88 protein-coding genes, 1 tRNA gene, 1 other RNA gene and 8 pseudogenes (1 of these 98 cut by a window edge) are annotated in these 115343 nt (G+C 53.5%); 61 read left to right on the forward strand and 37 right to left on the reverse strand.

Features of this window, described 5'->3' with window-relative positions; translation table 11 throughout:
- The 3 genes and pseudogenes from sadA to NA197_RS11245 form a co-directional block, all read right to left on the reverse strand.
- Nucleotides 1-1646: pseudogene (sadA, locus tag NA197_RS11235) on the reverse strand (trimeric autotransporter adhesin SadA); the annotation flags it as partial.
- A 43-nt stretch (nucleotides 1647-1689) separates the two neighbouring features.
- Nucleotides 1690-2373, reverse strand: coding sequence for a DUF3251 domain-containing protein (locus NA197_RS11240; protein ID WP_023234006.1), 684 nt, complete (start codon nucleotides 2371-2373; stop codon nucleotides 1690-1692).
- 487 nt (nucleotides 2374-2860) lie between these two features.
- Entirely contained in the window at nucleotides 2861-3223 is a 363-nt protein-coding gene (locus NA197_RS11245) for a YibL family ribosome-associated protein (RefSeq protein ID WP_000665687.1), read from the reverse strand.
- A gap of 289 nt (nucleotides 3224-3512) precedes the next feature.
- Here NA197_RS11245 and NA197_RS11250 point away from each other — a divergent pair, with 289 nt between their 5' ends.
- Nucleotides 3513-3722, forward strand: coding sequence for a hypothetical protein (locus NA197_RS11250; RefSeq protein ID WP_001062558.1), 210 nt, complete (start codon nucleotides 3513-3515; stop codon nucleotides 3720-3722).
- A 9-nt stretch (nucleotides 3723-3731) separates the two neighbouring features.
- Here NA197_RS11250 and mtlR read toward each other — a convergent pair whose 3' ends face one another.
- The 3 genes from mtlR to mtlA all read right to left on the reverse strand — a co-directional run bounded on the left by mtlR (nucleotide 3732) and on the right by mtlA (nucleotide 7614).
- Entirely contained in the window at nucleotides 3732-4322 is a 591-nt protein-coding gene (gene mtlR, locus NA197_RS11255; protein ID WP_000193201.1) for a mannitol operon repressor MtlR, read from the reverse strand.
- Complete coding sequence (gene mtlD, locus NA197_RS11260; protein WP_000645391.1) at nucleotides 4319-5467, reverse strand: mannitol-1-phosphate 5-dehydrogenase; 1149 nt, start codon at nucleotides 5465-5467, stop codon at nucleotides 4319-4321. The genes mtlR and mtlD overlap by 4 nt, the downstream gene beginning before the upstream one ends.
- Before the next feature lie 230 nt (nucleotides 5468-5697).
- A complete protein-coding gene (gene mtlA / locus NA197_RS11265; protein WP_438796689.1) occupies nucleotides 5698-7614 on the reverse strand; it encodes a PTS mannitol transporter subunit IICBA in 1917 nt (638 codons plus the stop codon).
- A 475-nt stretch (nucleotides 7615-8089) separates the two neighbouring features.
- Between mtlA and NA197_RS11270 the strand changes: the two genes are divergently transcribed.
- The 3 genes from NA197_RS11270 (at nucleotide 8090) to selB (ending at nucleotide 12035) form a co-directional block, all read left to right on the forward strand.
- A complete protein-coding gene (locus NA197_RS11270) occupies nucleotides 8090-8698 on the forward strand; it encodes a glutathione S-transferase (RefSeq protein WP_000766681.1) in 609 nt (202 codons plus the stop codon).
- 98 nt (nucleotides 8699-8796) lie between these two features.
- Nucleotides 8797-10188, forward strand: a complete 1392-nt coding sequence (selA, locus tag NA197_RS11275) for an L-seryl-tRNA(Sec) selenium transferase (RefSeq protein ID WP_000200188.1) — start codon at nucleotides 8797-8799, stop codon at nucleotides 10186-10188.
- On the forward strand, nucleotides 10185-12035 hold the full coding sequence (selB, locus tag NA197_RS11280) for a selenocysteine-specific translation elongation factor (RefSeq protein WP_000582390.1): 1851 nt from the start codon (nucleotides 10185-10187) through the stop codon (nucleotides 12033-12035). Before selA ends, selB begins: the two co-directional genes overlap by 4 nt.
- 274 nt (nucleotides 12036-12309) lie before the next feature.
- Here selB and NA197_RS11285 read toward each other — a convergent pair whose 3' ends face one another.
- Nucleotides 12310-13191, reverse strand: coding sequence for an ROK family protein (locus tag NA197_RS11285; protein ID WP_001188269.1), 882 nt, complete (start codon nucleotides 13189-13191; stop codon nucleotides 12310-12312).
- Nucleotides 13192-13359: 168 nt separating this feature from the next.
- Between NA197_RS11285 and aldB the strand changes: the two genes are divergently transcribed.
- On the forward strand, nucleotides 13360-14898 hold the full coding sequence (gene aldB, locus NA197_RS11290; RefSeq protein WP_000183988.1) for an aldehyde dehydrogenase AldB: 1539 nt from the start codon (nucleotides 13360-13362) through the stop codon (nucleotides 14896-14898).
- Between the two features lie 341 nt (nucleotides 14899-15239).
- Here the strand turns inward: aldB and NA197_RS11295 are convergent, their stop codons facing one another.
- Nucleotides 15240-17195: a glycoside hydrolase family 127 protein gene (locus NA197_RS11295; protein ID WP_064043489.1), complete on the reverse strand. Its 1956-nt coding sequence runs from the start codon at nucleotides 17193-17195 to the stop codon at nucleotides 15240-15242.
- Nucleotides 17196-17458: 263 nt separating this feature from the next.
- Between NA197_RS11295 and NA197_RS11300 the strand changes: the two genes are divergently transcribed.
- Nucleotides 17459-18274 carry an AraC family transcriptional regulator gene (locus NA197_RS11300; RefSeq protein ID WP_023193470.1) on the forward strand — a complete coding sequence of 272 codons (816 nt, stop codon included), beginning with the start codon at nucleotides 17459-17461 and terminating at the stop codon, nucleotides 18272-18274.
- Between the two features lie 160 nt (nucleotides 18275-18434).
- Here the strand turns inward: NA197_RS11300 and NA197_RS11305 are convergent.
- Nucleotides 18435-18719 (reverse strand): annotated as a pseudogene (locus tag NA197_RS11305) (class II aldolase/adducin family protein); the annotation flags it as partial.
- A 49-nt stretch (nucleotides 18720-18768) separates the two neighbouring features.
- Between NA197_RS11305 and NA197_RS11310 the strand changes: the two are divergent.
- Both NA197_RS11310 and NA197_RS11315 read left to right on the forward strand, forming a co-directional pair.
- Nucleotides 18769-18870 (forward strand): annotated as a pseudogene (locus tag NA197_RS11310) (IclR family transcriptional regulator); the annotation flags it as partial.
- A 134-nt stretch (nucleotides 18871-19004) separates the two neighbouring features.
- A complete protein-coding gene (locus NA197_RS11315) occupies nucleotides 19005-19478 on the forward strand; it encodes a 4Fe-4S dicluster domain-containing protein (RefSeq protein ID WP_023193687.1) in 474 nt (157 codons plus the stop codon).
- Between the two features lie 36 nt (nucleotides 19479-19514).
- Here NA197_RS11315 and avtA read toward each other — a convergent pair whose 3' ends face one another.
- Nucleotides 19515-20765, reverse strand: a complete 1251-nt coding sequence (gene avtA / locus NA197_RS11320) for a valine--pyruvate transaminase (protein WP_064043488.1) — start codon at nucleotides 20763-20765, stop codon at nucleotides 19515-19517.
- Nucleotides 20766-20938: 173 nt separating this feature from the next.
- Nucleotides 20939-22966, reverse strand: coding sequence for an alpha-amylase (locus NA197_RS11325; protein WP_064043487.1), 2028 nt, complete (start codon nucleotides 22964-22966; stop codon nucleotides 20939-20941).
- Nucleotides 22967-23281: 315 nt separating this feature from the next.
- On the opposite strand from NA197_RS11325, the gene NA197_RS11330 reads away from it, so the two are divergent.
- Nucleotides 23282-24106: a protein bax gene (locus NA197_RS11330; protein ID WP_001575119.1), complete on the forward strand. Its 825-nt coding sequence runs from the start codon at nucleotides 23282-23284 to the stop codon at nucleotides 24104-24106.
- A gap of 60 nt (nucleotides 24107-24166) precedes the next feature.
- On the opposite strand, the gene xylR is transcribed toward NA197_RS11330, so the two are convergent.
- On the reverse strand, nucleotides 24167-25345 hold the full coding sequence (xylR, locus tag NA197_RS11335) for a D-xylose utilization transcriptional activator XylR (protein ID WP_000459824.1): 1179 nt from the start codon (nucleotides 25343-25345) through the stop codon (nucleotides 24167-24169).
- Nucleotides 25346-25707: 362 nt separating this feature from the next.
- Between xylR and xylA the strand changes: the two genes are divergently transcribed.
- The 3 genes from xylA (at nucleotide 25708) to NA197_RS11350 (ending at nucleotide 29112) form a co-directional block, all read left to right on the forward strand.
- A complete protein-coding gene (xylA, locus tag NA197_RS11340; RefSeq protein WP_001149561.1) occupies nucleotides 25708-27030 on the forward strand; it encodes a xylose isomerase in 1323 nt (440 codons plus the stop codon).
- 99 nt (nucleotides 27031-27129) lie between these two features.
- Nucleotides 27130-28584 (forward strand): xylulokinase, encoded by a 1455-nt coding sequence (gene xylB, locus NA197_RS11345; protein WP_000275326.1) that lies wholly within the window; start codon nucleotides 27130-27132, stop codon nucleotides 28582-28584.
- Nucleotides 28585-28758: 174 nt separating this feature from the next.
- Nucleotides 28759-29112 carry a YiaA/YiaB family protein gene (locus tag NA197_RS11350; RefSeq protein ID WP_000340932.1) on the forward strand — a complete coding sequence of 118 codons (354 nt, stop codon included), beginning with the start codon at nucleotides 28759-28761 and terminating at the stop codon, nucleotides 29110-29112.
- Between the two features lie 22 nt (nucleotides 29113-29134).
- Here NA197_RS11350 and NA197_RS11355 read toward each other — a convergent pair whose 3' ends face one another.
- Complete coding sequence (locus NA197_RS11355; protein ID WP_064043486.1) at nucleotides 29135-30130, reverse strand: acyltransferase; 996 nt, start codon at nucleotides 30128-30130, stop codon at nucleotides 29135-29137.
- Nucleotides 30131-30295: 165 nt separating this feature from the next.
- On the opposite strand from NA197_RS11355, the gene NA197_RS11360 reads away from it, so the two are divergent.
- The 7 genes and pseudogenes from NA197_RS11360 to NA197_RS11390 all read left to right on the forward strand — a co-directional run bounded on the left by NA197_RS11360 (nucleotide 30296) and on the right by NA197_RS11390 (nucleotide 36092).
- On the forward strand, nucleotides 30296-30598 hold the full coding sequence (locus tag NA197_RS11360) for a YsaB family lipoprotein (RefSeq protein WP_000605592.1): 303 nt from the start codon (nucleotides 30296-30298) through the stop codon (nucleotides 30596-30598).
- 138 nt (nucleotides 30599-30736) lie between these two features.
- A complete protein-coding gene (glyQ, locus tag NA197_RS11365; RefSeq protein ID WP_001168551.1) occupies nucleotides 30737-31648 on the forward strand; it encodes a glycine--tRNA ligase subunit alpha in 912 nt (303 codons plus the stop codon).
- A 9-nt stretch (nucleotides 31649-31657) separates the two neighbouring features.
- The gene (gene glyS, locus NA197_RS11370; RefSeq protein ID WP_001291738.1) at nucleotides 31658-33727 is read left to right on the forward strand and encodes a glycine--tRNA ligase subunit beta; all 2070 of its coding nucleotides are present in this window, start codon (nucleotides 31658-31660) and stop codon (nucleotides 33725-33727) included.
- A 389-nt stretch (nucleotides 33728-34116) separates the two neighbouring features.
- Nucleotides 34117-34545 (forward strand): annotated as a pseudogene (locus NA197_RS11375) (IS3 family transposase); the annotation flags it as partial.
- Between the two features lie 141 nt (nucleotides 34546-34686).
- A complete protein-coding gene (locus NA197_RS11380) occupies nucleotides 34687-35154 on the forward strand; it encodes a GNAT family N-acetyltransferase (protein ID WP_000702452.1) in 468 nt (155 codons plus the stop codon).
- Nucleotides 35155-35331: 177 nt separating this feature from the next.
- Nucleotides 35332-35619 (forward strand): DUF1778 domain-containing protein, encoded by a 288-nt coding sequence (locus NA197_RS11385; protein ID WP_000965886.1) that lies wholly within the window; start codon nucleotides 35332-35334, stop codon nucleotides 35617-35619.
- Entirely contained in the window at nucleotides 35607-36092 is a 486-nt protein-coding gene (locus NA197_RS11390) for a GNAT family N-acetyltransferase (RefSeq protein WP_000533909.1), read from the forward strand. Before NA197_RS11385 ends, NA197_RS11390 begins: the two co-directional genes overlap by 13 nt.
- A gap of 372 nt (nucleotides 36093-36464) precedes the next feature.
- Here the strand turns inward: NA197_RS11390 and cueP are convergent, their stop codons facing one another.
- The 3 genes from cueP to NA197_RS11405 all read right to left on the reverse strand — a co-directional run bounded on the left by cueP (nucleotide 36465) and on the right by NA197_RS11405 (nucleotide 37969).
- Nucleotides 36465-37004: a copper-binding periplasmic metallochaperone CueP gene (cueP, locus tag NA197_RS11395; protein ID WP_064043470.1), complete on the reverse strand. Its 540-nt coding sequence runs from the start codon at nucleotides 37002-37004 to the stop codon at nucleotides 36465-36467.
- Between the two features lie 174 nt (nucleotides 37005-37178).
- Nucleotides 37179-37391, reverse strand: coding sequence for a transcription antiterminator/RNA stability regulator CspE (cspE, locus tag NA197_RS11400; protein ID WP_000014594.1), 213 nt, complete (start codon nucleotides 37389-37391; stop codon nucleotides 37179-37181).
- A gap of 287 nt (nucleotides 37392-37678) precedes the next feature.
- Nucleotides 37679-37969 carry an HTH-type transcriptional regulator gene (locus NA197_RS11405; RefSeq protein WP_000455790.1) on the reverse strand — a complete coding sequence of 97 codons (291 nt, stop codon included), beginning with the start codon at nucleotides 37967-37969 and terminating at the stop codon, nucleotides 37679-37681.
- A 438-nt stretch (nucleotides 37970-38407) separates the two neighbouring features.
- On the opposite strand from NA197_RS11405, the gene NA197_RS11410 reads away from it, so the two are divergent.
- Nucleotides 38408-39118, forward strand: a complete 711-nt coding sequence (locus tag NA197_RS11410; protein ID WP_000190524.1) for a DUF3053 domain-containing protein — start codon at nucleotides 38408-38410, stop codon at nucleotides 39116-39118.
- A 49-nt stretch (nucleotides 39119-39167) separates the two neighbouring features.
- On the opposite strand, the gene ghrB is transcribed toward NA197_RS11410, so the two are convergent.
- Nucleotides 39168-40142 (reverse strand): glyoxylate/hydroxypyruvate reductase GhrB, encoded by a 975-nt coding sequence (gene ghrB, locus NA197_RS11415; protein ID WP_023258358.1) that lies wholly within the window; start codon nucleotides 40140-40142, stop codon nucleotides 39168-39170.
- A 229-nt stretch (nucleotides 40143-40371) separates the two neighbouring features.
- Nucleotides 40372-41034 carry an OmpA family lipoprotein gene (locus NA197_RS11420; RefSeq protein ID WP_000747548.1) on the reverse strand — a complete coding sequence of 221 codons (663 nt, stop codon included), beginning with the start codon at nucleotides 41032-41034 and terminating at the stop codon, nucleotides 40372-40374.
- Nucleotides 41035-41186: 152 nt separating this feature from the next.
- Between NA197_RS11420 and NA197_RS11425 the strand changes: the two genes are divergently transcribed.
- The gene (locus tag NA197_RS11425) at nucleotides 41187-43520 is read left to right on the forward strand and encodes a molybdopterin guanine dinucleotide-containing S/N-oxide reductase (protein ID WP_064043469.1); all 2334 of its coding nucleotides are present in this window, start codon (nucleotides 41187-41189) and stop codon (nucleotides 43518-43520) included.
- Here the strand turns inward: NA197_RS11425 and NA197_RS11430 are convergent.
- Together NA197_RS11430 and tag are read right to left on the reverse strand one after the other, a co-directional pair.
- Entirely contained in the window at nucleotides 43489-43929 is a 441-nt protein-coding gene (locus tag NA197_RS11430) for an N-acetyltransferase (RefSeq protein ID WP_000619902.1), read from the reverse strand. The genes NA197_RS11425 and NA197_RS11430 overlap by 32 nt on opposite strands.
- Nucleotides 43907-44488, reverse strand: a complete 582-nt coding sequence (tag, locus tag NA197_RS11435) for a DNA-3-methyladenine glycosylase I (RefSeq protein WP_001188418.1) — start codon at nucleotides 44486-44488, stop codon at nucleotides 43907-43909. Before tag ends, NA197_RS11430 begins: the two co-directional genes overlap by 23 nt.
- 156 nt (nucleotides 44489-44644) lie before the next feature.
- Here tag and NA197_RS11440 point away from each other — a divergent pair, with 156 nt between their 5' ends.
- From NA197_RS11440 to NA197_RS11455, 4 genes are all read left to right on the forward strand, one after another.
- Nucleotides 44645-45349: an autotransporter outer membrane beta-barrel domain-containing protein gene (locus NA197_RS11440; RefSeq protein ID WP_000637073.1), complete on the forward strand. Its 705-nt coding sequence runs from the start codon at nucleotides 44645-44647 to the stop codon at nucleotides 45347-45349.
- Between the two features lie 230 nt (nucleotides 45350-45579).
- The gene (eptB, locus tag NA197_RS11445) at nucleotides 45580-47271 is read left to right on the forward strand and encodes a kdo(2)-lipid A phosphoethanolamine 7''-transferase (protein WP_001269258.1); all 1692 of its coding nucleotides are present in this window, start codon (nucleotides 45580-45582) and stop codon (nucleotides 47269-47271) included.
- Between the two features lie 90 nt (nucleotides 47272-47361).
- Nucleotides 47362-47438: transfer RNA gene (locus tag NA197_RS11450), tRNA-Pro, on the forward strand.
- A gap of 35 nt (nucleotides 47439-47473) precedes the next feature.
- Nucleotides 47474-47592, forward strand: a non-coding RNA gene (locus tag NA197_RS11455) — RtT sRNA.
- On the opposite strand, the gene NA197_RS11460 is transcribed toward NA197_RS11455, so the two are convergent.
- Complete coding sequence (locus tag NA197_RS11460; RefSeq protein WP_064043468.1) at nucleotides 47583-48590, reverse strand: LacI family DNA-binding transcriptional regulator; 1008 nt, start codon at nucleotides 48588-48590, stop codon at nucleotides 47583-47585. The two genes, NA197_RS11455 and NA197_RS11460, sit on opposite strands and share 10 nt — an antisense overlap.
- Nucleotides 48591-48739: 149 nt before the next feature.
- Between NA197_RS11460 and NA197_RS11465 the strand changes: the two genes are divergently transcribed.
- The 7 genes from NA197_RS11465 to dppF all read left to right on the forward strand — a co-directional run bounded on the left by NA197_RS11465 (nucleotide 48740) and on the right by dppF (nucleotide 57501).
- Entirely contained in the window at nucleotides 48740-49864 is a 1125-nt protein-coding gene (locus tag NA197_RS11465) for an aryl-sulfate sulfotransferase (RefSeq protein ID WP_023232382.1), read from the forward strand.
- Nucleotides 49865-49921: 57 nt separating this feature from the next.
- Complete coding sequence (locus NA197_RS11470) at nucleotides 49922-51247, forward strand: uracil-xanthine permease family protein (RefSeq protein ID WP_001136076.1); 1326 nt, start codon at nucleotides 49922-49924, stop codon at nucleotides 51245-51247.
- Nucleotides 51248-51801: 554 nt separating this feature from the next.
- Nucleotides 51802-53409 carry a dipeptide ABC transporter periplasmic-binding protein DppA gene (gene dppA / locus NA197_RS11475; protein ID WP_000028047.1) on the forward strand — a complete coding sequence of 536 codons (1608 nt, stop codon included), beginning with the start codon at nucleotides 51802-51804 and terminating at the stop codon, nucleotides 53407-53409.
- A 156-nt stretch (nucleotides 53410-53565) separates the two neighbouring features.
- On the forward strand, nucleotides 53566-54585 hold the full coding sequence (gene dppB, locus NA197_RS11480) for a dipeptide ABC transporter permease DppB (protein ID WP_000938843.1): 1020 nt from the start codon (nucleotides 53566-53568) through the stop codon (nucleotides 54583-54585).
- Nucleotides 54586-54594: 9 nt separating this feature from the next.
- The gene (dppC, locus tag NA197_RS11485; RefSeq protein ID WP_000084690.1) at nucleotides 54595-55497 is read left to right on the forward strand and encodes a dipeptide ABC transporter permease DppC; all 903 of its coding nucleotides are present in this window, start codon (nucleotides 54595-54597) and stop codon (nucleotides 55495-55497) included.
- 10 nt (nucleotides 55498-55507) lie between these two features.
- Nucleotides 55508-56491: a dipeptide ABC transporter ATP-binding protein gene (gene dppD / locus NA197_RS11490; RefSeq protein WP_001196509.1), complete on the forward strand. Its 984-nt coding sequence runs from the start codon at nucleotides 55508-55510 to the stop codon at nucleotides 56489-56491.
- Nucleotides 56488-57501, forward strand: coding sequence for a dipeptide ABC transporter ATP-binding subunit DppF (gene dppF, locus NA197_RS11495; RefSeq protein WP_000103563.1), 1014 nt, complete (start codon nucleotides 56488-56490; stop codon nucleotides 57499-57501). The genes dppD and dppF overlap by 4 nt, the downstream gene beginning before the upstream one ends.
- A gap of 100 nt (nucleotides 57502-57601) precedes the next feature.
- Here the strand turns inward: dppF and NA197_RS11500 are convergent, their stop codons facing one another.
- Both NA197_RS11500 and NA197_RS11505 read right to left on the reverse strand, forming a co-directional pair.
- Nucleotides 57602-58900: an aromatic amino acid transport family protein gene (locus NA197_RS11500; RefSeq protein ID WP_001150175.1), complete on the reverse strand. Its 1299-nt coding sequence runs from the start codon at nucleotides 58898-58900 to the stop codon at nucleotides 57602-57604.
- 117 nt (nucleotides 58901-59017) lie between these two features.
- Nucleotides 59018-59170 (reverse strand): annotated as a pseudogene (locus tag NA197_RS11505) (PLP-dependent transferase); the annotation flags it as partial.
- A gap of 372 nt (nucleotides 59171-59542) precedes the next feature.
- On the opposite strand from NA197_RS11505, the gene NA197_RS11510 reads away from it, so the two are divergent.
- Nucleotides 59543-59650 carry a type I toxin-antitoxin system toxin Ldr family protein gene (locus tag NA197_RS11510; protein WP_001537650.1) on the forward strand — a complete coding sequence of 36 codons (108 nt, stop codon included), beginning with the start codon at nucleotides 59543-59545 and terminating at the stop codon, nucleotides 59648-59650.
- An 81-nt stretch (nucleotides 59651-59731) separates the two neighbouring features.
- On the opposite strand, the gene bcsG is transcribed toward NA197_RS11510, so the two are convergent.
- From bcsG to bcsE, 3 genes are read right to left on the reverse strand one after another with little or no spacing between them, the layout of a single operon-like run.
- Nucleotides 59732-61411: a cellulose biosynthesis protein BcsG gene (bcsG, locus tag NA197_RS11515; RefSeq protein ID WP_023227405.1), complete on the reverse strand. Its 1680-nt coding sequence runs from the start codon at nucleotides 61409-61411 to the stop codon at nucleotides 59732-59734.
- Nucleotides 61408-61599, reverse strand: coding sequence for a cellulose biosynthesis protein BcsF (gene bcsF, locus NA197_RS11520; protein ID WP_000988321.1), 192 nt, complete (start codon nucleotides 61597-61599; stop codon nucleotides 61408-61410). The genes bcsG and bcsF overlap by 4 nt, the downstream gene beginning before the upstream one ends.
- Complete coding sequence (bcsE, locus tag NA197_RS11525; protein WP_074181616.1) at nucleotides 61596-63167, reverse strand: cellulose biosynthesis c-di-GMP-binding protein BcsE; 1572 nt, start codon at nucleotides 63165-63167, stop codon at nucleotides 61596-61598. The genes bcsF and bcsE overlap by 4 nt, the downstream gene beginning before the upstream one ends.
- A 244-nt stretch (nucleotides 63168-63411) precedes the next feature.
- On the opposite strand from bcsE, the gene bcsR reads away from it, so the two are divergent.
- From bcsR to NA197_RS11570, 9 genes are all read left to right on the forward strand, one after another.
- A complete protein-coding gene (gene bcsR, locus NA197_RS11530; RefSeq protein ID WP_000282616.1) occupies nucleotides 63412-63615 on the forward strand; it encodes a cellulose biosynthesis protein BcsR in 204 nt (67 codons plus the stop codon).
- On the forward strand, nucleotides 63616-64368 hold the full coding sequence (gene bcsQ, locus NA197_RS11535; protein ID WP_023227406.1) for a cellulose biosynthesis protein BcsQ: 753 nt from the start codon (nucleotides 63616-63618) through the stop codon (nucleotides 64366-64368).
- Nucleotides 64365-66989 carry a UDP-forming cellulose synthase catalytic subunit gene (gene bcsA / locus NA197_RS11540; RefSeq protein ID WP_001275346.1) on the forward strand — a complete coding sequence of 875 codons (2625 nt, stop codon included), beginning with the start codon at nucleotides 64365-64367 and terminating at the stop codon, nucleotides 66987-66989. The genes bcsQ and bcsA overlap by 4 nt, the downstream gene beginning before the upstream one ends.
- Nucleotides 66990-66999: 10 nt before the next feature.
- Nucleotides 67000-69300 (forward strand): cellulose biosynthesis cyclic di-GMP-binding regulatory protein BcsB, encoded by a 2301-nt coding sequence (bcsB, locus tag NA197_RS11545; protein ID WP_023237415.1) that lies wholly within the window; start codon nucleotides 67000-67002, stop codon nucleotides 69298-69300.
- Nucleotides 69301-69303: 3 nt separating this feature from the next.
- Nucleotides 69304-70413 (forward strand): cellulose synthase complex periplasmic endoglucanase BcsZ, encoded by a 1110-nt coding sequence (gene bcsZ, locus NA197_RS11550; protein WP_017465356.1) that lies wholly within the window; start codon nucleotides 69304-69306, stop codon nucleotides 70411-70413.
- The gene (gene bcsC / locus NA197_RS11555; protein ID WP_064043341.1) at nucleotides 70395-73937 is read left to right on the forward strand and encodes a cellulose synthase complex outer membrane protein BcsC; all 3543 of its coding nucleotides are present in this window, start codon (nucleotides 70395-70397) and stop codon (nucleotides 73935-73937) included. The genes bcsZ and bcsC overlap by 19 nt, the downstream gene beginning before the upstream one ends.
- 173 nt (nucleotides 73938-74110) lie before the next feature.
- A complete protein-coding gene (gene hmsP / locus NA197_RS11560) occupies nucleotides 74111-76117 on the forward strand; it encodes a biofilm formation regulator HmsP (RefSeq protein ID WP_001266354.1) in 2007 nt (668 codons plus the stop codon).
- Between the two features lie 157 nt (nucleotides 76118-76274).
- Complete coding sequence (dctA, locus tag NA197_RS11565) at nucleotides 76275-77561, forward strand: C4-dicarboxylate transporter DctC (protein ID WP_000858228.1); 1287 nt, start codon at nucleotides 76275-76277, stop codon at nucleotides 77559-77561.
- A 219-nt stretch (nucleotides 77562-77780) separates the two neighbouring features.
- Nucleotides 77781-79268: a M16 family metallopeptidase gene (locus tag NA197_RS11570; RefSeq protein WP_064043340.1), complete on the forward strand. Its 1488-nt coding sequence runs from the start codon at nucleotides 77781-77783 to the stop codon at nucleotides 79266-79268.
- Between the two features lie 53 nt (nucleotides 79269-79321).
- Here NA197_RS11570 and NA197_RS11575 read toward each other — a convergent pair whose 3' ends face one another.
- Nucleotides 79322-80251 carry a sugar kinase gene (locus NA197_RS11575; RefSeq protein ID WP_064043339.1) on the reverse strand — a complete coding sequence of 310 codons (930 nt, stop codon included), beginning with the start codon at nucleotides 80249-80251 and terminating at the stop codon, nucleotides 79322-79324.
- A 228-nt stretch (nucleotides 80252-80479) separates the two neighbouring features.
- Between NA197_RS11575 and pdeH the strand changes: the two genes are divergently transcribed.
- Together pdeH and NA197_RS11585 are read left to right on the forward strand one after the other, a co-directional pair.
- Nucleotides 80480-81247 (forward strand): cyclic-guanylate-specific phosphodiesterase, encoded by a 768-nt coding sequence (gene pdeH / locus NA197_RS11580; RefSeq protein WP_000595625.1) that lies wholly within the window; start codon nucleotides 80480-80482, stop codon nucleotides 81245-81247.
- A 109-nt stretch (nucleotides 81248-81356) separates the two neighbouring features.
- A complete protein-coding gene (locus tag NA197_RS11585; RefSeq protein WP_000158680.1) occupies nucleotides 81357-83417 on the forward strand; it encodes an AsmA family protein in 2061 nt (686 codons plus the stop codon).
- 39 nt (nucleotides 83418-83456) lie between these two features.
- On the opposite strand, the gene NA197_RS11590 is transcribed toward NA197_RS11585, so the two are convergent.
- From NA197_RS11590 to NA197_RS11600, 3 genes are all read right to left on the reverse strand, one after another.
- Nucleotides 83457-84779, reverse strand: coding sequence for an MFS transporter (locus tag NA197_RS11590; RefSeq protein WP_001148981.1), 1323 nt, complete (start codon nucleotides 84777-84779; stop codon nucleotides 83457-83459).
- Nucleotides 84780-85129: 350 nt separating this feature from the next.
- Nucleotides 85130-86158, reverse strand: coding sequence for an inner membrane protein YhjD (yhjD, locus tag NA197_RS11595; protein WP_000191231.1), 1029 nt, complete (start codon nucleotides 86156-86158; stop codon nucleotides 85130-85132).
- A 72-nt stretch (nucleotides 86159-86230) separates the two neighbouring features.
- Nucleotides 86231-87130 (reverse strand): LysR family transcriptional regulator, encoded by a 900-nt coding sequence (locus NA197_RS11600; protein ID WP_064043338.1) that lies wholly within the window; start codon nucleotides 87128-87130, stop codon nucleotides 86231-86233.
- Between the two features lie 630 nt (nucleotides 87131-87760).
- On the opposite strand from NA197_RS11600, the gene NA197_RS11605 reads away from it, so the two are divergent.
- Entirely contained in the window at nucleotides 87761-88363 is a 603-nt protein-coding gene (locus NA197_RS11605; RefSeq protein ID WP_064043337.1) for a response regulator transcription factor, read from the forward strand.
- A 5-nt stretch (nucleotides 88364-88368) separates the two neighbouring features.
- On the opposite strand, the gene NA197_RS11610 is transcribed toward NA197_RS11605, so the two are convergent.
- Entirely contained in the window at nucleotides 88369-88725 is a 357-nt protein-coding gene (locus NA197_RS11610; protein WP_064043336.1) for a glycoside hydrolase family protein, read from the reverse strand.
- Between the two features lie 280 nt (nucleotides 88726-89005).
- Here NA197_RS11610 and NA197_RS11615 point away from each other — a divergent pair, with 280 nt between their 5' ends.
- Nucleotides 89006-90595 carry an STY4199 family HEPN domain-containing protein gene (locus tag NA197_RS11615; RefSeq protein ID WP_064043335.1) on the forward strand — a complete coding sequence of 530 codons (1590 nt, stop codon included), beginning with the start codon at nucleotides 89006-89008 and terminating at the stop codon, nucleotides 90593-90595.
- A 12-nt stretch (nucleotides 90596-90607) separates the two neighbouring features.
- Here the strand turns inward: NA197_RS11615 and NA197_RS11620 are convergent, their stop codons facing one another.
- Nucleotides 90608-92257 (reverse strand): alpha,alpha-trehalase, encoded by a 1650-nt coding sequence (locus NA197_RS11620; protein ID WP_000934257.1) that lies wholly within the window; start codon nucleotides 92255-92257, stop codon nucleotides 90608-90610.
- Between the two features lie 325 nt (nucleotides 92258-92582).
- Here NA197_RS11620 and NA197_RS11625 point away from each other — a divergent pair, with 325 nt between their 5' ends.
- From NA197_RS11625 to NA197_RS11655, 7 genes and pseudogenes are all read left to right on the forward strand, one after another.
- Nucleotides 92583-93302 carry a GntR family transcriptional regulator gene (locus NA197_RS11625; protein ID WP_058108008.1) on the forward strand — a complete coding sequence of 240 codons (720 nt, stop codon included), beginning with the start codon at nucleotides 92583-92585 and terminating at the stop codon, nucleotides 93300-93302.
- Nucleotides 93303-93477: 175 nt separating this feature from the next.
- On the forward strand, nucleotides 93478-94455 hold the full coding sequence (gene fraB / locus NA197_RS11630) for a 6-phosphofructose-aspartate deglycase (RefSeq protein WP_010989080.1): 978 nt from the start codon (nucleotides 93478-93480) through the stop codon (nucleotides 94453-94455).
- Between the two features lie 63 nt (nucleotides 94456-94518).
- A complete protein-coding gene (gene fraD, locus NA197_RS11635; RefSeq protein ID WP_048591250.1) occupies nucleotides 94519-95364 on the forward strand; it encodes a fructose-aspartate kinase in 846 nt (281 codons plus the stop codon).
- A gap of 53 nt (nucleotides 95365-95417) precedes the next feature.
- Complete coding sequence (locus NA197_RS11640) at nucleotides 95418-96737, forward strand: anaerobic C4-dicarboxylate transporter family protein (protein ID WP_000498935.1); 1320 nt, start codon at nucleotides 95418-95420, stop codon at nucleotides 96735-96737.
- Between the two features lie 58 nt (nucleotides 96738-96795).
- Nucleotides 96796-97167, forward strand: a pseudogene (fraE, locus tag NA197_RS11645) (fructose-asparagine asparaginase); the annotation flags it as partial.
- 148 nt (nucleotides 97168-97315) lie between these two features.
- Nucleotides 97316-97399 (forward strand): annotated as a pseudogene (locus NA197_RS11650) (asparaginase domain-containing protein); the annotation flags it as partial.
- Nucleotides 97398-97520 (forward strand): annotated as a pseudogene (locus NA197_RS11655) (L-asparaginase); the annotation flags it as partial. The pseudogenes NA197_RS11650 and NA197_RS11655, both read left to right, overlap by 2 nt.
- A gap of 46 nt (nucleotides 97521-97566) precedes the next feature.
- Here NA197_RS11655 and gorA read toward each other — a convergent pair.
- Both gorA and NA197_RS11665 read right to left on the reverse strand, forming a co-directional pair.
- Complete coding sequence (gene gorA, locus NA197_RS11660) at nucleotides 97567-98919, reverse strand: glutathione-disulfide reductase (protein WP_000160778.1); 1353 nt, start codon at nucleotides 98917-98919, stop codon at nucleotides 97567-97569.
- A gap of 104 nt (nucleotides 98920-99023) precedes the next feature.
- Nucleotides 99024-99866, reverse strand: coding sequence for a 23S rRNA (adenine(2030)-N(6))-methyltransferase RlmJ (locus tag NA197_RS11665; RefSeq protein WP_000954235.1), 843 nt, complete (start codon nucleotides 99864-99866; stop codon nucleotides 99024-99026).
- A gap of 210 nt (nucleotides 99867-100076) precedes the next feature.
- Here NA197_RS11665 and NA197_RS11670 point away from each other — a divergent pair, with 210 nt between their 5' ends.
- The 3 genes from NA197_RS11670 (at nucleotide 100077) to rsmJ (ending at nucleotide 104337) form a co-directional block, all read left to right on the forward strand.
- Entirely contained in the window at nucleotides 100077-101348 is a 1272-nt protein-coding gene (locus tag NA197_RS11670) for an acid phosphatase (RefSeq protein WP_000766151.1), read from the forward strand.
- Between the two features lie 181 nt (nucleotides 101349-101529).
- Nucleotides 101530-103572, forward strand: a complete 2043-nt coding sequence (prlC, locus tag NA197_RS11675) for an oligopeptidase A (RefSeq protein WP_023204135.1) — start codon at nucleotides 101530-101532, stop codon at nucleotides 103570-103572.
- 6 nt (nucleotides 103573-103578) lie between these two features.
- Nucleotides 103579-104337 carry a 16S rRNA (guanine(1516)-N(2))-methyltransferase RsmJ gene (gene rsmJ / locus NA197_RS11680; RefSeq protein WP_001165127.1) on the forward strand — a complete coding sequence of 253 codons (759 nt, stop codon included), beginning with the start codon at nucleotides 103579-103581 and terminating at the stop codon, nucleotides 104335-104337.
- Nucleotides 104338-104428: 91 nt separating this feature from the next.
- On the opposite strand, the gene dtpB is transcribed toward rsmJ, so the two are convergent.
- Nucleotides 104429-105901, reverse strand: a complete 1473-nt coding sequence (gene dtpB, locus NA197_RS11685; RefSeq protein WP_001098274.1) for a dipeptide/tripeptide permease DtpB — start codon at nucleotides 105899-105901, stop codon at nucleotides 104429-104431.
- A 324-nt stretch (nucleotides 105902-106225) separates the two neighbouring features.
- The gene (gene uspA, locus NA197_RS11690) at nucleotides 106226-106660 is read right to left on the reverse strand and encodes a universal stress protein UspA (RefSeq protein WP_000323565.1); all 435 of its coding nucleotides are present in this window, start codon (nucleotides 106658-106660) and stop codon (nucleotides 106226-106228) included.
- Between the two features lie 387 nt (nucleotides 106661-107047).
- On the opposite strand from uspA, the gene uspB reads away from it, so the two are divergent.
- Nucleotides 107048-107383, forward strand: a complete 336-nt coding sequence (gene uspB / locus NA197_RS11695; protein WP_000626193.1) for a universal stress protein UspB — start codon at nucleotides 107048-107050, stop codon at nucleotides 107381-107383.
- 140 nt (nucleotides 107384-107523) lie between these two features.
- On the opposite strand, the gene pitA is transcribed toward uspB, so the two are convergent.
- The gene (pitA, locus tag NA197_RS11700) at nucleotides 107524-109020 is read right to left on the reverse strand and encodes an inorganic phosphate transporter PitA (RefSeq protein ID WP_000902764.1); all 1497 of its coding nucleotides are present in this window, start codon (nucleotides 109018-109020) and stop codon (nucleotides 107524-107526) included.
- Between the two features lie 230 nt (nucleotides 109021-109250).
- Here pitA and NA197_RS11705 point away from each other — a divergent pair, with 230 nt between their 5' ends.
- The 4 genes from NA197_RS11705 to NA197_RS11720 form a co-directional block, all read left to right on the forward strand.
- Nucleotides 109251-110447, forward strand: coding sequence for an NAD(P)/FAD-dependent oxidoreductase (locus NA197_RS11705; RefSeq protein WP_001627041.1), 1197 nt, complete (start codon nucleotides 109251-109253; stop codon nucleotides 110445-110447).
- Nucleotides 110448-110752: 305 nt separating this feature from the next.
- Complete coding sequence (locus NA197_RS11710; RefSeq protein WP_000359836.1) at nucleotides 110753-111820, forward strand: HlyD family secretion protein; 1068 nt, start codon at nucleotides 110753-110755, stop codon at nucleotides 111818-111820.
- Complete coding sequence (gene rbbA / locus NA197_RS11715) at nucleotides 111817-114558, forward strand: ribosome-associated ATPase/putative transporter RbbA (protein WP_000202482.1); 2742 nt, start codon at nucleotides 111817-111819, stop codon at nucleotides 114556-114558. The genes NA197_RS11710 and rbbA overlap by 4 nt, the downstream gene beginning before the upstream one ends.
- Nucleotides 114558-115343 carry the 5' portion of an ABC transporter permease gene (locus NA197_RS11720; RefSeq protein ID WP_001214750.1) on the forward strand. Its footprint extends 339 nt past the window's final position, so 786 of the gene's 1125 nt are visible here — the first part of the coding sequence; the start codon lies at nucleotides 114558-114560; its stop codon lies beyond the right edge, outside the window. The genes rbbA and NA197_RS11720 overlap by 1 nt, the downstream gene beginning before the upstream one ends.

The following is a 115343-nucleotide window of genomic DNA, read 5'->3' on the forward strand; positions in this document are numbered from 1 at the left end:
AGATTGGTGATTTTACTGTCGCTTCCGTTGTGCTTAGCGCTGAATGCGCCAGAGGCTGCATCCCAAAGCAGGGCATCATCGGTGAGCGTGGTGACGGAGTCGCTCAGACTGTTGATATTGGTGGTGTTGGTGGCGATATCAGTGGTGTTCTGATTGATGCTGGTGGTGTTGGCAGCGATGTCAGTGGTGTTCTGCGACACATTTTCGTTGGTGGCAAACAACTGAGAGCCGTTAACGGCGTCGGTGCTGTCCGCAGCCAGGGTACCCGCCGCCAGATTGGTGATTTTACTGTCGCTTCCGTTGTGCTTAGCGCTGAATGCGCCAGAGGCTGCATCCCAAAGCAGGGCATCGTCGGTGAGCGTGGTGACGGAGTCGCTCAGGCTGTTGATATTGGTGGTGTTGGCGGCGATATCAGTGGTGTTCTGATTGATGCTGGTCGTATTGGCGGCGATATCGGTTGTGTTCTGGTTAATGCTGTCGGTATTAGCGGTAATATCAGCGGTGTTCTGGTTAATGCTGCCGGTATTGGTGGCGATATCAGCAGTGTTCTGATCCACTTTCTCGTTCGTATCAAACAACTGAGAGCCGTTAACGGCGTCGGTGCTGTCCGCAGCCAGGGCGCCTGCCGCCAGATTGGTGATTTTGCTGACGTTTCCCGTGTGGCTAGCGCTAAAGGCGCTGGTGCTGTCATCCCACAACAGCGCGTCTTCGGCTAATCCTGCGACAGAGGCCTCTGTATTAGTGATAGAAGTGTTAAGTGCGCTTAATGCACTGCCTACGTTATTGTAGATGCCTGTGCCTACCTCGTAGAGGGGCGCATTCACTGTACCATCAGAATTAACGGAAGCCCCTCCGCCGAGTCGATCGGCGACGGATTGACTTAAAGAATAAATTTGCGCACCTGTAACGGCATCGGTACTGGTGGAATTGATGTCGCCTTTAGCAACGTAGGTGATCTGCCGCTGAGTGGTGCTGTTACCCACGGCGACGGAATTGTCTTCCTGGGCGATAGAGCCCGAGCCAAGGGCAACTGAGTTGGTGCCTACCGCTTTTGCGCCATTACCAAAAGCAGCGCTGTCGTCGCCGCTCGCAGTGGCTTGATAACCTAATGCAGCAGAAGTTGCTCCGCTTGCGACAGATTTATAACCTAATGCAACCGATTTTGCGCCGCTCGAATTGGCATACACGCCCATTGCCATTGAATAACTTCCACTGGCTGAGGATGAGGCCCCCATCGCAATGGCCCGGTCACCGGCTGAAGTCGATTTTACGCCAAGCGCTAGCGAAGAGTCGCCGGTGGACTGGCTGTATGAACCAATGGCGGTACTCCATTTCCCCATTGCGGAGGCATGATAACCCATTGCGGCGCTTGCGCCATCAACGTTGGTGTAAGTATTGGCTGTGGCATCAGTACCAATTGCAATCCACCCGCTTCCCGTTGTGCCTGATACCGTAACACCGCTGCCGGTATCGTTCCCTGCATTGGCCAGCGCATCTGCAGAGACCATAATACTGCTAAGACCGACGAGTGCGGAAACCGCCAGCTTTCTGCGGCCGCTTTTTTTTCCGCGGCTTTTTGCCGTCTCGCTGGTGACAATAAATGTTCCCGTAGCGGCATTCCAGAGGACTTTAAATATTCTGTTCATGAATAAGTGCTTTCCTTTTCTAAAATAGTTGTATCAATGGCTATTATTTTTTTGGCTTCTTTTTCGTATCATTAATAGGTTGTATGCTGTCGAATATGACATTCTCCATGTCAATACCTATTTTTAGATACTTAAGATTATTGGGCGCTACGCCTTTTAATGTTAGCGTGACGTTTGTCCATGCTCCCGGTAAGAGTTCGATTGTCGAGTCCATTTTCGTGTTGAGCAGGAGTTGTCGCCAGCGAGGCAGATCTTTTGCCTCGGAGGGTTTTTTCGTACCCCATGTCATATTAAACGCAAGGTTTGATACGGGAATGCTGAGTAAGTTAACTAAATCAAGATGAATAACACTTCCATTATCTATTGGCTCAATAGATAGAATACGCCCGGCTAATCCGATATTGCCGTTGTTAATAATAAAATAGTGCGTTTGTGATGGGTCCAGTTCTGTATAGTCGAATAGCCGTTGTTTGCGTTCAACGCGGCCAACGACTTCGGCAATCTTTTGAGTCGTGCTGATAACCGTAGTTTGTTGTTTTTCTAGCAAATTTATCTTTACTTCTTGTTCTTTTTGTTGTTTTTCTAACAGGTTTATCTTTGCTTCTTGTTCTTTTTTTTGTTTTTTCAGTTCTTCAACAAGGTGCTTATCTGCGAAGTAATCACAACCAGACAAAAAAAATGTGAATCCCAAAGCAAGCAGGGGGATAAATTTTCCATTTTTGTACATATAAAATATCCTTGTTAATAATTTATATAATATAAATAGTTAACCTATTATTTATACAGCCAACTCATCATTTTGCGAGCATTGCCAATAGCCATTAACGTATGGTTATAATGAAAACATTCATTGCTTCTATAGGAGTGTGCAAATACCCGACGTTGTTTATCAATTACTCATAACAATGCTTTATAAAAATATAATTATAATATTTATGTATGAGCATTTTTTTTCATGGATGATAATGTTATTTAATTTCGCGGGTCAATTATATTCTGCGGGTTATGAGAAAAGAGGATGAAAAAATTCATTGTATAAATTCAAACAGGCACGATAGTGGAATTTTTTATCCTGAAAAAGCAGGGATTGCCGTTAAAAATGAACCTGTATATAAACTATGTAAATACTTCTATGAAAAATTCGGAATATAGCCCGATGCATTCAAGACACCCTCCGTACAACGGGTGTCTTGAGAGCCTGGGATGCGGAAGGTTTAGAACTCGCTCTTCGCGAAACCTGTCATCTCTTTGAGCCCCATTTCCCGGCCCAGCGCCGTCATCGGGTGGACAACAATCAGGCCACGCACGCTTTTCTTCAACTTGCCCATGTCGGCCTGCTCTTTTTTAGTGATCGCGCGGCGAAACGGCAGGTTCATCAGCTTCTGCGCTTCTTTACTCAGTTTCTGGCTGTGTACTTCGCGCAGACGGATAATTTCTGCTTCCAGCGTCTCTTTTTCTTTTTCCAGCTCCGCGTATTTATCGGCGGATTCAACCAGAGAGAGACCTGCCTGCTGGTGGCGAATAGCGTCAAGACGATCGCTCAGGCGTTTAATTTCGTTTTTTTCGACTTCTTTCATGGGATAGCTTCTGATAGAAATGGGATAGATATCCTATAGTATGCGCGCAGTGAGTGATTCTTCACAACTCATGACGTAAAGATAATCAATTACGGCAAGTATTACATCGCTAATTATTTATTTATCTCATTGATAATAAAATATTTTTTTCGAGAGAAAAGATGAAGCGCCTTTTTGCCGGCAAGAAAAGCGATTAAGCACATTTTCCTCAATGACAACGCTAAATTGATCCTAAACTCAAATAAGCGACCGCGGGAGTCAGACGCGGGTCACACATGGAGGATCTATCATGGCAAAAATAGGTGAGAACGTACCACTTCTTATTGATAAAGCCGTCGATTTTATGGCGTCCAGCCAGGCGTTCCGTGAATACTTGAATAAAACGCCGCCGCGTGATTATGTTCCTTCCGAAGTGCCGTCGGAGAGCGCGCCCATTTATTTGCAGCGTCTGGAATATTACCGGCGGCTGTACCGACCAAAAGAAGAAGAAAGAGGTTAACGGCGGGATTTACTTTTGAAAGGCCTTTTTTAAGCTGATTTTAGAAATCAGCTCGGTCAGAGAGAGGACCATCGTCGAACGCACCGCCTGTTGGTAGCGCTGAATTTGCATGGCGTATAGCGCCGCGTCGGACGTATCAAAATGCGGCGGCGGCGGCAGCGCCATGACGCAGTGCAGTTCGCCAAACGGCCCGAGGATTTCATCGTCGGTAAAGGCGTACTCATTGCCGTCGTGATTCAGCTCTTCGCGCAGCGCCATTAACAGCTCCGCATCTTCATATTCGGTGCGGCTGAGTACGCCCAGGCCATAGATAAGTTTCAGACGTACCGAAAGATCGCCCAGCGGCCCGTCGCCGTCCAGCAACGGTTCCACAGCGTATTTCACGGCATAGTCGTCTTTGCGAAACACCTGGAGCACCAGAATATTCACCGCCTCGGTCAGTAACTCGACGGCGGTAATCAGGAAGCTCCGTACGGTTTTGCCAGCATTCAGACGCTCAAGCACACGATTTTCAAAGGCCTGGGTTTGTTCCATTATTGCCTGCATATCTGACAATCTGTTATTTGGGCGCAGGCTAACCTGCGCCGGGTTCTGCGTCATTTGGTCGCGTTATATGCGTTAACCGCCTCCGCCACCACATCGCTATTGGCATCCAGCCCGGAAATTTGCGCCAGCGCGGCCTGCGGGCCTTTTTCGGTAATCAGCGCCGCCAACTCTTGCGCCTGCGGATCTTCATCGCTACGGAAATGCATCGCCGCCGCGATCCCTTTCACCAGATTCACATGCGGCAGACCATACTCCAGGGTGCCAAGCAGCGGTTTGATCAGACGGTCGCCCGCGCTGAGTTTGCGTAACGGCTGACGGCCTACGCGTTCGACATCATCTTTCAGATACGGGTTTTCAAAACGACCGAGGATTTTCTGAATGTATGCCGCATGTTTGTCGGCATCAAAACCGTAGCGTTTGATCAGCACCGCGCCGCTTTCTTCCATCGCGCCTTTCACCACCGCGCGAATACTCTCATCGAGAATAGCGTCGCGAATGGTCTGATGACCGGCTAATTTGCCGAGGTACGCGGTTATAGCATGACCTGTGTTCAGCGTGAAGAGTTTACGTTCGACAAATGCCATCAGGTTATCCGTTAACTCCATCCCCGGAATGTTTGGCAACGCGCCTTTAAACTGGGTTTTATCGACGATCCACTCGCTGAAGGTTTCTACCGTCACTTCCAGCGGATCGTTGGTCGCAGAAGCAGATGGCGGCACAATACGGTCAACGGCGGAATCGACAAAGCCAACGTGCTGTTCAACCCAGGCTTTATCGCCATCCGCCAGCGCGTTCATTACGTGGCCTTTCAGCTGCGTGGTGCCGCGCACCATATTTTCACAGGCGATGATATTCAGCGGGGCATCCACGCCCTGCGCCTTACGTTTTACCAGCCCTTTAGCGATGGCCGGAGCGATACGCTCAAGCACAACCGGACCCACGGCAGTAGTGATTAAATCAACGTGGGCAATCAGGTCGACAACATCATCGCCGATGCTGCTGACAGCGTTGACGCCGGAAACGGTATCCACCTGCTCATTTTCACCCACAACATGAACCTGATAGCTATGACGGGCATTCAGGGCGTCAAGCACCACCTGATTTACATCCGCAAACGTCAGTTGTATCCCCGCGTCAGCCAGCAATTTGCCGATAAAGCCACGACCGATATTACCTGCGCCAAAATGTAATGCTTTCATAGTATTAACCTTCATTAATGTTTTTACCCGAGAGGGCTGGGGTGAGGGACTGCATAGATTACCCCTCAACCTAACCCTCTCCACAAGGGAGAGGATATCGCCTTCATATTTCGAACTGCAGATGCGTTGGCTCTCCTCGCTCACCCCAGTCACGTACTTATGTACGCTCCTGGGGATTCACTGCGTTGCCGCCTTCCTGCAGCTCGAACTATTTTGGGGATACTTAACTGTTAAGCTTTTTTACCTGCCAGCAGTTCCAGCACTTCATCCACGCTGGTGGTGTGCGCCAGACGTTCGATCACGGATTCATCATCCAGCGCGTTGGTCAGGCTGGTAATCACTTGAATGTGCTCATTGTTACGTGCGGCGATACCAATGACCAGACGGGCAATATCGTCTTCTTCTTCACCGAAGCGTACGCCTTCCGGATACTGGCAGAACACCACGCCGGTTTTCAGCACGCGATCTTTCGCTTCCACCGTGCCGTGCGGAACTGCGATGGATTCACCGAGGTAAGTCGGCGTCAGCTTTTCGCGGTCCAGCATCGCTTCGACGTATTCCGGCTCAACATAGCCGCCTTTCACCAGTTGTTCACCGGCAAAGCGAATCGCCTCTTCTTTGTTAGCGGCTTTACGGCCCAGGAAGATATTCTCCGCGCCCAGCTTGAACAGGTTGTTATCGCCCTCTTCAAAGCTATCTTTCAGATGATCGCGGACTTTCTCTTCATTAGTATTGTGGCGCTGTGCGGCAACCAGACGTTCGGTCAGGCTGGTGTACAGGCCGCTATCCAGGAAGTTGGTCAGCGAAATATGCTGCGCCTGCGGTACCTGACGCATCGCGCGCTCGGTAAGGTCGCGGTGAGTAATGACCAGATCCACATCCGGCGGCAGATTGTTAATGGCGCTGTTGGTGACGGAAATCTGAGACAGACCCGCATCCTGTACTTTCTTACGCAGTACCCCTGCGCCCATCGCGCTGGAACCCATACCGGCATCGCAAGCCACGATGATTTTACGCACATGGCTGAGGTCGTTGGTCACGTCGCCAGCCGCCAGCGGAGAGGCGCCTTTAGATTCCGCTTTCATGTCATGCATACGACGGGTGGCCGCTTCAATGTCATCTTCTTCTTTCACTTTGCTGGTTTTCAGCAGAATTGCAGAAACCACGAAGGAGACCGCCATTGCCGCCACGATGGTAGCGATGTTAGCAAAGTAAGCGCCTTTTGGCGTCATCGCCAGTACGGCCAGAATGGAGCCAGGAGAAGCCGGAGAAACCAGACCGCCGTTCAGGATGGTCAGGGTGAATACGCCAGTCATACCGCCAAGGATAACGGCCAGGATCAGACGTGGGTTCATCAGCACGTACGGGAAGTAGATCTCATGGATACCGCCCAGGAAGTGGATAATTGCCGCGCCGCCCGCAGACTGTTTAGCGCTGCCGCGACCGAAGAACATGTACGCCAGCAGAACGCCCATCCCCGGACCCGGGTTAGCTTCAATCAGGAAGAAGATGGATTTACCCATCTCATGGGACTGTTGGATACCCAGCGGTGAGAAGATGCCGTGGTTAATCGCGTTATTGAGGAACAGGATTTTCGCCGGTTCAACAAAAATGGACGCCAGCGGCAGCATATCGTGCGCCACCATGAAGTTAACGCCCGCCGCCAGAATTTTGGACAGGACTTCAACCGCCGGACCAATACCGAGGAACGCCAGGATGGCGAGGATCATACCGATGATGCCAGCGGAGAAGTTGTTCACCAGCATCTCAAAACCGGATTTGATCTTACCGTCTACCCAACTGTCGAATTTCTTAATGCAGTAGCCGCCTAATGGACCGGCGATCATCGAGCCGAGGAACATCGGCATATCCGCGCCGACAATAACGCCCATGGTTGTGATAGCGCCCACCACGCCGCCGCGTTCGCCGCCAACCAGACGACCGCCGGTATAACCGATGAGCAGCGGCAGCAGGTAGGTGATCATCGGACCAACCAGTTTCGCCAGCGTTTCGTTAGGCAACCACCCTGTTGGAATAAATAATGCGGTGATAATACCCCACGCGATAAACGCGCCGATATTAGGCATCACCATATTGCTGAGGAATCGACCAAAGCTTTGCACTTTGATCTTAATATCGGATGACATAAAAACACCCCTTCTTATGTTGCTGTCGCGCAGGCTGAAAGCCCGAGGTTTGTTAATGTAGCGGCAGAGGTAGCCGGACCCTGTAGTGTAGATACTGCGCAATCTGGCACTGAATCGTTCAACTGTCCAGACAGGGATAATTTATGTGATTTGTGTCACATAAATATAGGGGGTAGAGAGGTAATTGATGTGATATTGATCACAAAGTGGCTGTGTAAAAAAACAACGAATCTAATTTTTAGCCCTTAAAAGACCATTTTATGTGAGATATTTCACATTTTTATTTTGGTGCTTTGTTGAATTTTTGTGATCCTCTTCACAAGAAATTTTAAGCCCGGGTAACGCCAATACGATCCGGCAAACATTTTGTCGCGAGCCCTCTCACGTTATGTCATTCAGCAACCTCCTTTTGTGTCTCTTTTCGTCTTATTTGAGCCATACTATGATTTTTACTGGTTGGCAAAAAGGACACGGCATGAAACTCATCGGTAGCTACACCAGCCCTTTTGTGCGCAAAATCTCTGTTCTGCTGCTCGAAAAGGGTATTACCTTCGAATTTATTAATGAACTACCTTACGAGGCGGATAACGGCGTGGCGCAATACAACCCTCTGGGTAAGGTGCCAGCGCTGGTGACGGAGAAAGGGGAGTACTGGTTCGATTCGCCGATCATCGCGGAATATATTGAACTGCTGGATATCGCGCCAGCGATGCTCCCGCGTGACCCGATGGCAGCGCTTAAAGTTCGCCAGCTTGAAGCGTTGGCTGACGGCATTATGGATGCAGCGTTGGTGTCTGTACGCGAACAGGCGCGCCCGGCGGCGCAACAATCGGAAACGGAACTGCTGCGCCAGCGGGAAAAAATCAACCGCAGCCTAGATATGCTCGAAAGTTATCTGAGCGACGGGACGCTAAAAACGGATACGGTCAATCTGGCGACTATCGCGATTGCCTGTGCGGTAGGCTATCTCAACTTCCGCCGGGTCGCGCCCGGCTGGTGTGTTAGCCGCCCCCACCTGGTCAAACTGGTCGAAACGCTTTTTCAACGCGAAAGCTTTGCCCGCACCGAAGCGCCAAAGGCTTGACGCGCATTATGTCCGCCTGAGCAAACTCACGTTACAATCCCCCTTATGTCGATATCCCTCTCCCGCCAGGAGAGGGCCACCAACAGCCAGGCATTTTCATGACAAGCGAAACGCGTACACTCTACAGCCAGCTTCCTGCTATCGATCGCTTATTGCACGATAGCGCTTTTCTTTCTCTGCGCGATCGGTATGGCCATACCCAGGTGGTTGATCTGCTTAGGCGGATGCTTGACGACGCGCGCGACGTCATCCGGAATACGCAAACACTTCCCGACTGGTACGCAGACTGGGCGCAAGAGGCGAAACTCCGGCTGGAAAATGCGGCGCAAAGCGCGCTGCGCCCGGTGATTAACCTGACGGGGACGGTGTTGCACACCAATCTTGGCCGCGCATTGCAGGCGCAAGAAGCGATTGAGGCGGTAACGCAGGCGATGCGCGCGCCGGTGACGCTGGAATACGATTTAGATGGCGCCGGGCGGGGGCATCGCGACCGGGCGCTGGCGACGCTGTTATGCCGTATCACCGGGGCGGAGGACGCCTGTATCGTCAATAACAATGCGGCGGCGGTATTACTGATGCTGGCGGCGACAGCCAGCGGCAAAGAGGTGGTGGTTTCGCGTGGCGAGCTGGTCGAAATCGGCGGCGCGTTTCGTATTCCGGATGTTATGCGCCAGGCGGGCTGTACGCTGCATGAAGTAGGCACCACCAACCGGACGCACGCGAAAGATTACCGTCAGGCGGTAAATGAAAATACCGGGCTATTGATGAAGGTGCATACCAGTAATTACAGCATAGAGGGCTTTACCAAAACGGTAGAGGAAGCGGAACTGGCGGAAATCGGGCGAGAGCTGGATATTCCGGTGGTGGCGGATCTGGGCAGCGGTTCGCTGGTGGATTTAAGTCAATATGGCTTACCCAAAGAGCCGATGCCGCAGCAGCTTATTGCCGCAGGCGTCAGCCTGGTAAGCTTCTCCGGCGATAAGTTGCTGGGCGGGCCGCAGGCCGGGATTATCGTCGGCAAAAAAGCGATGATTGCCCAACTGCAAAGCCATCCGCTGAAACGCGCTCTGCGCGCGGATAAAATGACGCTGGCGGCGCTGGAGGCAACGTTACGTCTGTATCTGCACCCGGAAGCGTTGGCGGAGAAATTACCCACCCTGCGTCTGTTAACCCGCAGTGAAGCGTCGATTCGCGAACAAGCGCAGCGATTACAGGCGCGGCTGGCGGCACGTTACGGCGATGAATTTGCGCTGGAGGTTAAACCCTGCCTGTCGCAAATCGGCAGCGGTTCATTACCAGTAGACCGCCTTCCCAGCGCCGCCATGACCTTTACCCCGCACGACGGGCGCGGTAGTCGGCTGGAGGCGCTGGCGGCCCGCTGGCGCACGCTGCCTGTACCGGTCATTGGCCGAATTTATGATGGCCGTTTATGGCTGGATATGCGCTGTCTTGAAGACGAAAGCCGGTTTATGGAGATGATGCTGAAATGATTATTGCAACTGCCGGACACGTAGACCACGGTAAAACGACGTTGCTCCAGGCGATTACCGGAGTCAATGCCGATCGCCTGCCGGAAGAGAAAAAACGCGGGATGACTATCGATCTGGGCTACGCCTATTGGCCGCAGCCGGATGGTCGTGTGCTGGGCTTTATCGATGTGCCTGGACATGAAAAATTCCTCTCTAACATGCTGGCGGGCGTAGGCGGTATCGATCACGCTTTGCTGGTGGTCGCCTGTGATGACGGCGTCATGGCGCAAACGCGCGAGCATTTACAGATCCTGCAACTGACGGGCAATCTCCAGCTCACCGTCGCGCTGACCAAAGCCGATCGCGTGGACGAGGCGCGTATCGGTGAAGTACGTGAAGAGGTACTGGCGGCGCTCGACAACTATGGCTTCGCCGATACCGTTTTATTTGTCACCGCCGCCAATGAAGGACGCGGTATTGCAGAACTTCGCGCTCATTTACAGCAGCTTCCTGCACGTTTGCACGCCGCGCAGCATCGCTTCCGCCTGGCTATCGACCGTGCGTTTACGGTGAAAGGGGCGGGACTGGTGGTGACCGGAACGGCGCTGAGCGGAGAGGTAAACGTGGGCGATACGCTATGGTTGACCGGCGTTAATACGCCGATGCGCGTACGAAGTCTACACGCGCAAAATCAGCCCACTGACCATGCGTATGCCGGGCAACGTATTGCGCTCAATATTGCGGGCGATGCGGAGAAGGAGCAGCTTAACCGCGGCGACTGGCTGCTTTCCGATGCGCCGGTGGGGGAGGCTTTTTCCCGGGTGATCGTTTCTCTGACGCTTCATGCGCCGCTTTCCCAATGGCAACCGCTACATATTCACCATGCCGCCAGCCATGTGACTGGTCGCGTCTCTTTGCTGGAAGGCGGGCTGGCCGAGCTGATCTTTGATACGCCGTTGTGGCTGGCCGATAATGACAGACTGGTGCTGCGTGATATTTCCGCACGCGCCACCCTTGCCGGCGCACGCGTGGTGACGCTTAAGGCGCCGCGTCGCGGTAAACGTAAACCAGATTATTTGCACTGGCTTTCAACGCTTGCCGACGCGCAGGACGATAGCGCGGCGTTGGCCATTCATCTGGAACGCGGCGCCGTCAACCTGCCGGATTTCGGTTGGGCGCGTCAGCTTAATCCTCTCGGTATGCGTCAGCTTATTGAGCAACATGGTTTTATCCAGGCTGGAGACAATCTGTTAAGCGCGCCCGTCGCCGCCCGCTGGCAGCGTAAGATTCTTGATACGCTGGCGACCTACCACGAACAGCACCGCGATGAACCGGGACCGGGACGCGAGCGTTTACGCCGCATGGCCCTGCCAATGGAGGATGAAGCGCTGGTCCTGATGCTGATCGAGCGGATGCGCGACGACGGCCTGATTCATAGCCATCACGGTTGGTTGCATCTGCCGGATCATAAAGCAGGATTTAGCGATGAGCAGCAGGCCGTCTGGCAAAAAGTCGAACCGCTATTTGGCGATGAGCCCTGGTGGGTACGCGATCTGGCGAAAGAGACCGGAACGGAAGAACAATTGATGCGGCTGGTGCTGCGACAGGCGGCACAGCAAGGCATCATTACCGCGATCGTAAAAGATCGGTACTATCGTAACGATCGGATTGTCGCTTTCGCCAACATGATCCGCGAGCTGGATCAAGAGAGAGGATCAACCTGTGCGGCGGATTTTCGCGACAGGTTGAATGTAGGGCGGAAACTGGCTATTCAGATCCTTGAATATTTTGACCGGATTGGATTTACACGACGTCGTGGGAATGATCATTTATTACGTGATGCGTTATTATTTCCGCAAAAAGAATGAAATGGTTAAATTAAATAACAAATGAAGCAATACAATTATTGCGTTGCTTTATAAAAAGCACATCAGGAAATGAACCAGATGTGCTTTTTATTTTTCTGGCTTCTTAAGATAGCCAGCGCGAACCTATTATCAGGATAATTTCACCCATATTCTTTGCGCCTTAGTCAGGCGACTCACGATGAGATTGTGGAAATTTGATGTAACGCCTTTGCCCGGTGGCGCGGACGCTTACCGAGCCTGCGTAGACGATGCAGGCCGGATAGGGCGTAACACGTTAGCTTCGGGCGAGCTTTTGCTGCGCCAGCCAGACGGCGCCCAGCCTGCCCGCCTGATTTCCCAGTTGGCAGGGCTGAATCGGCACCTGGAGCGCCTCCCACATTTCAAACGTTTCAAGATGCCGCGTCAGGAGCGGGTAGAGCTTTTCCTGTTCGCTTATTCCTCCGCCGATCAGCACCACGCCCGGATCAAACATAGAGATCACGCTGTAAACGCCGCGTGAAAGATAACGCGCCCAGTCATTGACCGCCTCACGCAGATGAACATCGGTCGCCATTCGTTCGAAGATCACATCCGCAGGCGGCATCTCTTCGGCAGGCAGCGCCAGCGCCTGGCGGCACGACGCCATTAATCCGCTGGTTGATGCGATTTTATGCATACTTTCGCCATTGTTCCCGACCGGCATGACGCCGAATTCACCGGCGTGGAAATGCGCGCCGCGATACAGTTCTCGTCCGACGATAATACCGCCGCCAATGCCGGTTCCAATGGTGATACAGACCAGATTGTCATAATGCTGCCCGGCGCCTCGCCACATTTCGCCCAGCGCCGCGCAGTTCGCGTCGTTCTCCACGACCAGCGGCAGATCGGTCAGCCCGCTGAACAACTCCATCAGGTTGACGTCATCCAGGTAAGCCAGCGCGCCCGCTTTTGCCGCATGACCGTTATGGGGATTAATATGGCCGGGGAAACTAACCCCGATTGCCGCAATGTCATAGTCCTGTTGGCAACGCGCCACCACATCCTGCCATTTGCGGGTAAACGTGGAGGCGTCCTCTGGCGTATCGAATTGATGATGGGTTAATTCTTCGCCGTCACTGTTAATCACGCCATATTTGACGTGAGTTCCTCCCACATCAATACCGATATATTGCTGCATAGTGTTCTCCGTACGTTAAACAGGCACCTGTTTAGTATGGCTAAAACCAGACGGAGAAACGTAAAGGAAAGTAATTCGTGATTGCTGTCGTAAAGCGGGAAATCATTGGCGAAAAATTCACCAGCACCGTCTACCCTTGTGGAGTACCTTTACAATAAGGAGTTGGTCATGACGAACAATCCCCCTTCAACACGTATTCAGCCAGGTGAATACGGGTACCCACTGAAGTTAAAAGCCCGCTATGACAATTTTATTGGTGGTGACTGGGTTGCGCCCGCCGACGGCGAATATTATCAAAACCTGACGCCAGTGACCGGCCAGCCGCTATGTGAAGTCGCTTCCTCCGGTAAAAAAGATATCGATTTAGCGCTCGACGCCGCGCATAAGGCGAAAGATAAGTGGGCGCATACGTCAGTACAAGACCGTGCCGCTATCTTGTTTAAGATCGCCGATCGGATGGAACAAAACCTCGAACTGTTGGCGACAGCGGAAACCTGGGATAACGGTAAACCGATTCGTGAAACCAGCGCTGCCGACGTACCGCTGGCGATCGATCATTTCCGCTATTTCGCCTCCTGTATACGTGCGCAGGAGGGCGGGATTAGCGAAGTTGATAGCGAAACCGTGGCCTACCATTTTCACGAACCGCTTGGTGTCGTGGGGCAGATAATCCCGTGGAACTTTCCGTTGTTGATGGCAAGCTGGAAAATGGCGCCAGCGCTGGCGGCGGGTAACTGCGTGGTGCTTAAACCGGCACGCCTGACGCCGCTTTCCGTTCTGCTGTTAATGGAAGTCATTGGCGATCTGTTACCGCCGGGCGTCGTCAACGTCGTGAACGGCGCGGGCGGCGAGATCGGCGAATATCTGGCGACCTCGAAACGTATCGCGAAGGTGGCGTTTACCGGTTCGACGGAAGTGGGTCAACAGATCATGCAGTACGCCACGCAGAATATTATTCCGGTGACGCTGGAGTTAGGCGGTAAATCGCCAAATATCTTCTTTGCTGACGTGATGGATGAGGAAGATGCGTTCTTTGATAAAGCGCTGGAGGGATTTGCCCTGTTTGCCTTTAACCAGGGCGAGGTGTGTACCTGTCCAAGCCGTGCGCTGGTCCAGGAGTCCATCTATGAGCGCTTTATGGAGCGCGCTATTCGCCGGGTAGAGAGCATTCGCAGCGGGAACCCGCTAGATAGCGGTACACAGATGGGGGCGCAGGTCTCCCACGGCCAGCTTGAGACTATCCTCAATTATATCGATATCGGTAAAAAAGAGGGGGCCGATATTCTGACCGGTGGGCGACGCAAGGAGCTGGATGGCGAACTTAAAGAGGGCTATTACCTTGAGCCCACTATCCTGTTTGGTAAGAACAATATGCGCGTCTTTCAGGAGGAGATCTTTGGCCCGGTGCTGGCGGTAACCACCTTTAAAACCATGGAGGAGGCGCTGGAAATCGCTAACGATACGCAGTATGGCCTCGGCGCAGGCGTCTGGAGCCGCAACGGCAATCTGGCTTATAAGATGGGGCGCGGCATTCAGGCCGGGCGCGTATGGACCAACTGCTATCACGCCTATCCGGCACATGCGGCGTTCGGCGGCTATAAGCAGTCGGGCATCGGGCGCGAAACGCATAAGATGATGCTGGAACACTACCAGCAAACCAAGTGCCTGCTGGTGAGCTATTCCGATAAGCCGCTGGGGCTGTTCTGACGCAAGAGGTAATGCCCGATGGCGCTGCGCTTATCGGGCCTACCGCATTGATATCAGCCTGGTGGTAATGCCCGATGGCGCTGCGCTTATCGGGCCTACCGCATTGATATCAGTCTGGTGGTAATGCCCGATGGCGCTGCGCTTATCGGGCCTACGGTGTTGATATTATCCTGGTGGTAATGCCCGATGGCGCTGCGCTTATCGGGCCTACAGCGTTGATATTAGCCTGGTGGTCATGTCTGATGGCGCTTCGCTTATCGGGCCTACAAGAATTTATCGCAATATACTGATATTGCAAATCTTGTAGGCCGGATAAGGCGCAGCCGCCATCCGGCACAGTGTTACCGCTCGTTAACCCAAATCCGCATTTCGCCCTCGCCACGGTTGGCCCAGCTAAACCACGGAATGAACGTTAGCGTCTGCGGCTGGCGCGATGATGGCGCGTTGTCGTAATGCCACAACGCCTGATGCTGCGCATCCGCGGCGCTTTGCTTCTCGCCTTCGGCCTGAATCAGCATCTTATGCGCAAAAAGCCCTTTGCCCTCAAAGACCCGGAACTCACTCTCTTTCGGTAGCCACAGATTATGCAGTTCTTCGCCGTTATCGGCCTGCTCAAGGCAATAGACCAGCGGCCCGCGCTGAATGGCAACCTTACCGGCGACGTGACGCGCCAGCGGATTGCCATACACGCGGCGAACCGGCATCGGCAGCGTCAGGGTTATCGTATCGCCCTCCTGCCAGGTTCGACGGATATGCAGATAACCTTTGCGAATATCCTGCTCCACTTCCAGCCCGTTGAGCGTCACTTTTGCCTCAGGGCACCAGTCCGGCAGACGTAGCGCCAGCGTGTGACGTACCGGCTGCACAGAGTCGATGGCGATCTTCACCTGCTCATGCCACGGGTAGTTCCCGCTGATTCGCAGTTTGAGCGCGCCATTTTCAACCGGTATTTCCATGCTGTTACCCACGTACATATTGATGTACAGCGCATCCGCACGCGGCGTGTAGATGTAGTGACCAAGGGAGGTGAGCACGCGGGCGATATTCGGCGGGCAGCAGGCGCAGCCAAACCAGCGCTGGCGGATGGGCTTAACGTGATCGTAAATATGGTTGAATTTTAACGATTTTGGATGCACTTCCAGCGGGTTGACGTAGAAGAAATGCTTGCCATCCAGCGCCATACCACCGAGGACGGTGTTGTACAGCGCGCGCTCCATCACGTCGGCGTACTGGCTATCGGCTTCCATTTCCAGCATCCGGCGGGCGAACATCATCAGGCCGATTGAAGCGCAGCTTTCCGCATAGACCGAATCATTCGGTAAATCGTAATCGCTGCTAAAGGCTTCGCCGCTGCTCTGTGAACCGATGCCTCCGGTGATATACAGCTGACGCTGCGCCATATTTTTCCACAGACGCAGGCAGTCCTGGCGTTTGCCTTCATCGTTGCTCAGGCGAGCGAGATGCGCCACGCCAGTCATCAGATAGACAAAACGTACCGCGTGGCCAATGGCCGTCTGCTGCTGCGAAATTGGCAGATGCGCCTGGCTGTAGGCTTTGTCTTTGACCATCCACGCCGGGCCGTAGGTATGCCAGTAAGAGGTTTGGCCGCGTTTTTCGTACTCTTCGTCGTAGAAGTGCGGTTGGGTGCCGCGCTGCCCGATAAAGTAGCTTGCCAGCGTCATATAGCGCGGCTGCTCTGTTACCTCATACAGACGCATCAGCGCCAGCTCAATTTCCGGGTGGCCCGGATAGCCGTGCAGCTGATTTTCGCCAGGGCCGAAAGTGCTGTCGATATGATCGGCCAGGCGACAAACGACGTCCAGCAGCCGACGCTTGCCGGTGGCCTGAAAGAAGGCGACGCCCGCTTCAATCAGATGCCCGGCGCAATAAAGCTCGTGGCACTCCGCCAGGTTGCTCCAGCGTTCTTGCGGGGCTTTTGCCGTAAAGTACGTATTGAGATAGCCATCGTCACACTGCGCGGCAGCCACCAGTTCAATCACCTCATCGGCGGTTTTCTCAAGTGCGGGATCGGGCTTCTGGCACAGTGACCAGGCAACCGCTTCCAGCCATTTCGCCACGTCGCTGTCCTGAAAGACCATGCCGTAAAAGTCGCCCGTCTGCTGGCCTGCGGCAATGCGGAAATTTTCAATGGCATGGCTGGGTTCAGCCTCTGGAATACGATCGTTTAACGCATCCCACTGGTAAGGAATAACCACATCGCGAACCAGTTGTTGATACTGTCCGAGGAACGGATCGCTGACCGTCAGTTTATGCAGATCGACTTCCAGTACGTTCATTTCGTGCTCCTTAAGGCTGTAGAGGTCATAGATATTCCTCGCTGACGGGGTATTTTATGGCAGTAATTTTTATTTTCGCGTTATGACTTGATTCATTTTGCCCGGATAGCGGTGAGCGACAAGGCGATAAAAGAGTAAAAAAAGATGACGATTCCGACCCGTATTTAAAAATGTGAGATGGATCGAGTGAAAGGACTATTTTTGATTAATAATCAAAAGCTAATATGAAATACGGTGCTGAATGAGCGGGAAATGACATATTAATGCTCGAACTATCCATGACATTACCGATTAAAGTCCAAAACGGCGGATTATTTATTTCTCGCGGCATTGGGCGTCATCCTGCCAGGCGTCTGCAATCGTGGGAAATTATATTTGTGGAAAAAGGCTGCCTGAAAATTCAGGAAGAAGAATGTGTTTTCTGTGTCGAAGCCGGGGAAAGCCTGTTGCTTTGGCCGCATCGCCGCCATATTGGCGTTGAGGAGTTTCCCGCCGATCTTAAATTTTACTGGCTCCATTTTGAGGTCAAAGCGCCGGACAGCGACCCGCGCTGGCTGACGCATCTTTCCGTGCCGCAGCATACCCAGGTTGCCGATCCGCAGGCGCTGATTGCGCTTTTTCGCCAGTTTATGAACGAGCAGGAAAAGCACCAGCGCAGTCCGGCGCTGGAGTTCATCGTGCTGCTGATTTTGCAGCAGCTCACCGTTGACGCCCGGCAGAATGAAAACGCCGAGGCCGCTGGCGTGTCGCTGGCCTGGAAAGCGCAGCAGCTGATTCGAACGCACTATCACCTGCCGCTTTCCAGCGCGGTTCTGGCGAAAGAACTGCATTGCAATGTGGATTATCTGGGACGTGTTTATCGGCGGGTATTTCACCTTACGCTAACGGAAGCCATCCACCGCCAGCGGGTGCGCGAGGCGGAAAAGTTGCTGATTAGCGACGCGCGTTCGTTAAAAGAGGTGGCGGAACGGTGCGGTTTTAATGACGTTGGTTACTTTCGCCAGATCTTCCGCAAGCACACCGGCCTGACGCCTACCGCCTGGAAGCGGCGCTACAGTAAGGAACACGTTAATTCTTGAGTATAATCTTTGGCCCTCTGACAAAGCGGTTGCAAACTGAATGCCCGATGGCGCTTTGCTTATCGGGCCTACAAGAGTTCATCACAACGTATTGATATTGAAAATCTTGTAGGTCGGATAAGGCGCAGCCGCCATCCGACACAGGCTGTGGCTGCCGGCATTACTGCCCGTAATAGGCATTCGCGCCGTGTTTACGCAGATAGTGTTTATCGAGCAATTCCGGTTGCATATCCGGCAACTGCGGGGCCAGCTGACGCGAGAACAGCCCCATATAGGCGCACTCCTCAAGCACCACGGCGTTGTGGACGGCATCGGCGGCGTTTTTACCCCAGGCAAACGGGCCGTGTGAATGAACCAATACCGCCGGGATTTGCGCCGGATCCAGACCGCGCTCTTCAAAGGTTTGAATAATCACCTCGCCGGTCTGATACTCGTACTCGCCGTTCGTCGCACCTTGAAGCGCTACATATCGCGACCGGCGAGACCATTAACTTCTCCAGTCGCTGACTCGCAACACCATTACCGGTTTACCCGCAATGTACGATGAGCTGGTGCAAATTCGTGAAACCGCACAGGCTATCTCTAATGAGCTGGGATTTACCGTTCGCGAATAAGACAGCTCGCCAGGTTTTATCAGGCATCTGACAAAATTTGTCCGTTTGCGTAGTGGGATCAAAGCGGCGGGGAATGGCTCTCTGGCATTCTGGCGTTTTAACGCAGGGGGAGAACAATGAACCGGTTTATTATGGCGGATGCGTCGGCGTGTATCGGGTGTCGTACCTGCGAGGTCGCCTGCGTGGTGTCGCACCAGCAACAGCAGAATAGCGCGGCGGTGACGACGGCGGACTTTGTGCCGCGTATCCGGGTGATAAAAGAGGATAGCTTCACCACGGCCACGGTCTGCCATCAGTGTGAGGACGCGCCGTGCGCGAATGTCTGCCCGGTACAGGCGATTCGCCGTGATCGGGGGCATATCTTCGTGACGCCATCGCGCTGCATTGGTTGTAAAAGCTGTATGCTGGCTTGCCCATTTGGTGCGATGACCGTGGTGGCGTCCGCGTCAGGCGCGCAGGCGATTAAATGCGATCTTTGCTGGCATCGTGAAGCGGGGCCGGCGTGCGTGGAAACCTGCCCGACCAGTGCGTTACAGTGCGTTGACGCAGCACACGTGCAGCGCCAGCGCCTCTATTCTCAACCTTTCTGAATGTCGTTCCGGCCTGCATGATGGCCGGAATAACCGTCAGCCTTCACGCCAGGCGCGTTCTATCTCTTCTGCCAGAATTTTTACGCCCGCCTCGATTTTATCCGGTTCAGGCACGTAGTTCATCCGCATACACTGGTGTGTATGCGGCCAGGGTTTATCCAGTCCGGGAAAGAAATAGTGGCCCGGCACCATCAGCACGCCGCGCGCTTTCAAGCGTTGATAGAGTAGCTCGGTGGTAATCGGCAGATCTTTAAACCACAGCCACAAAAATATTGCGCCTTCTGGTTTATGAATCAGGCAGCGTTCTTCGGATAAATAGCGACGAATGATCGCGATCGTCTGTTGAACGCGCTGATAGTAGAAAGGTTTGATAACCGTTTCCGACAGCCGCAGCAGATCGTTACGCTTAATCATTTCGCACATCATCGCCGGACCCATGCCGCCGGGCGCAAGGCTGATGATGCCGTTCATGTTGGCAATGGCGGTAATCGTCTTATCATTGGCGATGATAATCCCGCAGCGGGAACCGGGCAGCCCCAGCTTCGAGAGGCTCATACACAGGATAATATTGGGGTTCCACAGCGGGCGCGCCTCGCTAAAGATAATGCCCGGAAACGGTACACCGTAAGCGTTATCAATCACCAGTGGGATGTTGTGCTGATTCGCCAGTCTGTCCAGCTTCATCAGCTCTTCGTCGGTGATAACGTTACCGGTTGGGTTGGTCGGGCGCGAGACGCAAATCATCCCCGTTTCTTCGCCGATGTGCAGATGCTCAAAATCGACGTGATACTTAAACTGGCCTTCCGGCAGCAGCTCAATATTCGGGCGCGCCGAAACGAAGAGGTCGTCTTCCAGACCGGAATCCGCATAGCCGATGTATTCCGGCGCAAGCGGGAATAGTACCTTTTTCGTACTGCCGTCGGCGCGACGTCCGGCGAAGAGATTAAATAAGTAGAAAAACGCGCTCTGACTGCCATTTGTTAGCGCAATATTCTGTGGTTCGATATCCCATCCCAGCGTTTCACGTAGCAGTACGGCCAGTACATTCAGTAGCGCCGTTTTTCCCTGGGGACCGTCATAATTACAAAGCGCATCAGCGGCTTTGCCGCTTTCTACCATCTCTGTCAGTAGCGTCTGGAAATAATCCTGCATTGCAGGGATGTGTGCCGGGTTACCGCCGCCAAGCATGATGGCGCCTGGCGTGCGTAAGCCGTCGTTGAGATCCTCCATCAGGCGGGTAATGCCTGAATGGCGGGTAAATTTATCGCCGAAAAGTGAAAATGTCATAACGGGTGATCTATCGAACTGTCTGTCAAAGTGGATAACCATAACGCTACAAATGGCGGGGCGCAAATGGGGGTCAGGCGGTAGTGTTGATGTTTTATGCTACAAATTTTTATCAGGTTAGTTTTTTATTTTGAAGGGGCTACCGGTACGCGAGGAGACCGGTAGCGCCACGATTAGCGGCGGCCCGCCCAGACGACCATCACCGTATCGTCGCCGTACTGGCGTACAAAACCGTACCCGTGTTTTAGCGTCAGCGTGGTTTGTTGGCCTGCGCCGATGGCGGGATGTCTGGCGCGGAACTGGCTAATACGCTGCCAGTGCGCGACGGCTGCGGCTGACTTTCCGCTCACGTCCTGCCAGTTCATATCTGAACGGGTGCCTTGCAGCGGGTCGGAGCCGGTGGGGCCGAAGGGACGAGCGGATTCATCGCCGTAAAAGATCTGCACCGCGCCTGGCGAAAGCAGCAGCAGTTCCGCCGCCTTATCACCGCCCTCACGGAAAAGGCGCGTATCATGCGAGGAGAGGTAACTTAATACGTTGAAATCCTGCATTTTATCCGCCATCTGCTGCCAGACTGGCCCCATTTCCGCCAGGCAATCGACCGCTTTCGCCGCTTGCTCCTGATAATCAAAATTGATCATCGCGTCGAAACCATAGCGATAATAATCACTTTTCATGACGCCGTGGCCCCACGCTTCGCCAGTCATCCAGAACGGGCTATTATCCAGCGCTTTGTCCGGATTGGCCTGCTTCCATTCACGTAACGCCGCGCTGGCCTGGGTTTTTAGCTGTTGCCAGGCAGGAAGCTCAACGTTTTTGGCAGTATCGACCCGGAACCCGTCAATGCCGTAATCATGCACCCACTGGCTTAACCAGTGAGTCAGATAATCCCGTGGCGTATAGCCCTCAATGAACTTTGCTTTAGTATCGGGTTTGTTGGCATAGAACGCGGGTAGGCCGGAAGGCGTGGTAGATTCCGTTTTTATATCCGGCAGGAAGGCCAGCGACAGGGTTAAATCGTCAAATCCCGGACTGTCGTAGTCGCCAATATCGGTACGAATCCACTTTTTCCCCCACCATTTTTCCCAGGCGGCGCTGTCGCTGAAGTTGATGTAGTCGTTAAAGCTGTGCCAGCTTTGTCCGACGGCGGGTCGCCAGTTTGTCCAGCGATCGCCGAGAATTTTTTGCCGTTCCGCGCCGGATAAATAGAGCGCGCCGAACTGATACTCCTGCATATCCGCCAGCGTGGCGTAACCGGCATGATTCATTACTACGTCAAATAAAATACGGATGCCGCGCTGGTGCGCGCCGTCGACCAGCGCGCGGAGATCGGCTTCGCTGCCCATATTGGCATCCAGCGTCGTCCAGTCCTGAGTGTAATAGCCGTGATAGGCGTAATGAGGAAAATCGCCTTTTGTTCCGCCGCCGACCCAGCCGTGGATCTGTTCAAACGGCGCGCTTATCCACAAGGCGTTCACGCCTAATTGCTGTAGATAGTCCAGTTGACTCGTCAACCCGCGCAAATCGCCGCCGTGGAAAGTGCCAATCTCTTGCATACCATCCTTATGGCGACCATAGCTGTGGTCGTTGGTTGCATCGCCATTGCGAAAGCGATCCGTAAGCACAAAATAAACGGTGGCGTTGCGCCAGTTAAAAGGCGCTGATGCATGGGTTTCCGCGCGTTCCAGCAATAAAAGCCCGTGGCTGTCGGCAGGTTGCAGCGTGATTTGCCCGTTTTGGACGGTATCGGTTTGACCACTGTAATAATCGCGCACTACCGTCCCTTCCGGAAAGGTTTGGCGAACATCCAGCGTGAGCGGCGAACCATCCCAGACGGGACACTGGTAGGCGAGCTGCGCGGTGCGCTCAGGTTCAGTTTTTATCGATAACAACAGGGTCGGCGTACCGGATCGGGTATCTACCGTTATCGTATAGTCGCCATCTTTAAACAGACGCCATTGCGGCGGCGCGCCTTCGCAGGGTTTTAACGACAACATTTGGTTGAGTTTTATAGCGCCGGAGGGCTGCCAGCACTGCTGGTCAATATGGAGCGTTAACGCGCGTGTACCTTTTGTTAATGCAGCATGGCTGGTAAAGCGTCCGGTTTCCTGCGTCGAGAACGTCGGAAAACCGGGTGAGGTCCATGATGAGGCGATCGCGATACCGGGTATCAGCGTCAGAGCGAAGGCGGCAAGTTTCATCACGCTATCCTTTGTGGGCAATATTCATCAGCTTGCCTGGTTTTTAGGCGAATGAACTCCTCCCCAGCAGAGAGTCGCGCAGGAGGAGGCGCGAGGGTGAGAGACGAGGCGCAAAAAAACGCCTCTATTTGCGATAAGCACCACATTTTATTGGCATTATTGCTGCCTGTTATCGTTAATAGTTGACATAGTTTCGGATTAAGACTATTCCCTGAGGTGCTTTTTAAGCCTATTTTTGCTAGAATTTGGGGTTCAAACCTTAACTTCGTGAAAAATAAAAGGTGTTGGAATGTATCAATCCGACCAGGAGACCTAATGATATTGACTCCCATGCGACGATATGGGGCAATGATTCTTATGTTACTCACCATCGCATTTTCGGGTGAGGTGCTGGCAAAGACGCACGCAACACAAACGAGTCAAAAGTCCCACATAACTGAGACAAGTTATAAACAGGTTAGCAGTAAACAAGAGTATTCTCGCAATAGTGCAAAGAGCAGTTCACTTCCTGATTTGCGAAAATACCCTTCCGGAACCCCCAGAAAAAAAGCGTTTCTCCGGACCGTTATGCCTTACATCACCAGCCAAAATGCCGCGATTACCGCGGACCGTAATTGGCTGATCTCAAAACAGTACCAGAACCGCTGGTCGCCGTCTGAACGCGCGCGTATGAAAGATATCGCGAAGCGCTATAAAGTGAGCTGGTCCGGCAACACGCGTCGTATTCCGTGGAATACGTTGCTGGAGCGCGTCGACATTATCCCAACCAGCATGGTGGCGACGATGGCGGCGGCGGAAAGCGGCTGGGGAACCTCTAAACTGGCGCGTAGCAACAACAACCTGTTCGGCATGAAGTGCACGAAAGGGCGTTGTACCAATACGCCGGGTAAGGTGAAAGGTTACTCGCAATTCGCGTCGGTTGAGGAGTCGGTGAGCGCGTATGTCGCCAACCTGAACACGCATCCGGCTTATTCCTCTTTCCGCAAGTCGCGCGCCCAACTGCGTAAGGCGGATCAGGAAGTCACCGCCACGGCGATGATTCATAAGCTGAAGGGTTACTCTACCCAGGGGTCGCGCTATAACAACTACTTGTTCGCGATGTACCAGGACAACCAGCGTCTGATCGCCGCGCATATGTAATTCTGTGTGCCGGATGGCGCTACGCTATCCGGCTTACAAGGCGTCTGTAGGCTGGATAAACTACAACAACGCTTCACTATGCTGGTCGCGATACTCCTTCGGCGTAGTGACGTACTCCTTTTTAAACACCGAATAGAAATATTGCAGTGACGGGTAGCCGCACATTTGCGAAATTTCGTTTATCGCCAACGTGGTAGAAATCAACAAACTACGCGCTTTTTCCAGCTTTTCGGCGTGGATCAGCGCATGTATCGTCTCGCCAACTTCTTCCTTAAAACGTTTTTCCAGGTTTGAACGTGAAATCCCAACCGCGTCCAGCACCTGCTCGACTTTAATGCCCTTACAGGCATGGTTACGAATAAAGTGCATCGCCTGAATAACCGCCGGATCGGTCAGGGAGCGATAGTCTGTCGAGCGGCGCGCAATGACGCGCACCGGCGGCACCAGAATGCGCTGTAACGGCATCTCTTCGCGCGCCAGCAAACGGTGCAGCAGCTTCGCCGCCTGATAGCCCATTTGCCGCGCCCCCTGCGCGACGGAGGAAAGCGCGACGCGCGACAGATAACGGGTTAACTCTTCGTTATCAATACCGATAACGCAAAGTTTTTCCGGCACCGGAATATGCAGGTGTTCGCAGGCCTGCAATACGTGACGGGCGCGGGCATCCGTTACGGCAATGATGCCGGTTTGCGGCGGCAGCGTCTGAAGCCAGTCGGCGAGGCGATTTTGCGCGTGCTGCCAGTTTTCCGGCGCGGTTTCCAGCCCCTGATAGACTACGCCGCGGTATTTTTCCTCGGCGACCAGCTGGCGAAAGGCGTATTCCCGTTCCGCCGCCCAATGTTTGCGGCTGGAGTCGGGCAAACCGTAAAACGCGAAGCGGTTAACGCCTTTTTCTTTTAAATGCAGGAAAGCGCTTTCAACGAGCGCATGATTATCGGTGGCGATGTAATGAACGGCGGGATAATTTTCAGCAAGATGGTAAGAACCGCCGACCCCGACAATGGGTACGTCGACATCGGCCAATAATTGCGCGATATCGTCATCATCGTAATCGGCAATAACGCCGTCGCCTAACCACTCTTTAATGTTATCGATACGGGCACGGAAATCTTCCTCAATAAATATATCCCATTCGGATTGCGAGGCTTGTAAATATTCACCCACCCCCTCCACTACCTGACGGTCATAGGCTTTATTCGCGTTAAATAACAGAGTGATGCGGTGACGTTTATCAAACATGAGGATATATCCTGCAAAAGTGAACCTGGACTCATGGATACTATCAAAACGGCTGACATAACGGTCTGGCGAATGATGACAAATTATTTTGCGCCTGAAACGTTATGCGAAATTCATCACAGCAAACGGCGGATGACAATTGTCATTTCTTATCTATATATTACGGTTTTTTGTTTATTTGCCAGGATTCGATCGCGATCGCTTTTTTCTTCTGTGGTTTTCAGCGTTTTTTTGAGAGCCAGAGCACATTTGGGGATTCTCTTAATAGCGGTGTGAAATAACGTAATTGAGCAATAAATCAGGAAATTCCAGTATGACGTTATGTCGTTTACTTGCCGTCTTATCTGATTATGGAGCTCACTATGCAGGCTTATTTTGACCAACTCGATCGTGTTCGCTATGAAGGCCCTCAATCGACTAACCCGCTGGCATTTCGTCATTACAATCCCGACGAGCTGGTTTTAGGTAAACGTATGGAAGATCACCTGCGTTTCGCGGCCTGTTACTGGCATACCTTCTGCTGGAACGGCGCGGATATGTTTGGTGTAGGCGCGTTTAATCGTCCGTGGCAGCAACCGGGCGAAGCGCTGGAGCTGGCGAAACGCAAAGCGGACGTGGCGTTTGAATTTTTCCACAAACTGAATGTGCCTTTTTATTGCTTCCATGACGTGGATGTGTCGCCGGAAGGCGCGTCGTTGAAAGAATATAAAAACAACTTCGCGCAGATGGTGGATGTGCTGGCGGCGAAACAGGAGCAGAGCGGCGTAAAACTGCTGTGGGGAACGGCGAACTGCTTTACCAACCCACGCTATGGCGCAGGCGCCGCCACTAACCCGGATCCGGAAGTCTTTAGCTGGGCAGCGACGCAAGTGGTTACGGCAATGAACGCCACGCATAAACTGGGCGGCGAAAATTACGTCCTGTGGGGCGGGCGCGAAGGTTATGAAACGTTGCTGAATACCGATCTGCGCCAGGAACGCGAACAGATTGGCCGCTTTATGCAAATGGTGGTCGAGCACAAACATAAAATGGGTTTCCAGGGCACGCTGCTGATTGAACCGAAACCGCAGGAACCGACTAAACATCAGTATGATTATGACGTTGCAACGGTTTATGGCTTCCTCAAACAGTTCGGCCTGGAAAAAGAGATCAAAGTGAACATTGAGGCGAACCACGCGACGCTGGCGGGCCATTCGTTCCACCATGAAATCGCGACCGCTATCGCGCTGGGTATTTTTGGCTCCGTTGACGCCAACCGCGGCGATGCGCAACTGGGCTGGGATACCGATCAGTTCCCGATTAGCGTTGAAGAGAACGCGCTGGTGATGTACGAAATCCTGAAAGCGGGCGGATTCACGACGGGCGGTCTCAACTTCGACGCCAAAGTTCGTCGCCAGAGCACCGATAAATACGATCTGTTCTACGGTCATATCGGCGCGATGGATACGATGGCGTTGTCGCTGAAAATCGCCGCGCGTATGGTTGAAGACGGCGAGCTGGATAAACGCGTGGCGAAGCGCTATGCCGGCTGGAATGGCGAGCTGGGGCAGCAGATTCTGAAAGGACAACTCTCCTTAGGCGAACTGGCGCAGTATGCGGAGCAGCATAATCTGGCGCCAGTACATCAAAGCGGTCATCAGGAGCTGTTAGAAAATCTGGTTAACCGTTATCTGTTTGATAAATAACTCTATCTACCGGGCGACTCCGCGTTAGCCCGGCCTGTAGTCGTGATTAGCCCGGTAAGCGTAGCGCTGCCGGGCGCTTTCAGTAAAGGAACCCACACTATGTATATCGGGATCGATCTTGGTACATCGGGTGTAAAAGCTATCCTGTTGAATGAGCAGGGCGATGTGCTGGCTACGCATACTGAAAAACTGACCGTATCGCGTCCGCATCCCTTATGGTCGGAACAGGAACCAGAGCAGTGGTGGCAGGCGACGGATCGTGCGGTTAAAGGTTTAGGTCGGCAACAGTCGTTAAGTGGCGTCCGGGCGTTGGGCATCGCCGGACAAATGCATGGCGCGACATTACTTGATAGCCGTCAGCAGGTTCTGCGACCAGCGATTTTATGGAATGACGGACGCTGTAGCGAAGAGTGCGCCTGGCTGGAAAAACAGGTGCCGCAGTCGCGAGCGATAACCGGTAATCTGATGATGCCCGGTTTTACCGCGCCCAAATTAGTTTGGGTGCAGCGCCACGAACCGGATATTTTCTACCAGATAGACAAGGTTCTGCTGCCGAAAGATTTTCTGCGGCTGCGAATGACAGGCGTCTTTGCCAGCGATATGTCGGATGCGGCGGGAACGATGTGGCTGGACGTGAAAAAGCGCGACTGGAGCGACGTTATGCTCAACGCCTGTCATTTAACCCGACAGCAGATGCCAGCGTTATTTGAAGGTAGTGACATTACCGGAACGTTGCTGCCAGAGGTCGCCAGCGCATGGGGAATGCCAGCAGTACCTGTGGTGGCAGGCGGCGGCGACAATGCGGCTGGCGCGGTCGGCGTAGGAATGATCGATGCCGGACAGGCGATGCTCTCACTCGGAACATCGGGCGTCTATTTTGCCGTCAGCGACGGCTTTCTGAGTAAACCGGAGAGCGCAGTACACAGTTTTTGCCATGCGCTGCCGGAACGCTGGCATTTAATGTCTGTGATGTTGAGCGCCGCCTCTTGTCTGGACTGGGCGGCTAAACTCACCGGGCAGGAGAACGTCCCGGCGCTGATTGCCGCCGCACAGCAGGCGGATGAGCATGCCGATTCGATCTGGTTTTTGCCGTACCTGTCCGGCGAGCGCACGCCGCATAATAATCCGCAGGCAAAAGGCGTTTTCTTTGGTTTAACCCATCAGCATGGCCCGGCGGAACTGGCGCGGGCGGTACTGGAAGGCGTGGGATATGCTTTGGCGGACGGTATGGATGTGGTTCACGCCTGCGGCGTCAAACCCGCCAGCGTGACGCTTATCGGCGGCGGGGCGCGCAGCGAATACTGGCGTCAGATGCTATCTGATATTAGCGGGCTACAGCTTGATTATCGTACTGGCGGCGATGTGGGGCCAGCGCTGGGCGCGGCGCGTCTGGCGCAAATTGCGGTGAATAAACAGACTCCGCTCGCCGATGTATTGCCGCAGTTGCCGCTGGAGCAGGCGCATTATCCTGATGCGCAGCGTCATGCGGTTTATCAACAACGTCGTGAAACCTTCCGTCGACTCTATCAACAGCTGTTGCCGTTGATGTCCTAAGTCAGAATGCCTTTCGGTTTTGGCTGAAAGGCATTTCCCGTAAATATTAATTCTATTGAATTATATCGAAGTAAGTATGTGTGTTTTCTGATTTTTATATTATTGCTGAGCAGGCGCCTTTTTCATCGCTATTTCTTCGCTTAATGTGTCTCACATAACCACAAGGAGAGTGAGATGGACGATCACGTTGCACGCAGGAAACGGATATTCGGCCTGGGAATGTTAGTTGTCGGTGCAGTGGTATACCTGGTGGGACTGTGGCCAGGCTGTCATACATTAAGCGAAAAGGGATATTTTTTTGCGGCAATCGTCATGTGCGGTTTTCCAGTCTTAATTCGCCAGGAACACACGGGGAATGACCGCTTGCTTTCTCGTTGCAAATCTTTGCTGTTGCTTGGCATCGGCATGGTCGCGGTCGGCGTATTTAACCTGGCGCTGGCGGGCGCGCTGAAAATACTGTGTCTGGTGGCGCTGGGGGTCAGTATATATGGAACCGATCTTTACGCTTCCTACAGTGATGATGAATGATGGCCGGAGCCATCATTATCGTTTAGCTAACCCATTTCCGTTTATCAATACGCTGTAACAGCATGGAAAGTAGTAGGCTTCCTGTCACCGTCGCGGCAAAAACCCACACGATGTCTAACGGCGGCCAACGTTTTAACTCCAGACCATTAGTACGTAGCGCATGGATAATCAGCGCGTGGAAACCATAAATACCCAGCGAGTGGCGGGAGATAAGCCCCAGTCCAGGTAACGTCCGCGCATTCAGCTTATTTTTAACTACCGTGAACAGTGAGACGGCGCAAATAAACACCATGGGACCGCAATACAGATACCAGGTATCGGCAAAATTTCCGCGCCAGCGTAATTCATGCAATGTGCCGCGAGAAATAACAAATACCGCGATGATGAACAGGGCAGCGCAGATAAGCGTCAGCGATGGCTTTTGCGTCTCCATCATTCCAATGGCGCGGCCCAGGATACCGTAGAGAATGTAGTAGAACGTGTCGCCGCTGATATACAGATTGATGGGCAACCATTCAACGCCGCCGATTTTTTGCGGCACAGTATTTGGGTTAGCAATAATGCCAATGACCACCATCAGCATCAGGAGCATTTTGCCGCTCACGTTTTTTACCTGGATTAATGGCGATACCAGGTAGATCACCGCAATCGCAAAGAAAAACCACAGGTGGTAAAACACGGGTTTTTGCAGCACATTTTTTAGCGAAAGCTCGACGTTGATCGAAGTAAAAAGTGAAATGTAAGCCAGGGCGACAACGCTGTAAAAGATAAGGCACAGGGCGATACGTAAAAAATGCCGCGGTTGCGCGCAGCGCTCGCCAAAAAAAAGATAGCCTGAAATCATAAAAAACAGGGGAACGCTAACGCGCGAAGCCGAATTCAGGACATTCGCAATATCCCAGTTTAGCGGGCTGACGCTGTGGGCGTTGGTGATGTACCACGTTGTAGTATGGATCATCACTACCATTAAACAGGCGATCCCTCGCAGGTTATCAATCCAGTTAATTTTAGGCTGCATCAGTTCCTCAGCTTCCGTTTCAATAGAGTTCCAGCGCGGTGGCTCACTGGAAAAATCCGACTTTCTACGCTACATCTTGTGATGGCGTAAGGAGATTCGCACAATGTGTCTGCTACCCACAAACCTTAATAATAAGACTGACCAGCAAACCAGACGGTAATAAAAATGATAATGAAGTATTTCTGTACTGTGATGATAGCCATCGCTCTGGTGGGATGCACAGCGACACCGCCACCGACGCAAAAAGCCCAGCAGAGTAAAGTGAGCCCAACACGCACGCTGGATATGGAAGCATTGTGTAAAGCTCAGGCGGCGCAGCGTTACAACACTGGCGCACAGAAAATTGCTGTTACCGGCTTCGAACAGTTTCAGGGGAGCTATGAGATGCGTGGTAATACTTTCCGTAAAGAGAGTTTTGTCTGCTCTTTTGATGCAGATGGGCAGTTTTTACATCTTTCTATGCGGTAAAAGCCGCGCCTGGTGAGGTGTGATGCCGCGAAATCCGGCAATTTTCGCTAAACAAACCGGTTTCATACTGTATATCTCGCATCCAGCGGGTATACTGGCTCCTTCCTTTAAATCCACACGTATCCAGCACGAAATAATATGCAAAAGTTTGATACCAGGACCTTCCAGGGCTTGATCCTGACCTTACAGGATTACTGGGCTCGCCAGGGCTGCACCATTGTTCAACCATTGGACATGGAAGTCGGCGCGGGAACTTCTCATCCAATGACCTGCCTGCGCGCGCTGGGGCCAGAGCCGATGGCGACTGCCTATGTGCAGCCTTCTCGTCGTCCGACCGATGGCCGCTACGGCGAAAACCCGAACCGCTTACAGCACTACTATCAGTTCCAGGTAGTGATTAAGCCGTCTCCGGACAACATTCAGGAGCTGTATCTCGGTTCTCTGAAAGAGCTGGGTATGGACCCGACGATCCACGATATCCGTTTCGTGGAAGATAACTGGGAGAACCCGACGCTGGGCGCCTGGGGACTCGGCTGGGAAGTGTGGCTGAATGGCATGGAAGTGACGCAGTTCACCTACTTCCAGCAGGTCGGCGGCCTGGAGTGCAAGCCGGTGACCGGTGAAATCACCTACGGTCTGGAACGTCTGGCGATGTATATCCAGGGCGTGGACAGCGTTTACGATCTGGTCTGGAGCGATGGCCCGCTGGGTAAAACTACCTACGGTGACGTATTCCATCAGAACGAAGTGGAGCAATCCACCTATAACTTTGAATACGCCGATGTGGATTTCTTATTCACCTGCTTTGAGCAGTATGAAAAAGAAGCCCAGCAGCTGCTGGCGCTGGAAAACCCACTGCCGCTGCCGGCCTACGAGCGTATTCTGAAAGCCGCCCATAGCTTCAACCTGCTGGATGCGCGTAAAGCTATCTCCGTCACCGAACGTCAGCGCTACATTTTGCGTATTCGCACCCTGACCAAAGCAGTGGCAGAAGCTTATTATGCTTCCCGTGAAGCCCTCGGCTTCCCGATGTGCAACAAAGACAAGTAAGAGGCGGCCATGTCTGAGAAAACTTTTCTGGTGGAAATCGGCACTGAAGAGCTGCCACCAAAAGCACTGCGCAGTTTGGCTGAGTCCTTTGCTGCGAACTTCACTGCGGAGCTGGATAACGCCGGCCTCGCGCACGGTAACGTTGAATGGTTTGCCGCCCCGCGCCGTCTGGCGCTGAAAGTGGCGAATCTTGCTGAATCTCAGCCCGATCGCGAAGTCGAAAAACGTGGTCCGGCGATTGCTCAGGCGTTTGACGCCGAAGGCAAACCGAGCAAAGCGGCAGAAGGCTGGGCGCGCGGCTGCGGGATCACCGTTGATCAGGCCGAGCGTCTGAAGACCGACAAAGGCGAATGGCTGCTGTATCGCGCCCACGTGAAGGGCGAAAGTACCGAAGCGCTGGTGCCGAACATGGTAGCCACCTCGCTGGCAAAACTACCGATCCCGAAACTGATGCGCTGGGGCGCGTCTGACGTCCACTTCGTGCGTCCGGTGCACACCGTGACCCTGCTGTTGGGCGATAAGGTCATTCCGGCGACTATTCTGGGTATTCAGTCTGACCGCGTCATTCGCGGCCACCGCTTTATGGGTGAGCCGGAGTTCACTATCGACAATGCTGACCAGTACCCGCAAATTCTGCTGGAGCGCGGTAAAGTCATTGCCGACTACGAAGCGCGTAAAGCCAAAATCAAAGCGGACGCTGAAGAAGCAGCACGTAAGATTGGCGGTAATGCCGACCTGAGCGAAAGCCTGCTGGAAGAAGTAGCTTCGCTGGTGGAATGGCCGGTGGTATTGACGGCGAAATTCGAAGAGAAATTCCTCGCCGTGCCTGCCGAAGCGCTGGTGTACACCATGAAGGGCGACCAGAAGTATTTCCCGGTTTATGACAACGCGGGCAAGCTGCTGCCAAACTTTATCTTCGTCGCCAACATCGAGTCGAAAGATCCGACCCAGATTATCTCCGGTAACGAGAAAGTGGTGCGTCCGCGTCTGGCAGATGCTGAATTCTTCTTCAATACCGACCGTAAAAAACGTCTGGAAGACCATCTGCCGCGTCTGCAAACCGTGCTGTTCCAGCAACAACTGGGCACGCTGCGCGACAAGACCGACCGTATTCAGGCGCTGGCGGGCTGGATTGCCGGTCAGATTGGCGCTGACGTCAACCACGCCACTCGTGCGGGCCTGCTCTCCAAGTGCGACCTGATGACCAACATGGTCTTCGAGTTCACCGACACCCAGGGCGTGATGGGGATGCACTACGCGCGTCACGATGGTGAAGCGGAAGATGTCGCGGTGGCGCTGAACGAACAGTATCAGCCGCGCTTTGCCGGTGATGACCTGCCGTCTAACCCGGTAGCCTGTGCGTTGGCGATCGCTGACAAGATGGATACTCTGGCGGGTATCTTCGGTATCGGCCAGCATCCGAAAGGCGACAAAGACCCGTTTGCGCTGCGTCGTGCCGCGCTGGGCGTGCTGCGCATCATCGTTGAGAAGAACCTCAACCTTGATCTGCAAACGCTGACCGAAGAAGCGGCGCGTCTGTATGGCGACAAGTTGACCAACGCCAACGTAGTCGATGATGTGATCGATTTTATGCTGGGTCGTTTCCGCGCCTGGTATCAGGATGAAGGTTACACCGTCGACACTATCCAGGCGGTACTGGCTCGTCGTCCGACCCGTCCGGCAGATTTTGATGCCCGCATGAAGGCGGTGTCTCATTTCCGCACCCTGGAAGAAGCCTCTGCGCTGGCGGCGGCGAACAAGCGCGTCTCCAACATCCTGGCGAAAGCCACTGAGCCGCTGAACGATATCGTCCACGCCTCCGTACTGAAAGAAGCGGCGGAAATTGAGTTGGCCAGACATCTGGTTGTGCTGCGTGATAAGCTTCAGCCGTACTTTGCCGATGGTCGTTATCAGGAAGCGTTGATTGAGCTGGCGGCACTGCGCGCGCCGGTGGATGAATTCTTCGAAAATGTCATGGTTAACGCGGAAGAGAAAGATATCCGTATCAACCGCCTGACGTTATTGTCGAAACTACGCGAACTGTTCCTGCAGGTTGCGGATATTTCGTTACTGCAATAAGCGTTCAGTTAATTAAACAAAAACCTGCTCTCGGGCAGGTTTTTTTATAACGTAAATAGTATTAGTTGATTCGCTAATAATTCTGTAACTCATAGACGCGGTTATCTCTATTGATTGGCAAGAATTATTTCAGGAATACATTAACGCTGGCGGTACGGATATTGGCGTTAGAATAGCTGCGGGTGCTTGAGACTGTTTGTCTCAGGTATTCACCAAAAGGCAGACAGAGAAAATCCCCACCTGACTATACCCAAAATAATTCGAGTTGCTTAAAGGCGGCAAGGGAGTGAGTCCCCAGGAGCATAGATAACTATGTGACTGGGGTGAGCGAGCGTAGCCAACACATAAGCAACTTGAAGTATGAAGGGTATATAAATCAAAAGTGCACTGCGCCCATTATTGATCTCTTCAATAACGAAGTGATCTCCTGCAGTATTTCAGAACGTCCAACCATGCCGATGATCGATGACATACTCATGAAGGCATTTGCCAGACTTTATGCGGATACCAATCCGGTTCTTCATTCAGATCAGGGCTGGCAATACCGTCATCAATGGTACCAGTATCAGTTACGAGAGTTTGGCATCATCCAAAGTATGTCCCGCAAAGGCAACTGCCTTGATAATGCCTGTGCAGAATGTTTTTTCGGGACTTTAAAATCAGAAAGTTTTTATACCAGTAAATTTAAGGATATTGATGAACTTAAGATAGCTATTGAGGATTACATACGATACTACAATACCCGACGAATTAGCCTTAGATTTAATGGACTCAGCCCGGTTGAATACCGCCTAAAGAGCTATCCAGGCAGAAATTAACAAGGTCTGTACAGGGATGCTATCAGGAAACCTGAACGTTGGTGGATACGCTCACGTAAATGTCTGCTATGAGCGAGGAACGGACGCCCTATTTCACAAAAATTAGTATTGTTCTACAAGTAACTCTCACAATGAGGTTTTATGAAAATCAGAAGGTTCAGTAATGGGGATGAAATATCGTTATTCAGAGTTTTTTTCTCATCTGTACATACGATCGCATCACACTACTACACACGTGAACAAATTGATGCTTGGGCCCCAGCAGATATCGACCTGGAGCGATGGGCCAATCACATTAAGGAATTACAACCTTTTGTTGTAGAGCTGGATGGTGAAATAGCTGGATATGCAGATGTTCAACCAAATGGATACATTGATCATTTCTTTGTATCAGGAACCTATTCAAGACAGGGGGTAGGGACACTACTGATGAATTGCATTCATGAGGAAGCCAGACAGCGTGGAATTAGTGAACTTACTTCAAATGTAAGTAAGGCTGCGGAAGTGTTCTTTCTACGACACGGCTTTCATATAGTGGAGCGAGGCTTTCCTATTTGCCGTGGAGTGACATTACAAAATGCTCTGATGAGGAAATGTTTGGCGAAATAATAGTCAGCCTGCAGAAAGGCAGCATTGTTCTTTTGCCTTGTTGAACTCAGTAAACCGCTACAATGAGCAATTTCCGCTGCTGGCACAAAGCGAACATCAGTATTCAAAAAATGAAAAACGACGACTTGATGTATACCGTTTGCTATACATGGTGGTTGTGCTATTCTTGTAAAGCAAATGCTATACAAGGGGTGTCTCATGAAATCAGATGTTCAACTTAACCTTAGAGCTAAGGAATCGCAGCGGGCGCTCATTGATGCAGCTGCGGAAATCCTTCACAAGTCACGTACAGATTTCATTCTGGAAACGGCCTGCCAGGCTGCCGAGAAAGTGATCCTTGACCGCCGTGTATTTAACTTTAACGATGAGCAATATGAGGAGTTCATCAATCTGCTTGATGCACCAGTCGCAGATGATCCCGTTATCGAAAAACTGCTGGCAAGGAAACCTCAGTGGGACGTGTAACAGCACCAGAACCTTTGTCCGCTTTTCATCAGGTAGCTGAGTTCGTCAGCGGTGAAGCTGTGCTCGATGACTGGTTGAAGCAAAAGGGCCTCAAAAACCAGGCTCTCGGAGCGGCCAGAACATTTGTGGTGTGCAAGAAAGACACGAAGCAAGTAGCCGGTTTTTACTCTCTGGCCACCGGTAGCGTCAACCATACAGAAGCGACAGGCAACCTTCGGCGTAACATGCCAGATCCCATCCCTGTCATTATACTTGCCCGTCTTGCTGTCGATCTCTCATTCCATGGAAAAGGGCTTGGTGCTGATTTACTTCATGATGCAGTGCTTCGTTGCTATCGGGTTGCCGAGAATATTGGTGTACGTGCAATCATGGTTCATGCACTTACCGAAGAAGCCAAAAATTTCTACATTCACCATGGTTTCAAATCATCACAAACTCAGCAGCGAACATTGTTCCTTAGGCTCCCTCAATAGAATGCAAAGACTGTTATGTTCAAATCGCTATAAGCGATAATTTGGTAGAACGTCTAAGGTTAAATTCAGGAAGAATACGACGAACAAAATATTGATGAGACAGGAATCCGCGTGATGCAAGAAAGCAACGGAATGGATAATTCGATTGCGGACAATGTTATTTAGTTATAGCCAGAAACAAAAAAGAGCCCATGTATTAAATGGACTCTTTCTCTGATGCCTCGGTTAATCTGTCCAACTTTTTTGGGGTCAGTACAAAGTGAGGCCACTTCCGTCATTCTTGTGGCGTTATGCATTCTCAAGGCACCCTGTTAATTTTATCTTGTTGGCGCTTTGTAGGCCCGATAACCCATTATGTTATCGGGCATTTTTTTAACGTAATGGTAATTCCGTCAGACAGGTCTGGCTGTCATCTTTGGTGGCAATGGCATGTGACGCCGTTTTACCGTTGTAGCTTACTTCCAGCGTCCCTTCCATATTGCGCGGTAACCAAACACCGATAAATCCGTTCCGATAGCTTTGCATCTCTTTTTGTACGATGACAGCGCCTTTACTGTCTGTCACTTTTACAGTGAACGGTTTATTCGGCATTTCTCCCTGACAGCCGGAAAGGCTGTGGTTAAAACAGGGGTGTGTCCGCCATTCATAGGGCGCAAAAGAGAGATAGAATTTGTCGCCTAACGGCAGCGTATAAATCTGCTCTCCGTCAGATAATTTGAGCTCGGTACTGGTAATCGACGCGGAGTAAGGCAAAGGACGGCTCTGCGGCGTCTGATCAATCGAATCCACGATCTGCTCAACCGTTTTTCCCGCCAGCCCATGTTGCGCCAGAAAAGCGGATTCTGAGGATGCCGCAAGCGCGGAGCCGCTGGCGCATAAACCCAAAAGTAATAACCATGATGATTTCGACATAACTTCAATTCCTTGTGAACAATCTCCTTGCCTACTATAGGGGTTCCCCTAAGGGAAAGGTCAAAGGGACACAGGGTAAAGTAATGCAAAGTTATGCTGGGGGGAGAGGGGGGAATTGGAATAAAAAAAATCCCCGCCATCAGGCAGGGATTCAAAATTCTGAGCTTTTTAAGCTTACAGGCTGGTTACGTTGCCAGCTGCCGGGCCTTTAGCGCCGCTTTCGATGGTGAAGGAAACTTTCTGACCTTCGTCCAGAGATTTGTAACCATCGTTCTGAATAGCGGAGAAGTGTACGAACACGTCTTTAGAACCGTCATCAGGAGTAATAAAGCCGAAGCCTTTATCAGCGTTGAACCATTTTACGATACCAGTCATTTTACCGGACATAGTGTATTACCTTTTAAAAAATAAGTGTGCCTTTCGGCGTTATGGCGTGCTTTACAGATTTTTTAAGCGTTAAGGAAATGCGCACTACGAGGGGTATCTAATGGATAACTCTTGAAGGGACTTGCCTTACTAAACTGCTTTAATGGTCTGTACGTCAAACCGTTGAGCACATTAACTCATGTAATGCCGGGCGATGCAACTTTTATTTTACTTTATTTCTCCAGGCCAGGAATCAGGCGGGGAAAACGGTCCTTACGCAGGACCGTTAAAACAGAAAATGGTAAAAATTACTCCATCAATTGCTTACTTAAGCGTGGGTTCGCCTGTATCAGGCGCATCAATTTGAGCTCTGCTGGCGTGGGTTTTTCGCGTTTCGATTCCCATTCCTGAACCATGGCAACCGTTACGCCCAGCGCTCTGGCGAATTCATCTGTTTTTAGTCCCGTTCCTCTCCGTAACTGTTCAAATTCGGTAAAAGGATTGGGTTTTTGCGTCAGGGTGATCTTTCGCGTTTCATCTTTAAAAACAATTTGTTCCAGGCTGCTCAGCAGCTCAAACATCGGATCTTTATATTCCATTGAGAACTCCTGTAAATCACACAGCGGGATCGTGAAATGCATCGAAGCCTCTTAAGAATAGTCGGGAAACTTGCGGGTGGGGGGCGACGCGCCGCCAGGAAGCGCTATCGATTCGTTTCGATGCCTTACGCTACGCGACTTTTAGGACGCTAACAATTTGATCCAGGAAGATATATCCGTCTTTCAGAAAATAATTGTAAAGATTAAAAAAATATTACATCGCCCGCTGGAAAGCTTTCTTGCCGCGTTTTTTATCGCAGTGTCAGGCCAAAAATTAACAATAAAATAACAAATTAAGCATTGATGCAGATAAACATAATTTTCCGCTACAAGATCGCGTGGAAAGGGTATCCTGCAAGCCTGACCTGGACTATCCTTGTAAGCCGTCAGGCACGCAGGTGTCGTTGTGCGCATTTTTGGGTGAAAGGAGTATTAACAATGGCGACAGGTAAGTCCTGCTCTCGCTGGTTTGCGCCTGTTGTGGCGTTATTAATGGTGTTTAGCCTGAGCGGGTGTTTTGATAAAGAAGGCGATCAGCGCAAAGCGTTTGTCGATTTCCTGCAGAATACAGCAATGCGTAGCGGAGAGCGTTTACCAACGCTGACGGCCGATCAGAAAAAACAGTTTGGTCCGTTCGTGTCTGATTACGCGATACTGTATGGCTACTCGCAGCAGGTAAACCAGGCGATGGATTCCGGTCTGCGCCCGGTGGTCGATAGCGTTAACGCCATCCGCGTTCCGCAGGATTATATGACGCAACGCGAGCCGCTGCGGCAGGCAAATGGTTCGTTAGGCGTGCTGGCGCAACAGTTGCAGAATGCAAAACTGCAGGCTGATGCTGCGCATGGCGCGTTAAAGCAGGCCGATGACCTGAAACCTGTGTTTGATCAGGTCTACAAAAAAGTAGTCACCGTGCCAGCAGATGCTTTGCAGCCGCTGATCCCGGCGGCGCAGATCTTTACGCAGCAGTTGGTACAAGTGGGCGATTATATTGCGCAACAGGGCGAGCAGGTGAGCTTTGTCGCGAACGGCATTCAGTTCCCGACCTCACAGCAGGCCAGCCAATATAATGCGTTGATTGGGCCGTTGGCCTCGCAGCATCAGGCGTTTAATCAGGCCTGGACGGCGGCGGTAAACGCGACCCAGTAATGACAGTCTGCCCGATAAGCGCAAGCCAGCGCTTATCGGGCCTGTAGCGTTATCCCGCCGCCTGCGGATTGACGCAGTTCTTCTCTATTTTTCCCTGCAGCGCATCAATCAAATTATCCACCGCACAGGCCATCATGTTGTAGCGCGTCTCATGCGTTGCCGAGCCAATATGCGGCACCGCGACGACATTAGACATGTTCAGCAGGGGGGAATCCACAGATAGCGGTTCATGCTCAAAGACATCCAGACCTGCCGCATATATTTCACCGTTTTGCAGCGCGGCAATCAGCGCGTTTTCATCGACCACCGGGCCGCGTCCGGCATTAATAAAAATGGCGGACGATTTCATTCTGGCAAACTGTGTTGTGCCAAACAGATGTCGCGTTTCTGTCGTTAGCGGCAGGATCACGCAGACAAAATCAGCCTCCTGCAATAACGTATCCAGATCGCAGTAGCGGGCGTTAAACCGGTCTTCCGCCTCCTGATGCCGCCGACGGGCGTGATAGAGAACCGGCATGGTAAACCCAAAGTGCGCTCGCTGCGCCAGCGCCATCCCGATACGCCCCATCCCAACGATACCGAGCGTTTTGTGATGGACATCGACGCCAAACCACGCCGGGCCAATGCTTTCTGTCCATTCACCCGCCTTAACCCGTTCTGCGACGTCCACCACGCGGCGGGCAGTGGCCAGCATCAATGCCATCACCGTATCGGCAACGGTTTCCGTCAAAACGGTAGGCGTGTGCATCAGGACTATTTTGCGGGCAGTAAGGGCGTCCACCTCGACATTATCGTATCCCACCGAGATGGTTGACGCCGCGCGTAGCGCCGGCATTTTTTCCAGCAGCGCGCGGTTAACGGTTTCGCTGGCGCCCAGAAGGCCTTGCGCGCTGGCAAATGCCTGCGCGTGTCGCGCTACCGTTTCCGGATGCAGGTTCGGTACCAGGGTGACGGTAAAATGCGCCTCCAGGCGATGCAGCAAATCATCAGGCAGGGTTTTGTAGAGAATGATGGACGGCTTCATGCGACTCTCCGTAAATCAAAAGGTAAGCGCGGCATGCGCCAACCGGAACAGGCTTATTATTAACCCGCTTAGCCATCATCGACCAGCCGATTTTCCCGTTGTCGGCAGCCGTGTCGTGGTAAATAATGAATGAATACCGAGTAATGCGACGTGTATCCGGTCTGGAGAAGGAATGGCGAGGGAGTAATGCAGGCCGGGTAAAGCATGCCGCCTTACCCGGTACTGTCGTTTACTGCAATGGACTCAAGGTAATTTCGACGCGGCGGTTTTGCGCCTTACCTTCTGCCGTACTGTTGCTGGCGATCGGGTTCGCCGGACCCATTCCGCTGGTACGGATACGGCTGGCGTCGACGCCCTGGGTGATCAGCGAACTGGCGACGGAGTCAGCACGCTGCTGCGACAGACGCATATTCAGATCGTGGCTACCGGTACTGTCGGTGTAGCCCACCACATTGACGGCGGTCTTGGGATACTCTTTCAGCACCATCGCCACGCCGGTCAGCGTGTTAGCGCCTGCCGGTTTCAGCGTCGCGCTGCTGCTGTCGAAGGTGACATTATTCGGCATATTCAGAATGATATTATCGCCGCTTCGCGTCACGCTAACGCCTGTGCCCCGCATTTTGTCACGCAGTTTCGCTTCCTGTACGTCCATGTAGTAACCCACGCCGCCGCCCAGCGCCGCGCCAGCCGCCGCGCCAATCAGCGCGCCTTTACCGCGATCTTTTTTGGAGGAGGAGAGCGCGCCGATGCCTGCGCCGACCAGCGATCCAATACCCGCGCCAATGCCGGATTTACCTGCTTCGCGTTCGCCGGTGTAAGGGTTTGTTGTGCAGCCAGATACTGCCAAGGCGCCGCTCACGATGGCAGCAATCACAAATACACGTTTTTTCATCTTAAATCCTTATCACTTTTTTATTTTTACCACAGCGACCGTGGCGGTTGATTATGACGTCTGCACATGAAGAAAATTCCAGGGAAAACTCTGAAATTTGTAAGTAACATTGATCGGCAAAATAAATAATCCCAATAATTCAGGAGCGAACCTTGACCCACGCACCATCGCGTCATTCGGTATTGACCGCCGCACACTGGGGGCCAGTCCGCGTTGAAACCGACGGAGAACGCATTTTTGCCTCGTATGGCGAACTCCCGACGGCACACCAGAACTCCCTGCAAACCGTTGTGCATGACCAGGTGCACAGTAAAACGCGGGTTCGCTTCCCGATGGTGCGTAAAGGGTTCCTGGCTTCTCCCGATAAGCCGCAAGGCATACGCGGGCAGGATGAGTTTGTTCGCGTAAGTTGGGATGACGCGCTGGACCTGATCCACGCTCAGCACAAACGTATTCGCGAAAGTTATGGGCCATCGTCCATCTTCGCCGGCTCCTACGGTTGGCGTTCGAACGGCGTATTGCATAAAGCGGCTACACTATTGCAGCGTTACATGGCGCTGGCGGGAGGGTATACCGGCCATCTTGGCGATTATTCCACCGGCGCGGCGCAGGCTATCATGCCTTATGTGGTGGGTGGCAACGAGGTTTACCAGCAGCAGACTAGCTGGCCGGTGGTGCTGGAACATAGCGAGGTGGTGGTGCTCTGGAGCGCGAACCCGCTGAATACTCTGAAAATTGCCTGGAATGCCTCGGATGAACAGGGGCTCGACTATTTTGCGGCGTTGCGACAAAGCGGCAAGCGCCTGATCTGCATCGATCCGATGCGATCGGAAAGCGTCGACTTTTTTGGCGATAAGATGGAGTGGATCGCCCCACATATGGGCACCGATGTAGCGTTAATGCTGGGGATCGCCCATACGCTGGTGGAAAACGGTTGGCAGGATGAAACGTTCCTTGCCCGCTGCACGACGGGTTATGACCGCTTCGCCGACTATCTTTTGGGCACGACCGACGGTACGGCCAAAACAGCGGAATGGGCGGCGAAAATTTGCGGCGTTTCTGCGGTGAAAATCCGCGAACTGGCGGAAATATTTCATCATAACACCACCATGTTGATGGCCGGTTGGGGAATGCAGCGTCAGCAGTTCGGCGAGCAAAAGCACTGGATGATCGTTACGCTGGCCGCAATGCTGGGGCAAATTGGTACGCCTGGCGGCGGGTTTGGTTTTTCTTATCATTTTGCTAACGGCGGAAACCCGACGCGCCGCGCCGCCGTGTTAGCGTCGATGCAGGGAAGCATCCCTGGCGGGGTCGATGCGGTAGATAAAATACCGGTGGCGCGTATTGTCGAGGCGCTGGAAAACCCCGGTGGGTTTTACCAACACAATGGGATGGATCGCCGCTTCCCGGATATTCGTTTTATCTGGTGGGCGGGCGGCGCGAACTTTACCCATCATCAGGATACCAACCGTCTGATTCGCGCGTGGCAAAAACCGGAACTGGTCGTTATCTCGGAATGTTTCTGGACGGCCGCCGCGAAACACGCGGATATTGTTCTGCCTGCGACCACCAGCTATGAGCGTAACGATTTAACCATGACCGGCGACTATAGCAATCAGCATTTGGCGCCGATGAAGCAGGTCGTGTCGCCCCGGTGGGAGGCGCGGAATGATTTTGACGTTTTTGCTGAACTGAGCGAACGGTGGGAAGCCGGCGGTTACGCTCGGTTCACCGAAGGAAAAAGCGAGCTGGCGTGGCTGGAGACTTTCTACAATATTGCCGCCCAGCGTGGCGCCAGCCAGGGGGTGACGCTGCCGCCGTTTGCCGCATTCTGGCAGGCTAACCGTTTACTGGAGATGCCGGAAAATCCCGCCAACGCGCAGTTTGTGCGCTTCGCGGATTTTCGCCGCGATCCTGATAACCATCCGCTAAAAACGGCCAGTGGCAAAATCGAAATCTATTCTGCGCGCATTGCCAGCTATGGTTATGCGGATTGTCCCGGTCATCCGATGTGGCTGGCGCCGGATGAGTGGCACGGGAACGCCGATGCGGGGCAGGTTCAGCTACTTTCCGCGCATCCGGCGCACCGTCTGCATAGCCAGCTTAACTACAGTTCGTTACGGGAGCGGTATGCGGTAGCCGGACGCGAACCGGTGACGATTCATCCGCAGGATGCGACAACGCGCGGAATCGTCGATGGCGATACGGTACGCGTCTGGAATCATCGCGGGCAGGTTCTGGCGGGCGCGGTCGTTACCGACGGAATTCGGCCTGGCGTTATCTGTATTCACGAAGGCGCATGGCCAGACCCTGAACCTACCGCAGGCGGCATATGCAAAAACGGCGCGGTAAACGTCCTGACAAAAGATCTTCCCAGTTCCCGGCTGGGGAACGGTTGTGCGGGCAACACCGCGCTGGTCTGGTTTGAGAAATATACCGGCCCGGCGCTACCGCTTACGGCGTTTGATCCGCCTGCCAACTCATAATCCAGGTGGGGTGGGCGGTATCCTCCTGCCAGGCGCTATCTTCAATACGAAAACCAAGCGCATGGTAGAAGTTTACGGCGGATTGATTTTTCTGGTAAACCTCAAGGCTCAGCAGAGGAAAACGTTGCTGGACATATTCCAGAAGCGCTTTGCCAATGCCGTGTCTTAACGCGTCGGGGGCGACAAACAGCGCCCCGACAAAACGGGCTTCCAGTACGCTGACGAAGCCTTTCAGTTGTCCATTTTCCTCCCATACCCAGGTTTGCGCGGCGGGTAAATAGACGTCGCGTACAATTGCTTCGCTCTCGTGCCAGTAACGTTCTTCGATAAAGGGATGGGCATAAATGGTACTTTTCATCCACAGCGCCAGAATAGACGCCATGTCTTCACTCTGGGATTTGCGAATCATGTTTTTCTCCCGGATGGCAAAAACAGCCGGTAATATGGTCGTTGACCAGTCCGCACGCCTGCATAAAGGAGTAACAGATAGTCGTACCGACAAACTTGAAACCGCGTTTTTTCAATGCCTTAGCAAGCGCATCGGACGCAGGTGTTGAGGTGGGGATCTTATCCAGGCTGGCCGCCTGGGTGATCTGCGGCTGGCCATCAACGAATGACCAGACAAAATCGGCGAAAGACTCGCCGTTTTGCTCCATCGCAAGCCAGGCGCGGGCGTTACTGATAATGGCCTGAATTTTACCGCGATGTCGTATGATGCCTGTGTTCTGCAGCAGGCGTTCAACATCCTCCTCCTGCATAGCTGCGATGCGTACCGGGTCAAACTGATGAAAACAGGCGCGGTAGTTCTCCCTCTTTTTAAGCACGGTGATCCAGGATAAACCGGCCTGTTGACCTTCAAGACAGATCATTTCAAACAGCTTTCTGCTGTCAGTTTCCGGTACGCCCCACTCGTTATCATGATAGGCAATATAAAGGGGGTCCTGGCTGACCCAGTCGCAACGCTGCATAGACTTCCTCGTTATTGTGGTTACCGCGAAAATTTCCTTCAACCCGCCTTGACGGGCCCGCTAAAAGGACAATAGTTAATACAGGGCTGATGCCCGACATCCTTCATTCAATGACAATAATATCGCCGAATTCGGCTCTACTCTGGAGTCGCGTTGATGATTGTAAGAAAACGCCGTGGTCGCCGGACATTGCGTTGTCTGGCGGGCCTTATGGCCTGCTCGTTTTTTATCAATACCACGTATGCCTGGCAACAAGAATATATCGCTGAAGCGGCTCCGGGGCATACGACGGAACGCTATACCTGGGACAGCGATCACCAACCGAATTACAACGACATACTGGCCGAACGTATTCAGTCTACGCAAAATACGGTGGGTCCGGTGCTTAGCCTGGCGGATGAAACCCCGCTTGATGCGACCAGCGGTATCAGTATGGGCTGGAATTTTCCGCTTTCCCGACGCGTAACCACTGGGCCGGTCGCGGCGCTGCATTACGACGGTTCGACGTCATCAATGTATAACGAATATGGCGATAGCGCGACGACATTAGCGCTTACCGATCCGTTATGGCACGCCAGCGTCAGTACGTTAGGCTGGCGGGTAAACTCGCAGTTCGGCGATGTCCGTCCCTGGGCGCAAATCAGCTATAACCAACAGTTTGGGGAAAATATCTGGAAAGCTCAGTCCGGGTTGAGTCGTATGACCGCAGGAAATCAGGCGGGAAACTGGCTGGATGTCACCGTGGGCGCGGACGTGTTACTTAACCCGCACATGGCAGCGTATGCGGCGTTTTCCCAGGCGGAAAATAGCGCTACGGATAGCGATTATTTGTATACCCTGGGGGTGAGCGCCAGGTTTTAACAGGATAAACCGCCACCTGGACTTATTAGAAGTTCAGCTAATACCCTGTCTATATATTTACAAAAATATATAGGTCAATCACATTCTCTATAGACACTTTTTGCGCTTCCTGTGGTCTACTTAGCCGCGCTGGTAGACTTTCTCACATCTGCGTTAGCCGCATATTTACCTGTTTGATTACAGAATCGTTGTACAGGTCGTTTTTATCCCGATTCCCAGGGTTTGTTTGCATGAGATACATTAAATCGATGACGCAACAGAAACTTAGTTTCTTGCTTGCGCTCTATATCGGTCTGTTTATGAATTGCGCCGTGTTTTACCGCCGTTTCGGCAGTTATGCGCAAGAATTTACCATTTGGAAAGGCCTTTCCGCAGTTGTCGAACTTGGCGCCACGGTGCTGGTCACTTTCTTCTTACTTCGTCTTCTTTCACTGTTTGGCCGACGCGTCTGGCGCGTGCTGGCCACGCTGGTGGTGCTGTTTTCCGCTGGCGCCAGTTATTACATGACCTTCCTGAACGTGGTGATTGGCTACGGCATTATTGCGTCTGTTATGACCACCGATATCGATCTCTCGAAAGAGGTGGTGGGGCTGCACTTCGTATTGTGGCTGATTGCCGTGAGCGTGCTTCCGCTCATCTTTATCTGGAGTAACCACTGTCGCTACACGTTGTTGCGCCAGCTACGTACGCCGGGGCAGCGTTTTCGCAGCGCCGCTGTAGTGGTACTCGCAGGCGTAATGGTGTGGGCGCCTATCCGCCTGCTGGATATACAGCAAAAAAAGGTTGAACGGGCGACAGGCATCGACTTACCCAGCTATGGCGGCGTGGTGGCGAACTCCTATCTGCCTTCAAACTGGTTATCTGCGTTAGGGCTGTATGCCTGGGCGCAGGTAGATGAGTCGTCGGACAATAATTCGTTAATAAACCCGGCCAGGAAATTTACCTATGTTGCGCCGAAGGATGGGGATGACACCTACGTTGTTTTCATTATCGGTGAGACGACCCGTTGGGATCACATGGGGATTTTCGGCTACGAGCGTAATACCACGCCGAAGCTGGCGCAGGAAAAAAATCTGGCGGCGTTCCGCGGCTATTCTTGCGATACCGCGACGAAGCTTTCTTTACGCTGTATGTTTGTACGGGAAGGCGGGGCGGATAATAACCCGCAGCGTACCTTAAAAGAGCAGAATGTTTTTGCCGTACTCAAACAGCTCGGATTCAGTTCCGATCTGTACGCCATGCAGAGCGAGATGTGGTTCTATAGCAATACCATGGCGGATAATATCTCCTACCGCGAGCAGATCGGCGCCGAGCCGCGTAACCGTGGTAAAACGGTTGATGACATGCTGTTGATTGATGAGATGCAGAACTCGCTTGCCCAGAACCCGGAGGGTAAGCATCTGATTATCCTGCATACTAAGGGGTCGCATTTTAACTATACGCAACGTTATCCGCGCAGCTACGCTCAGTGGAAGCCCGAATGTATTGGGGTCGATAGCGGCTGCACGAAAGCGCAGATGATCAACTCTTACGATAACTCCGTGACCTATGTGGATCACTTTATTACCAGTGTGTTCGATCAGCTACGTGATAAAAAAGCGATTGTGTTCTACGCGGCTGACCACGGCGAGTCGATTAACGAACGCGAACATTTGCACGGTACGCCGCGCAATATGGCGCCGCCGGAGCAATTCCGTGTTCCGATGCTGGTATGGATGTCGGATAAATATCTTGCCAGTCCGCAACATGCGCAGATGTTCGCTCACCTGAAACAGCAGGCGGAGATCAAAGTGCCGCGTCGTCATGTGGAACTGTACGATACGATAATGGGCTGCCTGGGGTATACATCGCCGAATGGCGGCATTAACCAGAACAACAACTGGTGCCATATTCCCGATGCGCAGAAAGTCGCCGCGAAGTAGGTTGTCTGCCGACTTTCTCGCCGATTGAATTGTATTTTGCGACTAAGGGATTGACGGGCGTGCGCCTGAGCAGTAAGATGCGCCCGCATTCGGTGATTGGCGCAGCCTGGTAGCGCACTTCGTTCGGGACGAAGGGGTCGGAGGTTCGAATCCTCTATCACCGACCAAATTCAGAAACCCTGCTCAACGAGCAGGGTTTCTTTGTATCTGAAGCCTGACGAGGATGAGAACCTCCGGGGGCAAGAGGTTCGACCCGAGCGAAGCGAGAGAACGTTGCGTCAGCAACGGCCCGCAGGGCGAGCCATCCTCTATCACCGGCAGGTTGACGACCGCACGACCAGTTCAGGCATGATCCCGTCGCTGTGGCTGACCTTCTTGCCCGCCAGCAAATCAAATAATAGCGTGATTGCCTGTCGGGCCACCTCATCAAGATGCATATTCACTGCCGTCAGCGGCGGCAGCGATTCGCGCGCGCGGATACCGTCATAGCGAGTAACCACCCGTATTTGTTCAGGTATGGCGATGTCTTGTTCCTGAAAAGCGCGTACCGCGCCGCTGGCAAAGGTATCGATCAGCACCAGCATGCCGTCAACGTCGGGATGCGCCTGTAATAGCTGCTGCGCGGCCTGGTAGCCGGCATTTTCACCCTCGCTTTCATTGAGAGAGTAGACGACGGGGTCCTGGCGCCCCGCGCACCAGCGCTGGTAAGCCGCTTCGCTCTCCAGAACTGATGTTCGCCGTGTGTTACCGACAAATAACGCACATTTGCTGGCGCCGGAGGCCTCCAGATGCGTTAGCAGAAGCTGTGCTGTTGCCGCCGAGTGCAGCTCAACCCACGGCACAGGCGTGTCGGTGCCCGGCGTGCGGCCAATGGTGACGCAGGGAATGCCCGCTTGCGCCAGCGCCTGGAGCTGCGGGTCGTTCTCCGCCGGCTCAATCAGGATCGCCGCGTCAAAGCTGACGGCATCCAGTGGATTTGCCCCCGGCGGCACCAGAATCAGCGCATGCTGCTTTTCCAGCGCCATCATCGCGGACGTTAATGCCACCTCCATCATAAATCCCAGTCGTGACGCGCCGGAGGCAATCGCCAGCGGCACCGAAGAGAGCAAAGCAATGGTATTAGTTTTGCCGGTTCGCAACTGGCGGGCGCGAATATTCGGCGTGTAGTTGAGCGCAGCAATGGCCTCTTCAATACGCCGTCGCGTCTGCGGCTCGACAAAGCGAGTGTTGTGCAATGCATTGGATACTGTCCCTGGCGACACACCTGCATAGCGGGCAACATCAATCAACTTTGCGCGTTTTTTATTTTGAACAGCCATCTGCTTCCTGACCTGCGAAAATTTGCGCACAGGGTAGCATATTTACCAGACGGTAACGTTTGCTTTTTTTCAGTGAGGATCGTAAAAAACTCTTCATTAAAACGTTTTAATGGGGTATTTTGGCGCAAATTTATTCCTCAGGAGGCGATGTGGCACACTTAACTCAGGACTCGACTTTTACCCTTGGACGCCGTCCGGCGGGCCTTATCTACGCTGATAAGGCGAAGAGCTTTGGCGGCTATACGCTTTTTGCGCCGCAAACCGCCGAAGGGCGGGTTTACCTGGTGGACGAGCAGGGCGAAGTCGCGCATCAGTGGCAGCTTCCGGTTCGCGCCGGGCGTGATGCGGTGCTGCTGCCGAACGGTAATCTGGGTTATAACGGCAGCCACCGCACTTCAGCGAACCTCTATCCGGCGTGGGATCTCTGGCACGGCGGCGACTTCTACGAAGTGACGCCGGATAACGAAATCGTCTGGCATTACGAAGATATTTACCATCACCATGATGCGCAATGGTTGGCGAACGGTAATCTGCTGTATACCGCCGCGTCGCCGTTGCCTGCCGATATCGCCGCCCGTGTTACCGGCGGCGACCCGCGCCGCGATGCGCCGGACGGCATCATTCAGAGCGACGTCGTCAAAGAGGTCAATCGCGACGGTGAAGTGGTGTGGGAATGGCGTGCCTGGGAGCATTTGAATCCGGAAGATTTCCCGATTCATGATATTTTCGACCGCCGCCACTGGCCGATGATTAACGGCCTGTCCGTCACCCGTGATGGCCTGGTACTGATGAGCCTGCGTACCACTTCCGGCGTCATTGCCGTGGATAAAGAGAGCGGGAAGGTTATCTGGCATGCAGGGCCGGAAGTGGTAGCGCAGCAGCACACGCCGGTTGAGATGGAGAACGGGTCGATTCTGGTTTTCGATAACGGCAACCTGCGTCCCGGCGTCACCTCGCCGCATTCCACGGTGCTGGAGTTCGATCCGCAGACCAAAGCGATTACCTGGCAGTATCGCGATATCTTCCCGCCGGCGTTTTTCTCGCCGTATATGGGGAGCGCGCAGCGGCTGGCGAACGGCAACACCTTTATCTGTGAATCGGCGTTTGGCCGCCTGTTTGAAGTTACCCCGGAAGGCGAAACGGTATGGGAATATATCATTCCGTTCTTTAATGAATATCCGGAGCACCTCAGTAAAGGCATTATTCCTGGAAAACAGAACAGCGCCTTCCGTGCGCATCGCTATGCCGCTGATGCCATTAGTTGGTTGAAATAATGCAGACCGCCAGCCCGCGCTGGCGGTTATTTTTTTGATGTTTTATGGGAGTTAATCATGCCGCAACCTGGCCTTACTACGCCGGATAACGATGCATTACCCTGGCAAACCACCTTACTTTTGGCGCTTCAGCATGTGCTGGTCGTTGCCGCCACCCCCATTACCTCCGTCTTTCTGATTGCCAAAGCGCTCCACTTTACCGATACGGTGACCGCCTCGGTACTTAGCGCGACCTTTCTGATGTGCGGTCTGGGCGCTATTCTGCAAAGCCTGGGTGTGAAAGGGGTGGGCGCGCGTTTGCCGTTTATTATGGTACCGGGGGGCGCGCCGATTGCGATTTTCGTTGCGATCGCTTTACAGACCAATATCCAGACCGCGATTGGCGCCGTAATTCTGACCTCGCTGTTCTACTTTATCGCGTTGCCGATTTTCCGCCGCTGCCTGCACCATTTTCCCCCCTTTATCATTGGCATCATGCTGCTAATGGTGTCGATTAACCTTATTCGCCTGTACGGCGGGTTGATCATTGGCCAGCCAGGGAGCGCCGACTTCGCTCATCCAACCAGTATCATTTTATCGCTGGGGACTATCCTGATAACGCTGATTTTCGCGCTGGCGTTTAGCGGTATTTTGCGCCAGCTGGCGGTGATGTTCGGCCTTTTAGCGGGAACGTTGCTGGGAATGGCGCTGGGCAGCACCGATTTTAGCGGTGTTGGTCACGGGCCGCTGTTTAGTTTCCCACAGCTTTTGCCGTTCGGCTGGCCGATTTTTGATCTCTCCGCCTCGCTGCCGTTGCTGATTTACGCGGTCATCTCTATGGCTGAAGCAACCGGGCAAACGATTGCGACCGCGGAAATAGTCAATTCCACGCAAAATGTGCAGCAGGCGATTCCACGTACCATTCGTGGTGATGCGGTAATGTCGCTGCTGGGGGGGATTTTTGGCACCTCCTTAATTATCACCTCCGGCGAAAATATTGGGGTGGTACGCACCACTAATGTGAAATCGCGTTTCGTGACTGCGGCTGCCGGAGGATTGTTAATCCTGATTGCCATATTCGCGCCGCTGGTACGTCTGGCGACCTGTCTGCCAGGTTCGGTGGTGTGCGGTACGGCGGTGATTGTCTTCAGCATTATCGGGGTCATCGGCATTGATATGATTGCGCGTGAGCCACTGCATACGCCGGGTAAAACCTACGCGCTGGCGATGGGGCTGGCCATGGGAATGCTACCTATACTGGTACCCGGCCTGTATCAGAATTTCCCGGCGGGCGTACAGATGGTCTTTGGCAACGGCATGGCAGCGGGGACGTTGACGGCGATTCTGGTGAACTCGTTGTTTAACTGGAGCGAAAAGCGCACGCAGGCCAGGGTCAAAAGTTAGTTTTTGTGATCGTGGTAGGCCGCACGACGGCCTACTTATTTACAATTTTGTGACATATTCGATGGTGTTTTTCAATGTCCGGATCACTCTTTTTGCACACGGCTTATGGATAACCTCAGCATTTTCGCCTGTGCGTTTTAGCGTTAGTGGTATTAATCGCTCAGATAATCAACATATCGAAAGAAATTTTTCAATTAATGGCTAATTGTTAATCACTAACTGTTGCAAAATATTAAGTGAATAACTCTGCCTTTCTGGCCATAGCACAAATTTCCCTGCTGAAAATACCGTTCTGAACTTTTTTTAATCTTTGTTTGTTAATTCTCACCGTTGTTGTAAAAGCTGGTTACCTGTATTGACGTTTTGACATTCTATTGACAGATTGTAGGGAATGAGGGGCATTTTATGGAGAATCCGCACTGCAACTCAGTCGATTATGCGAACGGAATCCCCACCTCTCACTACTGACCTGACCAGGTAAAAAACAAAAAAGGCCGGGCGGTAAAAGCCTTTGCAAAGGGCAAAACAACATACATCACAATTGGAGCAGAAGAATGAGTATTTCCTTGAAGAAGTCAGGGATGCTGAAGCTTGGTTTGAGCCTGGTGGCCATGACCGTTGCAGCAAGCGTGCAGGCCAAAACCCTGGTTTATTGTTCAGAAGGCTCGCCGGAAGGCTTTAACCCACAGCTCTTTACGTCTGGCACCACCTATGATGCCAGCTCCGTACCTATCTATAACCGTCTGGTTGAATTCAAAACCGGCACCACGGAAGTGATCCCGGGTCTTGCTGAGAAGTGGGATATCAGCGAAGACGGTAAAACCTATACGTTCCACCTACGTAAAGGGGTGAAATGGCAATCCAGCAAGGATTTCAAACCCACGCGCGAGCTGAACGCCGATGATGTCGTGTTCTCTTTTGACCGGCAGAAAAACGAGCAGAACCCGTACCATAAAGTGTCTGGCGGCAGCTATGAATACTTTGAAGGCATGGGGCTGCCGGATCTGATTAGCGAAGTGAAGAAGGTAGACGATCACACGGTGCAGTTTGTGCTGACGCGTCCGGAAGCGCCGTTCCTTGCCGATTTAGCCATGGACTTCGCCTCTATTCTTTCCAAAGAATATGCTGACAACATGCTGAAAGCCGGTACGCCGGAAAAAGTGGATCTGAATCCGGTCGGCACTGGCCCGTTCCAACTGGTGCAATATCAGAAAGACTCCCGCATTCTCTACAAAGCCTTTGACGGCTACTGGGGCACGAAGCCGCAGATTGACCGTCTGGTCTTCTCCATCACGCCTGACGCCTCTGTGCGTTACGCCAAACTGCAGAAGAACGAATGTCAGGTGATGCCGTATCCGAACCCGGCGGATATTGCGCGCATGAAAGAAGATAAAAACATCAACCTGATGGAGCAGGCCGGTCTGAACGTGGGTTATCTCTCCTATAACGTGCAGAAAAAACCGCTGGATGATGTCAAAGTTCGCCAGGCGTTGACCTATGCCGTGAATAAAGAGGCCATCATCAAAGCCGTTTATCAGGGCGCGGGCGTTGCGGCGAAAAACCTGATCCCGCCGACGATGTGGGGCTACAACGACGATATTAAAGACTACGGCTACGATCCGGAAAAAGCGAAGGCGCTGCTGAAAGAAGCCGGTCTGGAAAAAGGCTTCACCATCGATCTGTGGGCGATGCCGGTACAGCGTCCCTATAACCCGAATGCGCGTCGTATGGCGGAAATGATCCAGGCGGACTGGGCGAAGATTGGCGTTCAGGCCAAAATTGTCACCTATGAATGGGGCGAATACCTCAAGCGCGCTAAAGATGGCGAGCACCAGACGGTGATGATGGGCTGGACCGGCGATAATGGCGATCCGGATAACTTCTTCGCCACGCTGTTCAGCTGCGATGCCGCCCAGCAAGGCTCCAACTATTCAAAATGGTGCTACAAGCCGTTTGAAGACCTGATTCAGCCTGCGCGTGCGACCGATGACCACAACAAGCGTATTGAACTCTATAAACAGGCCCAGGTTGTGATGCATGACCAGGCGCCAGCGCTGATCATCGCTCACTCCACGGTTTATGAGCCAGTGCGTAAAGAAGTTAAAGGCTATGTGGTTGATCCATTAGGCAAACATCACTTCGAAAACGTCTCTGTCGAATAATTAAAAGAGCGCTGCGCCCCGGTGTTGTGTAGGCCGGATAAGCGCAGCGCCATCCGGCGTAATGCTTTATCCGCGATGCAGTTTGCGTGGGATAAGATTTGTGAGCAATACAGACTCACGGTTCCAGGCCGTGGGTCATGAGAGAGAATTCGGGTTATGTTGCAGTTCATTCTCCGACGTTTGGGACTCGTTATCCCGACGTTTATCGGTATTACCCTTCTCACCTTTGCCTTTGTCCACATGATCCCCGGCGATCCGGTGATGATCATGGCGGGTGAGCGAGGTATTTCCCCTGAGCGTCATGCTCAACTGCTGGCTGAACTCGGTCTTGATAAACCGATGTGGCAGCAGTACCTCCATTATATCTGGGGGGTGATGCATGGCGATTTAGGCATCTCGCTGAAAAGTCGAATCCCCGTGTGGGACGAGTTCGTGCCTCGCTTTAAAGCGACGCTGGAGCTTGGCGTCTGCGCCATGATTTTTGCCGTCGCCGTGGGGATTCCGGTGGGCGTGCTGGCCGCAGTGAAGCGCGGTTCTATCTTCGATCACACTGCCGTTGGCCTGGCGCTGACCGGTTACTCTATGCCTATCTTCTGGTGGGGCATGATGCTGATCATGCTGGTCTCCGTCCACTGGAACCTGACGCCGGTTTCCGGGCGCGTGAGCGATATGGTGTTCCTTGATGATACCAATCCGTTGACGGGCTTTATGCTGATCGACACCGCTATCTGGGGCGAAGAGGGTAACTTTATTGATGCGCTGGCGCATATGATCCTGCCTGCGATGGTGCTCGGCACAATCCCTCTGGCCGTCATTGTGCGTATGACCCGTTCGTCGATGCTGGAAGTGCTGGGGGAGGATTACATCCGTACCGCACGCGCCAAAGGGTTGACCAGGATGCGCGTCATTATCGTCCATGCTCTGCGTAACGCCATGCTGCCAGTCGTCACCGTGATCGGCCTGCAGGTCGGGACGCTGCTGGCAGGCGCGATTCTGACAGAAACTATCTTCTCGTGGCCCGGTCTGGGACGCTGGCTGATCGATGCGCTGCAACGTCGCGATTATCCGGTAGTGCAGGGCGGCGTGTTACTGGTAGCGACGATGATTATTCTCGTCAACCTGCTGGTAGACCTGCTGTACGGCGTGGTGAACCCGCGTATTCGGCATAAGAAGTAAGGGGCCATCATGTCACAGGTTACTGAAAATAATGTTAATGCCGCACCGGCGCCCATGACGCCATTGCGGGAGTTCTGGCACTATTTCAAACGCAATAAAGGCGCGGTCGTCGGGCTGGCGTATGTTCTCATCGTGATCCTGATTGCGGTGTTTGCCAACTTTATTGCGCCGTACAACCCGGCAGAGCAGTTCCGCGATGCGCTGCTGGCGCCGCCGGTCTGGCAGGAAGGCGGCAGTTGGGCGCATATTCTGGGAACGGATGATGTTGGTCGCGATGTCCTCTCGCGCCTGATGTATGGCGCGCGTTTGTCGCTGCTGGTCGGCTGTCTGGTGGTCGTCCTGTCGCTGGTAATGGGGATTATTCTCGGCCTGGTCGCGGGTTACTTCGGCGGTCTGGTCGATAACATCATCATGCGCGTGGTCGATATTATGCTGGCCCTGCCGAGCCTGCTGCTGGCGCTGGTGCTGGTGGCGATCTTCGGTCCCTCCATCGGCAACGCGGCGCTGGCGTTGACGTTTGTGGCGCTGCCGCACTACGTCCGCTTAACCCGCGCGGCGGTTCTGGTAGAGGTGAACCGTGATTATGTGACTGCCTCCCGTGTGGCGGGCGCAGGCGCGATGCGTCAGATGTTCGTCAATATTTTCCCGAACTGCCTTGCGCCGCTGATCGTGCAGGCGTCACTGGGCTTCTCTAACGCCATTCTCGATATGGCTGCCCTCGGCTTCCTGGGGATGGGCGCACAGCCGCCTACGCCGGAATGGGGCACCATGCTCTCTGACGTATTGCAGTTCGCGCAAAGCGCCTGGTGGGTCGTGACCTTCCCGGGGCTGGCGATTCTGCTGACGGTGCTGGCATTTAACCTGATGGGTGACGGTCTGCGTGACGCGCTCGATCCCAAACTGAAGCAGTAAGAGGTTCGAGATGGCGTTATTAAATGTAGATCAATTATCGGTGCACTTCGGCGACGAAGGGACACCGTTCAAAGCCGTCGACCGCATTAGTTACAGCGTGAAGCAGGGTGAGGTGGTCGGTATTGTCGGCGAGTCTGGTTCCGGCAAATCTGTCAGCTCGCTGGCGATTATGGGGCTTATCGATTACCCAGGCCGCGTGATGGCGGAAAACCTGCTCTTTAACGGACAGGATCTGAAGCGCATTTCCGAGAAGGAACGTCGCAACCTGGTGGGCGCTGAAGTGGCGATGATTTTCCAGGACCCGATGACCAGCCTCAATCCTTGCTATACCGTTGGCTTTCAGATTATGGAAGCCATCAAGGTACATCAGGGCGGGAACAAGAAAACCCGTCGTCAGCGAGCGATTGACCTGTTGAACCAGGTGGGCATTCCCGATCCGGCCTCTCGTCTGGATGTCTATCCGCACCAGCTTTCTGGCGGCATGAGTCAGCGCGTGATGATTGCGATGGCCATAGCCTGTCGACCAAAGCTGTTAATTGCCGATGAACCGACCACGGCGCTGGATGTGACTATTCAGGCGCAAATTATTGAGCTGCTGCTGGAGTTGCAGCAAAAAGAGAACATGGCGCTGGTGCTGATTACCCATGACCTGGCGCTGGTGGCGGAAGCGGCGCACAAAATTATCGTCATGTACGCCGGGCAGGTCGTCGAAACCGGCGCTGCGCAGGATATTTTCCGCGCGCCGCGTCATCCCTACACCCAGGCACTGCTACGCGCGTTACCAGAGTTTGCTCAGGACAAAGCGCGTCTGGCGTCGCTGCCGGGTGTGGTGCCGGGGAAATATGACCGACCGACGGGTTGTCTGCTTAACCCGCGCTGCCCCTACGCCACGGACAGATGTCGTGCGGAAGAACCTGCTCTCAACCAACTGGACGATGGACGTCAGTCAAAATGTCATTACCCACTCGATGATGCCGGGAGGCCCACACTATGAGTACGCATGAGGCCACCTTGCAACAGCCGCTGTTGCGGGCTATCGACCTGAAAAAACACTATCCGGTGAAGAAGGGGATCTTTTCTCCGGAACGGCTGGTAAAAGCGCTGGACGGCGTGTCGTTTAATCTCGAACGCGGTAAAACGCTGGCCGTAGTGGGGGAGTCCGGTTGTGGAAAATCCACACTGGGTCGCCTGCTGACGATGATTGAAACGCCAACCGGCGGCGAGCTTTATTACCAGGGGCAGGATCTGCTCAAACACGATCCGCACGCGCAGAAACTGCGGCGGCAGAAAATTCAGATTGTGTTTCAGAACCCCTACGGTTCCCTGAACCCACGCAAGAAAGTGGGGCAAATTCTGGAAGAGCCGTTGCTGATCAATACCAGCCTGAGTAAAGCGCAGCGTCGTGAAAAAGCGCTGGCGATGATGGCGAAGGTGGGGCTGAAAACCGAGCACTACGACCGCTATCCGCATATGTTCTCCGGCGGCCAGCGTCAGCGTATCGCTATCGCCCGCGGTCTGATGCTTGATCCGGACGTAGTGATTGCCGACGAACCGGTCTCCGCGCTCGACGTGTCGGTGCGCGCCCAGGTGCTGAACCTGATGATGGATTTGCAACAGGATATGGGGCTGTCTTATGTCTTTATCTCGCACGACCTGTCGGTGGTGGAACACATCGCCGATGAAGTGATGGTCATGTACTTAGGCCGCTGCGTGGAGAAAGGGACCAAAGAGCAGATTTTTAACAATCCACGTCATCCCTATACCCAGGCGTTGCTCTCCGCCACGCCACGGCTGAATCCGGACGATCGCCGTGAGCGGATTAAGCTGACCGGCGAGTTGCCGAGCCCGCTGAACCCGCCGCCGGGCTGCGCCTTCAACGCCCGCTGCAGCCGCCGCTTCGGACCCTGTACGCAGTTACAGCCGCAGCTTAAAGAGTACGACGGCCAGTTGGTGGCCTGCTTTGCCGTCGATCAGGATGAAAATCCGCAGAAACCGCTGAGTTAATTGCGTTTTATGCCGGATGGCGGCTGCGCCTTATCAAGCCTACACCGTACCTGTAGGCCTGGTAAGCGTAGCGCCACCGGGCATGGCTCTTTGGCACGGCTTATTCAATCAATTTTAATAACGGCGACAGGCACAACAATATTCCATATAACAGAATAAGCCAGGTTTTCAGGCCGCGTAATTTTTCCAGTTGCGCTACTTTATAAATCAGGAAAAAGGGAATAATACACGCGACAATGCCATAAAGCGGACTGCCTAACTGGAAAAAGACCAATACTGAGACGCGAAACGAAACCCAAATAACCAGAGTAACCACGATAAAGACACAGATTCCAGATGTCAGTAACAGTGGGTTGACGTTTTTGACATCCATAATACGACTCAATACATTCAGTACAATACCTTTAAGCGCTTCGTGAAAACCTAAATAAATACCAAAGAACGCGGTAAGTACGGCAAAAATATTGAGGATGGTAGAGGTAATGTGGATGATATGGCCAGGGATTACCTGAGCTGCCAGCGCAAGAGCGGAAATATTCTGCTCGAATGCTGATACCGCTTCTTCATGGCTAATCGAAAAGGTAAATGAGAACGAGAAAAAGAGAATAATGGCAATCAGCGTAATATAGCTAATGCGATGCGTGCGAATCGCCATCCGGGTAGCCAGCACACGGTCAGGCTCGCGCTTACGATAGGCGATGTTCATTGGGTTTAGCACCTGAATGAAGACCGCAGAAAAGAAGCAAAATGGGATAGTGAGCAGTACGTCGCGAAAGAAAACTGATGCGGCGGGAAAGGCTGAAATATTATCAAGATTCCAGTGTGGGATCATCGCAAAACCGAATATCAGAATGATCCCGACTTTTACCACCACCATCGGGCCGGAAATTTTAAATAATAGCTTTTCCCCGCCGGAGGCAATCGCCACCAGCACGGCGAAAATCGCGACTTTATAGATAATAGACTGCGAAAGATCGGCCTCAGTAAGGCCGAAGGTTTTGATATAGGAGGCGCTATCAAACACCACCGACAGGGAGTAAATAAACACCCCGTGGATAATCATAAGAAAATAGATTACACCGAGAAAAACGCCCCAGTTTTTGCCAAGATAGTGACTGATAATATCGGTATAATCGTCACAGGTTTCGCTTTCAGATAACGTTTTTAGATAAATATCCTGCACAATATAGGTAGCGGGATAGGCGATGATAAAAGCGGTAATAAATACCCAGATCCCCTTGAGACCGATTTGCACTGGCATTAAGACGGTACCGGCGCCGATCGCCATTCCGATACACAAGAGCACCCAGCCAAAATCATATTTTGTAAACGGTAATCTCGTTGAAAGCGGTGTGGTCGTAGCGTTACTGTTATTTAATGGTAATGTGTCGTCCTGCATAGAGCCCCCTGCCCAAAATATACGCAGCTCTCTCATAAAGAATGCTGCCTATAACCAGGCTATAGTGCCTTGATACCCGATGCGGCAAACCGGTGACAGCGGTTCGCCGAGCAATCGTCAGAATGCTGCTTTTCTGCTGGCGCGTTCAAGGTCATGAATAATATCGTCGGGATCTTCAGGTCCCGCTGAAAGACGGATAAGTTCGTCGGTAATACCTGCTTTTAGCCATTCCTCTGGCGCAACAGGCGAATATGTCATAGACGCAGGATGCTGAACGAGGGTTTCGGTATCACCGGGACTGGCCGCGAGGAGGCATAATTTACAGAATTGAGCGGCTGACTGCCAGCGTCAGAAATGCTGAATGTATTCTGGCAAATAAAAGTAGTCGTCTGCGAAGCGTCACGCAGATTGCGCGTTAGCGCCGTGCCGGGACGGGGATTTTGCCGTAATATCAGCAGCAAGCCGGGTTTACCCGGTGAGGCGCAATGTTGCGGGGGCTTGATCCCCGGCGGCATTGGTTGCTGGAAAGAGAAAACCTCCGCACGTTGACTGGTATAAACCTGGCAACCTGACGGAGGCTAACTTGATCCTCAACACATCAAGGATAGCCGCGAACGGTTGCCATTGCAACAAGGCGGCTATATGACGCTTACGCAGTTGGGCGTGGCCTTCTGGCACGATCTGGCGGCGCCGATCATTGCTGGCATTATCGCCAGTGTGATCGTCAACTGGCTACGTGACAGGAAGTAACGCGTTTTGAGCGTCTGTCCGCCGTAATGGCAACATGCGCCCGAACCAGGCCGCAGGGGAAACCTTGCGGCCTTTTTCGGTTTACTGCGGGTAAGGCACCCAGTCGCCGCCATTCAGACGAACGTAGGGCTTACCCTGGTACTGAATCACCACCGCATTAGCGTTTTCTGAAACCGGCGCGGTTTGCGGCAGATTGCTGGTCAGCTTGTTCCAGTTCACACTGTCTTCGGTAAAGAGCTTACCGTCCACGGCGCGTACGACCAGTTCGGAAATCGCCAGGTAGCTGCTCGGCTGATTAATATCAATCGGCGCGCCCTCATGCGGGGCTTTCATGCCAAAAAATTTCACGCCCGCCGGGACATTGGTGATGGAGGGGCTGGGAATATCGCGCAGGCCTGAGATCTGCATTCTGTCGCCCTTCAGCGCGCCGCCGTGCTCCGGTACGACCACCACCATCACCTTACGCCCGGATTTCTCCAGTTCGGTAAAGAAAGCGTCCAGTTCATCGAACAGTTTCTGCGCGCGGATTTTATAATCCGCCGTTTTGCTGACGCCGGGGAAATGGTTGCCATCGTGCAGCGGCAGCAGGTTAAAGAAAGTCGCGGAGCGGGAATTGGCTTCACGTTCTTCCCCTGTCAACCAGCGGTTCAGGACCGCCAGATCGTCATATACCGGCGAGCCGTCGAATGACAGCAGGGCGGTTGGCAGGCCGGACTGGTTCATCAGTTCGCTCTGCATACCGCCGTTTTCGCGAACTTCTTTCAGGAAGCCGCCAAATTCACCGTTATGATCCATCATCAGATGCTGAGTAAAACCCAGCTTCGCCAGATTATCAAACAGATAACATTCGTTATCGGCTGGTTGATAAAGTCGGGTATGCGATGGTTGACCACAGCTGGCGCGCAGCAGACGAATGGCCGCCGGGCCGCTGTAAGACGTGCCGGAATTAAAGTGTTTAAACAAAATGTCAAAGTGCGACCATAGCGGATGTGACATCAAGCCTGCCGCTTCGACATCCGACCAGGAGAGCGAACAAATATTGATGACCAATAGGTCGAACGGCTGCGCATCAGGCGGAAGCTGCGCCGGGAACGTCGTTTTCCGCTTTTCTTCCGCGGCATAGAAGGTGTTCAACCAGGCGTTCAGATTCGCGGTCGTCGGCGGCGCGGTTTGCGCAGGCATATCGCCGATGACCGGCTTATCGCCCGCTGTCGCGACGGTAGCGGCTGCGTTACCGCCAGTCGTCGTCACCGTATCGGTTGGCTGGCCTGCCGGCCACAGAGTAAAAACCGGGCCGGTTAATGTCAGGACATTCAGCCATACCATGATGGCGACCACAAACACCGTAACCCGAATCCACTGTGATAAAAAAAGCCAGGCAACCAGCAGTACGAAGATGGCGCCGATCATGTGCCAGTTAATAAAACGGGCGATCAGATCGAGCAGATAACCGGAGCTGAATTCCGCCACCTGCGTCCCCTGGCTCATAATGCTTTGCGGGCCGGGCAGCCAGGTATCATGCCAGAACAGCGCGAAGCCGACGGGAATGGCAATCCAGTGGCGCAACCGGTGAAGGCGATATTTTGGTATTGGCATGAGCAGAAACGCCATGAATACCAGATTCAGTAAAGGATGAAAATTCAGATAGCCTGCCCACAGCAGGCCAAACTTGACCAGAAAATAGAAGTTCCAGCCGGAAAGACCGCGCCAGTACTGCCAGAGCGGAGAAGGCATTGAAGGAGTTTGAGTATGCTGAGTCATTTTTTGTCTGCCTTGACTTTCGTAGCGCGGCGCAGAGTTCCGGCTGGTTTTACATAACGAGGTTTGGCAAATAGCAGCCGGGTTGTATCACTGATACGGCGTAGCGAATGACGCGCCAGATACCCCAGCGGAAAGAAAATCAGCGCGCAAAAAAGAATAATTTGCACGATATCGCTGATGGTCATCATGATGCACGCTCCGCGGTGTCGTCGAGCAATCGCAGGGGTTCAGGAATACGACGCCAGATGCGGCCATCGTGTTCGGCATTTATTACCGGGTCGGCGCGTTTTGCCAGCGGTAGCGGCGTTCCCCACAGTTCCGGCGACAATAAGCGCATCTGCACCAGCTCGGCGCTGATTTGTTTATCTTCGAACCAGACCATACGATTAGAGAAAATATCGCCCGTCGGCAAAGGGAAAATATGGTTTAACGCGGTATCCAGATCGTTGACCCGGCAGAATGATAAAAACAGCACCAGACGGTTGCCGCCGATGGTCATAATATCGCCGGTTCGGTTTGGCCGACATAATGTTAACGCCTGCTCAACCCGAATGCCCGGCACCGGGCGCAGCGCGACCAGAACGCCTTTCCCGTCGGCGGGGAGTAGGGTGTTGCTCATCATCGTATGGATGGCATCGCAGAAGGTATCCCACGGCTGAAAACCGCGCAGTTTCAACGGCTGCGTCATCGACAGTAGCGTGGTGATGTCTTCCGGTACGTAACGGCTGAACTGCTGCCCCTGCACGCTTTCAATAAGCGTCAGGCAGCGTGAAAGCGGGGCGTTCCAGGGAATGATCATATTCGCGCCGCAGCCCAGCAGCAGGCGCTCATCGGTGGCGCGCAAACTGGCGATATTTTCGCGCACGACAATTTTCAGCGCGCTTCCCCGCTGGCGTCGCAAAGTATGAATGCGACGAGCAAGCGGCTCGATTTGGTTGTTCTGTGTAAGCGAAAAAATAATTGTCGCGGCCTGCGCCGTGCGCGCGTCGTTGAATAGCGCTTCGTTATTGTCGAAAAGCGTCCAGTGTTCCGAGAGCGGCGGCGCGCCTTCAAGGACGTCGACGTGGCTAAGAATGCGTTTTTCGTCGCTACGCGGCTGAATTGCCGTCTCCTCCTGATGGGATAGCGTCCAGCGTTCGTCCTGCTGACACAGCAATAACTGCTGTCGGGCGCTGACGCCTTTTTCGTTACACCAGAAGGCAATATCGAACAAATGTTGGTCGCCCTGAAAACGTAAACTGGCGAGGCCGAAAAGTGAGCGATACTCGCCCATCAACAACGAGGACTGTTTATCGCTATTATTACAAGGGTTAATAACCAACAATGAACAGTGATGAAAACGAGTCCATTTACTCATTTTTTCCAGCCATTTATGCAGGCTTTCTGACGTTATATTCCGCCACGTGTTATTTGCACAAATAAGAATGAAAAAGTAATGCGTCGGGTTAACAGAACAAAGCAAATCGTGGGGCAAAGAGTATAGCCCTTTTTCTGAATCCGGCATGGTAAATAAGCGGATTTTCTCCGGACCGTGAGATTCATCTAATTTGATTACTTTGCCAGGATCGCCTTCCATGCCGATGACGGCGACATTTGCATTCTCCGTTTGTGACGCAATCGTTTGATTCACCAGGCTGATGGCATCTTGCTGGCGATCGGCGTTAACCCACCAGACGCCGCCGGTTGGCATATGGCGCAGTTCATCCCATAATGATGAGATGCCGAGAGAAAATACGGGGTCCACAGTGTCCCTCATGTCACTATTTTAACTGTTTATCAGTTTACTAGCGAAAGCACAGAAATAAACCTAACATTGAAATTAAAACGCATCAGATTTAGCATGTGAATCAATTTGTCCGGCAGGATGCCCTGTAACTCTGCGCTTTGCATTTTTACACATTATAAATGATGTCACGGAAAGATGAAAAATGTGCGTTCTCCCGTATTGACGACGGGGCGTAATGCTGCCAGTGAGAAATATTTAAAAAGGAGCAACCAGAATGTATAACAATGAACCTGGCGCTCAGTCCGATCCAACGTTGGGCTACACTTTTCAAAATGATTTTCTGGCATTAAGCCAGGCGTTTTCACTACCCGAAATAGATTATACCGATATTTCCCAACGCGAACAGTTGGCGGCGGCGATTAAAAGATGGCCGCTCCTGGCTGAATTTGCGCAACCACATTCATTAAGGAAGCCATGAATGGCGATTCTGGGACTGCAGGGCGTGCGCGGCGGGGTGGGAACCACATCTCTCACCGCAGCACTCGCCTGGGCGTTACAAATCTTAGGGGAAAATGTCCTGGTGATTGACGCCAGCCCCGATAACCTGCTGCGCATGTCGTTTAACGTCGACTTTGTCCATCAGGGCGGTTGGGCGCGATCGTTGCTGGACGGTCAGGACTGGCGCGATGCCGGGTTACGTTATACCTCGCAGCTTGATCTACTGCCGTTTGGACAGCTCACCGCGCAAGAGCGGGAAAATCCGCAGGCCTGGCAGGAGACGCTGGTAGAGATCGGATCGGCTATCCAGGCGCTGAAAGCGAGCGGGCGTTATAGCTGGATTTTACTGGACTTGCCCTACGGCGCGTCACCGCTGACACGGCAGCTGCTGAGCCTCTGCGACCATACGCTGGCGATAGCCCAGGTTGACGCTAACTGCCATATTCGCCTTCATCAGCAGGCGTTGCCTGCCGGAGCGCATATTCTGATCAATGACTTACGCATTGGCAGCCAGTTACAGGACGATCTGTACCAGGTTTGGCTGCAAAGCCAGCGCCGGTTGCTGCCTATTGTGATCCATCGCGATGAAGCGATGGCGGAGTGCATGGCGTCGAAACAGCCGTTAGGCGAATATCGCAGCGATTCGTTAGCCGCCGAAGAGGTGTTAACGCTGGCGAACTGGTGCCTGCTGCATGATGCGGGTGACAAAACGTCCGCCGGGAGCCTGCGATGAGCGCCCTTTCCCGGTGGCTGCTTATCCCGCCGGTTAGCGCGCGTTTGAGCGAGCGCTATCAGGGTTACCGCCGCCACGGCGCGTCGCCGTTTAGCGCAGCGCTCGGCTGCCTGTGGACGATTCTGGCGTGGATAGTGTTTCCGCTTGAGCATCCGCGCTGGCAGCGTATTCGCGACGGGCATAAAGCGCTTTATCCGCATATTAACGCCGCCCGCCCGCGCCCGCTGGACCCGGCCCGCTACCTCATTCAGACCCTCTGGCTGGTGATGATCTCGTCGACTAAAGAACGTCATGAACCGCGCTGGCGGTCATTTGCGCGCCTGAAGGACGTTCGTGGACGTTACCATCAATGGATGGATACCTTACCGGAACGGGTGCGTCAAAAGACAACGCATCTGGAAAAGGAAAAAGAGCTGGGACATCTTAGCAACGGCGCCCGGCGTTTTATTCTGGGCGTTATCGTGACCTTTTCACTGATACTGGCGCTGATCTGTATTACGCAGCCATTTAACCCGCTATCGCAATTTATCTTTCTGCTGTTGCTGTGGGGCGTTGCGCTGTTGGTACGACGTATGCCGGGACGCTTTTCCGCGCTGATGCTCATCGTGCTGTCGCTAACGGTCTCCTGTCGTTATATCTGGTGGCGCTATACCTCGACGTTAAATTGGGACGACCCGGTCAGTCTGGTGTGCGGGCTGATTCTGCTGTTTGCGGAAACCTACGCCTGGATTGTACTGGTGCTGGGGTACTTCCAGGTGGTGTGGCCGTTAAATCGTCAACCGGTGCCGTTGCCGAAAGAGATGTCGCAGTGGCCGACGGTGGATATTTTTGTACCGACCTATAACGAAGACCTTAATGTGGTCAAAAATACCATTTACGCTTCGCTTGGCATTGACTGGCCGAAGGACAAGCTGAATATCTGGATCCTTGATGACGGCGGGCGCGAATCATTTCGTCAGTTTGCCCGACATGTTGGCGTGCATTACATTGCCCGCACCACGCATGAACACGCCAAAGCCGGCAACATCAACAATGCGCTAAAACACGCGAAAGGCGAGTTTGTGGCGATCTTCGATTGCGACCATGTGCCGACACGCTCGTTTCTGCAAATGACAATGGGCTGGTTCCTGAAAGAAAAACAGCTGGCGATGATGCAGACGCCGCATCATTTCTTCTCCCCGGACCCGTTTGAGCGCAACCTGGGACGTTTTCGTAAAACGCCTAACGAAGGCACGCTGTTTTACGGACTGGTGCAGGACGGTAACGATATGTGGGACGCCACTTTCTTTTGCGGATCGTGCGCGGTGATTCGCCGTAAGCCGCTGGATGAGATTGGCGGTATCGCCGTTGAGACGGTGACGGAAGATGCGCATACTTCGCTCCGGCTGCACCGGCGAGGTTATACCTCAGCGTATATGCGCATTCCGCAGGCGGCGGGGCTGGCGACGGAAAGCCTGTCGGCGCATATCGGGCAGCGTATTCGTTGGGCGCGGGGCATGGTGCAAATTTTCCGCCTCGATAACCCTCTGTTTGGTAAAGGCTTAAAACTGGCGCAGCGGCTGTGCTACCTCAACGCGATGTTCCATTTCTTGTCCGGCATTCCGCGCCTGATCTTTCTGACCGCGCCGCTGGCTTTTCTGCTGCTGCACGCCTATATCATTTATGCGCCTGCGTTGATGATTGCGCTATTTGTGATACCGCACATGGTCCACGCCAGCCTGACTAACTCGAAGATTCAGGGCAAGTATCGTCACTCTTTCTGGAGTGAAATCTATGAAACGGTACTGGCATGGTATATCGCACCGCCGACTCTGGTCGCGTTGATCAATCCGCACAAAGGGAAATTTAACGTCACGGCGAAAGGCGGGCTGGTGGAAGAGAAGTACGTCGACTGGGTAATCTCGCGTCCGTATATCTTCCTTGTCTTGCTTAACCTGCTCGGCGTGGCGGCGGGCGTATGGCGATACTATTACGGGCCGGAAAATGAAACGCTGACCGTCATCGTTAGCCTGGTGTGGGTCTTCTATAACCTGGTCATTCTCGGCGGCGCGGTTGCGGTTTCGGTAGAGAGTAAACAGGTCAGGCGCGCGCATCGGGTCGAGATTGCCATGCCGGGGGCCATCGCCCGCGAAGATGGACATTTGTTCTCCTGTACCGTACATGACTTCTCCGACGGCGGGTTAGGCATCAAGATCAACGGTCAGGCGCAGGTGCTGGAAGGGCAGAAAGTGAATCTGTTGCTTAAACGCGGGCAGCAGGAATATGTCTTTCCAACGCAGGTGGTGCGCGTAACGGGCAATGAGGTCGGACTACAACTGATGCCGCTCACCACCAAACAACATATTGATTTTGTGCAGTGTACCTTCGCGCGCGCCGATACGTGGGCGCTTTGGCAAGATAGCTTCCCGGAAGATAAACCGCTGGAAAGCTTGCTGGATATTCTGAAGCTGGGCTTCCGCGGATATCGCCACCTCGCGGAATTCGCGCCGCCTTCAGTAAAAGTAATTTTCCGATCGTTGACGGCGTTAATTGCCTGGATTGTATCGTTTATTCCGCGTCGCCCGGAGCGGCAAGCGGCGATACAGCCGTCGGATCGGGTTATGGCTCAGGCTCAACAATGATGATAATGCGATGAAAAGAAAATTGTCCTGGATTTGTGCGGCGGTAATAGGATTAAGCGCGTTTCCTGCTTTCATGACGGCGGCGGCGCCTGCTACGCCGCCATTGATAAATGCTGAACCCACCGAGCCTGCGCCGTCGCCCGCAACTGAGGCGCCCGTCGTGGCGCAGACCGCGCCTTCGCGCGAGGTCAAGCTGACCTTTGCGCAAATCGCGCCGCCGCCGGGCAGCATGGCGCTGCGTGGCGTTAACCCTAACGGCGGCATTGAATTTGGTATGCGCAGCGATGAAGTGGCGTCGAAAGCGGTGCTGAATCTGGAATATACGCCCTCGCCGTCGCTCCTGCCGGTTCAGTCGCAGCTCAAGGTTTATCTCAATGATGAACTGATGGGCGTACTGCCGGTGACAAAAGAGCAGTTGGGGAAAAAGACGCTGGCGCAGGTACCTATCAATCCGCTATTTATCACCGACTTTAACCGGGTGCGGCTGGAGTTTGTCGGCCACTATCGCGACGTGTGTGAAAACCCGGCCAGCAGTACTCTGTGGTTAGACATCGGGCGAAATAGCGCCCTGGATCTGACCTATAACATGCTGCCGGTGAATAACGATCTGTCCCACTTCCCGGTGCCGTTTTTCGATCCGCGGGATAACCGTCCGGTGACGTTGCCGATAGTGTTTGCTGACATGCCGGATCTGGCGCAGCAGCAGGCGGCTTCTATTGTCGCGTCCTGGTTTGGCTCGCGGGCGGGCTGGCGCGGTCAGCGCTTCCCGGTGTTGTATAATCACCTGCCGGATCGCAATGCGATCGTGTTCGCCACCAACGATCGACGCCCCGATTTCTTGCGCGATCATCCTGCGGTTAACGCGCCGGTTATCGAGATGATGAGCCATCCGGATAATCCGTATGTGAAGTTGCTGGTTGTGTTTGGTCGAGATGATAAAGACCTGTTGCAGGCGGCAAAAGGTATCGCGCAAGGGAATATTCTCTTCCGTGGTTCCAGCGTGGTGGTCAACGATGTAAAACCGCTGCTGGCGCGCAAACCGTATGATGCGCCGAACTGGGTGCGTACCGATCGCCCGGTCACTTTTGGCGAGCTGAAAACCTATGAAGAGCAGCTCCAGTCGAGTGGGCTGGAGCCGGCGCCCATCAACGTTTCTTTGAATCTGCCGCCGGATCTCTATTTGCTGCGTAGCAACGGTATTGATATGGATCTCAACTACCGTTATACCTCGCCGCCGACCAAAGACAGTTCACGGCTGGATATCAGTCTGAATAACCAGTTCCTGCAAGCCTTTAGCCTTAACAGCACGCAGGAAACTAATCGACTCCTGTTGCGCTTGCCGGTACTTCAGGGACTGCTGGATGGTAAAACGGATGTGTCTATTCCGGCGCTCAAACTGGGGGCGATGAACCAACTACGTTTTGACTTCCGCTACATGAATCCGATGCCGGGCGGGTCGGTGGACAACTGTATTACCTTCCAGCCGGTACCGAATCATGTGGTGATAGGGGATGACTCCACTATCGATTTTTCGAAATATTACCACTTTATCGCGATGCCGGATTTACGCGCGTTCGCCAATGCGGGTTTCCCGTTCAGCCGGATGGCCGACTTGTCTGACACGCTGGCGGTGATGCCGAAGACTCCAACCGAAGCACAAATGGAAACGCTGCTGAATACGGTCGGCGCCATTGGCGGGCAGACCGGTTTCCCGGCAATTAATCTGACCATCACCGATGATAGCGCTCAGATAGCCGACAAAGACGCCGATCTGCTGATTATTGGCGCTATTCCGGGCAAGCTAAAAGACGATAAGCGTATCGATCTGTTGGTACAGGCGACACAAAGCTGGGTAAAAACCCCGATGCGGCAGACCGCTTTCCCGTCGATTATGCCGGATGAGGCCGATCGCGCGGCGGATGCGCAGTCCACCGTCACCGCCAGCGGCCCGATGGCGGCGGTGGTGGGCTTCCAGTCGCCGTTTAACGATCAGCGCAGCGTGATTGCTCTGCTGGCTGACAGCCCGCGCGGTTACCAGCTACTGAACGACGCCGTGAACGACAGCGGTAAACGCGCCGCGATGTTTGGTTCCGTGGCGGTGATCCGCGAGTCCGGCGTTCACAGTCTGCGCGTTGGCGATATCTATTACGTCGGACATCTGCCGTGGTTTGAGCGGCTGTGGTATGCGCTGGCGAATCACCCGGTGCTGCTGGCGGTACTGGCGGCCCTCAGTGTGGTATTACTGGCGTGGGTATTGTGGCGTCTGCTACGTATTCTCAGTCGCCGTCGTCTCGACCCTGACCATGAGTAACGCATGATGACTATGCTGCGCGGGTGGATAACGATGTTCGTCATGCTGACGGCAATAAATGCGCAGGCAGCCTGTAGCTGGCCTGCGTGGGAACAGTTCAAGAAAGATTACATTAGCCAGCAGGGACGCGTTATCGATCCGGGCGATGCGCGAAAAATTACCACCTCCGAAGGGCAGAGCTACGCCATGTTCTTTGCCCTGGCGGCGAACGATCGACCGGCGTTCGCGCAACTGTTTAACTGGACGCAAAACAATCTGGCGCAGGGATCGCTGCGTGAACATCTGCCCGCCTGGCTGTGGGGACAAAAAGATCCCGACACCTGGTCGGTGCTGGACAGCAACTCCGCGTCCGACGGCGATATCTGGATGGCATGGTCGCTGCTGGAGGCCGGTCGCCTGTGGAAAGAGACGCGTTATACCGAGGTGGGCACGGCGTTGCTAAAACGCATCGCCCGCGAAGAGGTCGTGAATGTGCCGGGGCTGGGCTCAATGCTGCTACCTGGCAAAATCGGCTTTGCCGAGGCGAATAGCTGGCGTTTTAACCCAAGCTATCTGCCGCCGCAGTTGGCGCAATACTTTAGCCGTTTTGGCGCGCCGTGGTCGACGCTACGGGAAACCAATTTGCGGCTTTTGCTGGAAACCGCGCCGAAAGGTTTCTCGCCGGACTGGGTGCGTTATGAAAGCAAGCAAGGCTGGCAGTTGAAAGCGGAAAAGACGCTGATCAGTAGCTACGATGCGATTCGCGTCTATTTATGGGCGGGAATGATGCATGATGGCGATCCGCAAAAAGCGCGTTTACTGGCGCGATTTAAACCGATGGCGACGTTAACGATGAAAAACGGCGTTCCACCGGAGAAAGTGGATGTCGTCAGCGGGAATGCGCAAGGGACGGGGCCGGTCGGGTTTTCCGCCGCTTTACTGCCTTTCCTGCAAAATCGCGACGCCCAGGCCGTGCAGCGACAGCGGGTCGCAGACCATTTTCCTGGCAGCGATGCCTATTACAACTATGTGCTGACTCTCTTTGGACAAGGCTGGGATCAGCACCGTTTTCGCTTCACCGTCAAAGGTGAATTATTACCTGACTGGGGCCAGGAATGCGTAAGTTCACGTTAAGTCTCATGCACGCTTTTTTGCCGGCTGGCGGTCGAAACGCCTTACCTGGCAAAAGGGGCGTTTCTCGGGCATTGTTGGGTTTATCGCTTGGTATGGCGCTAACACCGCTTGCCGGCGCAGCGACCTCCGCGCAGCAACAGTTGCTGGAGCAGGTTCGGCTGGGCGAGGCCACGCACCGTGAGGACTTAGTCCGTCAGTCGCTCTATCGCCTGGAGCTGATCGACCCCAATGATCCACAGGTTATCGCCGCCCGTTTCCGCTATCTGTTGCGCCAGGGGGATAGCGACGGGGCGCAGAAGCTACTTGACCGGCTGGCGCAACTGGCGCCGGAGTCGACGGCGTATCAATCTTCCCGCACCGCGATGCTGCTCTCCACGCCGCAAGGACGCCAGTCTTTGCAGGAGGCGCGTTTACTGGCGACGACCGGCCATACTGAACAAGCGATCGCCAGCTACGACAAGCTGTTTAAAGGTTATCCGCCGGAGGGCGAACTGGCGGTCGAATACTGGACGACCGTGGCGAAATTGCCCGCCCGCCGTCACGAAGCGATTAACCAGCTACAGAAAATCAATGCCGTCAGTCCGGGTAATAACGCTCTGCAAAATGCGCTGGCGCAACTGTTGTTCGCCAGCGGGCGGCGCGATGAGGGATTCGCGGTGCTAAAACAGATGGCGAAATCCAGTACGGGACGCAGCGCGGCCTCCGCCATCTGGTACCAGCAGATAAAAGATCTCCCGGTGAGCGACGCCAGCGTAAAAGCGTTGCAAGACTATCTGACGCAGTTTAGCGAAGGTGATAGCGTGTCTGCCGCCCGCGCCCAGCTTAGCGAGCAGCAAAAACAGTTAGCCGATCCGGCGTTCCGCGCGCGCTCGCAGGGCATCGCGGCGGTTAATGCCGGAGAAGGCGGCAACGCCATTGCGCAATTGCAGCAGGCGGTGAGCGCCCGGCAGGACGACAGCGAGGCGGTCGGCGCGCTGGGGCAGGCATACTCACAGCGTGGCGATCGCGCCCGCGCCGTCGCGCAGTTTGAAAAGGCGCTAGCGATGGAGCCGCACAGCAGCAGCCGCGATAAGTGGGAGAGTCTGCTGAAGGTCAATCGCTACTGGCTGTTAATTCAGCAGGGCGACGCGGCCTTAAAAGCGAATAATCTGGCCCAGGCGGAGCGTTTCTATCAGCAGGCGCGAGCAGTGGATAACACCGACAGCTACGCGGTACTGGGGCTGGGGGATGTGGCGATGGCGCGCAAAGATAATGCCGCCGCCGAACGTTATTATCAGCAGACGCTGCGTATGGATAGCGGTAATACCAATGCTGTACGCGGGCTGGCGAATCTTTATCGCCAGCAGTCGCCGCAAAAAGCCGCCGCGTTTATCGCTTCTCTTTCCGCCAGTCAGCGGCGCAGTATCGACGATATCGAACGCAGTCTGGAAAATGACCGTCTGGCGCAGCAGGCGGAAACGCTGGAAAGCGAGGGCAAATGGGCGCAGGCCGCAGAACAGCACCGTCGTCGGCTGGCATTAGATCCGGGGAGCGTGTGGGTAACGTACCGACTGTCACGCGATCTGTGGCAGGCCGGGCAGCACGCCCAGGCCGATGCGCAAATGCGCTCTCTGGCGCAGCAGAAGCCAAACGATCCGGAACAGGTCTATGCTTATGGGCTTTATCTTTCCGGCAGCGATCGGGACCGGGCGGCGCTGGCGCATCTCAATACCCTACCGACCAGCCAGTGGAACAGCAATATTCAGGAACTGGCGGGCCGATTGCAAAGTAACCAGGTGCTGGAAAGCGCTAACCGCTTGCGCGATAGCGGCAAAGAACGCGAAGCGGAAGCGTTGTTACGTCAGCAGCCGCCCTCTACGCGCATTGCGTTAACGTTGGCGGACTGGGCGCAGCAGCGTGGCGATAATGCGGCGGCCCGCGCCGCTTATGACGCCGTTCTGGCGCGGGAACCGGGTAATGTCGATGCCATGCTGGGGCGGGTGGAAATCGACATCGCACAGGGCGATAACGCTGCGGCGCGCGCTCAGCTGGCGGCGCTGCCTGCGTCGCAAATCACCTCTATTAACATGCAGCGCCGCGTCGCGCTGGCGCAGCTCCAGCTTGGCGATATCACGGCGGCGGCGCGGACCTTCAACCGCATTACGCCGCAGGCAAAAGCACAGCCGCCATCAATGGAAAGCGCGATGGTATTGCGTGACGCCGCCGCTTTTCAGGCGCAAACGGGCGAGCCGCAGCGGGCGCTGGAGACCTACAAAGACGCAATGGTCGCCGCGGCGATTACGCCGGTTCGTCCCCAGGATAACGATACCTTTACCCGCCTGACGCGCAATGATGAAAAAGACGACTGGCTAAAACGCGGCGTGCGTAGCGATGCGGCGGAGTTGTACCGTCAGCAGGATCTCAATGTCACGTTGGCGCACGATTATTGGGGGTCGAGCGGGACTGGCGGTTACTCCGATCTGAAGGCGCATACCACGATGCTTCAGGTGGATGCGCCCTGGTCGGACGGACGGGCGTTCTTTCGTACTGATATGGTGAATATGGATGTTGGCCGCTTCTCTACGGATGCGGATGGAAAATACGATAATAACTGGGGTACCTGTACGCTGGAGAAATGCAGCGGACATCGTAGCCAGGCCGATACGGGCGCGAGCGTGGCGGTCGGCTGGCAGAATGAGACCTGGCGCTGGGATATCGGCACGACGCCGATGGGCTTTAATGTCGTTGATGTGGTCGGCGGCGTCAGCTATAGCGACGATATCGGGCCGTTGGGTTATACCCTGAACGCGCATCGTCGCCCGATCTCCAGCTCGCTGCTGGCGTTTGGCGGGCAAAAGGATGCCAGCAGCAATACCGGCACCAAATGGGGCGGCGTGCGGGCCAACGGCGGCGGCGTCAGTCTCAGCTATGATAAAGGCGAAGCAAACGGTGTCTGGGCGTCGCTCAGCGGCGACCAGTTGAGCGGTAAAAATGTAGAAGATAACTGGCGCGTGCGCTGGATGACCGGTTATTACTATAAGGTGATTAACGAGAATAACCGCCGTGTTACCGTCGGGCTGAATAACATGATCTGGCATTACGACAAAGATCTGAGCGGTTATTCACTGGGTCAGGGCGGTTATTATAGCCCGCAGGAATACCTGTCGTTTGCGGTGCCGGTGATGTGGCGGCAGCGTACGGAAAACTGGTCGTGGGAGCTGGGCGGCTCGGTATCCTGGTCGCACTCCCGCACCCGTACCATGCCGCGTTATCCGCTGATGAATTTGATCCCGGCGGATTATCAGGAGGATGCGCGTGACCAGACCAACGGCGGCGGCAGCAGCCAGGGATTTGGCTATACCGCGCGGGCGCTCATTGAACGCCGGGTCACTGCCAACTGGTTTGTGGGTACGGCTGTCGATATTCAGCAGGCGAAAGATTATACCCCCAGTCATCTGCTGCTGTATGTCCGTTATTCCGCGGCGGGCTGGCAGGGGGATATGGATTTACCGCCGCAGCCTCTGGTGCCTTACGCTGACTGGTAATCATTGCGTCAGGCCTACGAATTGACAGGCGTTGTAGGCCTGAGAAGCGCAGCGCCATCAGACGCTATCATTAACCGTTATTCAGAAAAGTCCTTTTCAGATACAGCCTCTCTTAATGCCGCTGCAATCGGGTATACTCAGGCGGCAGTCCGGGATATCCAGGGAGAGTCAATTTGCGCGTCAGCCGCTCGTTAACAATTAAACAGATGGCAATGGTTGCGGCCGTTGTCATGGTGTTTGTTTTTGTCTTTTGCACCGTTTTGTTGTTCCATCTGGTACAGCAGAACCGCTACAACACGGCTACGCAACTGGAAAGCATCGCGCGATCTGTTCGGGAACCTCTTTCTTCCGCGATTTTAAAAGCGGATCTCCCCGGCGCGGAAACCATTCTGGAAAGTATTAAACCTGCGGGCGTGGTGAGTCGCGCCGATGTGGTATTGCCGAATCAGTTCCAGGCGTTGCGTAAGCGCTTCATTCCTGAACGCCCCGTCCCGGTTATGGTGACGCGTCTCTTCGAACTGCCGGTACAAATTTCTTTGCCGGTTTATTCGTTGGAGCGTCCTGCCAATCCGCAACCGCTGGCCTACCTTGTATTGCAGGCGGATTCGTACCGTATGTACAAGTTCGTCATGAGCGCGCTCTCTACGTTAGTGACCATTTACTTACTTTTATCGCTGATCCTGACGGTGGCCATCGCCTGGTGCGTAAACCGCCTGATTGTGCATCCGCTGCGCAAAATCGCCCGCGAGCTGAACGACATTCCGCAGCAGGAGCTGATCGGACATCAGCTGGCGTTGCCGCGTCTGCATCAGGATGATGAAATTGGGATGCTGGTGCGCAGCTATAACCTCAACCAGCAGCTTATGCAGCGTCAACGCGAGGAGCAAACGGACAACGCGATGCGTTTTCCGGTTTCCGAGCTGCCCAATAAAGCCTTTTTAATGGCATTGCTGGAACAGGTTATCACCCGCCAACAAACCACCGCGCTTATCATCGTGACGTGCGAAACGTTGCGTGACACGGCAGGCGTGCTGCAAGAAACGCAGCGGGAGATTCTATTACTGACGCTGGTTGAGAAGCTGAAGTCGGTGCTGGCGCCGCGCATGGTGCTTACGCAGGTCAGCGGGTATGACTTTGCCATTATCGCCCACGGCGTTAAAGAGCCGTGGCACGCCATTACATTAGGTCAGCAAATACTCACTATCATTAATGAACGACTGCCCATCCAGGGTATTCAACTGCGCCCAAGCTGCAGTATTGGCATTGCGATGTATTATGGCGATCTGACCGCCGAAGCGCTCTATGGTCGCGCCGTCTCCGCCGCCTTTACCGCGCGCCGAAAAGGTAAAAATCAGATCCAGTTCTTTGACCCGGCGCAGATGGAGGCCGCTCAACAGCGCCTTACCGAAGAGAGCGATATCCTTACCGCGCTGGATAACCATCAGTTTGCCATTTGGCTGCAGCCGCAGGTCGAGATGCGCAGCGGCAACGTATTAAGCGCCGAAGCCTTGTTACGTATGCAGCAGCCGGACGGTAGCTGGGAATTGCCGGAGGGGCTGATTGAGCGCATTGAATCCTGCGGCCTGATGGTCACGGTGGGCCATTGGGTGCTGGAAGAGTCCTGCCGCCAGCTTGCCGCCTGGCAGGAGCGCGGCGTGACATTGCCGCTCTCCGTCAATCTTTCCGCGTTACAGCTCATGCACCCTGGCATGGTGTCGGATCTGCTGGAATTGTTAAACCGCTATCGTATTCAACCGGGTACGCTGATTCTTGAGGTCACTGAAAGCCGCCGTATCGACGATCCGCACGCTGCCGTCGCTATCTTACGTCCGTTACGTAATGCTGGCGTGCGTATCGCACTGGATGATTTTGGCATGGGTTACGCGGGGTTGCGCCAGTTACAGCATATGAAGTCGCTACCGGTCGATATCCTTAAAATTGATAAAATGTTTGTCGATGGGTTACCGGATGATCACAGTATGGTGACGGCGATTATCCTGATGGCCCGCAGTCTTAATTTACAATTGATTGCCGAGGGCGTGGAGAACGAGGCGCAACGCGCGTGGCTGGAACAGGCTGGAGTCAACGTGGCGCAAGGCTTCCTGTTTGCTCGGCCCGTTCCCGCGGATATCTTTGAAGAACGGTATCTGTCGCACGAAAATCCTGATTACAAAAGTTAAAAAAGGTCGCGCTTGTGCGAGTCAGCTCAAACTTTTTAACATTTTTGTTTCAATTATGATCCTGGCGCATTTCTGTCATGTTGTGTGGGTGTTATTTTAAGGCCGCAGGTTACTCATAACCTTACAAGACCTGTGGTTTTTACTTCAAGGACACCCTATGAAAACCTCTCTGTTCAAAAGTCTTTATTTTCAGGTCCTGACAGCAATCGCCATTGGTATTCTCCTTGGCCATTACTATCCTGAACTGGGCGCACAAATGAAACCGCTTGGCGACGCGTTCGTTAAGCTCATTAAGATGATCATCGCTCCTGTCATTTTCTGTACTGTCGTGACGGGCATCGCAGGCATGGAAAGCATGAAAGCGGTGGGCCGTACCGGCGCGGTCGCGCTGCTTTACTTTGAAATTGTCAGTACGATTGCGCTGATTATCGGTCTTATCATCGTCAACGTTGTGCAACCTGGCGCCGGGATGAACGTCGATCCGGCAACGCTGGATGCGCAGGCGGTGGCCGTTTATGCCGCACAAGCCAAGGAGCAGGGCATTATTGCCTTCCTGATGGATGTCATACCGGGCAGCGTGATCGGCGCGTTTGCCAGCGGCAACATTCTGCAGGTCTTACTGTTTGCGGTGTTGTTTGGTTTTGCGCTGCACCGTTTGGGCAGCAAAGGCCAGCTCATTTTCAATGTGATTGAGAGTTTTTCGCAGGTCATTTTCGGCATCATCAATATGATCATGCGCCTGGCGCCGATTGGCGCATTCGGCGCGATGGCCTTCACCATCGGTAAATACGGCGTCGGTTCTCTGGTGCAACTGGGGCAGCTCATTATCTGCTTCTATATCACCTGTATTCTCTTCGTGGTGGTGGTGCTGGGGACGATTGCACGGGTAACAGGCTTTAGCATTTTTAAATTTATTCGCTATATCCGGGAAGAATTACTCATTGTGCTTGGCACCTCCTCTTCCGAGTCAGCGTTGCCGCGTATGCTCGATAAGATGGAAAAACTGGGGTGCCGTAAGTCGGTGGTAGGGCTGGTGATCCCGACGGGGTATTCGTTCAACCTTGATGGCACCTCTATCTACCTGACGATGGCGGCGGTGTTTATCGCCCAGGCGACCAACAGCCATATGGATATCTTCCACCAGATAACGCTGCTGGTCGTGCTGCTGCTTTCGTCAAAAGGCGCCGCGGGCGTGACCGGAAGCGGCTTTATCGTGCTGGCGGCCACTATCTCCGCCGTGGGCCATTTACCGGTTGCGGGACTGGCGTTAATCCTCGGTATCGACCGCTTTATGTCCGAAGCGCGCGCGCTGACTAACCTGGTGGGTAACGGCGTGGCGACGGTGGTGGTTGCCAAATGGGTGAAAGAGTTAGATCACCAAAAGCTGGACGATGTGCTTAATAATCGTGCGCCGGATGGCAAAACGCACGAAATTTCCTCCTAATCTCGCCACTTATGCCCGTAGTCCCTTCCAGGACTGCGGGTGTTTGCGCATAATTGACCCCTGCGCCCAAAGCATACAGCATGATGCTTAGGGATTATTTCACTTCTTCCGTGACATTTTTAGGTTCTCGCGGTCTAACACGAAGTGTTTTTACGTCATATTCAGGCATCCCTGCCGGGGCTGTCTTTTTATTACCAGGATTGTTGATCAGGGGTTCACATGCAGGGCACAAAAATTCGACTCTTAGCGGGCAGTCTGTTGATGTTGGCCTCTGCCAGCTATGTGCAGGCAGATGCGCTCCAGCCCGATCCGGCATGGCAACAGGGGGCGCTGGCTAATGGGTTACAGTGGCAAGTGTTAGCTACGCCTCAGCGCCCCAGCGATCGTATTGAAGTTCGTCTCCAGGTTAATACCGGTTCGCTCACCGAAAGTACGCAACAGAGCGGGTTCAGCCATGCGATTCCCCGTATCGCGCTGACGCAAAGCGGTGGTCTGGATGCCGCACAGGCACGTTCTTTATGGCAGCAAGGGTTTGATCCGAAACGTCCCATGCCGCCCGTTATTGTTTCTTATGATTCCACGCTCTATAACCTCAGTTTACCCAATAACCGTAACGATCTGCTGAAAGAAGCGCTGACCTATCTGGCTAACGTCTCCGGTAAATTAACCATTACGCCAGAGACGGTGAATCATGCGTTAAGCAGCGAAGATATGGTTGCGACGTGGCCAGCAGATACTAAAGAGGGCTGGTGGCGTTATCGGCTGAAAGGGTCGGCGTTATTGGGGCACGATCCCGCGGAACCGTTAAAGCAGCCGGTAGACGCAGCCAAAATTCAGGCTTTCTATGAAAAATGGTACACCCCGGATGCCATGACGCTGATTGTTGTCGGCAACATTGATGCGCGCTCCGTCGCCGAGCAGATCAATAAAACGTTCGGTACGCTGAAAGGTAAACGCGAAACGCCCGCCCCGGTGCCGACGCTTTCGCCGCTGCGGGCGGAATCAGTGAGCATTATGACCGATGCGGTGCGCCAGGATCGTCTCTCCATTATGTGGGATACGCCGTGGCAACCGATTCGCGAGTCGGCGGCGCTGTTGCGCTACTGGCAGGCGGATCTGGCGCGCGAAGCGCTGTTCTGGCATATCCAGCAAGAGCTTACTAAAAATAACGCGAAAGATATTGGTCTGGGGTTTGACTGCCGGGTTCTGTTCCTGCGCGCGCAGTGCGCCATCAACATTGAATCACCTAATGATAAGCTCAATACCAATTTGAGCCTGGTGGCGAATGAACTGGCGAAAGTACGCGATAAAGGTTTGTCGGAAGAGGAGTTTACTGCGCTGGTGGCGCAGAAAAATCTCGAATTGCAAAAGCTGTTCGCGACCTACGCGCGTACCGATACTGACATTTTGACTGGACAGCGTATGCGCTCGCTGCAGAATCAGGTGGTGGATATCGCGCCGGAGCAGTATCAGAAGCTGCGTCAGAATTTCCTCAACAGCCTGACCGTTGATATGCTCAATCAGAATTTACGTCAGCAGCTATCGCAGGAGATGGCATTAATTTTGCTGCAACCGCAAGGCGAGCCGGAATTTAATATGAAGGCGTTAAAGGCGACGTGGGATGAAATCATGGTCCCGACAACTGCCGCCGCTGTTGAAGCAGATGAGGCGCATCCGGAAGTGACGGAGACACCGGCGGCACAGTAAGCTGCCGCCTGCCGGCCCGGTAAGCGCAGCGCCACCGGGCAAGAGCAAATGACTTACTGCGGCATCGCGTCGTGCGGAATAATGGCCCCACGGTACTGAATTACCGTGCTGGCCGTCAGGTGTCCGCGCTTCGCGGCATCCGTCGCGCTGCCGCCCGTCAAACGAACGGCCAGATAACCGGCGCTGAAGGAGTCGCCTGCGGCAGTGGTGTCTATCACTTTCTCTTTCGGCAGTTTTACTGCCGGAACGTCAATGCGCGCCTCGCCCTGAATCGAGACCAGGCAAGAGTCCGCCCCGCGTTTTACCACCACTTCCTGTACGCCTGCCGCATGGGTGCGGGCAATGACCTCTTCCACTGGTTGCTTACCCCATAGCGCGTCTTCATCGTCCAGTGTCAGGAAGGCGATATCAGTACATTCCAGCATCTTTTGATAGACCTGCTGCGTTTCTTCGCGACTTGTCCATAAACGCGGGCGATAGTTATTATCAAAAATGACTTTCCCGCCGTTGGCCCGACATTCACGCAATAAAGACAGCAGCTTATCACGGCTGGTCGGGCTTAAAATCGCGAGGCTAATGCCGCTCAGGTAGAGATAATCGAAGGTCGCCAGCGCCTTGCAGATAGCCGCTGACTGTTCGCTCTCCAGCCAGAATTTCGCTGCCGCTTCGTTACGCCAGTAGTAGAAGGTACGCTCGCCAGTGTCATCGGTTTCGATGTAATAGAGGCCTGGCAGGCGATTTTCCATCCGCTGCGTTAGCGAGGTATCCACATTTTCATGCTGCCACGCCTCCAGCATCTGTTGGCTGAAACTGTCGGTACCCAGCGCCGTCACATAGTGAACGGCCAGAGCGGCAGAATCGACCTGACGGGCAATATAAACGGAGGTATTCAGCGTGTCGCCGCCGAAGCCGCGCTGAACATCAGCGCCTTTCTGCGACAGCTCAATCATGCATTCGCCAATCACGGCAATCTTTTTAGACATAGTCGTGAACCTGATCTGTAAAAATTAGCGTTAGTGTGCGCTGTGGATGTTTAGTGGTCAATAATATTAAAACATCGGTCCATTATTTTTTTGAGCAAGTGCGTATTTTTGACAAGTTTCGGGGTCTGTTTTTATTTTGCCAGGGACCGAGGGTAAAGTTCTCTGCCTGAACGCCGATAACCTTTGACGAGTCCGGACAGTCACACTCCCATTAACAGGACAACTGAGATGATAAAGCAGGTTATCCAGCAGCTACGCGTTCCTGATGCAGGTATAGAGAATTTGCAGGAACGGCGCTATTGGCTGCAATGCGAGCGTGCCTATACTTACCAGCCGATATACCAGACGGATGGCCGTCTGATGGCGGTTGAACTTCTCACTGTCGTCACCCATCCTGATAACCCTTCCAGACGTATTGCCCCGGATCGTTATTTCGCGGAGTTAGCGGTTCGACACCGCATTGACGTAGTGAAAGAACAACTTCATCAGCTCGAACAAAAAGCGGATTTTTTCACTCGCCATCACTTATTGGCATCGGTCAATGTCGACGGCCCTACGCTGATTGCCATGCGACGACAGCCGGACATTCTGGCAGCGATGGAGCGCTTACCCTGGCTGCGTTTCGAACTGGTGGAACATATTCGTTTGCCGAAAGACTCCTCTTTCGCCTCGATGTGTGAGTTCGGCCCGCTGTGGCTGGATGATTTTGGTACTGGTATGGCCAATTTTTCAGCGCTGAGCGAAGTGCGTTATGACTACATTAAAGTGGCGCGCGAGCTGTTCGTCATGCTGCGTCAGTCTCCGGAGGGACGCAACCTGTTCATTCTGCTGCTGCAACTGATGAACCGCTACTGCCGCGGCGTTATTGTCGAGGGCGTGGAGACGCTGGAAGAGTGGCGTGATGTGCAGCGTTCGCCCGCCTTTGCCGCCCAGGGCTATTTTCTTTCTCGACCCGTGCCGCTGATATCGCTCGAAGAGGTGATTCTGACCCTGTAACGCCAGACTGTTCCCGTAATACGTGGTATTACGAGGCGCGGTCATCCTCCTTTTTCGTCTGGCTGAACTATCTTTAGGACAGGCAAGGGAAGAAGTGAGGAAATAACACATGACTAAAGCAGGCAAAATAACCGCCGCCATCACAGGGACTTTCTTGTTGTTGATCGCCATAGTGATTTTGTTGATCGCAACATTTGACTGGAACCGCCTCAAACCGACCATCAACCAGAAAGTCTCTACCGAATTGAACCGGCCTTTCGCTATTCGCGGCGATTTAGGCGTGGTGTGGGAACGCCAAAAACAGGAGACCGGCTGGCGAAGCTGGGTACCGTGGCCGCATGTTCACGCGGAAGACGTCATTCTCGGCAATCCGCCGGATATTCCGGAAGTTACGATGGTGCATCTGCCACGCGTTGAGGCGACGCTTGCCCCACTGGCGCTCCTGACCAAAACCGTCTGGCTGCCGTGGATCAAACTGGTGAAACCCGACGCGCGTCTTATTCGCCTGTCTGAGAAAACCAATAACTGGACCTTTAACCTCGCGCAAGACAAGAATACGGACCCCAATGCTAAACCTTCCGCCTGGTCCTTCCGGCTGGATAATATTCTCTTCGACCAGGGGCGAATCGCGATCGATGATAAGGTCAGTAAAGCGGATATCACTATTCTGGTCGATCCGTTAGGCAAACCGTTGCCGTTCAGCGAAGTGACGGGAACGAAAGGCAAAGCAGACAAATCCACCGTGGGTGACTATGTCTTCGGCCTGAAGGCGCAGGGGCGTTATAACGGGGAACCGTTGACCGGTACGGGGAAAATAGGCGGTATGCTGGCGCTACGCAGCGAAAGTACGCCTTTTCCTGTGCAGGCCGATTTCCGCTCTGGCAACACGCGGGTGGCTTTTAGCGGCGTGGTGAACGAGCCGATGAAAATGGGCGGCGTCGATCTGCGGCTTAAATTCTCTGGCGATTCACTGGGCGATTTATATGATTTAACCGGCGTGCTGCTGCCGGATACGCCGCCGTTTGAGACCGATGGGCGATTGGTGGCGAAAATTGACGCCGAAAAGTCATCAGTATTTGATTATCGCGGTTTTAACGGGCGCATTGGCGACAGTGATATCCACGGCTCCCTCACTTATACCACCGGTAAACCGCGCCCTAAACTGGAAGGCGATGTCGAATCGCGCCAGTTACGACTGGCCGATCTTGGGCCGCTGATTGGCGTGGATTCCGGGAAAGACGCTGAGCAGTCGAAACGGTCTGAACAGCGCAAAGGCGAGAAGAATGTTCAGCCAGCGGATAAAGTGTTGCCTTACGATCGCTTTGAAACCGACAAATGGGATGTTATGGACGCCGATGTCCGGTTTAAAGGCCGGCGTATTGAGCATGGCGGCAGTCTACCGATTAGCGATCTTTCGACCCATATCATCCTGAAAAACGCCGACTTACGTCTACAGCCGCTGAAGTTTGGTCTGGCAGGCGGCAGTATTGTCTCCAACATCCATCTGGAAGGGGATAAAAAGCCAATGCAGGGGCGGGCGGATATACAGGCGCGTCGGCTGAAGCTTAAAGAACTGATGCCGGATGTGGAGCTGATGCAGAAAACGCTGGGCGAGCTGAACGGCGATGCGGATATTCGCGGGACGGGCAACTCGGTCGCCGCGCTGCTTGGCAACAGTAACGGCAATCTCAAATTATTGATGAATGATGGATTGATTAGCCGCAACCTGATGGAAATCGTGGGGCTGAACGTCGGCAACTATATTGTCGGGCAGATTTTTGGCGATGACGAAGTGCGGGTTAACTGCGCGGCGGCGAATCTCAATATTGCGAACGGCGTGGCGCGACCGCAAATTTTTGCTTTTGATACAGAAAATGCTCTGATTAACGTGACCGGTACGGCGAGCTTCGCCTCTGAACAGCTCGATTTAACCATTGATCCGGAAAGTAAAGGGATTCGTATTATTACGCTGCGATCGCCGCTGTACGTGCGTGGGACATTTAAAAATCCGCAGGCGGGCGTCAAGCCCGGCCCGCTGATTGCGCGCGGCGCGGTTGCGGCAGCGCTGGCGACGTTGGTAACGCCCGCCGCCGCGCTATTGGCGCTCATTTCGCCCTCTGAGGGCGAAGCCAATCAGTGCCGGACGATTTTAACGCAGATGAAGCAGTAATGTGAAACGTAGCGCCGGATGACGCCATCCGGCGCCCTATTACAACGCCTGATGACGCGTCTCATGGGTTAACAGCAGTGCAATCAGCGTCAGCGCCGCCATTGACGCCAGGTAAACCCCTACCGCCGCCAGCCCGTAGTGGCTTTGCAGCCATGCGGCAATATACGGCGCGACGGAAGCGCCCAGAATCGATGACACATTGTAGGAAAACGATGCGCCGGTATAGCGTACTTCCGTCGGAAATAGCTCCGGCAGCAGCGCTCCCATTGGGCCGAAGGTCAGCCCCATCAGGCTCAGGCCTAACAACAGGAACACGAATACCAGCGCTGGATTGCCTGAACCCAGCAGCGGGGTAAAGGCGAACAACGCGAAGAGAATGATGAGCGTGGTAATGATGACCATGCTTTTCCGACGGCCAAATGCGTCCGCCAGCAGGCCGGCGACGGGCACCATCACGCCGAAACCAATCACCGCCATCATCAGCATCCACAGTATTTCATTGCGCGGCAAGCCAAGCCCCACCGGCGCGGCGGCAGTGCTGTAAGTCATGGAATAGACGGTCATGATATAGAACAGCGTGTAGGTCGCCAGCATGATAAACGTGCCGAGAATGGTTACGCGGACATGCTTCGTCAGCAACGTGCCCAGCGGTATTTTTACCTGCTTTTTCGCTGCGGCGACTTTCGCAAACACCGGCGTTTCATGCAGCGACACGCGCACATACAGGCCGATAATCACCAGCACCGCCGAGAAGATAAACGGCACGCGCCAGCCCCAGCTCATAAACTGCTCGTCGGTCAGCAGCCAGGAGAGCAACAGGAAGGTGCCATTGGCAAAAAAGAAGCCGATCGGCGCGCCCAACTGCGGGAAGGAGCCATACAGCGCGCGTTTGCGCGGCGGCGCATTCTCCGTCGCTAATAACGCTGCGCCGCCCCATTCGCCGCCCAGCCCCAGTCCCTGTCCGAAACGCGCCAGCGCCAGCAGCAGCGGCGCGAAAATACCTATCGTCGCGTAGCCCGGTAACAGACCGATAATGACCGTGGAGATCCCCATCGTCAGCAGCGAAGCCACCAGCGTGACTTTGCGGCCTACCCGGTCGCCGAAGTGACCGAATAGCGCAGAGCCAATCGGACGCGCCACAAACGCGATAGCGAAGGTGGCGAGCGATTGTAGCGTTGCCGCAGTGGGATCGCCCTGGGGGAAGAAGATAAGGGGGAACACGATCACCGCAGCGGTGGCGTAAATATAGAAGTCGAAGAACTCAATTGCGGTGCCGATAAGCGAGGCAATAACGACTTTATTGCGTGAGTTTACCGGAACATGTTCCTGCTCATGGTCGAGTGTTGTGGCGGTTGCTTGCATACTATTTTCTTATTTTTAGCGAACGAATAGCCATATTACGCACAGCAAAAGTTATATTTCAATGTGTAACAAAAGCCAAAAATGGTCAAAAAAAGCGCAAAAAGGGGATAATGTTTAAGCCAGCCATTTTGCGTCTATGAAATGCTTCACATAATTTTAGAATTGGTGGATAAAACTGGTTTAAGGTTAAATAAAAGTTAATTACTGGATTTATATGCTGAAACAATGAGATGAGGCGGAAGGACGTGCCTGATTGTACCGCCGGGTACGCTTTGCTTGCCCGGCCTGGGACTACACGCCAGTAGGCCGAATGACGACGCCGTGCGTGCCATCCGGCAGCAAGCCGCAGACTAGCGTTGCGTTTTACCCGGCATTCGCGGGTCGTCCTTATATTCGGCGGTGGCTATCCAGGCCGCGCAGAATAACGTCAGGCGGGCAAAAAAGTAGAAGAATGCCATCAGACCGAGTACGGAGCCAAACGCCGCGCCGGAAGGCGATTTCACCAGTGACGGCAGCGTATAAGTCATAATGATTTTAATCACCTCAAAACCGATAGCGGCAATAAATGTCCCGCGAATCAACGCTTTTTTACGGGGACGATGGCGAGGCAGTCGCCAGAAAATCCAGAAGAAAAGCAGATAGTTGGCAAAAATAGAGATGGCCAGACCGATCAAATGCCAGGCCGGTTTTAACCATTCGATGCTGTCGAGATACAAGGCGGAGATGATCATCTGCTGGGCGGAACCGGCGATGGAAGTAATGGACAGCGTAATGATTAAAGCGATTAATAATCCAATCAGCGAGATAAAATCGCGCAGATATTTGAGCCAGATTTTCTCCTGATCCTGCGGCTTGCGCTCCCAGACGTCCCGTGACTGGGCGCGAATCGCTTCCCGCAAGTTGCCCATCCAGTTAACGCCGGAATAGAGCGCGATACCCAGCCCGACCAGCCCTACCGTGGTACGCTGTTGAACCGCCGTATTAATCGTATTTTTAAGCGTGGACGCCAGCGTAGGATCGCTCACATTCATCAATATCTTGCTGAAAATATCTTCCAGTAGATTAGGGTGCGAGGCGAGGATAAAACCTGCTGCGGCAAAGGACACCATCATTATCGGGATCATCGACAGAAACGAAAAGTAGGTGATAGCCGCGCCAAACTGATTACCCAGTCGATCGTTAAAACGTTCGGTCGCGCGAATGAGGTGGGCCACCATCGGTTGACGCTGTATTTTTTGCATCAGGGTGGTGACGGAATGCAACGCCTGATTTGCCTTTTCGTTTTTTTCCGGGGCGTCATGCGGCTGCGTTTCTATTTTTTGTATCGGGTCGTGCTCCAGTTCCTGAATAGGGCGTTTTACGTCATTTTCCTGCGTCATCAGGTCGGTAGTCCTTCATCATTAATAGAATATGTCAGTATAGCTTCTCCCCGGTGGATGCTGAAAATGCGGCTACTCTGCGGCCTCTTTAATGGTTTCAGTCAGCCATACCATAAACAGGTGTACCCGGCGGGAAAGATTACGGCGATGGGGATAATGCAGCGTCATCGGCAGTGGAACGGCGCGATATTGCGGTAAAATTTCAATGAGCGTTCCGGCGCGTAACGCCTCCCGTACAGCAATGCGCGGCGTCTGAATGATCCCTAATCCTGCCAGACAGGCCGTATGCCAGGTCTCCGTACTGTTTACCGTTAGCATTCCGCCGGTTTTTACCCATTGCATACCGTGGGGAGTTTCAAAGGCAAAACCCGGTGAAGAGACTCCCGGGGTCAATGAATAATGCACCACCGCATGTGAGGCGAGATCGTCAAGGTTTTCTGGATACCCAAAGCGCGCCAGGTATTGTGGGCTGGCGCAGTTCACCCTTCTCAGTTTGCCAAGCGGGCGCGTCAGTATCCCCGGCGCATGTAGCGGCTCTGTGCGCACCACGCAGTCGAAATCCTCCCGTAGTAAATCGACCTGTCGATCGCTACTACAAAGTTCCAGCGCAATGCCGGGATACTGATGCAAAAAAGTGGGCAGGCGCGGCATGATGAGGCTGTTTGCGAGGCATGGCGGTATATCTACCCGTATTTTGCCACTGATACTGGCGGGATCAGGCTGGAAAAGACCCTCCAGTTCATCCAGGTTACTCAACAAATCTTTTGCCCGTTCGTAGTAAACCATCCCGTCCTGAGTAAGCTGTACCCGCCGGGTGGTGCGGTGGAGCAGGCGGATGCCCAGTTGATGTTCTAACGCTTGTATTTGCCGTGAGACGCTGCCTTTGGGAAGGCCGATATCTTCTGCTGCACGGGAAAAACTTTCCCGTTCCGCCACGCGTACAAACAATTTCATTGCATATATTTTATCCATCATCAGGCTCTATTATTGTTTTTATTGAAACAGTGACGCTGAAGCGGCTGGTTTTATTGATTTTCTAGCATCTAATAAGCCCTTTCGCAATCATTGCTCGCGTGACGAATACGTCTGATCGCGTTGCGCGGCGGATTTATCGCCTTCCGGCCAGGCTTTTTAGCGCCAAAAAGCCGATAAACGGGACGAGAGCGGTAAAACACGCTGATAGCCGCGGGTGTAGTGGGAGAGAGAAATGCATGTACATACACGGTATTGTCATTGACCCATCGTCGCGGTTTTCAGGCGGATTGGCTATTTTTTAACAAAATGTGCTACTTTATTTTTTGTAACACATCAGGTGAAAAGCAGATATTTCCTTTGTGACGCGCCAGGCGTACTCTTCATTGAATTAATATTCAAATTAGCCTTGTCTGTTTGTACTAATAAGATATTCCTTACTTTAAAACGCTAATTTTAGCGAATTCTGTAATCCCGATGTTGAAGCTGTAAATATTCATAACCTTTCCCTTCCTCAACCAATGACTATCGGTAAAATGGCCTATACCAAATGGCGACTTCTTATTTTACCCTACGGGTAATACCCTTCCTCATCTTGAGACTATTATCTTACCCAGGTGGAGAAAAGTAATGCAGGTAATCATGTTTGACAGGCAGTCAATATTTATTCATGGAATGAAAATCAGTTTGCAGCAGCACATTCCAGGAATAAGTATCCAGAGTGTCGGTCAGGCAGAAGAACTCTGGCAAAAAATAGAAAGCGCGCCGGATGCGCTGGTCATGCTGGATAGCGGCCTGGATGCTGAATTTTGCTGCGAGGTGTTACAAAGAATCGCGCAGCAATTTCCGGAGGTGAAGATTATTATCACGGCGATGGATGGCAGTCAAAAGTGGCTGCATGAAGTCATGCAATTTAACGTTCAGGCCGTGGTGCCACGCGATTCTGATGCCGAAACCTTTGTCCTTGCGCTCAATGCTGTCGCTCGCGGGATGATGTTTTTACCGGGGGATTGGTTAAATTCAACGGAGCTGGAGTCCCGTGATATAAAAGCGTTAAGCGCCCGCCAGCGGGAAATTTTACAGATGCTTGCCGCAGGAGAATCAAATAAACAAATTGGGCGGGCGTTAAATATTAGTACCGGGACGGTTAAAGCGCATCTGGAGTCGCTTTACCGGCGGCTGGATGTAAAAAATCGTACCCAGGCCGCCATGATGTTAAATGAATCGAATTAACGACGTTAAATTCGCAGTCCGCTTATTTCTGGCTGTGAAACATCACCCGTATTGATTAATGATAAAAAACGCTGATGTCCGATGCTGAACATCAGCGCAATAAGCGTTTCGCGTTGAAACCGATCGTTAAGTTCCGGCAAGCAATTCTGTAGCAGCATATCGCAGCTATTGAGGTCATCCAGCAAGAATGCCTCCGCCTGTTCGGGCGTAATGAACGTCAGCGTCTCATCCGGCGTCAACATATGCCCGTAACCAATCACCCAGTTACCCTGCCGATCGCGATACTTTTCCAGCGACAGACCCTGCCACTGTTTAATAAACGCGATGCAGGCGGAGCTAAAGCGAGATGAAATGTGCGGCATGGCATCTTTCTCATAAAAAGCGCGATTATAAAGTGTGCTGCACGCGTGGCTAGCGGTCAGACGGCCAAACGCAGGCAGGGAAAAGGTCTATGCCGTTCAGCGTCACGCCGCGTTGACAGAATGAAAAACTGATGTTTTCGGTTAGTAACCGATCTTCTTATAAATTTGCAATCATTAAGATTAAGTCACTGAAATGTGGCTGAATCTGTTATATCTATGAAAAAACATAATTAAAAGAAAACGAAGATCTCGTCGCGGGATCGTCTTTTTAGGGAAGATAATGACGAATAGCGCTTCGCAGGCGACACGTGCGCCTTTTGAACATAGCCTGGGGATTATCCGCCAGGCATCAATAGAAATCCTGCTGCTGCTGGGTATTCATACCACAGAGGGAAAAGAGCCCCGGTGGTTCATGGAACAACTTGAGCAGGCGCGTCTTAACCTGGGCGGTTGGGGCGCGGTGGCGAAAAAATTGCGGATAAATGACGCGCAGTTGAGCCAGTTTATGCTGCAACTGCGTCACCTTCAGCAGCATGTTCCCCAGTATGACAGCGGGCAAGAGGTGAGCGAAAATCAACTCCTTGCCGCGTTGCGTTTTGTCACCTCGCTGGAACATCTACGTCAGCAGCAGCCGCTACTGACGTATCAAACTGAGCTGGAAGACCCCGACCAGGAGGCGCATCTTGAGGCGCAGCGTCAGCTTCGGGCAATAGAACTGACGTTAAAAGCGCTTATTGCGCGCGCATGGCCGGATCGGGCGTCGCTGAATCACTACCTCAAGCAACATTTTGGCCCGGACCGTTTGCGCCAGTGGTTAAAACAGGGAGAAGATCAACATGCGCTGGAGGGCATGTTGTTCAGCGAACTGGCGCTTATGGTGGTTGATAAAAAATTGTTTGCCCGTCATTACGTCAGAATTTTTAATGACGCCTCAGCGTTAACGCTGTTCGCCGAGTCGCGCACCACTCTGCGTATGTTTCTGGATGATTGTCGCCTCGCGCGAAACGAGGTTATCGCCAGGCAGCCACTCACCTCAGCGCAGCTTATGCTGCTAAACGTTCAGTATCAGCAAATCGTTCGGCCCATCCAGCGCGCCTATGCCGAAAAACGTACCCGCGTGAATCCCGCTTCGTTTCTGCTGGCGGATGAACGTGAATTGCGCCAGTTCTGGGAAACCGCGCGGCTTAAAGATCGGCAGGCCGGGGGAGATAAGCATGAGATTAGCGAGAGCATAGAACCACCGCGTAAGCGACCTCCGCGTACGCCTGAAGAGCGTGAGCAACTTATTTCCGGCGCTTTGTGGGGCGGGGTTGGCGTCATGACGCTGGCGATACTGGCGGGCGCGTTCTGGCTATTTAGTTCGTCGTCGCCAGGCTCCGATAACGGGCAAGCGCCCGCAATGGCGCAGGATGAACCACAGCGCGAGGCGCCTTCCGCGCGGGAAACGCTCAATCATATGGGGATTACCTGGGATGCGTTTACCATGCGGGCGGCGATAGAGCGCAATGATACGCGGGTGACGGCGCTGTTCCTCCAGGGTGGAATGAACTGGCAGCTCGCGTGGACGGAGCAAGCGTTTGCGGCAGGACATACCGAGGTGCTGCAACTGTTGTTGCGTTATCCCGCGCTGATGGATGAGGTCAAACCCTGCCGACGATTTATCACAACGTTAAGTCATGACATGTCGAGCGGCGCGCCGCTGACCGCGATGCATAAAACCTATTTGCAAACGTTTTGCACCGTTCCGGCTGTTGTGACGCGCCAGCAGTACGATACGGAGCAGGCCCGGCTGCGCGCTCAGGCCCGGCCCAGCGCAGACAATAAAAAATGGCTGAAAATTCAGTCAGCCATTTATGATGCGATTCACTGAGCCCGGAGCAGGTTAAGGCTCTCCGTAAAGGCCAATCAGGCGGCGCACCACGCCATTGGTCCAGCCGAACCCATCCTGTAGCGGATACTCGCCCCCGCCGCCTTCGCGGGGCGTACCGCCGGAAATATGGTATTTCTCGATCAGTTTATGGTGCTCCTGATAAAAATGGTTCACTGTTTTTAACCAGTTATGGGCGATTTCATCGCCCAGCATATCGTCGCCATACCGTTTGAAGCCCTGAATCGCCATCCATTGCAGCGGTGCCCAGCCGTTCGGTTTATCCCACTGTTCGCCGGTTTCGTATTCGGTCGCCATAATCCCGCCGGGCGTTAACAGACGGCTGCGTACCACATTTGCCAGACGGTCGGCCTGCTCGTGGTTCGCCATACCGACATACAGCGGCACGATACTGGCGGCGGAAAAGAGCGCCATTTCTTCGCGTCGCCAGTCATAGTCCCGATAACAGCCGTTTTCATCATCCCACAGATAATGGTTCACGGCGGCGCGTCGATCGCTGGCTTTCTGGCGAAATAGCGCCTCGGTGTCACGTTCGCCTTTCAGCGCTGAAATATTGGCGATAGCGCTCTCCAGTTTATACAGAAAAGCGTTCAAATCGATAGGGATAAACTGGGTCGTACGTATGCTGGCAAGCCGGCCCGCATCGCGTAGCCAGCGTGAAGAATAGTCCCAGCCGGACGCCGCCCCGGCGCGCAAATCCCGGTAGACTTCATTGGGCGGACGACCGGAGTGTTTTGCGGTTTCGACATCTTCCAGCCAGGACTCGTCGCGCGGCGTGTCGCGATCGTCCCAGTAGCGGTTCAGCAGGGAACCGTCCGGCATCCGCACAACGTGGCGATAAGCCTGGTTGAGCGCCAGCGATTCGGCGCCGTCCATCCAGAAGGCGTATTCCATTTTGAGATGGTCGAGATAACGCCGCGCGCCGCGTACGCCATCTTCTTCGAACAGTTCAACCATCAGGGCGAAAACCGGCGGCTGCGAGCGGCTCAGATAATAGGTCCGGTTGCCGTTGGGAATATGGCCATAGTTTTCAATCATCCAGGCGAAATTATCCGCCATACATTTAAGTAAGTCTTCGCGCCCGCTTTCCGCCAGACCCAGCATGGTAAAATAAGAGTCCCAATAATAGGTTTCGCTAAAACGGCCTCCCGGCACGATATAGGATTGCGGCAGCGCCAGCAGCGAAGACCACGGAATATGATCCTGCGGTTCGCGCGTCAGTATCGGCCAAAGCTGGTCAATATGTTCTTTGAGCGAGTTTTCGGGGTTAGAGACATACTCGCTGGATAAGGTTTCCGGTAGCCAGAAATGGTTCTCGACGAAGCGGCGTAAGTCAAAATCACGGTGGCGTCTGACCTTACGATAGCGGATCAGGATATCAAGCGGGTCCATCTTCGGCGCGCAGTCCGGGAACGTTTTACTGTCTGGAAACAGTTTTGTTGACTGTACATGCTCGAACAGTTCGAGATACCGATCGGCAGGGGTCAGGGCGTCAGAGGCGGGAAGCCCCTCGATCATCTCCGGCTCCGGTTCCGCCTCGATCATTTCATCCAGCTTTAACTCGCACGGGTCTGTTTCATAAAGCAGATCGACATCAATAGTCAGATCTTCAGAAGGCGTGGGGTTTAATTTCTGGTTGAGCATAATGACAAGGACCTCCGGCTTGCGTCGTAAAAGATACGGGTGTTGCCCGGCTGTCTATTAAGCGTAGACATTCGCTTCGATACCTGAGTGGCAAAGTGTGCGGTAGATCACATTTCGCAATTTACCTCTCAAGAAAAACAATTTATAACTTACTGAATAGTATTGCGAAAATCCTATTTTCATGACGCCCGCCCCAGACCTAAAATCAGAACATTCGTTTCATAGCGGTATCACTACGTCACCGCATGGCGTGGATTCACAAACAAAGGTAACGTAAATAGTTATAATACAAGCTATGGCACCATGATAATACAAATGGATACAAATGATCGAGCAACCCGACAGTAAAAGCGCCAAACCGCTTTATAAGCAGCTTGAAGACGCCTTAAAAGAGGCTATTGCGCGTGGAGAGTATAAACCAGGCCAGCAGATCCCGACGGAAAATGAACTGAGCGTGCGCTGGCAGGTGAGCAGGGTCACGGTCCGTAAGGCGCTGGATGCGCTGACGCGTGAAAATTTGCTGACCCGTGTCTCCGGCAAAGGCACCTTTGTTTCTGGTGAGAAATTTCAGCGCAGCATGACCGGCATCATGAGTTTCAGCGAGTTATGCCAGTCCCAGGGACGTCGCCCGGGGTCACGCACTATCAAATCCGTTTTTGAATCGGTAGACGATGAGACAAAAGCGTTACTGAATATGAACGATGGCGAAAAAGCGGTCGTCATTGAACGTATCCGCTATGCCGACGATGTGGCGGTATCGCTGGAAACCGTACATCTTCCCCCACGTTTTGCGTTTTTGCTGGACGAAGATCTTAATAATCACTCTTTGTATGAATGCTTACGCGAGAAACACCACTTATGGTTTACCCACTCCCGTAAGATGATCGAACTGGTTTATGCCAGCTTTGAAGTCGCCCATTATCTTGGCGTCAACGAGGGTTATCCGCTGATCCTGATAAAAAGTGAAATGATTGATAACAAAGGAGAACTCTCCTGCGTTTCGCAACAGTTGATTGTCGGCGATAAAATACGGTTTACCGTATAATGTCAGCATTACGCTAACGAAGAGCAGGCTGAATCGGGATCCAGATCGCGGATCCCGATTTTTTTTGGTTTCCATCTTGATCAAATGTCTTTAAATGTCATATAAAAATAACAATACATTATAAGTCATTTATGGCGAATCCTCGCCTGTATCATTGATGGAACCAGAGGAAAGCATGATGGGTATGAAAGAGACAGTTAGCAATATTGTGACCAGCCAGGCAGAGAAAGGAGGCGTTAAACATGTCTATTATGTGGCGTGCGGCGGTTCTTATGCGGCGTTCTATCCGGCGAAAGCATTTTTAGAAAAAGAAGCGAAAGCGTTGACTGTCGGTCTGTATAACAGCGGAGAATTTATTAACAACCCGCCGGTAGCGCTGGGCGAAAATGCCGTTGTGGTTGTCGCCTCCCACAAAGGTAATACGCCAGAGACAATCAAAGCGGCTGAAATCGCCCGTCAGCACGGCGCGCCGGTCATTGGTTTAACCTGGATAATGGATTCACCGTTGGTGGCGCATTGCGACTATGTGGAAACGTACACGTTTGGCGACGGTAAAGATATTGCCGGAGAGAAAACGATGAAAGGCCTGCTGAGTGCGGTCGAACTGCTCCAGCAGACGGAAGGGTATGCGCACTACGACGATTTTCAGGATGGCGTCAGCAAAATCAACCGTATCGTCTGGCGCGCTTGCGAGCAGGTAGCGGAGCGTGCGCAGGCGTTCGCGCAGGAATATAAAGACGATAAAGTCATTTACACCGTCGCCAGCGGCGCGGGCTATGGCGCAGCCTACCTACAGAGCATCTGTATCTTTATGGAAATGCAATGGATACATTCCGCCTGTATTCATAGCGGTGAGTTTTTCCACGGGCCGTTTGAAATTACCGATGCGAATACGCCTTTCTTCTTCCAGTTTTCCGAGGGCAATACGCGGGCGGTGGATGAACGCGCGTTAAACTTCCTGAAAAAATATGGTCGCCGGATTGAAGTTGTCGATGCGAAAGAGCTGGGGCTATCGACCATTAAAACCACGGTTATTGATTACTTTAACCACTCTCTCTTTAATAACGTTTATCCCGTTTACAATCGGGCGTTAGCTGAGGCGCGTCAGCATCCGTTAACGACGCGCCGCTATATGTGGAAAGTGGAATATTAATTACATCAGGATGGATAAAAAAGCAGGGACGCTTTTTATTGTAAAGACAAATAAGGAATAATGATGAGCATCAGCGTATTGGGTATTGGCGACAACGTTGTCGATAAATACCTGCATTCCGGCATCATGTACCCCGGCGGTAATGCATTAAATTTTGCTGTCTATGCGAAATTAGCAGACATCCCCAGCGCGTTTATGGGGGCGTTTGGCAATGACGACGCCGCGCAGCACGTACAGGATGTATTACACCAGCTACAGATAGACATCTCTCACAGCCGCCATTATACCGGCGAAAATGGGTATGCCTGTATCCGTCTCTCGCATGGCGATCGGCAATTTGTCGCCAGCAACAAAAACGGCGTATTGCGGGAACATCCTTTTAGCCTGTCTGACGACGATCTTCGCTATATATCACAATTTACCTTAGTCCATTCCAGTATTAACGGCCATCTGGAATCGGAACTGGAGAAAATTAAACAACAAACCGTCTTAGTCTCTTTTGATTTTTCCGGGCGCGGTACAGACGACTATTTTGAAAAGGTATGCCCGTGGGTAGATTATGGATTTGTCTCCTGTAGTGGGTTATCGCCAGATGAAATCAAAATAAAACTCAATAAACTTTATCGTTATGGCTGTCGGCATCTTATTGCCACCTGCGGGCATGAAAAAGTTTATTATTTTTCCGGCAGGGATTATCTGGAGTGGCAACCTGTTTATATCGAACCTGTCGATACGCTGGGCGCAGGCGACGCCTTCTTAACCGGTTTTTTGCTTTCCATTTTGCAATCGGGTATGGCGGAACCCGATAAAGAAAGCGTGTTACGCGCCATGCGGCAGGGCGGGAAATCGGCGGCGCAGGTGTTATCTCATTACGGCGCATTTGGTTTTGGTAAACCGTTTGCACAATAGGTTACGTCCCTCAATGTAAAGCGACACTCACTCCAGATAACCCAGGAGGAAGTATGTTTTGGACGGAATTATGTTTTATCCTTGTGGCCCTGATGATAGGCGCCAGGATCGGCGGCGTATTTTTAGGGATGGTCGGCGGGTTAGGCGTCGGCGTGATGGTTTTTATTTTTGGCTTGACGCCTTCTACGCCACCGATTGATGTTATTCTGATTATTCTTTCTGTTGTCCTGGCGGCCGCTTCTTTACAGGCCTCCGGCGGGCTGGATTTACTGGTCAAACTGGCGGAAAAAATTCTGCGTCGCCACCCTCGTTACATTACGTTATTAGCGCCGTTTATCTGTTATATCTTCACTTTTATGTCAGGAACGGGGCATGTCGTTTATAGCTTGTTACCGGTTATTTCTGAAGTCGCACGGGATTCTGGTATTCGACCGGAACGTCCTTTATCTATTTCCGTTATCGCATCGCAACAGGCGATCACCGCCAGTCCTATATCTGCCGCCATGGCGGCGATGATTGGTTTAATGGCGCCGTTGGGCGTCTCTATTTCAACCATAATGATGATTTGCGTGCCCGCCACGTTGATCGGCGTAGCGATGGGGGCAATAGCGACGTTTAATAAAGGAAAAGAGTTAAAAGACGATCCGGAATATCAACGTCGGCTTGCTGAAGGGTTAATTAAGCCTGCGCAGAAAGAAAGTAAAAATACGGTGGTCACTTCGCGCGCCAAATTGTCGGTGGCGTTATTTCTGACCAGCGCGATCGTTATCGTTCTGTTAGGACTGATTCCGGCGCTGCGACCCATGGTGGAGACAGCGAAAGGGCTACAACCGCTTTCGATGTCCGCCGCTATCCAGATTACGATGCTCTCTTTTGCCTGCCTGATTGTGTTGTTATGCCGGCCGCAGGTCGATCAGATTATCAGCGGTACGGTATTTCGGGCGGGCGCGCTGGCGATTGTCTGCGCCTTCGGCCTGGCCTGGATGAGTGAGACGTTCGTGAATGGTCATATCGCGTTGATTAAGGCAGAAGTGCAAACTCTATTGCAACAGCATACCTGGCTTATCGCCATTATGATGTTTTTCGTGTCCGCTATGGTCAGCAGCCAGGCGGCAACGACGTTAATTCTGTTGCCGCTGGGGCTGGCGTTAGGGTTGCCCGCTTATGCGTTAATCGGCTCCTGGCCTGCCGTTAACGGCTATTTCTTTATTCCGGTGGCGGGGCAGTGTCTGGCGGCGCTGGCGTTTGACGACACCGGTACGACGCGTATCGGCAAATATGTGCTTAACCATAGTTTTATGCGTCCGGGATTAGTTAACGTGATTGTCTCGGTCATTGTCGGGCTGTTAATAGGAAAAATGGTTCTGGCCTGATTGTTATTAAATTTTTTATAGCACACGTCACTTATTATTTTTAATTCAGAGGAAGAAAATGAAAATCAGAGTTTTCATGGCCACCGTGTTGCTGCTCATCAGCCACTGTGTATTTAGCACAACGTCACTACCGCATATTGTTATTCTCGCGACAGGCGGTACCATCGCCGGGACGGCAGCCAATAATACGCAAACCGCCGGATATAAATCCGGTGAACTTGGCGTGCAAACATTAATAAATGCCGTGCCGGAAATGAATAATATCGCTCGCGTTGACGGCGAGCAGGTGGCGAATATTGGTAGCGAAAATATGACCAGCGATATTATCCTGAAACTTTCACAGAAGGTGAATGCGTTATTGGCGCGGGACGATGTTGACGGTGTGGTCATTACTCATGGCACTGACACGCTCGATGAAACCGCTTACTTTCTTAGAGCCTATCCCATTAGGGCTATTTTACTTGCCATTTTGGTCCTGGGCAGTGCTCAAAATCCTCACGTACTACGTGTACGCTCCGGTTTTTGCGCGCTGTCCGTGTCCAAACTGGCTGCGCCAATAACGCCTACTGGGATAGGCTCTTAATTTGACCGTGAAAAGCGACAAACCGGTGGTGTTTACCGCTGCAATGCGGCCCGCGTCGGCAATCAGCGCAGATGGCGCAAGGGCAGCCAGGGCTGGTGTCTGACTCGCTCAACCCGGCGAAGGCGCGAGTCTTGCTGATGACGGCATTAACTCAGACGCGTAATCCGGAACTGATCCAGAGTTATTTCAGTACGTATTAATCATGCAGGCTTGTGCGCCCACCCTCGAAGATGGGCGCACAAGATATTAACGCATGGTCACAAACTCTTCCGACGCGGTCGGGTGAATGGCGACGGTATTATCGAAGTCTTTCTTGGTAGCGCCCATCTTCAGCGCCACTGCGAAGCCCTGCAACATTTCATCCATGCCGAAGCCGATACCGTGGATACCCACAATTTTTTCTTCCGGCCCGACGCAGACCAGCTTCATACGGCACGGCTGGCGGTGCGTCGTCACCGCGGTATACATAGCGGTAAACGATGATTTATAGACTTTTACCTGCTCGTCGCCGTACTGCTCGCGCGCCTGCGGCTCGCTTAACCCGACGGTGCCGATAGGCGGATGGCTAAAGACCACGGTCGGGATGTTGCTGTAGTCCAGATGCTCGTCCGGCTTGTTGTTAAACAGGCGTTCGGAGAGACGGCGACCGGCGGCGACGGCGACTGGCGTTAACTCCACTGCGCCGGTGTTATCGCCAACGGCGTAAATGCCTTCAACGTTGGTATTCTGGAATTTATCGACAATGATGTAACCTTTTTCATTGGTTTTCACGCCCGCTGCCGCCAGATTAATATTGTCGGTCGACGGTTCGCGACCAATGGCCCAGATCAGGCAATCAACGGTTTCACTGCGGCCATCTTCCAGTTCCAGAGTCAGACTGCCGTCGGCGTTTTTTACCACCGCTTTCGGCACGGCGTGAGTATGCAGTTGCGGGCCTTCGGCGTTCATCACCTCAACCAGCGTTTCGCTAATCATCGGGTCAAAACTGCGCAGCGGCGCATGTTTACGGACAAACAGATGCGTTTTCGCCCCTAGCGCGTTGATAACGCCAGCCAGTTCAACAGCGATATAACCTGCGCCTACCACCGCGACGCGCTCCGGCAAGGCAGACAGCGCAAAGAAACCGTCGGAATCAATGCCGTATTCCACGCCTGGAATGCTCGGATGGCTCGGACGGCCGCCGGTAGCGATCAAAATATGGTCGGCGGTGATGGTTTCGCCGTTCACTTCAATGGTTTTGGCATCGACAAAGCGGGCAAAGCCTTTAATCACATCCACGTTATTTTTGCCCAGCACGTTGTCGTATGAAGTATGGATGCGGTCAATATACGCGGTACGGCTGGCAATCAGCTTGCTCCAGTCGAACTGATTAATCGTGGTGTCAAAACCGTAGTCCGGGCCATACAGATGAATCGCTTCACGAATCTGCGCGGCATGCCACATCACTTTCTTCGGCACGCAGCCCACGTTAACACAGGTGCCGCCCAGCTCTTTGGCTTCGATGAGCGCGCATTTCTGGCCGTACATAGCGGCGCGGTTAATCGAGGCGATACCGCCGCTGCCGCCGCCGATAGCGATGTAATCATAGTGTTTGGTCATGACCGCTCCTTTATGTTCGTTGTCGGACGGATAGATTCTGCGCTACCCGCCAAAATATTCGCGATTGTATACCTGAAGGTGAAAGGTTCCACCGATGGCTGTGATTACTCCGGCACGATCCAGCTTACCGAAGTGTGTCCGTGACCGTTTGGCGCCAACCTGCTGTGCAGCCACGGTAGCACGTTGTTCATCTGCTGCTCCAGTTTCCACGGCGGGTTAACCACGATCATACCGGACGCCGTCATCCCGCGCTGATCGCTGTCCGGGCGGATCGCCAGCTCAATTTGCAGGATTTTACGGATGCCGGTGGCCTCCAGCTCATGAATCATGCGCTTAATTTGCTGGCGGAGCACCACCGGATACCATAGCGCGTATGTACCGGTGGCGAAACGTTTATAACCCTCGCTGATGCCGCTGACTACCGCCTGGTAGTCGGTTTTCATTTCATAAGGCGGGTCAATGAGAATCAGACCGCGGCGGGAAACCGGCGGCAATTTGGCTTTCAGTTGCTGATAGCCGTCAGCGCGTTCCACACGGGCGCGGTTGTCTTTTTGAAACTCCGCGCGCAACAGTGGGAAGTCGCTGGGATGCAATTCCGTGAGTTGCAGACTGTCCTGCTCACGCAGCAACTGGCGGGCGATTAACGGGGAGCCCGGATAGTAGCGTAACTGCCCGCTGCGGTTGAAATGTTTTACGACGCTAATATACGGTTCCAGTTCGGCGGGCAGATCGTCCTGCTGCCAGATACGGGCGATGCCTTCCAGATACTCTCCGGTACGTTCAGCATGTTCGCTGCCCAACTGATAACGCCCCGCGCCCGCGTGCGTGTCCAGATAGAGAAACGGTTTTTCTTTCTCTTTTAGCGACTCGATGATCAGGCTCTGAACGGTATGTTTAAGGACGTCGGCGTGGTTGCCAGCGTGAAAGCTGTGACGATAACTGAGCATGGATGCAGATATTCCGGGAAGTAAACAAGTTAGCCGATAGTTTACCGCAGATCCGCGCAGATTACCCCAGTACCGCCATGTTGTTTCGCGCGTTGTGAAAGTATTGCAAGACGTGTTCGTATCATCAAACCGTCAACTGCGCAGGCCAGCATCGCCTGTGGGCAAGGTAGTAGTTTTGACCTGGCGTTATTTTTAATGAAAGGAACCATAATGAAACTACACATTACTGTACTGGCGTCATCTCTGGCGCTGGCGATGCCGGCACTGGCGAAAGATATTCCCCTGTCCCAGGCGGAGTCGATAGCGAAAAGCGTGACGCCCGACTCGGCGAGCGTCGCCTTTAATGACCTTGAGGCTCAATGGCTGACACAGTTGCGTAAGGCATTACAAGGCGATACCGCCGCGTTGACTCGCGACGCCCTGGCTCAGATGCGACAGAATTCCATCCAGGCGGATAATGCCTGGTTACAGGCTAGCGGTTATGATTTTCATACTACTGAGAATCAACAGATGGGGATTACCCTACTTTCCGCCTTCAATACATTGCCGGAAGCAGTATTGAAAGACAATCTGGCGACGGTGACGGCGATTAATCACGATGCCGATGTTAATACCCGTCACCAGGCGCTGGCGGATGCGGAAAGCGTGGAGTATCTCTATTTCCTGAGCGACGCAATGGGGCCGCGGCTGGGGCGGGCATTTCTCGCCGCTTATGATAAAGGTGAGTTGGGCAAAGCGGCGGCGTTGATTAAAGCCTCGGAAGTCAGCACCGGCGCGGCGAAAAAATATTTTCATTACCCGCGTCCTTACCAGGTGCCGGGTAATACTATCCATTTGACGCCGGATGATGTGGTGGTAAAAGATGGTCATCCTTATACCGCAGGTGGCGGTGCTTTCCCCAGCGGACACACGAATACCGGTTATACGGATGCGCTGTTGATGGCGGAAATGATCCCGGAACGCTTTGATGCGCTGGTGATTCGTGGCGCGCGTTATGGCTATTCTCGCCTGGTCCTTGGCGTACACTATCCGCTGGATGTGATGGGCGCGCGGATGGTCGCGCAGCGTAATGTCGCGCATTATCTTAACGATCCGTATTACCGTACGTTATTCAACGAAGCTCGCGCTCAACTGCGTGAGGCGCTGGTGAAAGAGTGCGGTACGACGATTGTCGAATGCGCGGCATCGACCGGAAAAGACGATCCGTACCGCGATCCGGCCATGCATACCTTCTACCGCTTCACCATGACTTATAACCTGCCGCAACAGAAAGGCGAGCATCAGCCGTTGAAAATACCAAAAGGCGCCGATGTTCTGCTACAGACAGCGCTGCCGAACCTGTCGCCAGCGCAGCGTCAGGCGTTAATGGAAGAGACGGCGTTACCGGCAGGATATCCGTTGTCGGGCGAGACCGAGGATCAACAGTTCTGGCAGCGTCTGGATCTGTCCGCTGCTTACGAGATGGCGAGAAAAACGCGCTGACGTTGTCACCCGGCTTATAAAACGTAAGCCGGGATGATGTTAAAGGGGCGGCTTATTGCAGCGATACCCACGTCTGTACGCTGTCCATCATTGAAATTCCCCTTACTATCCCCCATTCTAGATCTCATCGCGAGAGCGCCAAAAGCGCGCTCCACTCACCTTCTTCTACAGGACTGCGCATATGACCAATCCATTACTAACGTCTTTTTCACTGCCGCCTTTTTCTGCAATTAAACCGGAGCATGTGGTGCCTGCGGTCACCAAAGCGTTGGCCGATTGCCGGGCGGCGGTAGAAGGCGTTGTGGCGCATGGCGCGCCGTATAGCTGGGAAAACCTCTGCCAGCCGTTGGCGGAAGCCGACGATGTTCTGGGGCGTATTTTCTCGCCAATTAGCCACTTAAACTCGGTGAAAAATAGCCCGGAGCTGCGTGAAGCCTACGAACAGACGCTGCCGCTGTTGTCGGAATACAGCACCTGGGTTGGACAGCATGAAGGACTGTACAACGCGTACCGCGACCTGCGCGACGGCGATCATTACGCCACGCTGAATACCGCGCAGAAGAAAGCGGTTGATAACGCGCTGCGTGATTTTGAACTGTCCGGCATCGGTCTGCCGAAAGAGAAACAGCAGCGTTACGGCGAAATCGCCACTCGCCTGTCTGAGCTGGGCAACCAGTACAGCAATAATGTGCTCGATGCCACCATGGGCTGGACGAAGCTCATCACCGACGAAGCCGAGCTGGCGGGAATGCCGGAAAGCGCTCTGGCGGCAGCGAAGGCCCAGGCGGAAGCCAAAGAGCAGGAAGGTTACCTGCTGACTCTGGATATCCCGAGCTATCTGCCGGTCATGACCTACTGCGACAACCAGGCGTTGCGCGAAGAGATGTATCGCGCCTATTCCACTCGCGCCTCCGACCAGGGGCCGAACGCCGGTAAGTGGGATAACAGCCCGGTGATGGAAGAAATTCTTGCGCTGCGCCATGAACTGGCGCAACTGCTGGGCTTCGAAAATTATGCCCATGAATCGCTGGCCACCAAAATGGCGGAAAATCCGCAGCAGGTGCTCGATTTCTTAACCGATCTGGCGAAACGCGCCCGTCCGCAGGGGGAAAAAGAGCTGGCCCAGCTGAGCGCCTTCGCCAAAGCCGAATTTGGCGTTGAGGAACTGCAACCGTGGGATATCGCGTACTACAGTGAAAAGCAAAAACAGCACCTGTACAGCATCAGCGATGAGCAGCTACGTCCGTACTTCCCGGAAAACAAAGCCGTGAATGGCCTGTTTGAAGTGGTGAAACGTATTTACGGCATCACTGCCAAAGAGCGTACTGACGTTGATGTCTGGCACCCGGAAGTGCGTTTCTTTGAACTGTATGACGAAAATAACGAGCTGCGCGGCAGCTTCTACCTTGACCTGTACGCGCGCGAACACAAACGCGGCGGGGCGTGGATGGACGACTGTGTCGGCCAGATGCGTAAGGCGGACGGCACATTGCAAAAGCCGGTCGCTTATCTGACCTGTAATTTCAACCGTCCGGTGAACGGTAAACCCGCTCTGTTTACCCATGACGAAGTGATCACCCTGTTCCACGAGTTTGGTCATGGCCTGCATCATATGCTGACCCGCATTGAGACCGCCGGGGTCTCCGGTATCAGCGGCGTGCCGTGGGACGCCGTCGAACTGCCAAGCCAGTTTATGGAAAACTGGTGCTGGGAGCCGGAAGCGCTGGCGTTTATCTCCGGCCACTATGAGACCGGCGAACCGTTGCCGAAGGAGCTGCTGGATAAAATGCTGGCGGCGAAAAACTATCAGGCGGCGCTGTTTATTCTGCGTCAGCTGGAGTTCGGTCTGTTTGATTTCCGTCTGCATGCGGAATTTAACCCGCAGCAAGGAGCGAAAATTCTTGAGACGCTCTTTGAAATCAAAAAACAGGTCGCCGTGGTGCCGTCACCGACATGGGGCCGCTTCCCACATGCGTTCAGCCATATCTTTGCTGGCGGCTATGCGGCAGGCTACTACAGCTATCTGTGGGCCGACGTACTGGCGGCGGACGCTTATTCCCGCTTTGAGGAGGAAGGCATTTTCAACCGTGAGACCGGTCAGTCGTTCCTTGATAACATCCTGACTCGCGGTGGTTCTGAAGAGCCGATGGAACTCTTTAAACGCTTCCGTGGCCGTGAACCACAGCTGGATGCGATGCTGGAGCATTACGGGATTAAAGGCTGATTTTACGTGCAAATCTGCTTAATGGATGAAACGGGCGCCACAGACGGCGCCTTATCTGTTCTGGCTGCCCGCTGGGGACTGGAGCATGACGAAGACAACCCGATGGCGCTGGTATTGACGCCGCAACATCTGGAGCTGCGCAAGCGCGACGAACCGAAGCTCGGCGGCATTTTCGTCGATTTTGTCGGCGGCGCGATGGCCCATCGACGTAAGTTCGGCGGCGGGCGCGGCGAAGCGGTGGCGAAAGCCGTTGGTATCAAAGGCGATTATCTGCCGGACGTGGTTGATGCCACGGCCGGACTGGGGCGCGATGCGTTTGTGCTGGCGTCCGTCGGTTGCCGCGTGCGGATGCTGGAGCGTAATCCGGTGGTCGCCGCGTTGCTCGACGACGGCCTGACGCGCGGCTACGCCGATGCGGACATTGGCGGCTGGCTTCAGGAGCGTTTGCAGCTGATTCATGCCTCAAGCCTGACGGCGCTAACCGATATCACGCCGCGCCCGCAGGTGGTCTACCTCGATCCGATGTTTCCTCACCGGCAGAAAAGCGCGCTGGTGAAGAAAGAGATGCGGGTATTTCAGTCGTTGGTGGGGCCGGATCTCGACGCCGACGGACTGCTGGAACCGGCGCGTCAGTTGGCGACCAAACGCGTGGTGGTTAAACGTCCCGATTATGCGCCGCCGCTGGCGGATGTCGCGACGCCCAACGCCATCGTCACCAAAGGCCACCGGTTTGATATTTATGCCGGAACCCCTCTGACGGAGTAACGGATTGCCCGATGGCGCTACGCTTATCGGGCCTACGATTCTCAATTATTTGTAGGCCGGATAAGGCGTAAGCCGCATCCGGCACTGAGTATTACTGTTCGGTATCTGGCGTATTAATCATCCGGTTTAACCACGGCACCATAATGGCCATCACCACGGTGACCGCCAGCGTTACCAGACCAATTTTGCTAAAGACGCCGGTATAAATTGGCAGCGTCTGTAACGGATCGGTGATGTTTTCCGGTACGGCAGTGAAGGTCGCCACATAACCGCCGAGCAGGAAGGCGGCGGCCTGGGTCAGGAACCACATTCCCAGAATAAAGCCCATCAGATGCTGCGGCACCAGAGCGGCGACCATTGCCAGTCCCAGCGCGCTAATCAGCAACTCGCCCAGACTCTGGAACAGATACACTAGCACGATAAACCACGGCGACGTCAATCCTTGCGCATCGGCAAACCACATCCCGGCGGCGGCGGCGGTCAGAAAACCCAGCGCGCAGAGGAACATGCCGAGCGTAAACTTCATCGGCATAGTCAGATCTTTGCCTTTGCTACCCAGTCGGGTGTAAATCGCTGCCAGTACCGGACTGGCGACGACCACCCAGAATGGGTTCAGCGCCTGAAAACTCACCGGGTTAATGGCGAATCCAAGAATTTCATGATGCACGTTATTAATCGCAAAGAAGTTCAGCGAGGTAGGCATCTGCGCATACAGAATGTAAAACAGCACGGCTTCAATCATCAGAATAAACGCCACGAACATTTTATTGCGGCCGGTTTTATCCAGACGAAACGCTTCGCGAAAGAAGAAAATAGTGACGACGATAGAAAGGACGATGAGCACCAGATTGGCAATCTTAACGTTGTGCATCAGCCAGGCGCAGAGGAAAATCATGACGACGGTGCCGAGTAGTACCAGCAGCAAATTGCGAAAACGTAGCGGTTTATGATCCGGTTCAGAACCGATATTTTTCACCATGCCACGGCAGGCGAAGTACACCAGAAGCGCAACAATTAAACCAGCGCCGCACAGATTATAGGTCACCGCATAGCCAAATTTATCGGCAATCACCGGCGCCAGCGATAGCGATAACAAAGAACCGATGTTAATCGACATATAAAACAGGGTGAAAGCGCCATCCAGCCGGGGATCTTTAGGCTGATAGCATTTAGAGAGCAGGCTGGCGGGATTGGCTTTAAATAACCCGTTGCCCACGGCAATCGTACCCAGTGCGATAAAAATCAGATCGGGATTTAATAGCGACATGCCGGTCATAAAATAGCCAATCGCCAGCACAATCGCGCCCAGGACCAGGGTGCGTTTAGTCCCTAACAGATGGTCGCCAACATAGCCGCCGATGGAGATCAGGCCATAAACCAGCGCCGCAAAAGCGCCAAAGGTAATAAAGGCCTGTTCCTGAGAAAAACCCAATTGTTTAACGAAAAAGACCGCCAGGATGCCCTGGACGCCGTAATAGCCAAATCGTTCCCATAATTCTACAAAAAAGATCATGAAGAATGGACGAGGTTGCTGCAGCAAGCCCGTAGGTGCAGTTGTATTCATATTCCTTCGCCTTTTAATGCCATCCCGAAACGTATGAGCGCGTATATCAAAACGCGCCGAAAAGACTTACCCTGATATAGACTGCGGTTATTAGCCTGATCAATAGGTTATTATACAAATGATACGCAAACTAATTAGTGGATCACACTAATTATGTTTGGTGTGATGGAATGATGTACTGAGTACTGCGAAGAAGGGGGGATAAACAAAACGCCCACATAAGCGGGCGTTGTTGTTGATAGCCGGAATTTGCCTGATGGTTCAGGCCAACCTGATTGACTATAGACCAGATGCGGTCTTAGCCGCCAGCCGGCACGGCAAGTATTACTCTTCTTCGTCGCGCAGCGGCACAATCAGCATGTCAACGTGAACGGTGTTGATCAGCTGGCGCGCAGAAGACATCAGTTTGCTCCAGAAGTCCTGGTGATGACCGCAAACGACCAGATCCATATCGTATTTCTTGATGGCATCAACCAGCACCTGGCCCAAATCGCCGCTACCGCTCAGGGTTTCAGTGATAGGGTAGCCAGCGTTGGTAGACAGCTCGGTCAGCGCGTGGTGGGTTTCTTCGGAGATACGTTTCTGCATATCTCCCAGATTGACGTCAATCAGACCGGTGTACAGGTCTGAATAATTCACGTCAACGTGGATGAGGGAGATTTTCGCGTTGTAGGGGCGCGCCATAGAGACCGCTTTTTCAACCAGAACTTTACTTTCCGGGGAGAGATCAACTGCGATAAGAATGTGTTTATAAGCCATAGTGTTACTCCTTCCATAAGTTGTCGATGACCATTGAGCTACTGGCGTTTCTTATGCCGCCGCGTCACCCGCGTCCTGCGAACTCTATGCGCGGGGCTAGCTCAGCCGTTTACCATAACTATCCTTACATTATAGCGACCAGGATAATCCGTCAATCTGCCTTGCTTGCCAGTTAGTTAAACAAAATTTTCAGGGAATTGCATTGATAGTGATTAACCTTCTGGTAAAAAAATTAACTGATCTCCTACAATGTGTATAAGAGCCGTTCGAATGCGGAGCGCTAATATGGACGGCTTTCGTAGTACTCTTTCACTGATTGTCTGGCAGGGTATCGGGGAGCGGTAGTCCCGGAGAGGAACTCCGTGGGCGGGTCGCCGGGGAGGAGATATGATAAGCACCGTCTCACTATTCTGGGCTTTATGTGTCGTTTGCATTGTTAATATGGCGCGCTATTTCTCATCGCTACGCGCACTGTTAGTGGTACTTCGTGGTTGCGATCCTTTGCTCTATCAATATGTCGATGGCGGCGGCTTCTTTACCACGCATGGTCAGCCCAACAAACAGGTGCGCCTGGTATGGTATATCTACGCTCAGCGCTATCGCGATCATCATGATGAAGAATTTATTCGCCGTTGTGAACGCGTGCGCCGCCAGTTTCTGCTGACCAGCGCGTTATGCGGTTTGGTGGTGGTGAGCTTGATTGCGCTCATGATTTGGCACTGAATGAAAAAAGCGGGCCAGTTTCCTGACCCGCTCATGTTAGATAAGCCTCCCGGATGACGCCGCTTGTAGCGGCCTATCAGGCCTGTGTCGTTTCATCCTGACAGGCCGGATTAGCGACAGCGCTATCCGGCCCATTTGGCTTAAATAATCTTCAGGGAAAGCCAGTACAGCACGCCGGAAAGAATAATCGCCGCCGGTAACGTAAATACCCAGGCCATCAGAATGCTGGTCACGGTTTTACGCTGCAACCCGCCGCCATCAACGACCATGGTTCCCGCCACTGAAGAGGAGAGTACGTGAGTGGTAGAAACTGGCATACCGGTGTAGCTGGCAAGACCGATAGAGACTGCCGCCGTCATCTGCGCCGACATTCCCTGCGCATACGTCATGCCTTTTTTACCAATTTTCTCGCCGATAGTGGTCGCCACGCGGCGCCAACCGATCATCGTACCTATACCCAGCGCCAACGCCACTGCCATAATGATCCACACCGGCGCATACTCAATGGTGCTTAACATATCGGTCTTCAGCTTTTTCAGCAGGCGCTGGTCATCGCTGCTTACGCCAGGCAATTTCACGACTTTGTCGGTCGTGTCGGAAATGCACAGCATAATGCGACGCAACTGACTACGCTGTTCAACGCTTAACTTGTCGTAGCTTTCCACGTTTGCCAGCATCCCTTTCGCACGGTTAAGCGCGTTAATGGTGTTAGCCGGATGGCAGTGGAATTCAGTCGGTTCAGTCGCGCCCGGTTCCGGAGAGGGAATCAGTTGGTCAACGCCGGTGACGGCTTTCAGCAGGTCAGGACGCTGCTCAAAGTACGTTTCGACATTGTTGATAGCATCGCGCGTACGGGTGATTTCGTAGCTGGAGGCATTCATATTGACCACGAAACCCGCAGGCGCGACGCCAATCAGCACCAGCATGACCAGGCCAATGCCTTTCTGACCATCGTTCGCGCCATGCGAAAACGCCACGCCGATAGCGGAGAGGATCAGCGCGATACGCGTCCAGAACGGCGGCTTTTTCTTGCCGTCTTTCTTTTCACGTTCGGCTGGCGTCAGGTGGATACGGGCGCGTTTCTTAGTACCGCTCCAGTAGCGGCGCAGCAAGAAAATCAGACCGCCGGCGAATACCAGACCGACAATAGGGGAGATAATGAGTGAACCGAAAATATTGATAACTTTCGGGATGTTAAGCGCATCCACCACTGACGTGCCGGTCATCATCGCATTGGTTAAACCGATGCCGATAATGGCGCCAATCAGCGTGTGGGAACTGGACGCCGGCAACCCGAAATACCAGGTACCGAGGTTCCAGATAATCGCCGCCAGCAACATGGAAAAGACCATAGCGAGGCCGTGCGCGGAACCCATGTTGAGCAGGAGATCCGTCGGTAGCATATGCACAATGGCATACGCCACGCTGAGACCCCCCAGCAAAACGCCAAAAAAGTTAAACACCGCCGCCATGACAACCGCCAGCTGCGAACGCATCGCACGGGTGTAAATCACGGTTGCGACTGCATTGGCTGTGTCATGGAAGCCGTTAATCGCTTCGTAGAACAGCACAAAAGCCAGAGCAAGCAATAATAAAAGCCCGGTATGTAAATCCAGGCCAGCAAACAAATGTAGCATAGGACGTTACGCCATTTTGAGGACATGAACGCGGCGCATTATCAGTGACTTTGGCGGCGCGGGCAAAGTGAAATATAGACTTTTTTTGATGTACTTCGTGCTTTGTTTGATATCACTAAAGAATTATCTTATATATTTCAGATAAATACCATTTTCAGGCGCTTTTCGCGCTGGTGCGACCACTGAGGAAACTTTACAATTCCCGCCCGAATTTGAGAGAGGAAGGCGACGTGGAAAGGTTTGATGCCGTTATTATAGGCGCTGGCGCAGCGGGCATGTTTTGCGCCGCGCAGGCAGGACAGGCGGGTAGCCGCGTGCTGCTCATCGATAATGGCAAGAAGCCAGGACGTAAAATCCTCATGTCCGGCGGTGGGCGCTGCAACTTTACTAATCTTTATGTTGAGCCTGCTGCGTATTTGAGCCAGAACCCCCATTTTTGCAAATCAGCATTAGCCCGCTATACCCAGTGGGACTTTATCGATCTGGTCGGCAGGTATGGGATAGCCTGGCATGAGAAAACGCTGGGACAGCTTTTTTGCGATGATTCCGCCCAACGCATTGTCGATATGCTGGTTGCCGAGTGCGACAAAGGCGGCGTAACGATGCGCCTGCGTAGCGAGGTATTGAGCGTCGAGCGTGATGAGTCGGGTTTCATACTGGCGTTGAACGGCGAGACGGTGACTACGCAAAAGCTGGTGATTGCCAGCGGCGGTCTGTCGATGCCGGGGCTTGGCGCATCGCCGTTTGGCTATAAAATCGCCGAACAGTTTGGTCTCAAGGTGTTGCCGACGCGCGCCGGGTTGGTGCCCTTTACGCTGCATAAGCCGCTGTTAGAACAGCTCCAGACGCTGTCTGGCGTCTCTGTGCCCTGCGTAATTACCGCCCGCAATGGCACGGTATTTCGGGAAAACCTACTTTTTACCCATCGTGGGCTGTCCGGCCCCGCTGTTTTACAGATTTCCAGCTACTGGCAACCGGGGGAGTTAGTGAGCATTAACTTATTGCCGGACCTCTCGCTGGAAGATGTTCTCAATGAACAGCGTAACGCGCACCCGAACCAGAGTCTGAAGAACACGCTGGCGATGCATTTGCCGAAACGGTTGGTGGAGTGTTTACAACAGTTGGGGCACATCCCGGATGTATCGCTCAGACAGTTGAACGTTCGTGACCAGCAGGCGTTGGTTGACACGCTTACGGCCTGGCAAGTGCAGCCTAACGGCACCGAAGGCTATCGGACAGCGGAAGTGACGCTGGGCGGCGTGGATACAAACGAACTATCATCGCGGACTATGGAAGCGCGCCGCGTGCCGGGTCTCTATTTTATCGGCGAAGTGATGGACGTCACCGGCTGGTTGGGCGGCTATAACTTCCAGTGGGCGTGGTCGAGCGCCTGGGCCTGCGCGCAGGATTTGGCGGCAAAACGCTAAGTACCATTACAAACAATAAGCGAATAGACATCCCGGACAGAGGTGTTAGTATCGATTTATAGCAGTTATGAGTATGCGTGTTTCATTTACGGCCAGGAACGCTGATGATGACAACATTACTCCCTCTTTTCCGGGTACCTACATCATTCACTCCCTTTGACGGCGAGCGCTTCATCGGCGTCTGTTCGTCGTCTGGCCCCTTTTCTTTTTTCATTCTTATCCCGAATGGAAACCCCCGCTGAGCGCACGCCCGGCGGACTTTGTGACACGCATGGTTAGACAACAGGGATTACGGCGGGTCGATTATGGACAAAATGAAGCGTCATCTGGTGTGGTGGGGAGCGGGGATTCTTGTGGCGGTGGCCGCGATAGCCTGGTGGATGCTGCGCCCTGCGGGAATACCGGAGGGATTTGCCGCCAGCAACGGCAGAATTGAAGCCACCGAAGTGGATATTGCCACTAAGATTGCCGGGCGTATTGATACCATCCTCGTTTCGGAAGGGCAGTTCGTTCGTCAGGGCGAGGTGCTGGCGAAAATGGATACCCGCGTGCTGCAGGAGCAGCGGCTGGAGGCGATTGCGCAGATTAAAGAGGCCGAAAGCGCGGTTGCCGCCGCCCGTGCCTTGCTGGAGCAACGCCAGAGTGAAATGCGCGCCGCGCAGTCGGTCGTCAAACAGCGGGAAGCTGAGCTGGACTCCGTCTCTAAACGTCACGTGCGTTCCCGTTCGCTGTCGCAGCGTGGCGCGGTATCTGTACAACAGTTAGATGACGATCGCGCGGCGGCGGAAAGCGCGCGCGCCGCCCTGGAGACCGCCAAAGCGCAGGTATCTGCGGCAAAAGCGGCGATTGAGGCGGCGCGTACCAGTATTATCCAGGCGCAAACGCGCGTGGAAGCGGCGCAGGCGACCGAGCGGCGTATTGTCGCCGACATCGACGACAGCGAATTAAAAGCGCCGCGCGATGGACGCGTGCAGTACCGCGTTGCGGAGCCGGGCGAAGTGTTATCGGCTGGCGGCCGGGTGTTGAACATGGTCGATCTCAGCGACGTTTATATGACATTTTTCCTGCCGACCGAACAGGCTGGGTTGTTGAAGATCGGCGGCGAAGCGCGACTGGTGCTGGACGCCGCGCCGGATCTGCGTATTCCGGCGACGATCAGTTTTGTCGCCAGCGTGGCGCAGTTCACGCCCAAAACCGTGGAAACCCACGATGAACGGCTGAAGCTGATGTTCCGCGTCAAAGCGCGTATTCCGCCAGAGCTACTGCGACAGCATCTGGAATATGTCAAAACCGGTTTGCCGGGAATGGCCTGGGTTCGTCTGGATGAGCGCGTGCCCTGGCCTGACGCTCTAAGCGTGAGGCTGTCGCAATGACGTCGCTGAAGCTGGTGCCTGTTCCTCCCGTGGCGCAGCTTGAGGGGGTGAGCCAGCATTACGGAAAAACAGCCGCGCTGAACAATATCACGCTGGACATTCCCGCCCGTAGTATGGTCGGGCTGATTGGTCCGGACGGGGTGGGTAAGTCGAGCCTGCTGTCGCTGATTTCTGGCGCGCGGGTGATTGAGCAAGGGAACGTTATCGTCCTGGGCGGCGATATGCGCGATGCGAAACATCGCCGCGACGTCTGTCCGCGCATCGCCTGGATGCCGCAGGGGTTGGGGAAAAACCTTTATCACACGTTATCGGTTTATGAGAACGTCGATTTTTTCGCTCGTCTCTTTGGTCATGACAAAGCTGAACGCGAAGCGCGTATTACCGAGCTGCTGAACAGCACCGGCCTGGCGCCGTTTCGTGACCGTCCTGCCGGGAAGCTGTCCGGTGGGATGAAACAAAAGCTGGGGTTGTGCTGTGCGCTGATTCATGACCCGGAATTGCTGATTCTTGATGAGCCTACCACCGGCGTGGACCCGCTCTCCCGCGCTCAGTTCTGGGACTTAATCGACAGTATCCGCCAACGGCAGACCAATATGAGCGTGTTGGTCGCAACGGCCTATATGGAAGAGGCGGAGCGTTTTGACTGGCTGGTGGCGATGAATGCGGGCGAGATACTGGCAACCGGCAGCGCGCAGCAACTGCGGGCAAAAACCCATAGCGCGACGCTGGAACAGGCGTTTATCGCCCTGTTGCCAGAAGCGCAGCGCCAGGCGCATAAGCCAGTGGTGATCCCGCCCTATCACGCTGAGCAGGAAGAGATTGCTATTGAGGCGAAAGATCTGACCATGCGCTTCGGTAAGTTCGTCGCGGTTGACCATGTTAATTTCCGCATTCCGCGCGGCGAGATTTTTGGCTTCCTCGGTTCAAACGGTTGCGGCAAATCGACCACCATGAAAATGCTGACCGGTCTGCTTCCCGCCAGCGAAGGCCAGGCCTGGCTATTTGGCCAGCCGGTAGACCCGAACGACATCGATACCCGTCGCCGGGTCGGGTATATGTCGCAGGCTTTTTCGCTCTATAACGAACTCACCGTGCGGCAGAATCTGGAACTTCATGCCCGCCTGTTTCATATTCCGCCAGCGGAGATCCCGGCGCGCGTCGCGCAGATGATCGAACGCTTTATGCTAACGGAGGTGGAAGATACGCTCCCCGCTTCGTTGCCGCTCGGTATCCGCCAGCGTTTATCGTTGGCGGTAGCGGTGATCCATCGCCCGGAAATGCTGATTCTTGATGAGCCAACGTCCGGCGTTGATCCGGTCGCCAGGGATATGTTCTGGCAGCTTATGGTCGATCTTTCGCGTCAGGATAAGGTGACGATTTTTATCTCGACCCATTTTATGAACGAAGCGGAACGTTGCGACCGAATGTCATTGATGCACGCCGGTAAAGTGCTCGCCAGCGGTACGCCGCAGGAATTGGTGCAACAGCGGGGCGCGGCCAATCTGGAGGCGGCGTTTATTTCCTGGCTACAGGAAGCTGCGGGAGCGGCGCCTGAAACCCCAATACCGCCATCCCAGACGCCCGCCGCGTCAGGTAAACCGTCGCGGCAGGGATTGAGCTTCCGGCGTTTGTTCAGCTACAGTCGCCGCGAAGCGCTGGAGCTACGCCGCGATCCGGTACGCTCGACGCTGGCGCTGCTGGGAACGGTAATTCTGATGCTGATTATGGGCTATGGCATCAGTATGGACGTGGAGAACCTGCGTTTTGCCGTACTCGATCGCGATCAAACCGTCAGCAGCCAGGCATGGTCGCTCAATCTGGCGGGATCGCGCTATTTTATCGAACAGCCGCCGCTCGCCAGCTATGACGAGCTTGACCGGCGGATGCGTTCGGGAGAGTTGGCGGTTGCCATTGAGATCCCGCCTAATTTTGGCCGCGATATTGCTCGCGGTACGCCAGCGCAGATTGGCGTCTGGGTGGATGGCGCCATGCCCAGCCGCGCCGAGACGGTGAAGGGGTACGTTCAGGCGATGCACCAAAGCTGGCTGCAGGAGGCGGCAAGTCGTCAGCCGAACCCGGTTAAACAGACCGGGCTGCTCAACATTGAAACGCGCTATCGCTATAACCCGGATGTGAAAAGTCTGCCCGCTATCGTTCCGGCGGTCATTCCGCTGCTGCTCATGATGATCCCGTCAATGCTTAGCGCCCTGAGCGTGGTGCGGGAGAAAGAGCTGGGGTCGATGATTAATCTGTACGTAACGCCGACGACGCGCAGCGAATTTTTGCTGGGTAAACAACTGCCGTATATCGCGCTGGGTATGCTGAACTTCTTGCTACTGTGCGCGCTGTCGGTCTTTGTGTTCGGCGTGCCGCTGAAAGGCAGCTTTCTCACGCTTACCCTCGCGGCGCTACTTTACGTCATCATCGCCACCGGTCTGGGGCTGCTGATCTCTACGTTTATGAAGAGCCAAATCGCCGCTATTTTTGGGACGTCGATTATTACCCTCATTCCGGCAACACAATTTTCCGGCATGATCGATCCGGTGGCTTCGCTGGAAGGACCGGGAAGATGGATCGGCGAGATCTACCCGACCAGCCATTTTCTGACGATCGCGCGCGGGACGTTTTCCAAAGCGTTGGATCTGTCCGATCTCTGGCCGTTATTTATGCCGTTACTGATTGCCGTCCCGGTGGTGATGGGTCTGAGCATTCTGCTGCTGAAAAAACAGGAGGGGTAATGCGCGGATTACGTAATATTTATAACCTCGGCGTCAAAGAACTGCGCAGTCTGCTGGGCGACAAAGCGATGCTGGCGCTGATCGTCTTCGCCTTTACGATTTCGGTTTACTCCTCTGCTACCGTCCTGCCCGGTTCGTTGCATCTTGCCCCTATCGCCATCGCCGATATGGATCAGTCGCAGTTGTCGAACCGTATTGTGAATAGTTTTTACCGCCCGTGGTTTCTGCCGCCGGAGATGATTACGGCAACGGAAATGGATGCCGGACTGGATGCCGGACGCTATACCTTTGCGGTCAATATTCCGCCGAATTTCCAGCGTGATGTGCTGGCCGGACGTCAGCCTGATATTCAGGTTAACGTCGATGCGACGCGCATGAGCCAGGCGTTTACCGGCAACAGTTATATCCAGAATATTATTAGCGGCGAGGTCAACAGCTTTGTGGCGCGCGCGCGGGGAGATAACGTTCAGCCGGTGTCGCTGGAGATTCGGATGCGCTTTAACCCGAATCTCGACCCGGCGTGGTTTGGCGGCGTGATGGCGATTATCAACAACATTACCATGCTGGCGATAGTGCTGACCGGATCGGCGCTGATCCGCGAGCGAGAACACGGCACGGTAGAGCATCTGTTGGTGATGCCGGTCACGCCCTTTGAGATCATGATGGCAAAAGTATGGTCGATGGGGCTGGTTGTGCTGGTGGTTTCCGGTTTGTCTTTGATGCTGATGGTGAAAGGCGTGCTTGGCGTACCGATTGAAGGATCGATCCCATTGTTTATGTTGGGC

The organism is Salmonella sp. NW884 (genome assembly GCF_051700745.1).
Lineage (GTDB): Bacteria > Pseudomonadota > Gammaproteobacteria > Enterobacterales > Enterobacteriaceae > Salmonella > Salmonella enterica.

Coding starts and splice junctions, on each gene's coding strand:
- NA197_RS11380 (WP_000702452.1), top strand. CDS start 34,687: ATGAAAATCAGAAGGTTCAGTAATGGGGATGAAATATCGTTATTCAGA.
- glyQ (WP_001168551.1), top strand. CDS start 30,737: ATGCAAAAGTTTGATACCAGGACCTTCCAGGGCTTGATCCTGACCTTA.
- selB (WP_000582390.1), top strand. CDS start 10,185: ATGATTATTGCAACTGCCGGACACGTAGACCACGGTAAAACGACGTTG.
- NA197_RS11410 (WP_000190524.1), top strand. CDS start 38,408: ATGGCGACAGGTAAGTCCTGCTCTCGCTGGTTTGCGCCTGTTGTGGCG.
- NA197_RS11240 (WP_023234006.1), bottom strand. CDS start 2,373: ATGTACAAAAATGGAAAATTTATCCCCCTGCTTGCTTTGGGATTCACA.
- NA197_RS11405 (WP_000455790.1), bottom strand. CDS start 37,969: ATGGAATATAAAGATCCGATGTTTGAGCTGCTGAGCAGCCTGGAACAA.
- dctA (WP_000858228.1), top strand. CDS start 76,275: ATGAAAACCTCTCTGTTCAAAAGTCTTTATTTTCAGGTCCTGACAGCA.
- dtpB (WP_001098274.1), bottom strand. CDS start 105,901: ATGAATACAACTGCACCTACGGGCTTGCTGCAGCAACCTCGTCCATTC.
- NA197_RS11600 (WP_064043338.1), bottom strand. CDS start 87,130: ATGGATAAAATATATGCAATGAAATTGTTTGTACGCGTGGCGGAACGG.
- glyS (WP_001291738.1), top strand. CDS start 31,658: ATGTCTGAGAAAACTTTTCTGGTGGAAATCGGCACTGAAGAGCTGCCA.
- dppD (WP_001196509.1), top strand. CDS start 55,508: ATGGCGTTATTAAATGTAGATCAATTATCGGTGCACTTCGGCGACGAA.
- NA197_RS11295 (WP_064043489.1), bottom strand. CDS start 17,195: ATGAACGTACTGGAAGTCGATCTGCATAAACTGACGGTCAGCGATCCG.
- NA197_RS11330 (WP_001575119.1), top strand. CDS start 23,282: ATGATATTGACTCCCATGCGACGATATGGGGCAATGATTCTTATGTTA.
- bcsZ (WP_017465356.1), top strand. CDS start 69,304: ATGATGACTATGCTGCGCGGGTGGATAACGATGTTCGTCATGCTGACG.
- NA197_RS11575 (WP_064043339.1), bottom strand. CDS start 80,251: ATGTCTAAAAAGATTGCCGTGATTGGCGAATGCATGATTGAGCTGTCG.
- NA197_RS11570 (WP_064043340.1), top strand. CDS start 77,781: ATGCAGGGCACAAAAATTCGACTCTTAGCGGGCAGTCTGTTGATGTTG.
- yhjD (WP_000191231.1), bottom strand. CDS start 86,158: ATGACGCAGGAAAATGACGTAAAACGCCCTATTCAGGAACTGGAGCAC.
- bcsR (WP_000282616.1), top strand. CDS start 63,412: ATGTATAACAATGAACCTGGCGCTCAGTCCGATCCAACGTTGGGCTAC.
- bcsA (WP_001275346.1), top strand. CDS start 64,365: ATGAGCGCCCTTTCCCGGTGGCTGCTTATCCCGCCGGTTAGCGCGCGT.
- NA197_RS11420 (WP_000747548.1), bottom strand. CDS start 41,034: ATGAAAAAACGTGTATTTGTGATTGCTGCCATCGTGAGCGGCGCCTTG.
- ghrB (WP_023258358.1), bottom strand. CDS start 40,142: ATGAAGCCGTCCATCATTCTCTACAAAACCCTGCCTGATGATTTGCTG.
- NA197_RS11710 (WP_000359836.1), top strand. CDS start 110,753: ATGGACAAAATGAAGCGTCATCTGGTGTGGTGGGGAGCGGGGATTCTT.
- NA197_RS11585 (WP_000158680.1), top strand. CDS start 81,357: ATGACTAAAGCAGGCAAAATAACCGCCGCCATCACAGGGACTTTCTTG.
- bcsF (WP_000988321.1), bottom strand. CDS start 61,599: ATGATGACCATCAGCGATATCGTGCAAATTATTCTTTTTTGCGCGCTG.
- NA197_RS11245 (WP_000665687.1), bottom strand. CDS start 3,223: ATGAAAGAAGTCGAAAAAAACGAAATTAAACGCCTGAGCGATCGTCTT.
- bcsC (WP_064043341.1), top strand. CDS start 70,395: ATGCGTAAGTTCACGTTAAGTCTCATGCACGCTTTTTTGCCGGCTGGC.
- pdeH (WP_000595625.1), top strand. CDS start 80,480: ATGATAAAGCAGGTTATCCAGCAGCTACGCGTTCCTGATGCAGGTATA.
- NA197_RS11510 (WP_001537650.1), top strand. CDS start 59,543: ATGACGCTTACGCAGTTGGGCGTGGCCTTCTGGCACGATCTGGCGGCG.
- dppF (WP_000103563.1), top strand. CDS start 56,488: ATGAGTACGCATGAGGCCACCTTGCAACAGCCGCTGTTGCGGGCTATC.
- rbbA (WP_000202482.1), top strand. CDS start 111,817: ATGACGTCGCTGAAGCTGGTGCCTGTTCCTCCCGTGGCGCAGCTTGAG.
- NA197_RS11315 (WP_023193687.1), top strand. CDS start 19,005: ATGAACCGGTTTATTATGGCGGATGCGTCGGCGTGTATCGGGTGTCGT.
- cspE (WP_000014594.1), bottom strand. CDS start 37,391: ATGTCCGGTAAAATGACTGGTATCGTAAAATGGTTCAACGCTGATAAA.
- NA197_RS11430 (WP_000619902.1), bottom strand. CDS start 43,929: ATGATTCGCAAATCCCAGAGTGAAGACATGGCGTCTATTCTGGCGCTG.
- NA197_RS11385 (WP_000965886.1), top strand. CDS start 35,332: ATGCTATACAAGGGGTGTCTCATGAAATCAGATGTTCAACTTAACCTT.
- NA197_RS11665 (WP_000954235.1), bottom strand. CDS start 99,866: ATGCTCAGTTATCGTCACAGCTTTCACGCTGGCAACCACGCCGACGTC.
- dppA (WP_000028047.1), top strand. CDS start 51,802: ATGAGTATTTCCTTGAAGAAGTCAGGGATGCTGAAGCTTGGTTTGAGC.
- NA197_RS11590 (WP_001148981.1), bottom strand. CDS start 84,779: ATGCAAGCAACCGCCACAACACTCGACCATGAGCAGGAACATGTTCCG.
- bcsQ (WP_023227406.1), top strand. CDS start 63,616: ATGGCGATTCTGGGACTGCAGGGCGTGCGCGGCGGGGTGGGAACCACA.
- NA197_RS11500 (WP_001150175.1), bottom strand. CDS start 58,900: ATGCAGGACGACACATTACCATTAAATAACAGTAACGCTACGACCACA.
- mtlA (WP_438796689.1), bottom strand. CDS start 7,614: ATGTCATCCGATATTAAGATCAAAGTGCAAAGCTTTGGTCGATTCCTC.
- NA197_RS11470 (WP_001136076.1), top strand. CDS start 49,922: ATGCCGCAACCTGGCCTTACTACGCCGGATAACGATGCATTACCCTGG.
- mtlD (WP_000645391.1), bottom strand. CDS start 5,467: ATGAAAGCATTACATTTTGGCGCAGGTAATATCGGTCGTGGCTTTATC.
- NA197_RS11360 (WP_000605592.1), top strand. CDS start 30,296: ATGATAATGAAGTATTTCTGTACTGTGATGATAGCCATCGCTCTGGTG.
- selA (WP_000200188.1), top strand. CDS start 8,797: ATGACAAGCGAAACGCGTACACTCTACAGCCAGCTTCCTGCTATCGAT.
- prlC (WP_023204135.1), top strand. CDS start 101,530: ATGACCAATCCATTACTAACGTCTTTTTCACTGCCGCCTTTTTCTGCA.
- dppC (WP_000084690.1), top strand. CDS start 54,595: ATGTCACAGGTTACTGAAAATAATGTTAATGCCGCACCGGCGCCCATG.
- gorA (WP_000160778.1), bottom strand. CDS start 98,919: ATGACCAAACACTATGATTACATCGCTATCGGCGGCGGCAGCGGCGGT.
- fraB (WP_010989080.1), top strand. CDS start 93,478: ATGATGGGTATGAAAGAGACAGTTAGCAATATTGTGACCAGCCAGGCA.
- avtA (WP_064043488.1), bottom strand. CDS start 20,765: ATGACATTTTCACTTTTCGGCGATAAATTTACCCGCCATTCAGGCATT.
- NA197_RS11325 (WP_064043487.1), bottom strand. CDS start 22,966: ATGAAACTTGCCGCCTTCGCTCTGACGCTGATACCCGGTATCGCGATC.
- bcsB (WP_023237415.1), top strand. CDS start 67,000: ATGAAAAGAAAATTGTCCTGGATTTGTGCGGCGGTAATAGGATTAAGC.
- xylA (WP_001149561.1), top strand. CDS start 25,708: ATGCAGGCTTATTTTGACCAACTCGATCGTGTTCGCTATGAAGGCCCT.
- NA197_RS11610 (WP_064043336.1), bottom strand. CDS start 88,725: ATGCCGCACATTTCATCTCGCTTTAGCTCCGCCTGCATCGCGTTTATT.
- aldB (WP_000183988.1), top strand. CDS start 13,360: ATGACGAACAATCCCCCTTCAACACGTATTCAGCCAGGTGAATACGGG.
- bcsG (WP_023227405.1), bottom strand. CDS start 61,411: ATGACTCAGCATACTCAAACTCCTTCAATGCCTTCTCCGCTCTGGCAG.
- NA197_RS11615 (WP_064043335.1), top strand. CDS start 89,006: ATGACGAATAGCGCTTCGCAGGCGACACGTGCGCCTTTTGAACATAGC.
- dppB (WP_000938843.1), top strand. CDS start 53,566: ATGTTGCAGTTCATTCTCCGACGTTTGGGACTCGTTATCCCGACGTTT.
- pitA (WP_000902764.1), bottom strand. CDS start 109,020: ATGCTACATTTGTTTGCTGGCCTGGATTTACATACCGGGCTTTTATTA.
- NA197_RS11355 (WP_064043486.1), bottom strand. CDS start 30,130: ATGCAGCCTAAAATTAACTGGATTGATAACCTGCGAGGGATCGCCTGT.
- NA197_RS11620 (WP_000934257.1), bottom strand. CDS start 92,257: ATGCTCAACCAGAAATTAAACCCCACGCCTTCTGAAGATCTGACTATT.
- xylB (WP_000275326.1), top strand. CDS start 27,130: ATGTATATCGGGATCGATCTTGGTACATCGGGTGTAAAAGCTATCCTG.
- fraD (WP_048591250.1), top strand. CDS start 94,519: ATGAGCATCAGCGTATTGGGTATTGGCGACAACGTTGTCGATAAATAC.
- NA197_RS11300 (WP_023193470.1), top strand. CDS start 17,459: ATGCTCGAACTATCCATGACATTACCGATTAAAGTCCAAAACGGCGGA.
- mtlR (WP_000193201.1), bottom strand. CDS start 4,322: ATGACGCAGAACCCGGCGCAGGTTAGCCTGCGCCCAAATAACAGATTG.
- NA197_RS11670 (WP_000766151.1), top strand. CDS start 100,077: ATGAAACTACACATTACTGTACTGGCGTCATCTCTGGCGCTGGCGATG.
- NA197_RS11640 (WP_000498935.1), top strand. CDS start 95,418: ATGTTTTGGACGGAATTATGTTTTATCCTTGTGGCCCTGATGATAGGC.
- NA197_RS11625 (WP_058108008.1), top strand. CDS start 92,583: ATGATCGAGCAACCCGACAGTAAAAGCGCCAAACCGCTTTATAAGCAG.
- uspB (WP_000626193.1), top strand. CDS start 107,048: ATGATAAGCACCGTCTCACTATTCTGGGCTTTATGTGTCGTTTGCATT.
- tag (WP_001188418.1), bottom strand. CDS start 44,488: ATGCAGCGTTGCGACTGGGTCAGCCAGGACCCCCTTTATATTGCCTAT.
- NA197_RS11440 (WP_000637073.1), top strand. CDS start 44,645: ATGATTGTAAGAAAACGCCGTGGTCGCCGGACATTGCGTTGTCTGGCG.
- uspA (WP_000323565.1), bottom strand. CDS start 106,660: ATGGCTTATAAACACATTCTTATCGCAGTTGATCTCTCCCCGGAAAGT.
- eptB (WP_001269258.1), top strand. CDS start 45,580: ATGAGATACATTAAATCGATGACGCAACAGAAACTTAGTTTCTTGCTT.
- xylR (WP_000459824.1), bottom strand. CDS start 25,345: ATGTTTGATAAACGTCACCGCATCACTCTGTTATTTAACGCGAATAAA.
- NA197_RS11460 (WP_064043468.1), bottom strand. CDS start 48,590: ATGGCTGTTCAAAATAAAAAACGCGCAAAGTTGATTGATGTTGCCCGC.
- bcsE (WP_074181616.1), bottom strand. CDS start 63,167: ATGAGGGACACTGTGGACCCCGTATTTTCTCTCGGCATCTCATCATTA.
- cueP (WP_064043470.1), bottom strand. CDS start 37,004: ATGTCGAAATCATCATGGTTATTACTTTTGGGTTTATGCGCCAGCGGC.
- NA197_RS11605 (WP_064043337.1), top strand. CDS start 87,761: ATGCAGGTAATCATGTTTGACAGGCAGTCAATATTTATTCATGGAATG.
- NA197_RS11350 (WP_000340932.1), top strand. CDS start 28,759: ATGGACGATCACGTTGCACGCAGGAAACGGATATTCGGCCTGGGAATG.
- NA197_RS11285 (WP_001188269.1), bottom strand. CDS start 13,191: ATGCAGCAATATATCGGTATTGATGTGGGAGGAACTCACGTCAAATAT.
- NA197_RS11270 (WP_000766681.1), top strand. CDS start 8,090: ATGAAACTCATCGGTAGCTACACCAGCCCTTTTGTGCGCAAAATCTCT.
- NA197_RS11250 (WP_001062558.1), top strand. CDS start 3,513: ATGGCAAAAATAGGTGAGAACGTACCACTTCTTATTGATAAAGCCGTC.